Annotated in this window: 83 protein-coding genes, 3 tRNA genes and 1 pseudogene (1 of these 87 running past the window's edge); 18 read left to right on the forward strand and 69 right to left on the reverse strand. The window is 55.6% G+C overall.

The genetic code is table 11. The features are described from left to right. Together C7459_RS04710 and C7459_RS04715 are read left to right on the forward strand one after the other, a co-directional pair. Positions 1 to 971: the 3' portion of an AMP-binding protein gene (locus C7459_RS04710; protein WP_170119268.1), read on the forward strand. 556 nt of this gene lie to the left of the window's left edge; 971 of the gene's 1,527 nt are visible here — the last part of the coding sequence; the start codon falls outside the window, past its left edge; it ends in the stop codon at positions 969 to 971. Positions 972 to 975: 4 nt separating this feature from the next. Continuing rightward, the gene (locus C7459_RS04715) at positions 976 to 2,226 is read left to right on the forward strand and encodes an aldehyde dehydrogenase family protein (RefSeq protein WP_170119269.1); all 1,251 of its coding nucleotides are present in this window, start codon (positions 976 to 978) and stop codon (positions 2,224 to 2,226) included. Between the two features lie 70 nt (positions 2,227 to 2,296). On the opposite strand, the gene lexA is transcribed toward C7459_RS04715, so the two are convergent. Then, positions 2,297 to 2,923 (reverse strand): transcriptional repressor LexA, encoded by a 627-nt coding sequence (lexA, locus tag C7459_RS04720; RefSeq protein ID WP_109686863.1) that lies wholly within the window; start codon positions 2,921 to 2,923, stop codon positions 2,297 to 2,299. Between the two features lie 261 nt (positions 2,924 to 3,184). On the opposite strand from lexA, the gene C7459_RS04725 reads away from it, so the two are divergent. Further along, entirely contained in the window at positions 3,185 to 4,357 is a 1,173-nt protein-coding gene (locus tag C7459_RS04725) for a LysM peptidoglycan-binding domain-containing protein (protein WP_170119270.1), read from the forward strand. Between the two features lie 27 nt (positions 4,358 to 4,384). Continuing rightward, positions 4,385 to 5,638 carry a LysM peptidoglycan-binding domain-containing protein gene (locus C7459_RS04730; protein ID WP_109686868.1) on the forward strand — a complete coding sequence of 418 codons (1,254 nt, stop codon included), beginning with the start codon at positions 4,385 to 4,387 and terminating at the stop codon, positions 5,636 to 5,638. A 41-nt stretch (positions 5,639 to 5,679) separates the two neighbouring features. On the opposite strand, the gene C7459_RS04735 is transcribed toward C7459_RS04730, so the two are convergent. The 6 genes from C7459_RS04735 to C7459_RS04760 form a co-directional block, all read right to left on the reverse strand. Further along, complete coding sequence (locus tag C7459_RS04735; RefSeq protein ID WP_109686870.1) at positions 5,680 to 6,126, reverse strand: YqjF family protein; 447 nt, start codon at positions 6,124 to 6,126, stop codon at positions 5,680 to 5,682. 66 nt (positions 6,127 to 6,192) lie between these two features. Then, complete coding sequence (locus C7459_RS04740) at positions 6,193 to 7,077, reverse strand: tyrosine-type recombinase/integrase (protein ID WP_170119271.1); 885 nt, start codon at positions 7,075 to 7,077, stop codon at positions 6,193 to 6,195. A gap of 458 nt (positions 7,078 to 7,535) precedes the next feature. Continuing rightward, positions 7,536 to 8,906 (reverse strand): UDP-N-acetylmuramate--L-alanine ligase, encoded by a 1,371-nt coding sequence (gene murC, locus C7459_RS04745; protein WP_109686874.1) that lies wholly within the window; start codon positions 8,904 to 8,906, stop codon positions 7,536 to 7,538. Positions 8,907 to 8,967: 61 nt separating this feature from the next. Next, positions 8,968 to 9,225: a hypothetical protein gene (locus C7459_RS04750; protein WP_109686876.1), complete on the reverse strand. Its 258-nt coding sequence runs from the start codon at positions 9,223 to 9,225 to the stop codon at positions 8,968 to 8,970. 69 nt (positions 9,226 to 9,294) lie between these two features. Then, positions 9,295 to 9,807, reverse strand: a complete 513-nt coding sequence (locus C7459_RS04755; RefSeq protein ID WP_170119272.1) for a DUF456 domain-containing protein — start codon at positions 9,805 to 9,807, stop codon at positions 9,295 to 9,297. 156 nt (positions 9,808 to 9,963) lie between these two features. Further along, positions 9,964 to 11,316 (reverse strand): Nramp family divalent metal transporter, encoded by a 1,353-nt coding sequence (locus tag C7459_RS04760; protein ID WP_109686880.1) that lies wholly within the window; start codon positions 11,314 to 11,316, stop codon positions 9,964 to 9,966. 258 nt (positions 11,317 to 11,574) lie between these two features. Between C7459_RS04760 and C7459_RS04765 the strand changes: the two genes are divergently transcribed. The 5 genes from C7459_RS04765 (at position 11,575) to C7459_RS23155 (ending at position 16,003) form a co-directional block, all read left to right on the forward strand. Beyond that, positions 11,575 to 12,159 carry a hypothetical protein gene (locus C7459_RS04765; RefSeq protein ID WP_109686882.1) on the forward strand — a complete coding sequence of 195 codons (585 nt, stop codon included), beginning with the start codon at positions 11,575 to 11,577 and terminating at the stop codon, positions 12,157 to 12,159. Next, positions 12,156 to 12,932, forward strand: a complete 777-nt coding sequence (locus tag C7459_RS04770; RefSeq protein WP_109686884.1) for an SDR family NAD(P)-dependent oxidoreductase — start codon at positions 12,156 to 12,158, stop codon at positions 12,930 to 12,932. Before C7459_RS04765 ends, C7459_RS04770 begins: the two co-directional genes overlap by 4 nt. A 132-nt stretch (positions 12,933 to 13,064) precedes the next feature. After that, positions 13,065 to 13,982, forward strand: a complete 918-nt coding sequence (locus C7459_RS04775; protein WP_109686885.1) for an L-lactate dehydrogenase — start codon at positions 13,065 to 13,067, stop codon at positions 13,980 to 13,982. A 512-nt stretch (positions 13,983 to 14,494) separates the two neighbouring features. Beyond that, entirely contained in the window at positions 14,495 to 15,508 is a 1,014-nt protein-coding gene (locus tag C7459_RS04780) for a methyltransferase domain-containing protein (protein WP_109686887.1), read from the forward strand. Between the two features lie 342 nt (positions 15,509 to 15,850). Then, positions 15,851 to 16,003 carry a hypothetical protein gene (locus C7459_RS23155; RefSeq protein ID WP_170119273.1) on the forward strand — a complete coding sequence of 51 codons (153 nt, stop codon included), beginning with the start codon at positions 15,851 to 15,853 and terminating at the stop codon, positions 16,001 to 16,003. A gap of 66 nt (positions 16,004 to 16,069) precedes the next feature. On the opposite strand, the gene C7459_RS04785 is transcribed toward C7459_RS23155, so the two are convergent. Beyond that, on the reverse strand, positions 16,070 to 17,452 hold the full coding sequence (locus C7459_RS04785) for an MFS transporter (RefSeq protein ID WP_109686892.1): 1,383 nt from the start codon (positions 17,450 to 17,452) through the stop codon (positions 16,070 to 16,072). 112 nt (positions 17,453 to 17,564) lie between these two features. On the opposite strand from C7459_RS04785, the gene C7459_RS04790 reads away from it, so the two are divergent. Then, entirely contained in the window at positions 17,565 to 18,443 is an 879-nt protein-coding gene (locus C7459_RS04790) for a LysR family transcriptional regulator (protein WP_109686894.1), read from the forward strand. A gap of 114 nt (positions 18,444 to 18,557) precedes the next feature. On the opposite strand, the gene C7459_RS24115 is transcribed toward C7459_RS04790, so the two are convergent. The 4 genes from C7459_RS24115 to C7459_RS04810 all read right to left on the reverse strand — a co-directional run bounded on the left by C7459_RS24115 (position 18,558) and on the right by C7459_RS04810 (position 20,852). Beyond that, entirely contained in the window at positions 18,558 to 18,686 is a 129-nt protein-coding gene (locus tag C7459_RS24115; protein ID WP_109686896.1) for a hypothetical protein, read from the reverse strand. 196 nt (positions 18,687 to 18,882) lie between these two features. Beyond that, positions 18,883 to 19,374: a hypothetical protein gene (locus tag C7459_RS04800; protein WP_109686898.1), complete on the reverse strand. Its 492-nt coding sequence runs from the start codon at positions 19,372 to 19,374 to the stop codon at positions 18,883 to 18,885. Continuing rightward, complete coding sequence (locus C7459_RS04805; RefSeq protein WP_109686900.1) at positions 19,371 to 20,189, reverse strand: ParA family protein; 819 nt, start codon at positions 20,187 to 20,189, stop codon at positions 19,371 to 19,373. The genes C7459_RS04800 and C7459_RS04805 overlap by 4 nt, the downstream gene beginning before the upstream one ends. Before the next feature lie 111 nt (positions 20,190 to 20,300). Then, the gene (locus tag C7459_RS04810) at positions 20,301 to 20,852 is read right to left on the reverse strand and encodes a histidine phosphatase family protein (RefSeq protein WP_109686902.1); all 552 of its coding nucleotides are present in this window, start codon (positions 20,850 to 20,852) and stop codon (positions 20,301 to 20,303) included. A gap of 122 nt (positions 20,853 to 20,974) precedes the next feature. Between C7459_RS04810 and C7459_RS04815 the strand changes: the two genes are divergently transcribed. The 3 genes from C7459_RS04815 to C7459_RS04825 all read left to right on the forward strand — a co-directional run bounded on the left by C7459_RS04815 (position 20,975) and on the right by C7459_RS04825 (position 25,612). Continuing rightward, positions 20,975 to 21,919 (forward strand): aldo/keto reductase, encoded by a 945-nt coding sequence (locus C7459_RS04815; protein WP_109686905.1) that lies wholly within the window; start codon positions 20,975 to 20,977, stop codon positions 21,917 to 21,919. A 208-nt stretch (positions 21,920 to 22,127) separates the two neighbouring features. Continuing rightward, the gene (locus C7459_RS04820) at positions 22,128 to 23,831 is read left to right on the forward strand and encodes a sensor domain-containing diguanylate cyclase (RefSeq protein WP_109686907.1); all 1,704 of its coding nucleotides are present in this window, start codon (positions 22,128 to 22,130) and stop codon (positions 23,829 to 23,831) included. Between the two features lie 254 nt (positions 23,832 to 24,085). After that, complete coding sequence (locus tag C7459_RS04825) at positions 24,086 to 25,612, forward strand: aldehyde dehydrogenase family protein (RefSeq protein WP_109686909.1); 1,527 nt, start codon at positions 24,086 to 24,088, stop codon at positions 25,610 to 25,612. 41 nt (positions 25,613 to 25,653) lie between these two features. Here the strand turns inward: C7459_RS04825 and C7459_RS04830 are convergent, their stop codons facing one another. The 13 genes from C7459_RS04830 to C7459_RS04890 form a co-directional block, all read right to left on the reverse strand. Then, positions 25,654 to 26,880: an MFS transporter gene (locus C7459_RS04830; RefSeq protein WP_109686911.1), complete on the reverse strand. Its 1,227-nt coding sequence runs from the start codon at positions 26,878 to 26,880 to the stop codon at positions 25,654 to 25,656. 80 nt (positions 26,881 to 26,960) lie between these two features. After that, entirely contained in the window at positions 26,961 to 27,935 is a 975-nt protein-coding gene (gene hutG / locus C7459_RS04835; RefSeq protein ID WP_109686913.1) for a formimidoylglutamase, read from the reverse strand. Next, complete coding sequence (gene hutI / locus C7459_RS04840) at positions 27,932 to 29,227, reverse strand: imidazolonepropionase (RefSeq protein ID WP_211320340.1); 1,296 nt, start codon at positions 29,225 to 29,227, stop codon at positions 27,932 to 27,934. Before hutI ends, hutG begins: the two co-directional genes overlap by 4 nt. A gap of 28 nt (positions 29,228 to 29,255) precedes the next feature. Continuing rightward, positions 29,256 to 30,920, reverse strand: a complete 1,665-nt coding sequence (gene hutU / locus C7459_RS04845; RefSeq protein ID WP_109686918.1) for a urocanate hydratase — start codon at positions 30,918 to 30,920, stop codon at positions 29,256 to 29,258. 22 nt (positions 30,921 to 30,942) lie between these two features. Next, positions 30,943 to 32,478, reverse strand: coding sequence for a histidine ammonia-lyase (hutH, locus tag C7459_RS04850; RefSeq protein WP_109686920.1), 1,536 nt, complete (start codon positions 32,476 to 32,478; stop codon positions 30,943 to 30,945). Positions 32,479 to 32,681: 203 nt separating this feature from the next. Then, entirely contained in the window at positions 32,682 to 33,209 is a 528-nt protein-coding gene (locus C7459_RS04855) for a type 1 glutamine amidotransferase domain-containing protein (protein ID WP_109686922.1), read from the reverse strand. 77 nt (positions 33,210 to 33,286) lie between these two features. After that, entirely contained in the window at positions 33,287 to 34,930 is a 1,644-nt protein-coding gene (locus C7459_RS04860) for a b(o/a)3-type cytochrome-c oxidase subunit 1 (protein ID WP_109686924.1), read from the reverse strand. A gap of 40 nt (positions 34,931 to 34,970) precedes the next feature. Continuing rightward, positions 34,971 to 35,438, reverse strand: a complete 468-nt coding sequence (locus C7459_RS04865; protein WP_109686926.1) for a cytochrome c oxidase subunit II — start codon at positions 35,436 to 35,438, stop codon at positions 34,971 to 34,973. A 30-nt stretch (positions 35,439 to 35,468) separates the two neighbouring features. Then, complete coding sequence (locus C7459_RS04870; RefSeq protein WP_109686928.1) at positions 35,469 to 35,588, reverse strand: cytochrome C oxidase subunit II; 120 nt, start codon at positions 35,586 to 35,588, stop codon at positions 35,469 to 35,471. A gap of 163 nt (positions 35,589 to 35,751) precedes the next feature. Next, positions 35,752 to 36,408, reverse strand: coding sequence for a response regulator (locus C7459_RS04875; protein ID WP_109686930.1), 657 nt, complete (start codon positions 36,406 to 36,408; stop codon positions 35,752 to 35,754). Beyond that, positions 36,380 to 37,468: a PAS domain-containing sensor histidine kinase gene (locus tag C7459_RS04880; protein ID WP_109686932.1), complete on the reverse strand. Its 1,089-nt coding sequence runs from the start codon at positions 37,466 to 37,468 to the stop codon at positions 36,380 to 36,382. Before C7459_RS04880 ends, C7459_RS04875 begins: the two co-directional genes overlap by 29 nt. A gap of 24 nt (positions 37,469 to 37,492) precedes the next feature. After that, positions 37,493 to 37,927 (reverse strand): GAF domain-containing protein, encoded by a 435-nt coding sequence (locus C7459_RS04885; protein WP_170119274.1) that lies wholly within the window; start codon positions 37,925 to 37,927, stop codon positions 37,493 to 37,495. A 166-nt stretch (positions 37,928 to 38,093) separates the two neighbouring features. After that, a complete protein-coding gene (locus C7459_RS04890; protein WP_109686936.1) occupies positions 38,094 to 39,341 on the reverse strand; it encodes an aminopeptidase P family protein in 1,248 nt (415 codons plus the stop codon). Between the two features lie 114 nt (positions 39,342 to 39,455). Here C7459_RS04890 and C7459_RS04895 point away from each other — a divergent pair, with 114 nt between their 5' ends. Next, entirely contained in the window at positions 39,456 to 40,364 is a 909-nt protein-coding gene (locus C7459_RS04895) for an alpha/beta fold hydrolase (RefSeq protein ID WP_109686938.1), read from the forward strand. 41 nt (positions 40,365 to 40,405) lie between these two features. Here C7459_RS04895 and C7459_RS04900 read toward each other — a convergent pair whose 3' ends face one another. Both C7459_RS04900 and C7459_RS04905 read right to left on the reverse strand, forming a co-directional pair. Beyond that, positions 40,406 to 41,365, reverse strand: coding sequence for a phosphatase PAP2 family protein (locus C7459_RS04900; protein ID WP_109686940.1), 960 nt, complete (start codon positions 41,363 to 41,365; stop codon positions 40,406 to 40,408). Positions 41,366 to 41,463: 98 nt separating this feature from the next. Further along, positions 41,464 to 47,985 carry a non-ribosomal peptide synthetase gene (locus C7459_RS04905; RefSeq protein WP_109686943.1) on the reverse strand — a complete coding sequence of 2,174 codons (6,522 nt, stop codon included), beginning with the start codon at positions 47,983 to 47,985 and terminating at the stop codon, positions 41,464 to 41,466. Positions 47,986 to 48,548: 563 nt separating this feature from the next. Between C7459_RS04905 and C7459_RS04910 the strand changes: the two genes are divergently transcribed. Then, a complete protein-coding gene (locus C7459_RS04910) occupies positions 48,549 to 50,084 on the forward strand; it encodes a methyl-accepting chemotaxis protein (RefSeq protein WP_109686945.1) in 1,536 nt (511 codons plus the stop codon). A 55-nt stretch (positions 50,085 to 50,139) separates the two neighbouring features. Here the strand turns inward: C7459_RS04910 and kynU are convergent, their stop codons facing one another. Both kynU and C7459_RS04920 read right to left on the reverse strand, forming a co-directional pair. Further along, on the reverse strand, positions 50,140 to 51,420 hold the full coding sequence (kynU, locus tag C7459_RS04915; RefSeq protein ID WP_109686947.1) for a kynureninase: 1,281 nt from the start codon (positions 51,418 to 51,420) through the stop codon (positions 50,140 to 50,142). 15 nt (positions 51,421 to 51,435) lie between these two features. Beyond that, the gene (locus C7459_RS04920; protein ID WP_109686949.1) at positions 51,436 to 52,677 is read right to left on the reverse strand and encodes a glycosyltransferase; all 1,242 of its coding nucleotides are present in this window, start codon (positions 52,675 to 52,677) and stop codon (positions 51,436 to 51,438) included. Between the two features lie 107 nt (positions 52,678 to 52,784). Between C7459_RS04920 and C7459_RS04925 the strand changes: the two genes are divergently transcribed. Next, positions 52,785 to 53,504, forward strand: coding sequence for a hypothetical protein (locus C7459_RS04925; RefSeq protein WP_109686951.1), 720 nt, complete (start codon positions 52,785 to 52,787; stop codon positions 53,502 to 53,504). Positions 53,505 to 53,540: 36 nt separating this feature from the next. Here C7459_RS04925 and C7459_RS23160 read toward each other — a convergent pair whose 3' ends face one another. From C7459_RS23160 to C7459_RS04975, 11 genes and pseudogenes are all read right to left on the reverse strand, one after another. Further along, a complete protein-coding gene (locus C7459_RS23160; RefSeq protein WP_170119275.1) occupies positions 53,541 to 53,717 on the reverse strand; it encodes a hypothetical protein in 177 nt (58 codons plus the stop codon). Beyond that, a complete protein-coding gene (locus C7459_RS04930; protein ID WP_109686953.1) occupies positions 53,714 to 54,322 on the reverse strand; it encodes a hypothetical protein in 609 nt (202 codons plus the stop codon). The genes C7459_RS23160 and C7459_RS04930 overlap by 4 nt, the downstream gene beginning before the upstream one ends. Next, on the reverse strand, positions 54,303 to 54,911 hold the full coding sequence (locus C7459_RS04935) for a GTPase (protein ID WP_109686955.1): 609 nt from the start codon (positions 54,909 to 54,911) through the stop codon (positions 54,303 to 54,305). Before C7459_RS04935 ends, C7459_RS04930 begins: the two co-directional genes overlap by 20 nt. Continuing rightward, positions 54,871 to 55,905 (reverse strand): AAA family ATPase, encoded by a 1,035-nt coding sequence (locus tag C7459_RS04940; protein WP_109686958.1) that lies wholly within the window; start codon positions 55,903 to 55,905, stop codon positions 54,871 to 54,873. The genes C7459_RS04935 and C7459_RS04940 overlap by 41 nt, the downstream gene beginning before the upstream one ends. Positions 55,906 to 56,104: 199 nt before the next feature. After that, the gene (locus C7459_RS04945; protein WP_170119277.1) at positions 56,105 to 59,200 is read right to left on the reverse strand and encodes a condensation domain-containing protein; all 3,096 of its coding nucleotides are present in this window, start codon (positions 59,198 to 59,200) and stop codon (positions 56,105 to 56,107) included. A 23-nt stretch (positions 59,201 to 59,223) separates the two neighbouring features. Beyond that, a pseudogene (locus C7459_RS04950) lies at positions 59,224 to 77,253 on the reverse strand (non-ribosomal peptide synthase/polyketide synthase); the annotation flags it as partial. Between the two features lie 217 nt (positions 77,254 to 77,470). After that, positions 77,471 to 78,292, reverse strand: a complete 822-nt coding sequence (locus C7459_RS04955; RefSeq protein WP_109686964.1) for a dienelactone hydrolase family protein — start codon at positions 78,290 to 78,292, stop codon at positions 77,471 to 77,473. Positions 78,293 to 78,379: 87 nt separating this feature from the next. Beyond that, positions 78,380 to 79,441, reverse strand: coding sequence for a GerAB/ArcD/ProY family transporter (locus tag C7459_RS04960; protein WP_109686967.1), 1,062 nt, complete (start codon positions 79,439 to 79,441; stop codon positions 78,380 to 78,382). A gap of 30 nt (positions 79,442 to 79,471) precedes the next feature. Further along, on the reverse strand, positions 79,472 to 79,696 hold the full coding sequence (locus tag C7459_RS04965; RefSeq protein ID WP_109686969.1) for a hypothetical protein: 225 nt from the start codon (positions 79,694 to 79,696) through the stop codon (positions 79,472 to 79,474). Beyond that, the gene (locus tag C7459_RS04970; protein WP_109686971.1) at positions 79,693 to 80,880 is read right to left on the reverse strand and encodes a Ger(x)C family spore germination protein; all 1,188 of its coding nucleotides are present in this window, start codon (positions 80,878 to 80,880) and stop codon (positions 79,693 to 79,695) included. Before C7459_RS04970 ends, C7459_RS04965 begins: the two co-directional genes overlap by 4 nt. After that, a complete protein-coding gene (locus C7459_RS04975) occupies positions 80,877 to 82,466 on the reverse strand; it encodes a spore germination protein (protein ID WP_109686973.1) in 1,590 nt (529 codons plus the stop codon). The genes C7459_RS04970 and C7459_RS04975 overlap by 4 nt, the downstream gene beginning before the upstream one ends. 440 nt (positions 82,467 to 82,906) lie before the next feature. Between C7459_RS04975 and thrS the strand changes: the two genes are divergently transcribed. Beyond that, on the forward strand, positions 82,907 to 84,850 hold the full coding sequence (gene thrS / locus C7459_RS04985) for a threonine--tRNA ligase (RefSeq protein WP_109686977.1): 1,944 nt from the start codon (positions 82,907 to 82,909) through the stop codon (positions 84,848 to 84,850). A 55-nt stretch (positions 84,851 to 84,905) separates the two neighbouring features. On the opposite strand, the gene C7459_RS04990 is transcribed toward thrS, so the two are convergent. From C7459_RS04990 to C7459_RS05000, 3 genes are all read right to left on the reverse strand, one after another. Then, positions 84,906 to 85,109, reverse strand: a complete 204-nt coding sequence (locus C7459_RS04990; RefSeq protein WP_109686979.1) for a hypothetical protein — start codon at positions 85,107 to 85,109, stop codon at positions 84,906 to 84,908. 79 nt (positions 85,110 to 85,188) lie between these two features. Further along, positions 85,189 to 85,752, reverse strand: coding sequence for a GerMN domain-containing protein (locus tag C7459_RS04995; RefSeq protein ID WP_109686982.1), 564 nt, complete (start codon positions 85,750 to 85,752; stop codon positions 85,189 to 85,191). 92 nt (positions 85,753 to 85,844) lie between these two features. Next, entirely contained in the window at positions 85,845 to 86,921 is a 1,077-nt protein-coding gene (locus C7459_RS05000; protein WP_109686984.1) for an SDR family oxidoreductase, read from the reverse strand. A gap of 108 nt (positions 86,922 to 87,029) precedes the next feature. Here C7459_RS05000 and moaA point away from each other — a divergent pair, with 108 nt between their 5' ends. Beyond that, a complete protein-coding gene (gene moaA / locus C7459_RS05005) occupies positions 87,030 to 88,028 on the forward strand; it encodes a GTP 3',8-cyclase MoaA (RefSeq protein ID WP_109686986.1) in 999 nt (332 codons plus the stop codon). 73 nt (positions 88,029 to 88,101) lie between these two features. Here moaA and C7459_RS05010 read toward each other — a convergent pair whose 3' ends face one another. The 26 genes from C7459_RS05010 to C7459_RS05135 all read right to left on the reverse strand — a co-directional run bounded on the left by C7459_RS05010 (position 88,102) and on the right by C7459_RS05135 (position 115,318). After that, positions 88,102 to 88,284: an asparagine synthase gene (locus tag C7459_RS05010; RefSeq protein ID WP_109687088.1), complete on the reverse strand. Its 183-nt coding sequence runs from the start codon at positions 88,282 to 88,284 to the stop codon at positions 88,102 to 88,104. Positions 88,285 to 88,410: 126 nt separating this feature from the next. Beyond that, the gene (locus C7459_RS05015) at positions 88,411 to 89,940 is read right to left on the reverse strand and encodes an ATP-binding protein (RefSeq protein ID WP_109686988.1); all 1,530 of its coding nucleotides are present in this window, start codon (positions 89,938 to 89,940) and stop codon (positions 88,411 to 88,413) included. Further along, positions 89,918 to 90,295: an ATP-binding protein gene (locus tag C7459_RS05020; protein ID WP_245884394.1), complete on the reverse strand. Its 378-nt coding sequence runs from the start codon at positions 90,293 to 90,295 to the stop codon at positions 89,918 to 89,920. Before C7459_RS05020 ends, C7459_RS05015 begins: the two co-directional genes overlap by 23 nt. 236 nt (positions 90,296 to 90,531) lie before the next feature. Next, positions 90,532 to 91,578, reverse strand: coding sequence for a stalk domain-containing protein (locus tag C7459_RS05025; RefSeq protein WP_109686990.1), 1,047 nt, complete (start codon positions 91,576 to 91,578; stop codon positions 90,532 to 90,534). Between the two features lie 34 nt (positions 91,579 to 91,612). Beyond that, positions 91,613 to 94,189, reverse strand: coding sequence for a putative bifunctional diguanylate cyclase/phosphodiesterase (locus tag C7459_RS05030; protein WP_109686992.1), 2,577 nt, complete (start codon positions 94,187 to 94,189; stop codon positions 91,613 to 91,615). 152 nt (positions 94,190 to 94,341) lie between these two features. Then, complete coding sequence (locus C7459_RS05035; protein WP_109686994.1) at positions 94,342 to 95,127, reverse strand: 3-hydroxybutyrate dehydrogenase; 786 nt, start codon at positions 95,125 to 95,127, stop codon at positions 94,342 to 94,344. A gap of 95 nt (positions 95,128 to 95,222) precedes the next feature. Beyond that, complete coding sequence (locus tag C7459_RS05040) at positions 95,223 to 96,215, reverse strand: extracellular catalytic domain type 1 short-chain-length polyhydroxyalkanoate depolymerase (RefSeq protein WP_109686996.1); 993 nt, start codon at positions 96,213 to 96,215, stop codon at positions 95,223 to 95,225. A 100-nt stretch (positions 96,216 to 96,315) separates the two neighbouring features. Next, positions 96,316 to 97,092, reverse strand: a complete 777-nt coding sequence (locus tag C7459_RS05045; protein WP_109686998.1) for an alpha/beta fold hydrolase — start codon at positions 97,090 to 97,092, stop codon at positions 96,316 to 96,318. Continuing rightward, positions 97,052 to 98,059, reverse strand: coding sequence for a branched-chain amino acid ABC transporter permease (locus tag C7459_RS05050; RefSeq protein ID WP_109687000.1), 1,008 nt, complete (start codon positions 98,057 to 98,059; stop codon positions 97,052 to 97,054). Before C7459_RS05050 ends, C7459_RS05045 begins: the two co-directional genes overlap by 41 nt. 7 nt (positions 98,060 to 98,066) lie before the next feature. Continuing rightward, entirely contained in the window at positions 98,067 to 98,927 is an 861-nt protein-coding gene (locus C7459_RS05055; protein WP_109687002.1) for a branched-chain amino acid ABC transporter permease, read from the reverse strand. A gap of 43 nt (positions 98,928 to 98,970) precedes the next feature. After that, complete coding sequence (locus C7459_RS05060; RefSeq protein WP_109687004.1) at positions 98,971 to 99,678, reverse strand: ABC transporter ATP-binding protein; 708 nt, start codon at positions 99,676 to 99,678, stop codon at positions 98,971 to 98,973. Continuing rightward, complete coding sequence (locus C7459_RS05065) at positions 99,659 to 100,432, reverse strand: ABC transporter ATP-binding protein (RefSeq protein WP_109687006.1); 774 nt, start codon at positions 100,430 to 100,432, stop codon at positions 99,659 to 99,661. The genes C7459_RS05060 and C7459_RS05065 overlap by 20 nt, the downstream gene beginning before the upstream one ends. 68 nt (positions 100,433 to 100,500) lie before the next feature. Continuing rightward, a complete protein-coding gene (locus C7459_RS05070) occupies positions 100,501 to 101,745 on the reverse strand; it encodes a substrate-binding domain-containing protein (protein WP_109687008.1) in 1,245 nt (414 codons plus the stop codon). 125 nt (positions 101,746 to 101,870) lie between these two features. After that, positions 101,871 to 102,890 (reverse strand): 3-oxoacyl-ACP synthase, encoded by a 1,020-nt coding sequence (locus C7459_RS05075; RefSeq protein ID WP_211320335.1) that lies wholly within the window; start codon positions 102,888 to 102,890, stop codon positions 101,871 to 101,873. A 107-nt stretch (positions 102,891 to 102,997) separates the two neighbouring features. Beyond that, the gene (locus tag C7459_RS05080; RefSeq protein ID WP_109687010.1) at positions 102,998 to 103,750 is read right to left on the reverse strand and encodes an SDR family NAD(P)-dependent oxidoreductase; all 753 of its coding nucleotides are present in this window, start codon (positions 103,748 to 103,750) and stop codon (positions 102,998 to 103,000) included. 115 nt (positions 103,751 to 103,865) lie between these two features. Continuing rightward, positions 103,866 to 105,638: an acyl-CoA dehydrogenase family protein gene (locus C7459_RS05085; RefSeq protein WP_109687012.1), complete on the reverse strand. Its 1,773-nt coding sequence runs from the start codon at positions 105,636 to 105,638 to the stop codon at positions 103,866 to 103,868. 242 nt (positions 105,639 to 105,880) lie between these two features. After that, the gene (locus C7459_RS05090; protein ID WP_170119279.1) at positions 105,881 to 109,105 is read right to left on the reverse strand and encodes an ATP-binding protein; all 3,225 of its coding nucleotides are present in this window, start codon (positions 109,103 to 109,105) and stop codon (positions 105,881 to 105,883) included. 67 nt (positions 109,106 to 109,172) lie between these two features. After that, the gene (locus tag C7459_RS05095) at positions 109,173 to 110,684 is read right to left on the reverse strand and encodes an acyl-CoA synthetase (protein WP_109687016.1); all 1,512 of its coding nucleotides are present in this window, start codon (positions 110,682 to 110,684) and stop codon (positions 109,173 to 109,175) included. Beyond that, positions 110,684 to 111,424, reverse strand: a complete 741-nt coding sequence (gene fabG / locus C7459_RS05100; RefSeq protein ID WP_109687018.1) for a 3-oxoacyl-ACP reductase FabG — start codon at positions 111,422 to 111,424, stop codon at positions 110,684 to 110,686. Before fabG ends, C7459_RS05095 begins: the two co-directional genes overlap by 1 nt. Positions 111,425 to 111,663: 239 nt before the next feature. Next, positions 111,664 to 112,464, reverse strand: coding sequence for an SDR family oxidoreductase (locus C7459_RS05105; RefSeq protein WP_109687020.1), 801 nt, complete (start codon positions 112,462 to 112,464; stop codon positions 111,664 to 111,666). Positions 112,465 to 112,589: 125 nt separating this feature from the next. After that, positions 112,590 to 113,360 (reverse strand): ParB N-terminal domain-containing protein, encoded by a 771-nt coding sequence (locus C7459_RS05110; protein ID WP_109687022.1) that lies wholly within the window; start codon positions 113,358 to 113,360, stop codon positions 112,590 to 112,592. A gap of 173 nt (positions 113,361 to 113,533) precedes the next feature. Beyond that, positions 113,534 to 114,649: a tRNA 2-thiouridine(34) synthase MnmA gene (gene mnmA / locus C7459_RS05115; protein ID WP_109687024.1), complete on the reverse strand. Its 1,116-nt coding sequence runs from the start codon at positions 114,647 to 114,649 to the stop codon at positions 113,534 to 113,536. A 136-nt stretch (positions 114,650 to 114,785) separates the two neighbouring features. Further along, on the reverse strand, positions 114,786 to 114,965 hold the full coding sequence (gene sspK, locus C7459_RS05120; RefSeq protein WP_038089953.1) for a small acid-soluble spore protein K: 180 nt from the start codon (positions 114,963 to 114,965) through the stop codon (positions 114,786 to 114,788). An 87-nt stretch (positions 114,966 to 115,052) separates the two neighbouring features. Beyond that, positions 115,053 to 115,129, reverse strand: a tRNA-Ile gene (locus C7459_RS05125). A 21-nt stretch (positions 115,130 to 115,150) separates the two neighbouring features. Further along, positions 115,151 to 115,224, reverse strand: a tRNA-Gly gene (locus C7459_RS05130). 3 nt (positions 115,225 to 115,227) lie between these two features. Next, positions 115,228 to 115,318: transfer RNA gene (locus C7459_RS05135), tRNA-Ser, on the reverse strand. Positions 115,319 to 115,343: the final 25 nt, after the last annotated feature.

Raw genomic sequence — 115,343 nt, forward strand, 5'->3', positions numbered from 1 at the left:
TCGTGCGCTGGATCGAAGTGACGCCAGAGGATCGGTTTATGGGCTGCTTGCCGCTGTTCCATATGGCGGGACAATCGTTTGCCGCCAGTGCGGTGGCGGGCGGTGCCAGCATCGCACTGGTGTCTAAGTTTAGCGGCAGCCGCTTCTGGGAACAGGTCCATCAGAGTGGAGCAACCGTTTTCCGCCATCTGGGCGAGATGTTGGCGTTGTTGGTACAGTCTCCTCAACACCCGTTGGAGCGCTCGCACAAGCTGCGCGCCGTCTATGGGGGTGGGGCACGAGCGGAACTGCTCGATGCTTTTCAAAAGCGATTCGGCGTGCGCGTGGTTGAAGGATATGGGCTCAGTGAGACCAACACGGTGCTCGCAAACAGCATAGCACTCTCGAAGGAAGGTTCGATCGGCAAAGCCGCCGCCTACCATGAGGTGCGCATCGCCGATGACGGTGGTCATGAAGTCGCGGTGGGGAGTGTCGGGGAGATTCAAGTCCGAAAAAATCGCGTGATGATGCGCGAGTATTTCAAAGCTCCTGAAGTGACCGAACGTGCGTTCTGTGAGGGGTGGTACCTCACCGGTGACCTGGGCTATTGCGATGAGGAAGGGTACTACTACTTCGTCTCCCGCAAAAAGGATATCATCCGCCGCCGAGGTGAGAATATCGCGCCTGCTGGCATCGAGGATGTGCTGAATCGCCACGAACAAGTCGGGCTGTCGGCCGTGATCGGAGTGCCTGATCGGTTCGGGGGCGAAGATATCAAAGCGTTCGTGATGCCGACCGAAGGGAGCGAGCTATCGGTGGACAGCCTGCTCACCTGGTGCCGGATGCACCTCGCTGCTTTTAAGGTCCCACGATATTGGGAGATTTGTGAGAACCTTCCGCGCACGGCAACGAACAAAGTGAACAAAGGGATGCTCCGCGCTCAGCGGACACTCGGTGGAGTCGAGCACGAAGTGCAACTGGAGAGGACGTGAGAGCTTGAACGAAGTACATCGCCGTCTGGCGGCGCTTCATGCGCTGGCAGACACCATTGAATCAGAACAACATGCGCTGCTGAGTTTGATCATGGCGACAACCAAGCGCCGGCATGCGATTGCAGCGGGCGAGATCCAATTAGCGATTCGCCGCTTGCGGGCGTTTGGCGAGATCCTGCCGTGGCTCATCGACCGTGAACCTGTGGGTACGGTCGGGATCATGTTCCCGAGCAACGCCACCCTATCGAACCCGGTCAACACCATCGGCACCGCCTATCTGGCGGGCAATCGAGTTCGTGCACGCTTCCCCAGCGGGTTGCGCGAATGGGGCGACCGCTTGCAGGACTTGATCTTGACACATCTGGACGGCGTGGTATTTGAACGTGAATCGGGCGCAGAGTTCCTACACGGGGTAGCGGAGGACCCGGACACGAAGGTCGTGATCGTTTTTGGCGACGATGTGTGGGCGGTCGAATATGAAGAGCGGATGCGCTCGACGCAGACCAAGTTTATTTTTGAAGGGCCGGGCAAGGACCCGTTCGTGGTGCTCGATGATGCGGATGTGGAACTGGCAGCCGCTCATGCCGTATACGCCGGCTATTACAACGCGGGGCAAGCCTGCACATCTCCAGAGCGATTTTATGTGCAAAGCGGTGTGTACGACAAGTTCTTGGCACGGGTAGTCGAACTGACGCGCGGGCAGACCGTAGGCGACCCGCAGTTGCAAAGCACAGGCATTGGCCCGATCTTGAGCCGTCGGGTGGCACAGCGCATCGAGGAACAGTGGCAAGACGCCTTGAATCGAGGTGCGAAGGTAGAGACTGGCGGTCAGATCGAGACGGGCACGTTGCAAGACGGCAGCGCAGCGTTTTTTGTCCATCCGACGGTGGTCACCGATGTGAACCATTCGATGAAGATCATGCAGGACGAGACGTTTGGCCCGGTCATCGCCATCCAGCGAGTGAGGAACTGGGAAGAAGCCTTGCAACTGGCATCTGATTCTCCATTTGGGTTGACGGCGAGTTTGTACGGGGGTGGGTCAGACGAGGTAGCGGAACTTGAGCGCTCCCACGGAGCTGTCTTCCACAATGAGACGTGGTTGCATTACTATGGCCGCAATCTCCACGCCCCTTATGGTGGGCGCAAACGTTCTGGCTGGGTTTGGGAGCATGTCAACGGTGCCTTCATCCGCCGTGAGGGTGTGCGCACCAACGCGCTCGAGTTCAGCCAACCAAGGTCTCGGGTAGAGGTGTAGTCAAAAAAAAGCGCATGGCCGTCAAGGGCTCATGCGCTTTTTCTACGTATGTGGTTGTAGGCGGTGAGAATTAGTCGATGTGGCGGAAGACGCCGATGACTTTACCCAAGATGGTTACGTTGTTGTAGCGCATGGGTTCAAGCGTAGGGTTCTCCGGCTGGAGACGGATGTGGTCGGCTTCCTTATAGAAGCGCTTGACGGTGGCTTCGTCATCCTCGGTCATCGCGACGACGATCTCGCCGTTGTGCGCGGTGGACTGCTGGCGAACGATCACGAGGTCGCCGTCATAAATGCCCGCATCGATCATCGATTCTCCGGAGACATTCAGCAGGAACACCGCCGAATCCCCGACAAACGAGGTCGGCAATGGGAAGTAATCCTCGACATTTTCAATCGCCGTGATCGGCTGGCCAGCGGTGACTTTCCCGATGATTGGAGCCATGATCGTCGAGTATTCAAAACGCCCGCTCTCCGTATCGGCTTCCAAATCCAATACTTCGATCGCACGGGGCTTGGTCGGGTCACGGCGGATCAGACCCTTTTGTTCGAGACGGGCGAGATGCCCATGTACAGTGGAACTAGAAGCCAAACCAACCGCTTCGCCGATCTCGCGGACGGACGGTGGGTATCCCTTGGCCCGTACTTCGTTCTTGATGAAATCCATGATCTCCTGTTGACGCTTGGACAGCTTCAGCATAGTGCGAACAACTCCTCATACTCGGTCTGAATGTATTTCAATGGGAAAATATGTTCGAAGTTAGTTTATAGCAGAAATTATACCACACACGAGTACTAGATACAAACATGAGTTCTTATTTTTTCTTGACAAGCTGATTGAGTGAGCCCTATGATGGGTGCAGAACATATGTTCCTGTATTTGGACAGCTGTCACAACACGATGCGCCTGCATAGGATAGTTGCGACAGAACACCAAGAACGGGAACGGGGGTACGAGCGGATGAGAGGATCACGGATCACCTATGTCGTCGTCAAATCCAATGAGACATTGGCTGATCTATCGCAACGCTATGGGATCACACACGAGGAACTGCGCCAGCTCAATCCAGGCCTGCAAGAGATCGTGGTAGGGGATGTGGTAAAAGTATGGACGCATGGCGGCGAGACTCGCGAACCGAAGGCTGGACAGCAATTTGTACTCGGCTTCTATGCCGGACCGATGGGAGTCAGCCTGCCGGGCAGCCAAGCGTCCTTGCATCAACACAGCGCACTGTTGTCGGCGATCGCTCCATACTGGTTTGACCTCCATCTAGGCTCAGCAGGGCAGATCAAGTCTCGTGTCGCTGCGGCAACGATTCGCACTCAGGTCGCAGATGCGCACAGGCGCGGCGTAAAAGTGCTGGCTTCCATTCACAATACTGACAAGCGACCGGGCACATCGCGGACACAGGTGTTGCATAGCGCGATCACCGCCAACCGCACGGTGTTCGTGCGCAATGTCTTGCGGTTGGTCGAGGAGTATGGATTTGATGGCGTGAACCTGGACTTTGAGCGGTTGAAGCCAGGCGATACCGCGAATTACACCGCATTTGTCCGCGAATTGGCGTCGCAACTGCACGGACAGGGGAAGTTGCTCGTCGTCGATGTGTTGGGCGATGCGAACCATCAGCCGTTTTCGATGGACTTCGACTATCCAGGGCTGGCCGCAAGCGTCGATTATCTGGGTATCATGACCTATGACGAACACAAACCTGCGCAAGGCTCGCCGGGACCGGTTGCTTCACTGCCTTGGGTGGAGCGCACGGTGCGTCTGGCGATCAACGCTGGAGTTCCGCCGCGCAAGATCCTGCTCGGCATCGCGGCGTATGGGTACGACTGGACAGACAACAATCCAGGGGCGCGCGCGTTGTCTTACGCCGCGATCCAACGGTTGCAAAGTCAACACAAAGCGACCGCACAATTTCATCCGACCTATCGCGTGCCGCACTTTGACTACCGGGACGCCCGTGGCGACCTGCATCATGCCTGGTACGAAGATGCGCGGAGCCTGTCGCTCAAACTGGATCTCGTGCGGCGCTTCAATCTCGGTGGCATCTTGCATTGGCGATTGGGTCTGGAGGACCCCGCGTCTTGGGGGCCGATCCGCGCCAAGCTCTCACCCATCGAAAAGTAGCGGTCGTGGATTCGAGATCTTGAGGAGGTGGGGGACATCTCCACGACGCAGTTACACTACGTGATCGTGCAAGAGGGAGACACGCTGGCTTCGATCGCCGAGCGGTACCAGAGCACTGCGGGGGCGGTGGCCCAGTTGAACGCAATGTCACCCGATACGGTGCTTACCCCTGGCCGCATCGTGCAAGTGCTAAAACCCAAGCGGCCCGCGACTGTCCCCGCAATACCGTCACCCACCCCTCGACCTCGAACCCCGCGCTATGCATTCGCTGCTTTTACAGGAGCAGAGGGAGTCTACCCAAGCAGTGAACGGGCCTTGGAGAAACTGGGGGAGGCAGGCTTGAGCGGGATCTTCCCCCTGTGGTTCCAAGTTGCCCCGGAGGAGCCGTGGCGGTTGCAGTCCTTCGCTGAGCCAGCACAGATCGAACAGGTGATCCGCGCCGCTCACGAACGAGGGGTACAGGTACTGGCCGCGCTCACCAGCATCTACTATCCGTCTGGAGTGGACACCCGCCACACGATTGCACAGGTACTGAGAACCTATAAGGGGCACCTGTTGCAGGCGGTGGAGCACACGTATGAACGATATCACTTGGATGGAGTTTTGCTGGATTGGGTTGATGTGGAGGCGGCAGACCGTGAAGTGTTCGCGGAGTGGGTCGAAGCGTTGCAAGGCCTATGTCGTCGACGCGGTTGGAAGCTGGTGGTCAACGTGCCGATTGTGCAGGGGACGTTGCGAGGAATTACGAGCACGATGGCGTTCGATCTTGCGCGAATCGGCGAGGCGGTGGATTGGATGTCACTCGTCCTGAACACAGAACATCGGATGTACACGGGACCTGGTCCACTATGCTCACTAAGCTGGGCGGAGATGGGCGTTCGTCATGCGATCGCAACAGGCGTGCCCGCAGAGAAGATCCTGCTCGGGATCGCGGGGTACGCGTATGATTGGAAGGAACACAGCCAGTTGCCCGACTATCTGTCCAGCGAAGGAGCGATGAATCGAGCACGCCAATACCGTGCGCACGTGAAGTTCGATCCTGTGAGTCAGACGCCGATGTTTAGCTATCAGGACAGTCAGGGGGCGAAGCATCAGGTTTGGTTCGAGAACACCTCAAGCCTGTCGCAGAAGGTCACGATCATCAACCGCTACGGGTTGGCAGGTTTGTCACTCTGGCGGCTTGGGATGGAGGATTCCGGCCTGTGGCCGCTGTTGCGCTATCGTTGGGGCGAGATTCGAAAAATCCCGTCTCGTTTCCATAATAAATATTATGAAAACTAAAGCCATGTCGAATGTGGCCGACATGGCTGCTTTCTCGCGATTCATTTGGACAGGTCTACGACTTTAACCAGTGGCCAGATCAACTGTCCCTGTTTCGAACTCATCTGTGCATGATAATAGGGGAGGGAGAATAGATGTTGAGTGACCGACACCGCGAGTGGATTGGTCGCGTCGAGGCTGAAAAAGTACACGCCAGGCTTGCCATCTCGCGTAACATAGGCACGAACGTTCAATTCTGGAAACTTGTTGGTGTAGGGAATTTGCGGCAGGTAGCGTGCCCGGATGTCGCTCATATCGAAGGGCACGACCGCGATATAGGTTACCCCGTCATAGGTGTCAATCTCCAGTTCTGCAGGGATCTGTTCACGCAGAGCGGACACTGGAATCGGCCAATGCGCGAACAACAGCCGGTTCCAAGTCTGGGTCATCGCCCAACGTGTACTGGGGAGCGGATAGGGTCGGTGCTCCACGATGTCGGTGTGTTTCAAGGTGGCTCCTTCCTTAGGAAAAGTATTGGAGACATAACATTATTACAGTCAACCAAGTTTGATTCGTTAGATTGTCACTTGATTGATGTACCCACCAGCACTTTCGCTCAGTTCACGGATATCATGCAAGTAGCGTTCGGTCGTTCGCAAACTTTCGTGTCCCATCTGGCGTTGCACTTGCAGCAGGGGCGCTTCCGCTTCAAGGGCGAATGTTGCACAAGTATGACGCAGTACGTGTGGCGAGATGAGTCGTGACAGTCCGGCCGCACGCGACAGGCGGTACATCATATCGCGAACTCCATTTTGACGATAGCGGGTAAAGCGACGGGTGATCACCAAGGGGGTGCGATCGCCCGGATCGAGTTTTGGGTTTTTCCCACAGAGTCGACGGAAGTTTTGTAACAACTCCCAGACGTCTGGTCGGATCAGCACGGGGCGGTCCTTGTCACCCTTCCCTCGTACCATCCAGCCGATGTTGCCGCGCATATCTTCATACAGATCACACCAGTTCGCCTGGCAGAGTTCCTCTACCCGAACACCGGTCGTCATCAACAACACGACGATCAGATAGGCGCGATCATTGTCTTTGGACGCTGCGAGTAGTTTCTGTGCTTCCGCTACCATCAGCGAACGTTTGTGCGTGGCACGGTTAGGAACACGGGGTGCAGCAATCAGGATTGCTGGATTCCGTTGGATGTAGCCGAGGCGGTGGGCGAACAGGAACAGCGACTTCATGATGATAATCATGCGCTGTTGAGTAGCGGGTGCGTATCCCTCCAACGTATTGAAGTAGGAGGCGAGCTGTACGTAGGTAACGGCGGCGAGTGGAGTGCCGTCGATGAAATTTAGAAAGGCTTGCAGATCACGGTGGTAGGCTTTGCGAGTCATCTTTGACCAAGCTTTTGGGCGTGGACGATTCAGGAAGAGGGTGATCAAGTGTTCATCGTTCATGATCCCCATCTCATTTGCAAGAGAGGGAACGCTTGTTCCTGTCGGTACCGGTAGGGAATTTTGCGAATCCATTGTCATAATTACGAAGACCTCCCAAAAGATTCTCTATAGATCTTATTATAGCGATAAGTGTTTATTATCGCCATATATAGATTCAAAAAGGCATTTTCTTAATTTCCGCGGCTAGATCGAGAGGCGATTCGCCCAATCAAGTGATGTTATGTGAACTACCTATGAAATTCCGACCTTCTATTTTCCTATTTAAGCCCCTTGTTTCACATCCTGAATACCTTTGTACCCCCTCTGAACAAAACCTCTCAGAATGCCTCCTAGCGCCCCACAGCAAACTTGGCCTTCTCCCGACAAAATTCTGCCTCCATTCCGCGAAACGCAACGAAAATTCTTATTTCTATGGAAATAAGGAAATAAAAAAGCCGCCCTCCACGAGGGCAGCCTGACTACTCTGATTTGGATTCGAGCAGGAAGGACAGCGAGTCTTCGCCGATCCCGCGAACGTTGCCAGCACCCATCGTGAGGACGATGCCTTGATTGTTGCTCGCATAGTGCCGGAGGAAGCGTGTGCCTTCCTCTAAGTTCTCGACATAAGTCACCAACTTGCCGCGCTGGCGAATCGCATCGGCTAACTGTTCGGTCAGCGCATCGCCAGGGTCTTGCTCTCGAGCGGAGGAGAACAGTTTCACCAGCAACACTTCGTCAGACAGTGTCAAGGAGTCGACGAACTCGGTGAGAAACTTCTGCGTTCGCGAGTAGGTGTGTGGTTGGAACACCGTGATCAAGGGATCGTTCGGGAACGAGGCTTTGACTGCACGCAACGTCGTCGAGATTTCGCTGGGATGGTGGGCGTAGTCGTCGTACACCTCCATACCGCCGAGACGCCCTAGGTAGTCAAAGCGGCGATACACGCCTTGGAACTGGCTGAGCGAGACTTGCACATCCTCGAAGTTTTGTTTCAGATAGCGGGACACCGCGATCGTCGCCAGCGCGTTCAGGACATTGTGTTGGCCAAGCGATCGAAACTGCAACGTTCCCAACGGTCTGCTGCCTTCCCAGACGTCAAAGCGCAGCACCCCGCGCTCTTCGTGAATGTTCGTCGCGTAGATGTCGTTGCTGGGATCGAGGCCGAAGTAGAGCACCTGCGCCTCCGTCTCGAGCTTCCGGCAGAGCGGATCGTCTCCGCAGGCCACCAGCACACCGTCCTCCGGCAGTTTGTCGACCAACTGCTGGAAGCTGAGGAATACATCGTCGAGATCGCGGAAGTAGTCTGGGTGATCGAAATCGATGTTGTTGACGACGAGCACCTGCGGTTGGTAATACAGGAAGTGCCGCTTGTATTCACAGGCTTCGGCAACGAGCATGCCCGCGCCGTAACGCGCGTTGCTACCGATGTTGTAGTTCTTGCTGCCGATCACCACCATCGGGTCCTGTTCGGTGGCGGTCAGCATCGCCCCGACCATCGAGGTGGTCGTCGTCTTGCCATGCGTGCCGGTGATCAGAATGCTCGGGCGTTCCTGCGTCAATTTCCCGAGCATTTGCGGATAGTTGTAGACAGGGATGCCCAGTTCGTGCGCACGGGCGATCTCCACATGATGCTCATTGTAAGCAGGCGAGTGGCAGACCAAGTCCACGCCCTCGACGTTCACCGCAGACGGTGATGATATATATGTGATGCCCGCTTGTGAGAGCAGTTCGTCGGTGAAAAACACTTCCTGACTATCCGAACCGGTGACCTCGTACCCCATCCGAGCGTACAATTGCGCCAACGCGCTCGTTCCAGCCCCTTTGATCCCAACAAAATGAATTTTCCTCATGGCTCGCACCCTTTCAGATGGGAATGGTGTTACAGTCTACGCGAAACGCCCAGTCATGGTGTCAGTCCTCATCTGTATTCGCGAGATGTTCAGGGGAGGGGTGATACACTTGGGAGAGGAACGTTTGGCGTTCTGATTCCGAGCGCAGAAGCTTTTTGAGGTAGGAGGAGTCGCCCAATTGCAAGCGCATGTGGTAGTTTTGGTGCAGGGCTTCTTTGAACCGGTCGTTATGCATCAGTGACTCCCACCACGGGGTCCGGTGCAGTTCCTCGGACAATTTGCGGTGGTCGATCACTTCATGATAATAGTCCATATTCATAGCAAAACCCTCCTTTTCTTGGTACTATACCCAATACTCAGGAGGGTCAACCGTGGTCACTGTTATTTCTTAGAAAATCGCCAAATAGAACCAAACGATCTGGATGCCCACCAGCAACACCTTGAAGACCGTACCCGCGAGGAAGCTCAACAACGAGCCCCAGCCGACTTTTACGACCTCATGGCTCTTGCGACGCATCAGCATCTCACCGACCATCGCGCCAAGCACAGCGCCTAGCAGCGGGCCGAAAAGTATCGCCAGTGGCCCGAGCGGGGAGATCACCAGCGGGAGGATAAACATCCCGAGCGATCCACCGATCATACCACCCTTGCTTCCGCCCATTTTCTTGACGCCAAAAATCTGCGCGACGTTATCAGACAGGAAGTTGACGATGATCAACAGAATCTGGCCCACCCAGAACACCCATGAGAAATGATCCCAATCAACCATCCAGCCGTAGATCAGGAAGCCTGGTATCACGAACAGCGTCCCTGGCAAGATCGGCACCACCGTGAAAAACAGCGCTGCCATCATGAACAGCGAAGCGAGAATGATCGCTGTTGATTGCAAAAAAAGATCCAAATCAAACACCCCTCTCCACGTAATCTCAATTTGTGTCTGGCAAAACCTTTCGTGTTTGAAACTGGGAACTCCTGCCTCATCAGGCATCGAAATCGTTTTCTAGACATAAGAAAAAGCGAGCGCTCTTGCACAGCGCTCGCTTCATCGGTTTGCAGTTTACCCATACAACGTACCATACAGCAGATAGAGATTCAGACCGGCAATCACAACAGCCACCGTCCAAGCGAGGATCTTCAACCAGAGCGGGTTGACGAACTCGCCCATTTTTTTCTTGTCACTTGTGAACTTGACCAGCGGGATGACCGCGAAGGAGAGTTGCAGCGACAGGATGACTTGGCTGAGGATCAAGAGATCGATCGTCCCGCTTTCTCCGTACAGTGCCGTGACGATGACTGCCGGAATGATCGCGATGACCCGGGTGATCAGACGGCGTAACCAAGCTTTGATGCGGATGTTCAGGAAGCCTTCCATGACGATCTGACCTGCCAACGTACCGGTTAGTGTGGAGTTTTGACCGGAAGCGAGCAGGGCTACACCGAACAGGATGCTGGCAGCCGTCGTGCCGAGTAGCGGGGTGAGCAGGTGATAGGCGTCTTGGATCTCCGCAACTTCGGTGTTGCCCGTACTGTGGAAGGTGGCGGAGGCGAGGATGAGAATGGCCGCGTTGATGAACAGTGCGAACAGCAGCGCGATCGTGGAGTCCCACGTCGAGTATTTGATCGCTTCACGCTTGCCCAGCGCGGTCTCGTCATAGCTGCGCGTCTGGACGATCGACGAGTGCAGGTAGAGGTTGTGCGGCATAACGGTTGCACCGAGGATCCCGATGGCGATGTAGAGCATCGCCGGGTTGGTGATGATCTCAGCACTCGGGACGAATCCGCTCATCACACCGCCCATGTCCGGCTTGGAGAGGAACAGCTCAACACCAAAGCAGAGGCCGATCGTCAGGATCAACGCAATCACCATCGCTTCAATATACCGGAATCCTTTGTTCTGCAAGAGCAGGACGAGCAACACATCGACCGAGGTGAGCAACACGCCCCACAGCAGCGGCAATCCGAACAGCAAGTTTAACGCGATCGCAGAACCGATCAACTCCGCGAGGTCACAGGCGGCAATCGCCAGTTCGCAGAGCACCCAGAGCAGGAACGAAACCGGCCGACTGTATGCATCCCGGCACGCCTGTGCCAAGTCGCGACCTGTTGCGATGCCCAGCTTCCCGGACAGCGCCTGCAGGAGGATCGCCATCAGGTTCGAGATCAAGATCACTGACAAGAGCGTGTAGCCAAATTTCGAACCGCCCGCGATATCCGTCGCCCAGTTTCCAGGGTCCATGTACCCGACGGCAACTAAGTATCCAGGTCCGAAAAACGCCATAAACTTGCGGAACCAAGACCCCTTTTTCGGTACTGGCATCGAGCGGTACACTTCAGACAGTGAGTTGCTCACTTTCTCCGTTCTCCATCCTGTTTCCGGTGTCAATGTGGCTTGGTTGTTTGACTCTTTCATTCGACAAACACCTCGTTTTTTAAGAAGATAGCCTAACCTAATTTTTTTGCCCAAGGGAAACATTGCGGCAAAAAAGAAAAACCGTTGGCTCGCTAACAAGGGTATGCCGGCCTTTTGGTTTTGGTGAAGAAGTTTTCAATCCGCTCACATTCTTAGCTACACACAATAATTTTGCCCGAAGGAAACTTTCTGAATTCAGTATAACTTTATTTGGGTAAAACCGTCAAGCGATGTGGCAAACTAGAGGAAAGTCCTGCCATGAAACCGAAAAGTACAAGTACCGATGAAGTGAAAGGGGATGAGTGGATGGCCAAGGACAAGCGTATGGTCGAGCACGGCTATGATCCGAAGATTGCCCAAGACCCCGCACGAGGGACGATCCTCATGTTGGACGCGTTCGTGGACTTCGAAGCGGCCGATCTGGCGAAGATCGTGGAGTTCGCGGAGGTAAGGAACTTCGCGCAGATCGTGTTGTTTCCACACCATGAGAAAACAGCAAAAAACATGGGCTGGACAGAGCTACCCGCCTTTCATAAACGATTGAAGGCCGTCGATGCAATGGTCGATGATCTCCCGTCCACCGCCGTGCGAGTCACAGTGGACAATTGGGAGGAGAAGCGCAAAAAGTACACACCCTTGGAACTGATCCTGCGTTACTTTGAAGAAAAGTACCGCCCACCGTACTTTCTCTATGTCACAGACGGGTATGCGAACGCGATGGCGCAGTTCGCATCTTTTGATGAATGTATGAAGAAAGTTCGGCTGGTGATCGACCAGAAGTACGACGTTCCCGCACACCCGAAACTCACCAAAGTCGAACACAGATGGGAGTACGTGGAATGACCTTGAACACCCATCAGGAACAAAAAGTTGCACTGATCACGGGTGCCGGTCGCGGCATCGGGCATGGAGTGGCACATGGATACGCCGCAGCTGGATTTGTCGTGGTCGTCGTCGATGTAGACGGCGACTTGGCAGACCGGACGTTGCGCGAACTGCAGGACGCCTACCCGGAAGTCGGCATCCCGTCGATGGCCTGGGCAGTTGATGTGCGGCGGCCCGAGGAGATTCAGGCGCTTTTTCAACAAGTGGGGGAGCGCTATGGCAGGCTGGATGTGTTGATCAACAACGCGGGGATCTCGCGCTGGAAGTCGCCGTATGAACTGACGGTGGAGGAGTGGGACGATGTCCTGCACACCAACTTGCGCAGTGCGTTTCTCTGTGCTCGGGAGGCAGCCAAGCTAATGAAGGAACAGGTGAGCGGGGGCAAGATCATCAACATGTCCTCCACGCGGGCGCTGATGTCCGAGCCCAACACCGAAGCCTACGCTGCTTCAAAAGGCGGCCTGCTCGCACTTACGCACGCGCTGGCCGTCTCACTCGGCCCGGACCGCATCCAGGTCAACTGCATCTCGCCGGGCTGGATCCAGAACACCGAGTACGAGAAATTGCGTCCGGAAGACCATGCCCAGCACCCGGCCGGGCGTGTGGGGACACCTGAGGACATCGCGCGGGCCTGTCTGTTTTTGACAGATGAACGCAATGATTTTGTGACCGGTGTGAATCTCGTCATCGACGGCGGCATGACCCGCAAGATGATCTATCTGGAAGACTAAGCCACACGCACATTACATAACATATATTATGGAAACAAACCCTGCGAAAATTCAGGGTTTTCCCTGATATACGCGATGCGGTTTGCGGGGTACACTGAGGGAAAATCCAAATAATCGGAAGGAGCCCTCTACTTGAACAAACAACCTCGCATCTGCATCATCGGCGTGGGCGACGTGGGCTCGACCACCGCATACACGCTGTTGCTACGCCAACGGTGCCAAGAACTCGTCCTGATCGATGCCAACGAGAAAAAAGCGCTCGGTGACGCGCTAGACATGAACCACGGGATGCCTTTTCTCGGCGGAACTCGCGTGTGGCAAGGAAGTTACGCCGACTGTGCCGGAGCCAGTATCATCATTATCGCGGCCGGTTCAGCCCAGCGTCCGGGCGAAACTCGACTTGATCTCTTGAAGCGCAACGCCGGTATTTTTGACAGCATCATCGAAAACATCACCAAGTACAACCAAGATGGCATCCTGCTGATCGCCACCAACCCGGTCGACATCATGGCCTACCTGTCCTATCGCAAATCAGGTTGGCCGTCCCAGCGCGTTATCGGCTCAGGCACGTTGCTAGACAGCGCACGCTTTCGCTACCTGATCGGAGACAAGCTCGGCGTCGATCCTCGCAGCGTCCATGCGCATATCATCGGAGAACATGGTGACACTGAACTTCCGGTCTGGAGTCGGGCGAACATCGCCGGAATCGATGTTTCACTGAGTGATGCCGAAAAGCAGGAGATCTACACCAACACCCGCGATGCAGCGTACCAGATCATCGATGCCAAGGGTTCCACATACTACGCAATTGCATTGGCACTCGACCGGATTGTCGCCGCGATCATGCACGACGAATCGGCGGTACTAAACGTCTCGACGTACTTAGAAGACTACCACGGAATCTCTGGCGTGTACCTCGGTGTACCTTGTATCGTCGACAGCAGCGGTGTGCGCGAAGTGTTAAAACTCCAACTCACCGATGAGGAACTGGCACTGTTGCAGCAATCTGCGCAGACGATTTCCGAAAAAATTCAATCAGTGATCAACTAAATACCTACGAAAAAGAGACCCTGCAGGGGGTCTCTTTTTTCATGTGAAGCGCTCGGTCTCTGATGCTTCGGAGTACTAACATTCCAATTTACCCCAATCACTAATATCCACTTACGAACATATTGTCGGACTACATGATGTTGATTGTACACGGAACTAATTCATTATTTATGTAAGCGAAAATAAAAGGATGTATCCAGAGCGGAAAATAGAATATAATAGTGAAAACATTATCCCTTTGGTACCTTTACGAATTGCTAGTGATTCTAAAAATTCGATGTCGCAATATTCAGTACTACGTGAAACTGCCTTTGGGATTCTGTTTCGAGGAGGGATTCAGGTGGCTTTCTGAGATCGAAGCTACGGTGAGCAGACATTCCTTGCAAGTCGACCTGACACGAGAACGAGACGACCTGCTGGGCTGAAGACAACAGCCTCAGGTTGAAGCCCTCGCCAAGCACTTACAGCAAGTAGAGGAACAGATCAGAATGTAATTGGGGAGGAATTTAGGTATGAAGATGATCACGAACAAACAAGTCGAGCCGATGCAACCGGTCCAGATGTTTAACGGATATGTAGGGGCACACATGGCGTATGCCTTGCACCAGATCGGACTGTTCCATATCATGGGGCCACAAGTATCCATGACGGTGCCAGAATTGGCAGAACAGACGAAGTGTGACCAACCTCGCTTGGAAGGGTTGCTCCGGACGGGTAGCCTGCTCGGGTACTTTGAGTTTCAAGCGGACGGCACGGTACGCATGACGGCGATGGGGGAAGAGTTGCGCCGCGATCTTGGGTATTTCGTCTGGAGTGTCGGCGGATACGGCAAGATCTTCCAAGAGTTAGGGCAGTTGGCCACCACCTCGAAAGCTTGGGGGCATCTGCGCGACAACGGTTTGGTCGCGCTTGGGGCTGACATGTGCAACCGCAACCTGATGACCGATCTGCTCTATGAGGTGCTGGATGGACTGGAATTCACCCACATCGCGGATCTTGGGTGCGGCAACGGCGGACGTCTGGTGCAGTTCTGCCAGCGCTATCCACACATCCAAGGGGTAGGGGTCGACATCGCAGCGGCAGCCATCGAGCTGGCGGAGGCCAACGTGGTGCAACACGGCTTGGAAGATCGTCTGAAGATGATCTGCACCAACGCCCTCGACACGTTCCAGTCTGACAAATACCAAGACGTGATGGCGAACGTGGAAATCCTCAGTTGCTTCATGATGTTCCACGACCTCTACAACATCGACAGCATTCGTGATACGATCTTCGACCGCTTACGCAATGCCTTCCCGAATCTGAAATACTTCCTGATCGCGGACACTGTACAGATGTCGCGTGAGGAGGAAGATGCAAAACTGCCGATCTTCAACGTCGGGTATGAACTCGTACACGACTTTATGGAAGTGCAGATTCCGAGCAAGGGTGACTACGAACGTCTGTTCGTCGCATCCGGGCTGACGATTGAGAAGTGCATCGATTTTGGAACTCCGAATACGTATCTGTACTTGTTGCGCGTGTAGGACTGCGTGTGCATGAAAAAACGAAGACTCTGTGGAGTCTTCGTTTTTTTTTGTGACGGTGGAGACATTTCGCTCCGATACATCTGGATGCAGGCGACGAGGGTCTTGTGATACACGTTACAGCAGGATTGTACTGCTCGTTCTGACTTTTCCCTATTTGTGTAATAATTCATGCACAGTTCAATAAATTAATAAAATATACAATTTCTCATTGAACGCTATAATTAAATATGATAAAATAGGAGGGTGAATGATCGTTTTCATGAGGCATTGAACAACGTCACTCACAGGGCACCTCAGACATACATCCTAGAAAAATTCTCATGTAAAGGAGGTTGCTGAATGGAAAAGATGTTTGATCTCGACATTCTCGTCACACCCACTGTCAATCGTGGAGGCATGACTGCTAATGCTTCTGGCTCGGCAACTGATTTTTGCACAGGCATTTGCTTATCGACCTGGGCGACTTGTGGCTGTTTCCCTCAAGCCAATTAAGTCAAACAAAATTGCATGAGTACCGGCCATCACCATTCTGTACAGAACAGGTGATGGTTTTTTATGTTAGGAAACGGGTTGACCTGACTCCCGGCGCCGCCAACTCATGAACACCAAGGACAATGCAAGTACCGAGAGGATAACCCCTAGCAGTCGAAATCCCCCGGCGCTGAACGTATCTCCCATTAAGATACTTAGCAACAAGGAAGAGAGTATGGTTCCCAGATATCTCGATGTCATAAATAATCCGGATGCTACACCGATCATTTCTTTTGGAGAACTTTTGAACATGGCCGCTTGCATACCGACATTGTTCAACCCGTTGCTAATACCGAATGCAGCTAAAGCCAAACACACACTGGTAACCGGTGACGTTTGATTCAATGTCACGATCCACACGGACCCAAATGTCATCAGCAGACCGGAAACTAGCAATGCTGGTCGAGGTCCTGATTTATCGATCCATCGTCCTGCTAGAGGAGAAGCAACGAGCGAGCACAGGCCTAAACTGAGCATGAGAATCCCTGTTTGGAACTCGCTGACATGACGAACCATTTGCAAGTAGGACGGAAGCCCGAAAAAGAGCGAGTAATACAGTACGTTAACGAGTATGAATTCGACATTGACCCAAGTCATCGCAGGATACTTGGCGTATGTGCGCAAAGGAATAAAGGGTGACGTCGCTTTTAACTCATGTCGTACGAAAGCACCCAATGCAACGAGGCCGATCAGCCCGAGAATGACAGGCCCAGATGAGACATGACCAGATGATTTTGCTGACAGCAATCCAACGAGTAGGGCAACCAGACCCACTGTGAAGAGCAGAATCCCGAACGCATCAATCAAATCAAACCATTTGCGAACAGACATGTTGCGTGCAGCGGATGTTGGCGGTTCGTCCTTTGGAATAGTCCTCCAAGCTAGGAGAAAGCTCGCCACCACAAACGGAATATTGACGAAAAAGATAGCAGACCAATCCCACAAGTGAATCAAGACCCCGCCGATAAAGGGTCCAATGGCTGCCGCTCCTGACAGGAATATGGACAAAACGGATAGCGCAGTCGCTTGTTTCTCTGTAATATGAATTCGCACAATGGCCATTCCAACGGCAACCATCATGCTGGTTCCGATGGATTGCACAATGCGGAACACGATGAGCCACCCAAAGTTTGGTGAGAGTGGAGCTATTAATGATGCAACGAAGGCTACAACAAGACCGGTGAGAAAGATCTTTTTGCGACCGAATAAATCACTGGCCTTCCCCATGACAGGTTGAGCGATCGCACTCGCGATGTAGAAAGAAAAAATAACCCAGGAAACATCTGTAAAGTCAAGGTGGTACACATGTTGCAGCCTTGCAAGAGCAACCGAAATCATCGAAGAATTTAATGGGTTCAATAGCACCCCCAGTCCAACGGAAATCATCAACCACCTGCTGCGAGCATTCATTTTTGGTCCCCCCCAAGTGTATTGATGTCATCGTACTTGAAATCGGTTATTTATTCCAATGCATTTCATGTTATACTTTCATTGACTTGAGGGAATGAGTGGAGGGTACGAAATGGAACTTCTTCAACTGCAATATTTTCTCGCGGTAGCTCGATTGGAACATGTGACCGAAGCTGCACGAAGTCTGCACGTTACTCAATCGTCACTAAGCAAAACGATTCAACGCTTGGAGGAGGATCTAGGGGTCCCGCTATTCGATCGAATAGGGAGGAAGCTACGACTGAATGAGTTCGGAAGCAGATTCCTTCGTCGTGCAGAAAGAGCTTTGTTTGAATTGGAACAGGGGAAGCAGGAGCTTAGCGATTTAGCCAGCCCGGAACATGGCACACTCGAATTGGCGGTGACCACCGCAAGCACGTTGCCAAATATCCTTCGAGAGTTTCGGAAAAAGCGGCCCTATATCCAATTTCATGTGCAAATGCTGACCACGCAGGAAATGGTTACGCTTCTTCATCGAGGAGAGGTCGATTTCTGCTTGTCCTCACCTCCTATAAGAGGGGATGACATTGAATGTCAAATCGTGTTCCTCGACCCCATCCTTGTAGCAGTTCCCATTGGGCATCGGCTGGCAGACCGACGTAGCGTATCCTTGACAGAACTAAGGGATGAAGGGTTTGTCGGTGTCAAGAAAGGCTACGGTACTCGCGATTTAGTGGACTCTTTATGCAAATCGGTTGGATTTGTACCTAAATATGTGTATGAGGGGGATGAACCTGCAAGGCTAAGCGCGCTTGTGGAAGCCGAAATTGGCATAGCCTTCCTACCAAGCACGGCAAGGAATTCACGGGAACATATCAAATATCTCCAAGTAGAGAATCACGAATTGGTACGGGAGATCGCGTTATTATGGCACAGGAGTCGGTACACTTCGCGAGCTGCTCTGGAATTCCGTGAGGTCGTTGTCGAGTATTTTGGGGCGATATCCAAATAGTTAATTTTTGTGTCAACGGACACGGACAAGCGAGAACTTGGCCGAGGGGAATGCCTTTTTAGGTAAATCAACAACGTCCGATAATATATATTATGTTAACTAAAAAGAAAATGGCTAGTCTACATAACGGTTACCATAAGGAACATTATCGGACGTTGCAAAATAGCACCGATGCCAGAACTGCGCCCGAGAAATCTCCGCCGTCGCCACATCCTCCATCAGATTATACAGCAGCGAACACACCCCGAACCTCCCTCCACCACCAAGCGAAGTCGCTCACCCAGCTCCACCAAAATCCGCAAACCTCTGGTTTTTCGACGACGAGAACCACTTGCACACGCTGTGGAACCTCAACCGCATCTACGGCCCCCGTGATTGAAAAAAGCCAGATCCCACATAAGTGTGGAATCTGGCTCTTTTCTACTTAGCCGGAAAAAAACTACGACTCGACGATGCGATTGGTCATCCGCAGGAAGGAATCCACCTCTTTTTGATGTTTCGGTTGGGCTCGTTGAGGATGTTTCAAAAGTTTAAGTTCGGAGACGATCTCCTCCATTGATTCCGCTCCAATCGCTTTCAAGTAGCGTTCTCTGATCTCCACAATCGTTGACTTTGGATTGAGGTGAGGAACTTTCCGCGTGACAAACTCCGTCAGTTGCTGCTTGTTCGGGAATACTTTTCTCGATCTCAACAGCTCTTGCAGTTCCACTAGCAAGTCCTGCCGCTCTAGGTCCTGCTCTGAGATGATTGCCCGCTTCTGTTCCGTAGGATCGAACTCGACCATCACCCTCATCAGGTCGAAGAGATCCGTCAAAAAAGGGTCTTGGTCACGCCGTTGGAGCAACTGAATAACGACTTGAAACGTTTCTGCAGTATGCTGATTCCGCAAGCGCAACCCAGCTAGCAACAGATCGTTTGCCGCTTGGTTCATTTGATTCCCACGCTTTCCAAAAACTCATCGCCCACCTTGTAAAATTCCTGCATGACCGATTCGCGGGCATTGGGGGTCATGAAGATCGGCTTTCCTTGGCGAGTGCCTTTTAAGTAAGAGCGTGAATTGCGCACCTCATGTTCAAAAACTTTCCACCCATACTTCTGCGCGAAGCCCCGCACCGACTCCTGCGAAAGTGACTGCTCCGCCTCTTCGGAACTGTCCACTTCATTGAAAACAATTCCAGCGACCCTCACCCGGTGTTCACCATCGTTGAAGTCATTGAAATCGTTCAAACTTCTCGCCAGCAACGGTAGCCCGATCGTCGCCAATCGTTCTGGAACAACCGGCACGACGATATAATCGCTTGCTTGGTACCCGGCGATCGTCAAGATCGAATCGGTTGGCGGGCAATCGATCAACACCAAGTCGTACTCACGCTTGACCGCTGCGAGGAAGCGAGCAAGTCGGCGTTCCTTGGTCGTCGGGTTTTTCAACGTTTCCGACAGTTCGAGGCGAGATGGCAAGAGATCGATCAGCCCGCCATCATCCCCTTCTTCTTCGATCGGCAGGATAACTTCGCCCGGCATGCGAATGGGATTCTCAAAAATATCCGCCACAGAGAGTCGCTGTTGCTGAATAAACTCGCCATACCCGTCATCATGCAGAAACAACAGCGTGATATTCGACTGCGGATCGAGGTCGACGACCAACACTTTGTACCCTTTTTTGCAGGCATACCACGCGAGGTTGTACGTCAGGGTTGTTTTGCCGACTCCGCCCTTCATGTTGAGGGTTGAGACTACAGTGGTCATATGAGTACCCCTTTACCCGAAATTTGTCTCAAACTAGCTTATTCGAGCGTGTCCCTCGACATGAAAAAAGGTGCCGGAATCTTCCCGGCACCTCCCTATTCCCACTAAAAATTACTGATCCCACACCCGCTCAACCTTTGCCGACGCCAGATCATCGCCTTCAAACGTCAACAGGTATACGTCCGGATTGCTCAGCTTCTGCCACGATTCGAACCCGAATGAATCATCGAAGTACATCAGCAAGTGCGTCGTCAGCCCGCCGTGCGAAGCCAGCACCGTCGTATCCGCCCCCGATGCGAGGATGTCCTGCACCGACGCCACCGCGCGCTCCATCACTGTTCGACCCGACTCACCGCCCTCATAGCAGAGGTCGAGGTCCTCGTAGGCCGCCTGCAACAGCTCCATCCAGTTCGGCTCATCGTGTGCCGACAGTACGCGCTCACCAAGGCGTGCGTCCTGTTCAATCGCCAAACCGAGTCGTTGTGCCAACGGCTCCAACGATTGTACCGCACGCAGAAACGGACTCGCGACCAGCTTGTCCGCGCCTACTGCTTCCAATAAATCTGCCACTTGCACCGCCTGCTCCAAGCCTTCTGCTGTCAACGGTGCTTCCACCGACTGACCCGCCGCTTTGCAGTGCCGGACGACATAGATGCGTTTCATGGTTGCTCTCCACCTCTTCCCAGTCAATATCTCTACCCTAAACGCATGTGAAAAAGTTTGCAAGAGTGCCTTCATTTGTTATACTTTTTGAATTGACATTCGATAGCTAGGAGGACTTGCAGATGACAGCACAGACCATCCGTACCACCACATTGGGACCGAACGAGATCGAAGTCAGCGCGTTGGCACTCGGTTGCATGGGGTTGGCAGGCACATGGGACCCTGAGGAATTCTCAGCGGAACATTTGAAGCGCGGAATCACAGCGCTGGAAGCTGCCGTGGAAGCGGGCATCACATTCTACGACCATGCAGACATCTACGGCCGCACAATGAGCGAGAGCGTGTTCGGGGAGTTCCTCGACCTGAACCCAGGCCTGCGCGAACGTTTGTTCCTCGCGACCAAATGTGGCATCATCCTCGGCGATGAACAGACCCCTTATCACTACAACCTCTCCAAGTCCTACATCCTAGAGAGCGCCCACGGTTCGCTGAAACGCCTGCAAACCGACTATATCGACCTCTACCAAATCCATCGTCCAGACCCGCACACCCACCCGCGTGAGACAGCGGAAGCGCTCAACCAGCTCGTCCGAGACGGTGTCGCGCGCTCCATCGGGGTTAGCAACCACTTGCCTGCCCACGTGCAGGCCCTGCAAGCGTACCTCGACGTGCCGATCGTCAGTACCCAGCCTTCGATCTCCCTTTGGAACCAAGAGACGATGGACAACGGCGTCCTTGCGCAATGTCTGGAAAAAAACATCCGCCCGCTCGCCTACTCTCCACTTGGCGGTGGCGTACTGGCCGGCAAGAACTTGGAAAGCGTCCAAGACGACCTGCGCCTGCCGAAATTGCTCGCAGTGTTCGAGACGCTCGGTGAGAAATACAACGCCACCCCCGCGCAACTCAGCCTCGCTTGGTTGATGCAACACCCCGCAGGCATCATCCCGCTATTCGGCAGCAACAACCCAGACAACATCCGCGAAGCCGCTGAAGCTACCCGCCTCCATCTCAGCCATGAGGACTGGTACATCCTCTGGGCCGCCGGACGTGAAAAACCGCTTCCGTAATGCATTGATGGTACTTTAGACCCATAGTACGCTTCGATAAATTAGATCGAAGCGTACTTTATATTTTCCGCTACCACTACTTTGGTTAAATCGTTAGGCGTACTGAACCAGTGCAATTTACCCATATTTTTTTCTGGATTTGAAAAGGTGTTTGAGAATTTGCGGAGAATCTGTTTCTAAAGTAAGTCGTGGAAAGGGGAATCGAGCCTTGTCATTTAAGCAACTTGCGACTGGTACGACTCTTCTCGGCTTAGCTCTCGTTCTCATCGTCGCCATCTCGATTCAACCGAATCTTCACCCTCATGACGCCATGATCTTGATCCCGCTGCTGTTCGGGTTGTACGCGTTCACGGAGTTCTTCCCGCTCAAGCGAGACCAGTTCTCCATCTCGTTGCTACTCTGCGTGGATTTGGTGCTCTTTGTGAAGTTCGGTCTGGTCGCACTCGTGTTCACGAGCCAGATCGTTCATCTCTTCTCCAGATGGTACCGACAACGGAAATTTGAATTTTGGAAGACCCTGGCGAACAACGGAATGTTCTTGGTCGTCAACGGTGGGTCTGCCGCTACGTTCTACCTGCTAGGCGGCACCCATCATGACAAAATGTCTGTGAACCTCTTTCCATTGTTCGGATACTGTGCCGCACACTTTCTGGTGAATCACTTTTGCCTCTACTTGTACTTCCGCCAACTGGACGGCACATATTCGTTTCAGGCGCATCTAAACCGCACCAAGTTCGATATCTTCTCCACGCTGTTTGCAGCGAGCCTCGGCTTTCTCGTCATCATGCTCTATGAAGGAGACGGGCTGTACGGACTGATCGCTTTCGGGATGCCGATGGTGCTCTGTGTTTACGTCTTCAAGCTGTTCAATGACGTGTGGAGATCGAACGCGCTGTTTCGGAACTTAGCGGCCCTGACCGGGGACTTTTCCGGTGAACTAGAAGTTGAAGCCTTGTTTACCCGCGTGACGGAAGAATTGCCCAAATGGTTCGAACGTGTACATTGTGCAATCTTCCTCCGCCAGGGCGAGATGTTAGTCCCGATCTCCCACTCCACCGGATGTGATGCCCACAACCTCCACTTGTTGCATCGCTACCTCGCCCGCCATGAAGAGTCTTTGCTGACCGAATCCATGTTGACCAAGAGCCTTGGTGAAGACCCGGCGTTCGCTGGTTCGATGTACAATCTCTTGGCGGTCGCACCGTTTCGCTCCAGTCGAGACGATTACGGGTTCTGCTGCCTGCTCGCACAGAAAAGCAACGAATTCGACGCCACAACGCTCGACGCGGTCTCCATCCTCGCCAACCAGCTCTCCGTGTCCTACCACAATGCCATGCGCTACGAGAACGTGGAGAAGCAGAGCTTGTACGACGAACTCACCCAACTGCCGAACCATCGCTATGGCGAGAAGCGGCTCAGTGAAGAGATTCAGCGTCTGGACGGTCAGGCGCCGCTCTCCCTCCTGCTGATCGACTTGGATCATTTCAAGAAAATCAACGATACGTATGGACACGTAGCAGGCAACAAAGTCCTGCAAACCGTTTCGCGCACGTTTGAAGCTGTGCTCGGAGCACACGACTTTGTTGCCCGCTACGGTGGCGAGGAGTTTATCGCCGTCCTGCCCGGTTCCGATTCGGCCCGCGCCCTTGAAGTGGGCGAACAGATTCGTGCTCATGTCGGGGCCTTGCAAATTCCCGTGCCGACGATGGAGGGCGATCTGGTCACCATCCAACTGACCGTCTCGATCGGGATCGCCACCTGCCCAGATGATGCGGCCGATGGTTTGCAACTGTTGCGCTTCGCCGACCGTGCGATGTATGTCGGGGCCAAGCGTGCTGGACGCAACCGCGTAGCCCTCTACAGCGAGGAAAAGGAAAGCGCCACCCGCCCGCGTGAGGGCTCACCTGCCTAACAGCAAAAGACCTTCCTGCCCGTGTGGCGTGGAAGGTCTTTTAAGCTCTAGCGCTTGGCTTTTTGAAAGATCTCGAACAAGGCGATGAGGATGAAAAACACCCCGACTACCTCCAACCCACTCACAGCTATGAAAAAATCCGGATCGTTCATGTTCATCCGCATCAGCCTCCTCCTACTTGGTAGTAGATGATATGCAAGAGCGCCTCTGATCAAGTACAATAAGGGTAGAAGATTCGCACGAGGAGGAGTCCTATGAACAACCTCACCCAAATCAACCCAGCGACCGGCGAGACGATTGAAATCGTGCCTGAGATGAACGCAGATGAAATCAACGCCGCCGTAGAGCGTGCTCGTTCCGCTAGTCACGATTGGATGAACACCCCGTTGCACGAACGGCTCGGCCACATGAAGCGTCTGCGCGAGTACATCTCCGACCATGTCGAAGAGATCGCGAACAACCTCGCCGCCTACACAGGCAAGGTCTACACAGAAGCCGTGCTGCTGGAAATCTTCCCGGTCGTCGATCTGCTGGACTACTACGAGAAAAATGCATCGAAAATTCTATCTTCTCAGAAAGTGAAGACTCCGATCGTGTTTTTCGGCAACCACTCCTATCTCGAATACAAACCGATGGGTGTAGTCGCCGTCATCGCACCGTGGAACTTTCCCTTCCTGCTGTCCGTCTCCCCTGTGCTGTCCGCGCTGATCGCTGGCAACTGCGTTCTGCTCAAGCCCTCTGAGATCACTCCGATGGCTGGTGTGTTGATTGAAAAGATGTTTCAAGCGATCGGACTGCCCGACGGAGTCTTTCAAGTCGTGCACGGCGGTCGCGAGGCCGGCCGCCTGTTGACTGAGTCGCGCCCAGACAAGATCTTTTTCACCGGCAGTGTCGCCACGGGTCGCAAGATCATGGCAGCGGCTGCTGAACACTTGATCCCTGTCGAGTTGGAACTGGGTGGCAAGGACCCGCTGATCGTGTTCGCCGATGCGGATCTTGAACGCGCCGCCAACGGTGCGGTGTGGGGCGCTTTTGCCAATGCGGGTCAGGTCTGCATGTCGGTGGAGCGCGTCTATGTCGAAGCTTCTGTCTATGACAAGTTCCTCAGCCTCGTGAAGGCCAAAACGACCGCCATGCGCCGTGGCGTCGACTACGGTTCGATGACGTTCCCGCCCCAGATGGAGATCGTGCAGGAGCATCTGCGCGACGCTGTAGAGCGTGGGGCACAGATCGTGTGTGGCGGACAACCGGCTGGCGATGGCACGCTGTATTTTGAACCGACCGTGGTGACCGGGGTCGATCATTCGATGAAACTGATGATGGACGAAACGTTCGGGCCCGTGTTGCCGATCATGACGTTCCAAAGCGAGGAGGAAGCGACACGCCTCGCCAACGCGACGATCTACGGCCTCAACGCCAGCGTGTTCACCCGCGATCTCGACAAGGCCAAGCGCGTCACCCGCCAATTGGTCAGCGGCAACGTCTGCATCAACGAAGTGGTCACGTCGGTCGCCAACCCGCATCTCCCGTTTGGCGGGGTGAAACAGAGCGGCATGGGTCGCTACCACGGCCCGAACGGACTGCACACCTTCTCCCACCAAACTTCAGTGATGGCGAGCCCGGGCAAAAAGCCCCGCGAGATCTCCTGGCACCCCTACACACCGAAGCGCGAGGAAGCGATCGGCGCGTTGACCCGGCTGTTTTACGGACGTTCTCGCACCGAGGCGTTGAAGTCGTGGCGGGCGATACTCTCCGAATTTCTCGGCACCTATAGACGCTAAAAAAGCGACGGGTTGGCACATGCCAACCCGTCGCTTTTTGTTTAGGAAGCTTCCTCTGGTTTTGCGGTCTGAACCGGAATCAGTTTGAACAACGGTGCAACAGCGAGCACCCCGATCAGGAAACAGACGGCGGAGACCAAGTACGCGGTCGACAGAGAGGTCATACCTTTCAGCCACCCTGCCAAACTCATCGTCAGAACCATCGTCCCCATGAACAGCGGGTTGAGAATACCGTTCGCGCGACCGATGTATTCCTCCTCCGTCGAGGTCAACAGCATCGTGTTGATGGAGATCTGAATCATCGGCATCACCAACCCGCTGAAGAACTGCGCTGCCAAGGTCAGGTAGAGGTTCGTCGAGTACCCGATCACCGCGATGGTGATCCCCGAGACCGCCATGCCGATCGCCAGCATCACCTGCGGTGCCATTTTTTTCGTAATCCCCATCGCGAGGCCGCCGCCGACGATCATCGCCGCCCCGTTGATCATCAGCATCCACTGGAGGAATTCCTTGGGCTGACCCAATTGTTCGAGGACGACGAACACGCCAAGCGGTTGGATGATCCCAACCCCGAGACCCGCCGCCATAAAGCCACCGCACAAACTGCGCAGGATCGGCTTGGACAGCACATACTTGACGCCTGCCTTCATCTCATCCAGAACCGAAGTCTTCGCCGTGCGCTCCTCCGTAGGATCTGGAGGGAGGAACATCAGCGCAGCAGCCGACAGCAGGAACGCAACCCCCATGATCCCGACCGATACGTTGATGCCGTAGGTCTGGTAGACGAACGTCCCCAGCGCCGGGCCGATGATCATGAACATCGCGAACATCGTCTGGTACAACGCCATCCCTGTCTGCAACAGTTCGGCCGGCACGTGGATCTTGAACAGCTTCATCCCGGACGGTTGCGAGAACTGCGACAGGATCGCCGACACCAACGTAGCGAAGAAGATCACTTGCCACGTCCCGGTGACCAAGGTGAGCAACACCACGAACACGGAGATCGCGCTCAGGAAGTCACACCAGACCATCGTGCGCTTCGGTCGCCAGCGGTCCGCAAACGTACCTCCGATAAAGGAGAACAAGAAGATCGGCGCGAATTCCGCCACGGAAATCAGCGAAACCGCGACCTCATCATTGTTGGTTTTCTCCATGACATACAACAACACCGCAAAGTTCCGAATCCAGATGCCCATCTGCAAAAACAGACCGGATAACAGGATCGATTGTACGAACCGGTTGCGTAAAAAACTTGCCACATTACCCAAAACTGAGTACCCTCCTCATCTAACTACCCTTGCGTTCTGCCATCTAGTTTATCATATAAATGGCATTTGCAGTTCCGACTTTAGACGGAGGTTTCGCGTTGGCTGAACCCAGCGAGAAATGTCAGCATGAATTGCACGGTCATCCGCGTGGTGAGATTGCGCACATCGACGGTCGGATCGAATTCGACAAAATCGATGCCCTGCACCTGCGGCAGTGCCCCGAGGCGGTACAGCGCGTCCAATGCATCCCACGGGTTCATCCCGCCGGTGCCGACCGCCGGGCATCCTGGTGCATACGCTTGGTCGATCACATCGACGTCAAAGGAAACGAACAACGCCTCCGTCCCGTCACCGGCTAGCTCCAACGCTTGGTCGAGCACATCGTCGATGCCCAGTCGACGCACATCGCGCGACGTGAAGATGTGTACACCGTGGCTTTTGACATACTCATGATAGGCCTTGGAGTTCATGAAGCCGCGGATGCCGATCTGGACGATGTGCTTGCCCTCCACCACCCCGGATTCCAGCAGACCTCGGAATGGGGTGCCGTTGGTAGGGCCTCCATCCTCCAAGTTGCGGACATCGTGATGGGCATCGAAGTGGATGATCCCGATCTTTTTCTCTGGATAGCGGGCGGCGAACGCTTTGATCGACGGACAACTGGTCGAGTGGTCGCCACCGATCAGGATCGGGACGAGTTGCGGTTGCTGTTCATACAGCGTGTGCAGGCTCTCCTCGATCCGGCGGTGGCACTCGTGAATGTCGGTCGGATGCATCTGGATATCGCCAAGATCGCGCACGGCGAGGGTTTGCAGATCCACGCCGTACTCCAAACTGTAGGTGGTGAACGACTTGAACGCCGCACGTACAGCAGCCGGAGTGGTCGAAGCACCAGAGTGCGAGATCGACGGTTTGGAGAGCGGCAGGCCAACCAGCCCTGCCGCTAGTTTTTCCACGCCATCCCACTGGGTGATCCAGTGCGCCACTTTGGTTTCCATCTGGTCACGAAACGCCGCTTGCTCAGGCGTTTTTAAAAAAGGGATCTCTCGGCTCATGCCTCGCCCTCCCCGCTCACGATCGCGCGGTTCCAGACGAGGACACGCCCGTCCTTGATCACGCCGTGCGTGTGGTTGATTCCAAAGTGGTACGGGAGATACGCCAAGCTCGGGGCGTCAAAAATCGCGAGGTCCGCTCGCTTCCCGGCTTCAATCGTACCGATCTCAAAGCCGCGCCCCAATGCGTTGGCGGCGTTGATCGTGCAGGCGGTCAGGATCTCCTCAGGGGTCATCTTTAAATTGACAGAGGCCAACGAGATGATCAGTTGGATCGATTCCGTCGGGCAGGAGCCTGGGTTGTAATCGGTCGCGATGGCAACCGGCAAGTCGTAGCGATCGATCATGTCGCGGGCACGGGCATGCTCGGTCAGCCCAAGGTTGAAGGATGTGCCAGGCAGCAACACGGGGATCACGCCGCCCTCCGCCATCTCTTGCAACCCTTCATCGCTGCTCGCCAGCAAGTGTTCGGCGGAGATGGCGCCGACTTCAGCTGCCAGTTGTGCCCCGCCGAGCGTCACGATCTCGTCGGCGTGAATTTTTGGAATCAAGCCGTTGCGCTTGCCTTCCATCAAGATGTGCCGGGACTGTTCGATGGTGAACACGCCCTGCTCACAGAACACGTCGCAGAACTCCGCCAACCCTTCGTCCGTTACACGCGGGAGCATCTCGTCTACGATCAGGTCGACATACTCCTCCTCGCGGCCTTTGTACTCCGGCGGGACTGCGTGTGCGCCCATGAAGGTCGAGACGAGTGTGAGCGGGTGGTTTTCCTGCAAGCGTTTGGCAACGCGCAGTTGTTTCAGTTCGTCCTCCAGCGTAAGGCCATAGCCGCTTTTCGCTTCGACGGTGGTCACACCTTGGAGCATCATCTCATTCAGGCTGGAAAGTGCTTTGCTGTACAGGGCATCCTCCGACGTGTTGCGGGTGGCGTTGACGGTGCTGTGGATGCCGCCGCCGCGTGCGAGGATTTCCAAGTACGGCACACCGGAGCGTTTCAGCGCCAGTTCGTGCTCACGGGAACCTCCGTGCACGAGATGCGTATGCGGATCGACCAGACCCGGTGTGACCAGACGGCCGCCAGCGTCGATCGTCGCCAGAATCTCCACGCCCTGTAGCGCGCCTTGAACTTCCTGTTCCTGCCCCACCCACGCGATGCGACCTGCATGAATTGCAACCGCCGCGCCTGCGATCACCTGCAGCTCCTGCATCTCGATCCCGCCGCGCGGGTGGTTCCCCAGCGGCGTGACGAGCGTTCCGATGTTGGTGACGAGGAGGTCTATCTGTTGCGGAATCTTGTTCAACGTGCTCAGCTCCTTTGGCTTAGGCTTGGTCGCGCATGGGAACGCGGACGCCATGTTGCTCTGCCGCTTCGATCGCTTCGTCGTACCCAGCATCTACATGGCGGATGATGCCCATGCCCGGATCGGAGGTCAACACCGCCTCCAGACGCTCGGCCGCTGCATCGGTGCCATCTGCGACGACGACCATGCCTGCATGCAACGAGTACCCCATGCCCACACCACCGCCGTGATGGACGGAAACCCAAGACGCGCCTGCGGACGTGTTGATCAGTGCGTTGAGGATCGCCCAGTCACCAACAGCGTCCGAGCCGTCCTTCATGCTCTCCGTCTCGCGGTTCGGTGATGCGACAGAGCCGCAGTCGAGGTGGTCGCGCCCGATGACGATCGGTGCGCTCAGCTCGCCGTTTTTGACCATCTCGTTGATCGCGAGACCGAACTTGGCGCGCTCGCCATAGCCGAGCCAGCAGATGCGCGCCGGGAGCCCTTGGAAGGCGACTTTTTCCCGCGCCAACGTGATCCAACGGCGCAGGTGGTCGTTTTCCGGGAACAGCTTGAGAATGAGTTCATCCGTTTTGCGAATGTCTTCCGGATCCCCAGAGAGCGCCGCCCAGCGGAACGGGCCTTTGCCTTCACAGAACAGCGGGCGGATGTAAGCTGGCACGAAGCCTGGGAAGTTAAACGCGTCCTCGACGCCATAATCGAACGCCACTTGGCGGATGTTGTTGCCATAATCGAACACGACGGAACCCATTTTTTGCAGGTCGAGCATCGCGCGGACATGCTTCGCCATGCTGGCTTTGGAGAGTTCTACGTATCGTACCGGGTCTTGTGTGCGCAGTTCTGCCGCTTGTTCAAGCGTGTAACCTGCCGGGATGTAGCCGATCAACGGGTCGTGCGCAGAAGTTTGGTCGGTCACGAAGTCCGGCTTGATTCCGCGGTCAACAAACTCTGGGAAGATCTCCGCCGCGTTGCCGAGCAGTCCGATCGAGAGCGGCTTGCCCGCTTTTTTCGCCTCGTCTGCCAGCACGAGTGCTTCGTCCAGCGTCTCCGCCAGCACATCGCAGTAACGAGTCTGGATGCGGCGCTCGATGCGGGTGCGGTCGACCTCAACTGCGATCACGACCCCTTCGTTCATCGTGACGGCGAGCGGTTGTGCGCCCCCCATTCCGCCGAGACCTGCTGTCAAGGTCAGCGTGCCTTTGAGCGTGCTCCCTGTCGCTTGACGCCCTGCTTCTGCGAACGTCTCGTAGGTTCCTTGCAGGATGCCTTGGGTACCGATGTAGATCCAGCTACCTGCCGTCATCTGGCCGTACATCATCAGGCCCTTTTGCTCCAGCTCGCGGAAGTGCTCCCAGTTCGCCCATGCCGGCACGAGCACGGAGTTGGAGAGCAGGACGCGAGGTGCGCGCTCATGCGTGCGGAACACGCCGACCGGCTTGCCGGATTGCACCAGCAGGGTTTCGTTGCTTTCCAATTGTTGCAGTTCGCGCACAATCGCATCATAGGACGGCCAGTTGCGCGCCGCTTTGCCGATCCCGCCGTAGACGACGAGGTCTTCCGGGCGTTCGGCCACGTCTGGATCGAGGTTGTTCATCAGCATGCGCAGGGCTGCTTCCTGCACCCAGCCTTTGCAAGTCAGTTCGGTACCGCGCGCGGCGCGGATCGTGCGTTTTTGAGTGGTCATTTTGAAAATTCCTCCTCTAATGTTAGTACAGCGGGCCGGAGATCGCTTCGACAGATGCCTGCCAATCCCCGAGCAACAACTCTTGTGCCACCTTTTCAATCTCGGCGCTGGTCGAACGGTCGGTGAGCACCGGGGGAACGATGGCGCGGAGCTGTTCATACAGTTTGCGAGTGGCAGGCGCGAGACGCTCGGCCCCGACGAATTCTGCCGCTTCAGCCGCACAGATCAGCTCGATGGCCAGCACTTTCGAAACATTCGTGACGACTTGGTCGCAGTGGCGGGCGGCGGTGGTGCCCATCGAGACATGATCCTCTTGGTTCGCCGACGACGGGATCGAATCGACGCTCGCCGGGTGTGCCAACACTTTATTTTCCGAGACCAGTGACGCGGAGACGTACTGCAGGATCATCATCCCCGATGCGATGCCAGGGTCGTGGCTCAAGAACGCCGGGAGTCCCGAGAGCGCCGGGTTGACCAATCGCTCCGTGCGCCGCTCCGAGATGTTCGCCAACTCACTCATGCCGATCTTCAGAAAGTCCATCGCGAACGCGATCGGTTGCCCGTGGAAGTTGCCGCCAGAAATGACCTTGCCCTCCTCGACAAACAGCAACGGGTTGTCGGTCGCCGCGTTGATCTCAATCGCCAACTTCTCCTGCGCATAGCCGAGCACTTGGCGAGTGGCCCCATGCACTTGCGGGAGACAGCGCAGCGAGTACGCATCCTGCACGCGGATCTCGCCCGGCTCTGTCGTCAACCGACTGCCCTGCAACAGCGTGCGCAAGTTCGCCGCGACCCCGATCTGCTCCGGGTACGGGCGCACACGATGCACATCCTCATCAAAAGCGGCCGGGATGCCGCGCAACGCTTCGGTGGTCAAGGCGGCGATCATGTCGGCGGCCTTCGCCAGCCGAAGCGCTTTCACCAGCGTCAGGGTGCCGATCGACGCCATCGCTTGCGTGCCATTGATCAGCGCGAGCCCTTCCTTGGCTTGCAGCGTGATCGGCTGGAGGTTCGCCTTGGCGAGCGCCTCTGCCGCCGAGAGTCGCTCCCCTTGGTAAAACGCCTCCCCTTCGCCCATCAGCACGAGCGCGAGATGGGACAGCGGCGCGAGGTCACCACTGGCACCGAGCGAGCCTTGGGACGGAATCACCGGATGTACGCCTGCATTCAGACAGTTCACCAGCAATTTCAACGTCTCCGGGCGGATGCCCGAGTAGCCTTTGACGAGGGCGTTGGCGCGCAACATCATCAGCGCACGGACGGTCGGTTCCGGCAGCGGCTCCCCGACAGCGCAGGCGTGGCTGCGGATCAGGTTGGCCTGCAACTGAACAGCGTCCTCCGGCGAGATGTGTACATCGCTGAACTTACCAAATCCGGTCGTCACCCCATAGACGACCTTGCCTGAGGTCACCAACTCCTCGACCATCTGGCGGCACGTCGCCACGCGCTCCCACGCATCAGCCCCGACGAGCACCTGTGCGCCTTCCCATGCGACGCGGGCTACATCCTCCGCCGTCACCCGTACTCCATCCAGTTCCACATCTCGAATTGTAATCATCTTGCAACTTCCCCTTTCTTGCTTTAGCTAAAGAAAGGGACTGGGCGGAAGGTGTTACCCTTCCACTCAGTCCCTTTTTAAAAAGAGATCCCTATGCGATTGTTGACGTCTGTCCCAAAGGGATCTCACTAGCATCGCTATCACTCACTTATTAGAATATTGTCGGTACTCGAACTCATTGTGACCGAACGAGGCTACGCTTGTCAAGTCCTCGTTGCCAATACATCACAGAATGCCTTCGCATACTCGGGCAAATCAGGCGGGCGACGGCTGGACACCAAGTGTCCATCGATCACCACCGGCTCGTCGATCCACGTCGCCCCGGCATTCTCCATGTCGTCTCGAATTCCCGGTGTCGAGGTGACCTTGCGCCCTTGGAGGATCTTGGCTGAGATCAACACCCAGCCGGCGTGGCAGATCTGACCGATCGGTTTCTGCTGCTCGTCCATCTTGCGCACGATCTCCAGCACTTCTGGATAGCGGCGCAGTTTATCGGGAGCCCAACCACCCGGCACCAACACAGCATCATAGTCGTCCGCGTTCACATCGGCCAACGCCAGATCAGCCTGCGCAGGTACACCGTATTTGCCATGATAGACCTGTCCCTGTTTCGGTCCGATCAAGACCACCTCCGCACCTTCTTCCCGTGCGCGGTAGATCGGGTACCAGAGCTCCAGATCTTCGAATTCTTCGTCCACGAAACTCAACACGCGCTTGCCATTCAATCTCATACGATCACACTCCTCCCCCTCAGTATAAAAAAAGTCCTCCGCATGCTCAACATGCGGAGGACTTTTTTTTCAACTGCTTACCATGTTTTCATACCCGGTGCGCCTGGCGGTGCATGTACGATGGCATCGTAGATCGGGTAGCCATAGGAGACGAGGATCAGGAAGGCGAGGATTGCGATCCAAACTTTCCAGTTTTCGAGGATGCGCGGGGTTTGTTGGCGAACTTCCAAGGAGTTCTCAGCCATCGGGAATTCGGTCTCCCCAACCGGTGCGAATTTCCAGAGGTAGATCGCGTTGCAGATCATCAGCACGGCGCTGATGAACAACAGCACGCCGCCGATCGCCATCAGCGTTTCATACTTCATCCACGACAGACCGAGCGGATCGTCCATGTACGTGGTGTAGTCGGTACGGCGCGGCACACCCAGCAGACCCATGAAGTGCATCGCACCCGACATGATCAGCATCCCGACCGTCCAGAACAACGTCTGGATGATCCCAGCGCGGTGTGCGCCTTTGGTCAACTGGCGACCCATCAAGGACGGAATCAACCAGTACGCGATGCCGAAGAAGGTCAGAGCGACGGCAGCCCCTACCGTGATGTGGAAGTGACCGGTGACCCAGATCGTGTTGTGTACGACCACGTTCATTTGGTTGGAGGTGTTGATGATCCCGCCGATCCCGGCCGGGATGAAGAACAGCATGCCCATGAACGGGGCGAAGAATCGAACATCACCATACGGCAGTTTTTTGAAGAAACCGAACACGCCGCGTGCGCCTTTGGCACGACCGACCGCTTCAAACGTTGCAAACGAGGAGAAGGCGGTCATCATCGACGGCAACACGACACCGAGTGTCAGCGCGACGTGGACAATTTTCCATTTTTCCGAAATCCCAGCCTCCGTCAACTGATGGTGGAAACCGACCGGAATCGAGAGCAGGATGAACAGGATGAAGACGACACGTGCTAGCGAATCGGAGAAGATCTTGCCTCCGATGATTTTCGGTACGCAGTTGTACCAAGCAGCGTAGGCAGGCATCAACCAGAAGTACACCAGCGGATGACCGAAGAACCAGAACAACATCCGGGAGAGCACGACGTTGACCGTATCGGTCCAGCCAAACGACCACGGGATCAGTTGGAACAACATCTCAGCTGCGACACCTAGCGTTGCGACATACCACAACACCAGAGTAGCCATGACCATGAAGGTGAACAGCGGCGAGCGCTGGTTGGTGTTTTGCTTGCGCCATTGGGTGTAAGCATAGGTCATGCCTGCACCTGCGATCCAAGAACCGATGACGAGCAACGTGGAGCCGATGTAGAACCACGGGGAGGCTTTTAGCGGTGCATAGAACGTATACATAACCGAAGCTTCTCCAGTGGAGATCGTCGCAACCGCCATGACGGTCCCGAAGAACATGACCACCCACCCGAGCCAACCGAGCTTGACGGAGAGTTTGGGGAGCGTGATCGTTTTCGCCATCCCGGCGTAGAAGAAACCAACGATGAAGAATGTGGTGAAGACAAGGCCCATCAACACGCCATGCGCGGTGAGGATCTGGTAGTAGTTAATCCATTCTGGCAGGGTGATGACCCCGCCGCGAACCAGCCCTTGCAAGAGGCCCGCCAATGCACCGATACCGAAGAAGAAAAACGCGGTGAGCACATAGGCGAGGCTCATTTCTGCTGACCGACGGTCTATGCTTCTAGTACTCATGAATCGTCACGTCCTTTTCGACTTACTGCGATTGTGTGTGTTATTTGACGACGAGGTGTGCTGCCATGATCTGATGACCTGTCCCGCAGTACTCGTTGCAGAGGATCAGGAACGAGCCGACGTCGTTGAAAGTTTTGGTAACCGAGTTGACGAGACCGGGGGTCAACATCATGTTGACGTCGGTGCCAGCGACTTCAAAGCCGTGCATGACATCGCGCGAAGTGACGTGGAAGTGTACGGTTGCGCCTTTCGGAATTTCCACTAGCGCTGGGGTGTACCCGAATGCGTACCCGATCATGTTCAGGTCGTACTCGTTTTCGCTGATCTTGACGAGGCCCGGCTTGTCGAACGGCGGTGTTTGGTCGACCTTGGTCGGGTCGATTTGTTGCAGGTCGGATGGCGGGGTGTTGCCCATCGCGAACGCGTTGATCGTCAGAACGACCAGGAACGCGGCGAGCATCAGTCCTCCGAAGGTGAGCCAGATTTTTTCTAGTTTATGAACGTGCATGATTGCAACCTCCTCTCGGCGTTTCCCCTGTTATTTACGGAGTAGATACAGGGTGAAGACGCCAATCCAAGAACCTAGAATCAAGAACCCGAGAATCATGACTGCTACGAACGTACCGCGTAACGACTCGTTCGATTCTTTATTGTCCATGGTGTCTCCTCCTTACGCTTCGTTGACTTGAGTATAGCGCCACGACGAGGGGCGCGAGTATCGGGATATTCCCCGATATGTCGGAGGGAACTCCCTAGTTCGACATAAATAGACAAAAAAACAGCCAGATTCGCGAGGAATCTGGCTGTTAAACCTATGCGTGCTATTCAAAATCGAGCAGACCTTTTTTCAGAGCATAGCGCACCAGCTCAGGCCGCGTCCGCATCTGCAACTTCTCCATGATCTTCGCCTTGTGCGACTCGACCGTTTTCACGGAGACGATCAACTTCTCCGCGATGTCCTTGTTCGCGTAGCCTTTGGCGATCAAGGCGAGAATCTCCTGTTCGCGGTCGGTGAGCACTTGAAAATGCTCCACATCTTCGCCACGATGCACGCGCTGCAAAAACTCGGCGATCAACGACTTGGTCGCAGATGGGTGCAGATACGCAGCCCCAAAATGGATCGTGCGAATCGCCGTCAGCAAGTCATTGTCGGGGGCGCTTTTTAAAAGATACCCCGACGCTCCTGCTTGCAACAGCCGGAACAGGTATTCCTCATCATCGTGCATCGTCAACACGAGGATGTCGATCTCAGGTGCTTCCGCTTTTAATCGGGTGGTCGCGGAGAGACCGTTCTCCCCCGGCGGCATGCTCAGGTCCATCAACACGAGGTCTGGGCGCAATTCCAGCGCTTTGGTGAACGCCTCGGCACCGTCCGCCGCCGTCCCGACCACTTCCATGTCCGCTTGGTTGTTCAGCAACATGGACAGCCCGGAACGCACGATGGCATGATCATCCGCGATCAGCAGTCGGATGGACATAGCGCGGACCCCCTTTCTCATCTACTAGAATTTCCACGTGGATCTTGGTCCCTTTTTGTGGGGCCGATGTGAGCGTCAACGTGCCGCCCAACAGGCTCACGCGTTCCCGCATGCCGAACAAGCCGAGACCAGTTCCACGAATTTGCAATTGGGTCGGGTCGAATCCGATCCCTGCGTCCTCAACCTCCAGCTCCACCCTATCTGCCCGGTCGACGAACCGCAGGGTGATCTGGTCGGTGTCAGCGTACTTCGCCGCATTGGTCATCGCCTCTTGGCAGATTCGGTACAACGCCGTCTCCACCGTCGAGTGATAGCGTCGACGCTGACCGCTGATCTCAATATGTGTGAGGATGCCGAACGTTTGTTCAAAGCGCTTGGCATAGGAACGCAAAGCAGCCACCAAGCCGAGGTCATCGAGCGCAGACGGACGCAGTTCGACGGAGAGGCTTTTGACCTCCTCCATCGTGCGGGCCGTCAACTGCTGGACCTCTTCCAAGTGATGCTTGATCTCTTCGTCGATCTGCAACTGGTTCACGACGCGCAACCCGACCATGATGCTATACAGCGCTTGACCGATCCCATCGTGCAGATCGCGGGAGATGCGCTTGCGCTCTTCCTCTTGCGCTTGAATCACATAGTTCGTCAATTGACGCTGGTGACGTTCCCGCTCTATGCGTTGCATATCTGATGTGTCGCGTAATATAACGGCCAGGGCGCCCTGACCCCCTGCCTCCAATGGCAGGCGAGTTGAAGAAGCCGCGACGGCAATCTCCTCACCACGCTTGGTGACCACGTGCATCTGGAAGGATGGCGTCTGCAACCGCGATGCAAAGCAATCGATGCAAGACGCCTCCTCTTGGCAGGTCGCCATGCCACGGCACAGCTCACAGAGTGACTTTTTCCCGAGCAATTCGGCACCGCTCCACCCGGTCATTCGTTCGAAGGCCGGATTGACACCGATCACGTCACCCTTGGCGTCCACGATGAGGATAGCATCTGTGATATGAGCAAACAGCGTCTCCAAAAAAGCCGCTGTCTCATCAAGCATATGGAACCCCATTGACACACTTCCCCTCCGCCAAATCTACCTCTCACTATACACGGAGCCGAGCTGTTCTGCTAGACCTAGCAGCGCATCGACGTCCGCATCAGCGAAGATGCGCTCCGATCGGTTGGCGACCAACAACACGCCATGCACGCGTTCGCCGCGCAACACAGGCACACCCACCGCGCAGCAGAGGCCTTCCGCGAGCAGTATCGGGTAGTCGCGGGGGTCGTCCCCCGCCTTCGGGGTCATTCCTTCTACAGCGACCGGGCGGCCCAGTGAAACCACCCGTCCTGCGATGCCCTTGCCGGGGCGTAAAAAGATGCGTTTGAAGCGATCATTGCGGTTCCCGGAGGCGTACTGCCAGCGCATCTGGCCGTCCGGCTCCGGAATTGCCAACGCGAGAAAGTCTGCCGCCACTTGCGCACGCAGATCATCTAACGCGTGCTGGATCTGCTCCTGATGCCGGATCATACACAACCCTCCCTTTATCTTGACACGTCTATGCTTGTCATTATACAGACTCCTGATCCAGTAGAAACTCAGGGGATTCCCCGATTTTACAGTTGGAAAAAAGGAAAAAGAGCCTCCGCTGTTCCTGCGGAGACTCTTTTTCATGATAATCGACTACATTCAAACATTAACGAGCCATATAAGCTTCGATTTCCTCAACGGTTTTCAAGATGCCCTCCGACAGCACTTCATGGCCATCCTCTGTGACGAGCACGTCGTCCTCGATGCGAATGCCGATCTGTTCCGCCGCCACATACAGGCCTGGCTCGACCGTCAACACCATGCCCGGCTCCAACACGAGTTCGCGGTAGTTGCCGACATCGTGCGTGTCGAGGCCGAGGTGATGGCTGACCCCGTGGTAGTAGTATTCCGGCAGTTCGGAAGCCTCCTGAATCAGACCGATCTGGATGCACCCCTCCGCCAGCACGCGCTTGGCGATCTCATTGAGTTCCTTGAACGGGACACCGGGCTTGATCGCCGCGATGACTTCCAACTCGGCCTTGAGCACGATGTTGTACAGTTGCTTCTGGCGATCGGTGAACGTCCCGCTTTTCGGAATCACGCGGGAGATGTCGGCTTTGTAGAATTCAAACTCCGCGCCGAGGTCGATCTGGACGAGCTCGTTGTCACCGATCCGGCAGTTGTTCTCCGAATAGTGCAGGACGGTCGCGTTGCCGCCCGCTGCGACGATCGAATGGAATGCCGTCTCGCGAATACCCGCAGAGTGCAGGGCAAAATTAAAGTGTGCCTCCAGTTGGTACTCCGTCTCACACTCATGCGCGTGCTTCATCATGCGCTGGATGCCGAGGTTGGTGAGTTCGGCCGCCTTCTTGATCTTGGCGACTTCCTCCGCCGTTTTGCGCGTGCGCAGCTCAGAGACAGCCGGGTAGATGTTTACAATTTGCAAGTACGGGTAGCGTGTCTTCGCCTCTTGTGCAAACAGGTTGGCGCGCGTCGGCAGTGCGTCGAAGCCACGGCGTTCGAGGTCGAGCGCCAGTGCATGTACTTCGTTGTTATGTAACGTGCGGTTGAATGCAACGCTTTCAAACTCGTCGAGGTAACGCACCGTTGCCACGCCGGTCAATTCCTTCGCTTCATCGGTGGTCAGCATCTTGCCTTCCCACTTTTCCAACACCGGGTCCACGCGCTGGATATACAGTTGCTCCTCGACCTTGCCGTCGAGTTTCAAAAATGCGAGGATCAGTTGTTCCTTGACCAAGCCGGTCAAGTAGTAGAAGTTGCGATTCGGTGTGAACACGTACTTATCATCGGCCGACTTTTGCGGCGCTTCGCCGGCAAAAAACAGCGTGATCGATTGATCCGGCAGGCGGTCATGCAAATTCTTGCGATTCTGGACGAAGAATTCTTTTTTCATGTCGTTGCGTCTCCCCTTTTCGTATGACTCTATTATTGTACCGCACACCCCTAAAAAAGGAAATGGAAGGTAAATCGCGAACCTGAAGAACAACGAGGATAGGAGGACGATTTGATGACTCAAACCCAATGGATACCGATTCGCGGCAAAGGTCTGTACGTGGAAGCAGTTGGCCCGGAGGACGCACCTGCCCTGTTGTTCTTGCACGGCGGTCCCGGCGGCACTGGCTGCTACGAGTTCATGCTAGCACAGCGCGAACGCCTCTCGCAGAACTTGCGCGTGATCGCGCTCGACCAACGCGGAGTCCTGCGCTCAGAAGCGCTGACAGAGGAGGACCCGCTCACCCTGCAAGACCTGCTCGAAGATTTTGAAGCGTTGCGTGAACACTTCGGCTACTTGCAATGGTCTGTGCTCGGACACTCCTTCGGGGGCTTCCTCGCGACGCTGTACGCCCACCAGTATCGGGAATCGGTAGAGAAACTGCTGCTCGATTGCCCGGCGCTGGATTTCGATCTCTGCACCAAATACATGTTGCAAAAATCAGCAGCCGAATTCACCAAACTCGGCAACGCAGAGCAAGTGGCAGCAGCCACCACCCTCCTGCAAGCCGAACTCCCTGTCCAAGACCGCTACTCGCAGATGGTCGAGCTGTCGTCGAAACTGGAGGAACACCGCGACAACCTCTACTGGTATCGCCCGACTCCAGGTTACTTTGGCAACCTGATCAACAACTCCGGTCTACCCAAGGACAACTGGGAACGCACGGAGATGCACGTCCAGAAACTCTACGCAGACCCAAGTATTTTCCAATCGTTGCTCCCGCTCCTGCCCGAGTTGACGTGCCCTACCCTGTTGATTCGCGGGGAGTCTGACTCGGTCACCTGCGACGTGCAGGCTGCTGCCGTCCTGCGAGATGTGGCCGTTTCGGAGGAAGTCGTGATCGCAGAAGCGGGGCACGTACCGGCTGTTGAGCAAGCGGAGCGTTTTGCAGAAGTCGTCACGGAGTTCGTGTTGCGGGATTAAAAAAAGTCGGGGTGCTCACCCCGACTTTTTTGTTGCGCTCGTTATTCGATTGGGGTTGAAAGCTGGGTTGCTGTCGGTTGTGGCGGGGCTACATCTCGCATCAGCAGGCCTTCAAACTTGAGCGTGAAGCTCTTGAACCACCTCGCGCCCACGATCCAGTCTGCGAGTTTCACACAGAGGAACGCAAACGCCATCCCAGCGAACACATCGATCACCCAGTGAATTTTCAGGTACATCGTCGCGATGATGATCGACGAGCAGTAGGACAGGATCACGACCTTGTACCAACGGCTTTTCTCACGCAACGCCAGCAGAATCGCGGCGAAGGCAATCGAGGTATGCATGCTCGGAAAGCAGTTCCACGCGGTGGTGTACGCTTGCTCCGGCGACATCATGCGCTGCAGCAGGTCCGGGGTCCCCTGTACAAACCAAACTTCCTGCAACAAGATCGTATTGTAGAACGGCAGGATCAGCGGCACTTGCAAGAGATAGCCTGCCATCGCGTAGAGGGCGAGTTTTTTCACATCCTTGGTGAAGAACGCGCGGATTACGCAAACCCAATACGACAGCGTGAAGCCGTACATGTACACCCAGCTAAAGTACTTGGTCAGCCACTCTGGTTGCCAGAGACGCATGAACTTGGCGTCGTTGAACGGGATCGAGTTGAACGTCGCATTCCAGTCAAACGCTCGGTTGATGCTGTGGAACTGCCATTGCACGACTTTGTCCCACATCGGGCCGCCATTTTCGTAGATCAGGTAAAACACGGTCAACGCGATCAAGCCAGCTGGTAGGAATTGCTCCCACGAAATCGACTTCATGTCCTTCTGAGTGCCGATCAGTGCCAATACCAGTACGGCGAGGCAAGCCCACCCCCAACTCGACACTTGGAAGATCCGGTATAGGACTACCGCTGTCAAGGCGATCAACACCGGCATCTTGTATTTTAGTATCACTTGCACTTCTGATCTCCTCCTACGTTGCAAAACAGACGTAGACATTATAACACCTCCTTTACCCAAATCACACGACTTTTTTACAACTAAATGGTGGAAAAAAGAGCCTCCCCTGATAGCGGGGAGGCTCTTTTGGCGAAAACTTAGGATTCGCTGCCGGCGGTGAGAACGTGCGAGATGAAACGGGACTCGTTGCGCTTGTCGGCGCCTGCGAGGGCTTCGAAGTGGCGGTAGTTCGGGAAGTAGCCGATGCTGATGGCGTACTTGACCATGTTGAAGATCAACATCGGGTCCGGCTTCGCACACTGCACGTCACTGCCTTGTAGCAGGACTTGTGTTTCAATGCAAGAGAACTTGACGTTCGTTTCACGCGGACCATCGCCTTCCATCTGGGCGATGATCAACTGGAGCGTGTCGTTTTGCGTAGCCGATTGGCGGAACAGGAACTCTTGGTACGCTTGTGGGTTCAAGATCGCGATCGGATACCCGAACGATTGCAAGTACTGAATCATCGAGTTGTTGGTGATCTGCTCCCAGTTGCAGAGGTGGATCGCACGCCCAACCGTCTCGCGCTGTTGCGTCAGATAGACCAGTGCCGAAGCCGCATAGTCGATCGGTGTCAGGTCGACGAAGGAGCGCACTTCCGGCGCTGCTTCCAACTGCAAGATCGCGCGGATGCTGCGGTAGAAAGCGTTCTGGTCGATGTTGCGCTGGAACTGACCGGTCTTGGAATGGCAGATCAGGTTGCCGGCGCGGAACACCGTACACGGAATGCCCTCCTCGATCGCCTCGCGCACCATGTCTTCGGCGCGAATCTTGGTCGCGACGTAGACATTTTCCAGCAAGGCTTGTCCGTAAGCATCATCCGGTGTCGCTTCGAGCACGGTGATCGTCGAGACGTGGTGGAAACGCACGCCTGGACGTCGGCGCGCGATGTCCAGCAACTGTTTCGTACCGCCGACGTTGACCGCTTCGAAGTGCTCGACATCGCCGTAGTGGCGAACGTCCGCCCCGGAGTGGATGATCGAATCGACGTTTTCGTTGAGGTATGACGCCACTTCTGGCGTGAGGCCGAGACCTTCCTTGGCGAGGTCACCTGCTACAGCTGTGACGCGCGGTGCCATCTCCAAAGCCACTTCGTCGCCGAAGTAGAAACGGATCGTGGCTTCCAAACGCTCCTCGACGGTCGTGTTGTCAGACTGACGCACGAGGCAGAGGATGTGCGCTTCCGTTTTCTTGAACAACTCATAGAGGATGTGCGCGCCGAGATAGCCGGTCGCACCGGTCAGGAACACCGTCTCGAATTTGTCGGTGACGATGCCGTCCTCTGGGAAGACCCCGAACACTTTCTCCTCGCTGAGGATGCGGGTTCGCGAACGACCCGTGCGTTGGTGGACGCTCTTTTTCCCTTTTTGCTCCTGAATGGCGTGCTCCATCTCCACGACCGTGCGGTAGAGGAAGAAGTCTTGTACGCGCAGACTCGGGAAGTGCGGCTTGAGCAGAACGAGGACTTTCAGGATCTTGAGCGAGTGACCGCCCATGTCGAAGAAGTCATCGTGGATGCCGACGCGCTCCACTTCGAGCACTTGGCGCCACGCATCGGCGAGGACGCGCTGTTCCTCATTTTCCGGCTCGACGTATGGACGTTGCACCGCTTGTACGAAGTCTTCGCGGGCCGCCAACGCTTTGCGGTCCATCTTGCCGCTTGGCGTCATCGGCATCTCGTCGATGAACGAGATCACTTCTGGGATCATGAAGTCTGGTAGGCGGGTGCCGAGGAATCTCTTGATGTCTTCGGTATCCATCGAAACGCCGTCGACGGTGGTGTAGAACGCGATCAGGCGCTTCGTGCCATCCGCGTCCGCCTTGGCGATCACGGCGACCTCTTGGACTTCCGGTTGCTTGGCAAACGTGTCCTCGATCTCCCCGATCTCGATTCGGTACCCGCGCACTTTGACCTGCGCGTCCTTGCGTCCTAAGTATTCGATCGTGCCATCTGGCAACAGTTTGCAGATGTCGCCAGAACGGTACAGGCGGTCGCTCGGGTTGTCGGAGAACGGATGCGGGATGAACACCTCTGCCGTTTTCTCCGGTTGGTTTAGATATTCGCGTGCCAGCGCGATCCCGCCGATGCACAACTCGCCCGGTACGTTGATCGGGCAGACTTGCATCGATTCGCTGAGGATCAAGGTCTCGTAGTTTAGCAACGGACCCCCGATCTGGATGTTGGCACGGTCTTCGGGCACGTAGTCGGTCACCGCATGAAACGTGGAGAGCACGGTCGCCTCGGTCGGGCCATAGCCATTGCCGATCACGATGTCCAGTCCGAAACGGCGTTGCCACAGACGGACGATCTCCCCGGTCAACGCTTCCCCTGCTGTGTTGATCTGGCGGAGCGTGCGCAGTTTCGGGAAGTCCTCGTCTGCCAGATAGGTCGCCAAATGTTTGAAGAAGACGACCGGCAGAATCATCAGCAGCGTGCCTTTGACACGATGGACAGCATCGGCAAACTCCTCGATCGAGAGGCGTTGCGACGTCGAGAGCACGTGCAGACGAGCGCCGTAGAACAGCGGACAGAACGTTTCCAGAACCGATACGTCAAAGCTGTAGGAAGCAAATTCCAGACACACATCCGCTTCGGTGAGCTTGTGTTCGTCACGCCCCCACACACAGAGGTTGACGACACCACGGTGTTCGAGCAAAACGCCCTTCGGGCGGCCCGTCGAGCCGGAGGTGTAGATGACATACGCGAGATCGTCCGGGGTGACGACGATGTCGAGGTTGGCCTGTGAATAGCCATCTGGGTCGGTTCCCACGTTGAAGACCGACTTGACGCTGTCACAACCTTCGATCAGCTCGTTGACTTTGCCCAGCGAATCGTTGCTGGTCAGGACGAAGCGCGCCGCGCAATCGGACAGCACGTACCGGTTGCGATCCATCGGGTAATCGGGGTCGATCGGCGCATAAGCACCGCCTGCCTTGATGATCCCGAGCGCCGAGATGACCGTCGCCGGGCTGCGCTCCATGAAGATCGCGACGAACTCGCCTTTTTGCAGGCCATTTTCCCGGAGCAGGTGTGCGACTTGGTTGGAGCGCTCGTTCAATTGGGCATAGGTATATTGCACATCGTCTGAGGAGAGCGCCAAGTTCGCCGCAAACTTCTCAGCCGCTTCGTAGAACATGCCGTCGATCGTCTGATCAGCCGGGAACTCGCCCAACACGTCGTTCAGGCGACCATACAGCTCGCGATCCTCCTGCGTGAGGATATCGACCTTGCGCACGGGTGCGGACAGGTCTTGGACGATCGCCCGCAGGATGTTTTCGTATTGGCCGATGAAGCGCAGGACCGTCTCCGGCTTGAACAGCGTGACGTTGTATTCGACGTCGAGGTGCAGATGTTCGTCTTTTTGCAGTGCGATCCACGTCAGGTCGCTGATCGAGGTGATCTTGCGACTGTCCATCAAATCAAGATCCAGACCGTCCATTTTGGCGGTTGGCGGAACCAGGAAGTTGAACAGCGTGGAGTGCAACACCGGACGGCTCAGGTCGCGTTCCGGATTGATCGTTTCCACGAGCAAGTCGAACGGATATTCTTGGTTCTCCATCGCTTCGAGCAGACGGGTGCGCACTTGGTTTAGCATGTCTTGGAACGTGACGATGCCTTCCATCTTGACGCGAATCGGCATCGTGTTGACGAAGTAGCCGATCAAACTTTGAACTTCGGACTCCGTCCGTCCGTTAAACGGCGTACCGACGAGGATGTCCTCCTCATGTGTTACGCTGTGCAACCAGACGAAGTAGGCCGAGAGCATCACCATGTATAGCGAGGCATTGGTCTGTTCGCAAACTTGCTTCAGTCCTGCGGTCAAGTCAACAGACAGCGGATAGTTGACGACTGCCCCCTCATGGCTTTGCACCAGCGGGCGCGGCAAGTCAGTCGGCAGTTCCAGCACCGGCAACGGTTTGGCGAGACGGTTCAGCCAGTAGTCCTCCATCTTGCGGAACTGCGGAGTCTCAATCTGTTGCTTTTGCCATTCCGCAAAGTCAGCATACTGCACTTCCACCGGCGGCAGATCAAAGTCTTGATCCTGCACTTTGGCAGAATAGATCGTCGACATCTCGCGGAACAGCACATCCACAGAGAGACCGTCGATGATGATGTGATGGGCGACGAGATAGAATCGGAACTCAAACTCGCCCGTTTGGAACAATTTGAAGCGGAACAGCGGTTCCTGCGAGAGCTCGAACGGTTTGTTCAGGTCTTCGTGCAACGCTTTTTCCACGACTTCTCGAACCTGTTCCTCGGTGAAGTCTGCCGCGTCAAACAGCGGAAGTTCGAACGTGACGCGGTCGAGGATCAGTTGCTTCGGACCGCCGTCGCGCTCGACGAATACCGTGCGCATGATCGCATGGCGCTCAATGATCTCACGCAGCGTCAAACCGAAGGTCAGCACGTCGAGCTTGCCGTTGATTTTGAGCAGGTAGTGCTCGTTGTATGCAACCGAATCCGGGGTCATCTGTTGGATGAACCACAGTCCGCGCTGGCCGTGCGAAAGTTCGTACTCCGAACGCTCGCCTTCTGCGGTCAGGCGCAACATCGACTCGCGAATCGTCTCGCGCGCGACGAAGTCTTCTCCGCCTCGCGCCTGCAATTCCTCCACGTACTTCGCCAACGTTTCAATCGTCGCATGCTCGAACAGTTTGGTCAGTTCGAAGCCTTTGATGCCGATGGTTTCCTCCAACTCGCGCAGCATCTGCATCGCTTTTAGCGAGTTGCCGCCCAGAGCCATGAAATGATCGTTGACTGAGATAACGGGTGCCGGCGTACCGCCGATGACGCGTGTCCAGATCTTGTGCAGGGTCTGCTCCATCGGAGTGCGCGGCATGATCAAATCGTTGCGAGAGTGCAATTTTTCTTGCAATTGCAGACGAATGTCCTCGAGCAGTAGATCAAATTCTCCGTCGATGACGCGCGAACGCAGGTTGTAGCGCTCCAATTTGCCGGATGTGGTTTTCGGAATCGCCGGCACCGGGATAACCCCGTCAATTTCAAAGCCCAGTTCAACGTTGACGGTCGTCTTGATATCCTGAGCCAACTTCAAGAATTTATCGTTGACGCGCTTGTACTTGAGGAAGATGAAGACGCGTTCGCGCCCGCTCTTTTGTTCCGTGAAGCCCACCGCGACAACGGTTTGGTTTTGTAGGTCAAATGACTTGATCAGCATCTCCTCTACGTCATGTGCGTAGAAATTCTGCCCGTTGATGAAGATGATGTCCTTGTTTCGGCCGGTGATGACGATGCGACCGTTGAGGATGAAGCCGAGGTCGCCTGTGCGCAGCCACTCGTCGCAGAACAGGTTGGCGTTGGCCTCTGGGTTGCGGTAATACCCGCGCGTGACGTTCGGCCCCTTGATTTGGATGTGACCGACACGCGCTTCGTTTAACACTTGGTCGCGGTCATCGACGACGCGCAACTCCATGCCTGGCAATGCCATGCCTTCGTCCGCTACTTCCAGATAGGGCGTGTCCAAGTCGGTGACAGGCACGACGAGTCCTTGGCGGTTAAATGCCTTTTGGTCGATGCGGTGGAACAGATCGCTTTTGGCCTCGCCATAGGGCGGTGCCGCAACGCCGACGCACGCTTCGGCCATCCCGTACACGTAGGTGACGACATGCGAGCCGAGACCCACCTCCGCGAACTTTTGGGAGAAGCGCTCCTTGACTTGAACGGAGATCGGTTCTGCTCCGTTACAGATCACCTTCAAGCTGGAGAGGTCGAGCCCAGTCAAATCGTTGACCTTCGTCGTCATCCATTCCAACCCGAAGTTCGGGGAACCGGAGACCGTGCCACGGTGCTCGGAGATTTTTTTCAAAAGCAACTCGGGACGGCGCACGAAGGTCTCGTGCGACATCTTGAGTTGTTTGCATCCGTTGAACAACGCATGCAGATGGAAGCCGATCAATCCCATGTCATGGTACAGCGGCATCCAGTTGACAAATACGTCGTGTTCGTCAAATTTATAGCACTCAGATTGACTTCCGCAGTTGTACATGATGTTCAAGTGCGTCAATTCTACGCCTTTGGCGTTGCCCGTACTGCCGGAGGAAAACTGCAGGAAGGCAAGATCATCCGGCTCAGGTACGTGATGATTGTGATCTGGTTCGTGCTCCACCAACGATTCGCCTGACGCAATCGTCAGGTCGGCGTACAGGGGGTGCTGTTGCAACGTCAGGTATTTCTCCTCGATGAATGCGTCGCAAACCAAAAGCGGCTCATCGAGCAACTTCCAAACGTTTTTGGTCTTGCGCATCTGGTTGGACTCTGGCTCAAACGAGGCTGGTGTGTGCATCGGAGCCGGGAGGAACCCCCCGAGAATACAACCCCAGAAAACAGACAGGAAAAGATGCGAATCCTGAACTTCCAAAATGACCTTATCACCCGGTTGTAACCCTCGTGCCCGCAGCGCACCCAACGCCCGTTCAGCAGAGGTCAACAGATCCGCATATGATTGATAGATCTCGGAACCGTCTGCCTTGACGTGCACGATACCCCGTCCTGCAGCCACCGCCCGTGTTAGCGCTTCGGGCAACGTCTTCGGAGCAGTAGCCCATCCGGCGTACTCCCTCCCCCGACTGATCGCATATGTCTGCTGCAAGTTGCTCATTTCGTGGATCACCTCATCTGATTCTCTAATAATTCTAGCGTCGCTCTTCGTAAGAAAACCGAGATGTCTGGTTGTCTCTATGATTAGGATCAGCACGATGCTCTCAGGTTCTTCCCGTCCAGCGCGAATGACAAATTTCTTGTGATATTCGACATATTCAGCGAAAAAATGCTCTCACCATATCTTACCGTAGAAATGTAAACTTATCCATCCCAAATAATAAAACTACTTTTGATACTTTTTCATTAAAAAATGTCAAGTGTTCAAGATGATCGAAAGAACTTTAATCTGATCCGAGCCCCACGATTCTCCTCCAATCAAAAAAATACGGCGTCACTCGTCGATGTTTGCAGGAATTATCACATGAGGAAGGAAAATAATAAATATAAACTTTCACCAGTGCATAGTAAACCGACCTACATCCGATTTTGGAGTCGCTTCAAGTATGTACTTACTTTTATTTCAGCAAGAGGTGGTTTAGCCGTTACAGGATGAGACCGTGACAAACATTTACTTTCGTAGTAAAATATCGGCAGTAGATCGTCAAAGCGAGGGGTTATGACATGAGCAAAGATGTCCAGGTGAATCGTCAAACGGACAAATATTTGATGATCGCCTTGTGGGCCTCTCTCCTGTTAGGTGTTGCCGGTGCCAGAACGCATTTTATTCTGGTCATGGACGCCATCGGAGGAGGTATCTTGGGTGGGATCGTCACCTTCTTGATCCTCAAGAAGATTTGGGTCACGAAGGTTCCTTACATTTACGTCACCGCCTTCATGATTTTCGACCTGTTATCGTTTATCGGAGACCACTCAGCCGCCTCTTTTCTGAACGTTCCCTTGAGCGTGATGCTGCTGTCCTTCTATCACAATTCACGTGTCGTCTTGGTGGGTGGGATCAGCGGTGTACTGATGGAGTTCGTGCTCGTCATCTTCTTCAAGAGCTGGTACACCGACGCAGATCTCGCGATGATCAATGTCATCATCTTGGTCTCCGTGATGTCGGTCGTCATCCTCGCGATCCAGACGGTTATCGGTCTCGGATTGCGCCGTGATGTTGAACAACAGCGTCAGGAAGCGGTCGACGCCAAGGACCGCATCGAAGTTCTGCTCGATCAAATCAAGCAGTCGGTGCATACCCTTCGCGACTTCAGCGGCGTCCTCACAACCAACGTTTCCACCACCGGTCAGATCTCCAGAGAAGTCACCATCGCGTTCAGCGAAATTGCCCAAGGCGTCAACAACCAAGCAGCGAGCGTTGCTGACATCAACGAGTCGATGAAAGTGGTCGACCAGTCGGTACAGACCGTATCCAATCGCTCCACTACGATGCGCGACCTGTCGCAATCGACTGTCGATGTCACCTTGGAGGGCAACAAGCAGATCTCCTACGCAGCCAACGAGATGGAGGAAGTCAGTTCGATCATCTCACAGTCTGTCACCCACATGAACGAGTTGACCGACCAAACGGAGCAGATCGGTGCCATCCTTGACACGATCAAGGAGATCTCCTCGCAGACCAATCTGCTCGCACTGAATGCGGCGATTGAGGCCGCGCGCGCTGGGGAACACGGCCGCGGGTTCGCCGTCGTCTCGGACGAGGTTCGCAAGCTGGCGGAGCGCTCGCAGCGCTCCACCGAAGAGATCGGCATCATCTTGGGCCAGATTCATCAAAAAACCGCGCAAGTCACGGAAATCGTCAACGAAGGCCAAAACAAGATGATCTCCTCCAAGGAAGCGACCAAGCATGCGGAACAGATCTTCGAGCATATCATGGACAACACAGACAAAGTCGTGCGCCAAGCGAGCGACGTGCAGACGATGGTGCAGAACTTGATCAGTTCAGCCAACGTCACGATCGACGAAGTCACCTCCATCTCCTCCGTCACGGAACAAACCAGTGCGGCGGTCCAAGAGGTGCTCGCGTCCGTCGAGGAGCAGTCCAGACGCGTCGATGAAGTTGTCGATTCCTTCAATGAACTCGACAACCTGATCTTGCAACTGACGGCGCTCACCGCCGAACAGGAGCAAGTCACGACCACCGTCACCACCGAAGTTAAGAAACGCAGCAAGTTCAGCTTCTCTCGCAAAAAGCGATAAACCCCATCGAAAAAGCCCTGAGGCAGATGCCTCAGGGCTTTTTTTCGTTCCGATGCTAGGCGACCACGCCACGCTCGGTGGCGAACGCTTCGTACTCGCGGTTCTCGATGATCTCACGCAGCGCTTCGACGGTGCGCCAGATCTCTTCATACGTGTTGTACAGCGCAATCGGTGCCAAGCGGATCACGTTCGGGAAGCGGAAGTCTGGGATGATGTGGCGGGCTTTCAGCGCCTTGCAGATGCGCACAGCCTCGGCATGTTCCAACGAGACATGACCGCCGCGGCGGGCGTCGTCGCGCGGGTTGCCGATGCTGTAGCCTAACTCAACTGGCAGGCGATCGATCAGTTGCATCATGTACTCCGTCTGACGCAACGATTTGGCGCGAATCCGGTCGATCCCTGCCTCTTCGAAGATTTTGAGCGAACCGAGCAAGGGCGCCGTGCTCAACAAGTGCGTCGTCCCGATCTGCCACGCGCCTGCGCTATCAGCGGGTTCAAATTCGTGGACCATGTCAAACTGGCGGTCCTTGCGATACCCGAACCACCCGCTCAGGCCCGGACGGGTGCCGAAGTGGCGCTCGTTGACGTAGAGACCGCCGACAGAACCGGGACCGGCATTGAGGTACTTGTAATTGCACCAGAACGCGAAGTCTGTCCCCCACTGTGAGAAGTGGTGCGGGACAGCGCCGATCGAGTGACAACAGTCAAAGCCGATCACGATGCCACGAGCGTGCGCTTCTGTTGTCAGGCGTTCCATATCCAGCAACTGCCCCGAGCGGTACAGCACCGCCGGGAGCATGATCAGCGCGATCTCATCGGTCATCGCGGCGATGATGTCCTCCTCCTCGACCACCCGCCCATCGCGGCTCTTGACGAGCACGAGATGTTCAGCCGGATCGAGACCCTTGAGGAGCAATTGGCTTTGCAGCGCGTACTGATCAGACGGGAAATTCAGTTCGTCTGTCAAAATCTTCGTGCGCGTGCCTTGCGGGTGGAAAAACGTCGAGACCAGTTGATGCAGATTGACCGTTGTCGAGCCCGCCACGATCACTTCCTCCGGCTTGCCTCCAACCAGTGCCGCCTCCCGTTTGCCCAACTCCTCCGCCAGATAGAACCACGGCGGCGATGCCTCGGTCCACCCGTCAATGCCGAGCGTCTTCCATTCTTGCAACGCGTTGAGCACCGCTTGCTCAGCATCCCGCGAGCACAGTCCAAGCGAGTTGCCGTCCATGTAGATCCCATTTTGCAACAAATAAAACCGCTCGCGAAACGCTGCCAGCTCGTCCTCGCGATCCAAAGCCTGTGCTTGCTCCACAGTCCCATCCACTTTTGTCATTCGAGAAGCCCCTCTCTACGCCTTGATCTGGTTGTTCATCGCTTCCACGCACAACTCCGCCAGTTGCCCCACCACATGCTCCGAACTAAAACGGTCCACTGGAATTGCGTTGGCGTGGGCTTGTTGCTGCTCCAATTGACTCAGGTACAACTCCAACGCATCGGCGATACTGGCGATGTTGTCAGGGTGGTGGACCTGCCAGCCATACTCCTGTAACAAGCGTCCGGCTGTGCCCTTGGTCGATGTGATGCCCAGCACGGGGCGGCGGGCACCTAGATAATCGATCAGTTTCGAACTGAGGAACAAGTTCACATCGCTCGGGGCATCGACCAACAACAGCACATCGGTCTGTGCCATCAGCTCCAGACTTTGGCGGTACGGCACTTGCCCTATGCGTTGCACCGTCATGCCCAACTGTTGCTCCGCTTCCTCTAATAGAGGATGGAACGTGCGCTCCACATTGCCGACCACCTGCAGCTCCAAGCGCTCGACGAGGTCAGGTCGGCGCTCCTTGAGCACACGCAACGCCTTCACCAGCGGTTCAGGGCTGCGCAGTCCGTAGAAATCGCCGATGTAAGCGAGGCGAATTTTTGCTGGCTCTGTCCCTTGCACTGAAGCGGTGTACAACTCGGGATCATAGTGGTGCGGCAAGACGATCGACTTGCTCTTGATGTCAACATGTCCGTGTGCCGCCGCATACAAGTCCAGCATCTCCTGCGTGGGAAACACCAACTTGTCCGCCTGCTCGACCACCTCACGCTCGTACCCCTCGATGACCTGCTTCTTGCGTCCTGTGTAGGGATGATACGGATTGTGCGCCCACGGGTCGCTGAACTGCGCGATCCACGGCAGGCCGAAGCGCTTTTTCATATGCAGGGCAGCCAGATGGCTGGAGCCTGGCTGAGAACGGCTGTACAGCACGTCGTACTGGTCAGGCTTGAGCATCATCCCCGCATACGTCTCCGCCGCGCGCAACCAGATCGGGTTGTCGATCGACGCCAGCCGTCCGACCGTCTCGCGGTACAGCTTGCGAAAAACGCGTGAGGACGGCTTGGGGTTCGACAGGCGCCTGACCTGTACCCGCTCCCCCATCTCCTCCAACAAAAACGGATCGGTGCGGAACTCTGGCTCCTCCCCGACCGTGATCAAATCCACTTGGAAGTGGCGCGACAGAAACTTGAGCGTCTTCGCCACCAAAATCGACTCCGCGTTCAATTGCGGGGGTGCGTAATACGAAATCATCAACATCTTCTTCATCAACGGGTCCACCTCTTATTCCCATCTTACCCTAACCTCGGCTTCTGAGGAAAGCCTCGTCCGCATAAGAGTTACTAGTACGTACTACTAAGAGGCGGTGTATAGCTATGATGCGAACCCTCATGCGCGAACATCCTGTATCCTCGCGCCTCATTTTGTATGCCATGATCCTGCTGATCGCCTGTCTGTTCATCCCCGCCCATGCGATGGCGCACAAGCCGATTTTTGTCGAGCGCATGGCGGGAGGCTATGACGATGCCTATCCGATCCCGGACGCGACGACATCCTATGCGGTGTACGGCAACTTGACCGCCCCGCGCCAAGTCGATGTCTTCCAAGTCACCGTCACCGACGATACCCCCTTCTACGCCCGCCTCTCCGTCCCGAAAAAAGCGGGCTCAACAAAGTTCGCGCCCGCTTTGGTCCTGATCGGGCCCGGACTGCCGAAGTCGAATGTTCCGCCGAACTATCCGCTCGCGTTGCCAGACGACCTCGGGCGCGGCATCTATCTCTACGAACAGGTGCAGGATGAGTTCTTTGAGCCGTTCACGCAGACCACGCTCCTGCAGCGTCAATTTGTCTCGCGCAAACTTCAGCCCGGCACCTACTACCTCGCCGTCTACGATCCAGACGGTCAACTCGGCAAGTATGTGCTCGCCACTGGCACGGAGGAGCGTTTTTCCACCGCCGACTGGCTGAAGTTCCCGGCGACGTGGTTGAAAGTCCGGCTCTGGTACGATGCAGGGCAGACCTTGGGCATCCTCGCACTCGTCACGGGCGTGCTAGGTGTGCTGTTCTACTCCCTCCGCCGCCTGCGTGAACGCTAAAAAAAGGCACCTCGTCTCAGACGAAGGTGCCTTTTTTCATCGACGGTCACAGATCGGACAGGTCCCCTCCCGCAGGCATTGTTCTCGCAAGTCAATCGCGGCCATGGCGCGACCATGCTCGACGCCGTCCTGATACCCGAGACGGCGACCGACGGAGAACCCGACGAGGACGACCAACAACAGCAAGAGGATGCCAAGCATCACAGAAATCAATTCTGCTCCCCCCTCTCGCGCCACCTGATCCCGCTCAACACCGCCATCAAGAAGTGAACGAGCGGCATCGCGACGATCACCTCGGCCGTCAGCAACGGTGCGAGCAGGACAGCGGCGAGGGCGGTGATGAACAACAGCAGGGTCGCTTCGACCGTCCCGATGCGCAAGGCCCAGTTCGTCTGCCCGGATCGCCGGTCGTGTTGGACATCCATGAGATCGTCGAGCAACTGGATCATGATCATCACGAACAACGCCCACGCCGCCAGCACGGGTCCCGCGAACAGCATCGCGAAGGCCAGCGCGAGCAGTGACTCCACCCAACCGGGCAGCTTGGTGGGCATCACTTCGGACAGATCATGTCCCATCCCGATCGCATAAGAGGCGAGAAAAAGCGCCAGCGCCACCTGCGGCGCGAGCGCCATCGCACCGCCGAACAGCATCAGACCATACGGCAGACAGGCGCGTCCGAGCCGCACGGACAGCGTGTGCCGCCCGACGCTGCGGTCGAACTCCACATCGAGGGTATCGTCCATCAGCTTGATCGTCAAACCGGCCAGCACCATGCCGAGAATCTCGACGAGGAGACTAGACCAGACGCCAGACATGTTCTTTCACCTCCCGAAACCCTTGGCGGTACAGGGCGGAGATCGGCAGGAGGTTGAGACCCTTGAATTCCTTTTCCAGCAGTTTGAAGCCGCGTTGTCCGTCGGGCAGGTCGACTTTGTTCGCGAGGCAGAGGTAGCCGCTTTTGCGCCCCCCCACCTCCGCGATCTGCAAGTCGAGTTCGCCGAGGTTTTTCACCCCGCCAACCTTCATCACTTCACAAGCGTCGACGAGGTGCAGGATGCAGTCGGCGTGGCGCAGTTCTTGCAGGGTCTGCGCCATCGCCTCCCGCATTTCCAAGTCGGGGTGAATGCCATCGGTGAGGCCGGTGGAGTCGGTCAGCTTGAACTGGCGCATGCCTTTGCCGCGCGGCAGTTCGAGCGAGATCGATTGGAGGGAGCGCGTATGGTGCGCTTCCACGCCCGAGAGCTCCTGACGAGCGCTGTGCAGATCGAACTTGCGCTGGCGGGTGGTGCCGTCTGGCAGTTGAAAATAGACATCCATGCGTTGGAGTCCTAAAAACTCCGCAAAATTGATGCAAAAGATCGTCTTACCGACGTTGGTTCTCCCAATCACGAGACAGTTCCTCACTCTTGAGTTCCTCCCCCATCACCAAGTCATCCGGTTCGATTCGCATCAGTTCCTCCCGCGACGGGCGCTCTTTTTCGAGCAGCCGTACTGCGTGCAGACGAATCGCCCGCTCGATGATGTTGCGCACCATCCGAGCATTGCTAAAATTGCGACGTCCCGTCGCTTGGAGACTGTCGCGCAGGAAGTGGCGGAGTTTGACGTTCGCCTCATGCGACAGACGGTATTCGCGGTGACGGAGCATCGTGTCTGCGATCTGCATCAATTCGTGCTCCGAGTAGTCCTCGAAATGGACGATGATCGGGAAGCGCGAGGGCAGACCGGGGTTGGTGCGCAAGAACTGCTCCATCTCCAAGCCATACCCGGCGAGGATGAGGATGAAGTCGTTTTTGTGGTCTTCCATCGACTTGACGAGACAGTCGATCGCTTCCTTGCCAAAGTCTTTTTCGCCGCCGCGGGCAAGCGAATAGGCTTCGTCGATAAACATGATGCCGCCGAGCGCTTTTTTGACATGTTCGCGGGTTTTCTGGGCGGTATGCCCAATGTATTCGCCGACGAGATCGGCTCGTTCCACTTCTACCAGGTGACCTTTTGACAAGACGCCAAGTTCACGCATCAAACGGGCGAGGATGCGTGCCACTGTCGTTTTCCCAGTGCCTGGGTTGCCTTTGAAGATCATATGCAGGACGATCGGTTCGGTGGCGAGTTTGGCAGCGGAGCGTTTTTGCTGAATTTGAATGAAAGCAAAAATCTCCTTGACCAGCGTCTTGACCTGTTTCAAACCGATCAGTGTATCGAGTTCTTTGATGATCGCCTGGTAACGCTGTGTATCAACAACGGCCGGTTGGCCCTTGGTTTCACGGCGGAGGGTGGAGTTCGAGCTGCTCCCGTGCAAACGCCTGAGCGCCTCGTTCAAGGCGACTTCCCCTTTGCGAAATTGATCCAATACATCCTGATCGTTCTCGCGCTGGTTCGGTGTCCTGTTACCGCTCCTCATCACGTGATTTCCACCTCGCTTTTGGAGAGATTGGTACAGCGTATGTGGTGGAGGGGAAATGGGTGATTGCCTAAGGAGATACGGGTCGCTCGTATAGTCAAAACCTTATTCCCAAAATCAACAATCATTCCAGACCTCAAGGGAAAAAACAACCCCCCTGTACGAAGCGGCAGGCGCATCGTGTAGGGGGGTTGTAGGTTTACGTCAGCATGCCTTCACTGCTTTTGATCAAGTTCTGCACCTGTTCATCAAACAGTTGTTCCAAGCGCTCGATGCTGGTGTCGGATAGCTGAGACTCTAGATAGGTGAAATGTACGATCAATTCGCCACCTTGGATATAGCCGGAGACGATCAACTTGTATTGCGACTCGTGGTCCATCGGCTGTTCCAGATTGCTCGGCTCAAATTCTCGCCACTCGCTCGTCGTGCTCGTCAGGTCGAGCAACTCACCGTGGTAGTTCAACAGCACCTCAGGATCTTCATAGTGCTGCATCGCTTCGCGAATCTGTGGATCGTCGCTCAGATAGCGCAACATGTGAAAAGAAGCTCCTCCATGTGGCATCCTGTGCAGGCGCTCCTGCATCTGCTGTATGGTTTGCGAAATGCTTTGGCTGTCCGCAACCTGTTCGTAACACGGGTACGTGTTGATGAAGTACCCAACCGTCCGACTCAAGTCTAAGGCTTGGTCCTCCGCCAGCACATCTCGTCCGTGACCATTGATCGCAAAACAGATCTGCTCCTGCCCCAACCAGTTGGATAAGCTGTGTGCAACGAGCGCGGTCAACACTTCCTTGATCGAGGTGCCAAACTGCTCCGGGACGTTTTGGCGCAAAATGGCCGTTCGCTTGGCATCGACCTTCCACGAGCGCGACTTCAGGTTCGCGAGGGCGTTTGGTTCGTTCGCGCACCCGAGCTCCATGCGCGTCTCTGTCGCTTTTTGGAGCAACGGTTCCCAATAGCTGAACACGTCTGCACCCCGTTCGGAATTGATGAAGGAGCGACACATCTCCACCCATTGCTTGTAGGAAGCACTTTTTTCTCCCAAGGTGATCTGGGCTGCTTCCTCGCCTTGCTCCAACTGCTCGTACACGGCGATCAAGTCTTGCGGAAGGATGTGGCTGCTTACGTTGTCGGTGTAGAGATGTGAAACGACCCAGAGAATCCGATGCCGATCATCGTCCATCTTGACCAACGCAGCGCGGTTCATCAGTCCTTTTTCAAAAGTGATGCTCTCCGCCAATTCGACTTCCAGACGCTGGAAGGCTGCTTCCTGCTCCTGTTGACCCGCCAAGTCTGTCAGGTCGTAGAGAAGCAGTTCCACTTCGACCGCTTCGGGAGCGAGGAGGATCTGCTGGACGCCCCCCGCCACACGCTTGTAAGTCGCCCGCAACATGTCGTGATGATCGTGCAGGATCTGCAACGCCTGCTGCAACCATTCGGGCTGTAGCGATTTGCTCGTCTCCAGACAGACTGGCATGAAGAAATATTCGGGGTCCATTCTGCTCGATACGAACAACCACTGCTGAATGTGCGACAGCGGGACCTCACCGACGAGATCGATCTGCTCGTCCAAACGCAACGATTCCGGCGCGAGTTCGCACGCAGTTTCGTCGAGCTTGGCTTGGAGCAGTGCTACTAAGTCGGCAAAACTCGTGTTTCGATAGAGGTCTCGCAAGTTGAGACGCAGTTGTAACGCCCTGTTGAGTCGGGACTGCACTTGGATCAGGTTCAAGGAATCGCCGCCAAGATACAGGAAGTTGTCATCAGGCGCGATCTCTTGCAAGCCGAGCACCTCGCGCCAGATCGCCCGCACCCATTCTTCAGGCGAACGCACCACAGCGACACGCTTGGACTCTGCCACGGCAACCCCCGTTGCATCGCGGTCAGTCCCTGTTGACCCCCACGGTTTCGTCTCGTGTTGCGCCTGTCGCGCAGGTTGGTGGTCGACCCAGCACGATCTGAGGTCGAATGCATAGGTCGGAGCGTGGACTCGCTTGCGCTTCCACTCGCGATCGAACGCTTGCCAATCGATGGTAGCCCCTGCCAGCCAGAGTTGAGCTAGGCTTTCTTGCATCGTTTTCCACGGCGGCTCTTTGCGGTTGAGCGATGAGATCGCCACTTGTTCTGCGGAGAGCGGCATCGATTCGACGAACGACGTCAGCATCGGATGAGGTCCGATCTCCAAAAACGTGTCGATTCCCAGATCCAGCAAGGTTTGAATCCCTGCCGCAAATTGCACGGTGTCACGCAGATGGCGACACCAATACGGTGCATCCAAGTCTCGACCTTCCACGACTTCCCCCGTCAAGTTGGAGACGAGCGGAATTTGGATCGGGGAAAATGCGATCTGTTGCTCCATAAATTCGCGATACTCGCCCAGAATCGGCTCCATCAACACCGAATGAGACGCAGTGGAGAGCGGGAGCAGACGGTGTACCACCCCGTCTGCTTCCAAGCGGGCATCCAACCGCTCCACGGCTTCACGTCGACCGGCGATGACATAATGTTGCGGGCCGTTAACTGTCGCCACCGAGACATCCTCGCCAAAAGGAGCCAAGTAGCTCTGCACCATCTCCCACGTTCCATTCACCGCGAGCAAGGCCCCGCTCTCCGTTCCTTCCTGCATCAGAGCCCCGCGCTTGACCACGGTCAGCAACGCATCGTGCAGGGAGAGGCCGCCCGCTACACAAGCGGCCACATACTCCCCTAGACTATGTCCGATCACGTAGTCGGGCGTGACCCCCCAAGACATCCACAACCGAGCCAGTGCATACTCGATCACAAACATTGCGGTGGAGCTGATATTCAAATGATTCAATTCCAAACTGTACTGCGGATTGAACATGTACTCTTGGAACGGGATCGGGTAGTACGGGTTGACCAACTCAAAACACGCGTCACACACCTCGCGAAAAACGGACGAACTTTCATACAGGGTTTGGCCCATCCCAATGTACTGCGAACCTTGACCGCTGAACAGAAATGCGACTTTTGGCGGGGCACTGCTGCGTTTCCGATACGCAACAGCCCCCGTCGTCCCGACATCCGGTACACCTTCGGCCTCCACTTGTTCGCAAAGTTGCTTGAGTTCCTCATGGCTTTTTGCGACCACCGTGATCCGATGGTCGAACTCCTCCCGACCTACGTGCAGCGTATACGCGAGGTCCCCCAAGTTCTGATCGGGTTCCTCGTCTAGATGATGCTTTAACTTTTCCATAGCTTGACACACGGCCTGTTGACTTCGCGCCGACAGGGTGATCAGGTGATGCGAACGCTCGATGCCATCTATGCTCACGCTACCTACCTCCTGTGGGGGAATCATTTTTTATGGGGAGCTTCTTCAAGAATCACGTGCGCGTTCGTTCCCCCGATGCCAAATGCACTAATCCCTGCCCGGCGCAAACCTTTTTCCTGTGTCCAAGGCTTGTGTTCTGTATTGACATAGAAGGGACTGTCTTCCAATCCGCACTCCGGGTTTGGCTTGTTGAAGTGCAAGCTGGGCACCAATTCACCGTATTTCATGCAAAGTGCCACTTTGATCAGGCCCGCCACACCAGCCGCTGCATCGGTGTGCCCGATGTTGGTTTTCACCGATCCGAGCGCGCAATAGCCTTGTTCCTGCTGTTCACCGAACACCTCTTTCAACGCAGCCACTTCGATTGGATCTCCGAGATGGGTACCCGTTCCGTGCGCTTCCACATAGGTGATCGAAGCCGGATCGACGCCTGCGTTGCGCTGTGCCTTGCGAATGACGTCTGCCTGCCCCTTTTGACTTGGAGCCGTGTAGCCGATCTTGGCATTCCCGTCATTGTTGATTGCCGACCCTTTGATCACCGCGTAGATCGGGTCACCGTCACGCACAGCGTCAGAAAGGCGCTTCAGCAACACCGTCCCAACCCCATTGCCAAACACAGTCCCATTCGCCGATTCGTCAAAGGCACGGCAATAGCCATCCGGCGATGCGATAAAACCAGCCTCATAGACATAGCCAGATTTTTGTGGAGTCTGCACAGAGATCCCGCCGGCGATGGCATAGTCACTCTGTCCCGTCAACAAGCTCTGACAAGCCATATGCACGGCGACCAACGAGGTCGAACACGCCGTATCGACGACCAAGCTCTCACCTTGCAAGTTCAATTTATAGGAGAGTCGCGTCGCGACGAATTTCTTGTTGGTGAGCAAGTCGCTCTGGAACTCATCGGATGCGCCGTCCCCCATTCCCAAGACTTCCGAAAGATACTGCGTATCGGAGACACCCGCATAGACGGAGGCCTGCGAACGGATGTCGCTGACACGATACCCTGCATTCTCAATCGCTTCCCATGCGCAGAGCAAGAACAGGCGCTGTTGCGGGTCCATGTAGCTCGCCTCTTTTTGACTCATCTGGAAAAACTCCGGGTCAAACTGATCGATGTCATCCAGATATCCTTCTCGCAACACCAGACGCTCCCGTGCTTCTGGATCGAGATGATCCCACACGCCTTGCACCTCTTCAAGCGTGATGTCGCGGATCAACTCTTCGCCATCTCGCAGGTGGCGCCAGAACTCATAGGGAGTCTTGGAACCTGGGAAGCGCAAGCCGATCCCGATGATCGCAATCGCTTCATTTCCTACTTGCCTTACAGGTTCGTCGAACGCTTCTTTTGGACCCAGACCCTGCTGCCCAGTAATCGGCTTTTCGAACACATCCGCAAGTTGGCGCACCGTCGTGTATTTCAACAGATCGAGGATTTTCATGGAAATGTCCAGTCGGCTCTGCAACTCAGCCTGCACCTTCATCAACAGCAAGGAGTGACCTCCAATGTCGAAGAAATTATCGTCGATGTGAAGATTGGCTGGATCTCGCTCCAACACATCTGCCCAGATCCCCAAGATCTGCTGCTGGAGATCGCTCGTACCCGTCGCACGCTTGGATGCCGTGCGCGTGGACAGCGCACTCAGTTGGCTCGGCGTTTTGGGTTCCACCGAAATGGCTTGCCCTTGTGACAAGGCGATGCGGTCGACCTTGCCCGTTGGCGACAGCGGCATCTGGATCAGCGCGGTCAGGCTAGCAGGCACCATCCAGATTGGCAGTAGTCGGCCGAGGAACGACTTGAGTTCCTCTGGCGGCAGTTCATCGGTCGAGGTGTAGAAGCCCTGTAATTCGTTGCTGCCATCGGAAGCAGTTTGGACGATGACCGACGCGACTTCCACCTGTGGATGACGGAGGATCGCCGCTTCCACTTCCCCGACCTCGATGCGATAGCCACGGACTTTGACTTGGTTGTCTCGGCGTCCCAGAATCTCCAGATTGCCATCTGGTAGCAGACGCGCTAAGTCGCCCGTCTTGTACAAGTGATCGCTGAATCTCGGCTCGCTGGTCGTGACCAGCGGATGGGGAGAGAGAGCCTCTGCCGTTTTGTCCGGCTTGCCTAGATAACCCTTCGTCAACGCCACCGTCTCCACATACAGCTCACCGATCACGTTGATCGGGCAGCGTGTACGGTGCTTGTTGAGCACATACAGCCTGTAGTTCGCAACAGGAGTCCCGACGGGGACGACGACTCGCTCCTCTGGGAACGGTGTTTTTGCATCGTAGGACGAGAGATAAACGGTACATTCGGTCGGCCCACAGGCGTTGCTAATACAGACATCCAGCCCGAAGCGACGCTGCCAGAGACGCAATACCTCGCCTGCGAACACTTCACCTGCCACGAACATGTTGCGCAGGGACTTCATCTTGGCATAGCCTTCCTTGGATAGATTCGTCGCCAGTTGCTTGAAGAACACCGTTGGCATCGCCACAGCGGTCGCACCGGTGCGCTCAACGGCCTGTGCAAATTCTTCGACAGACAGACGTTCCGCCTGTGAAAGCAGATGGCAACGCCCCCCGAGCAACAGCGGTACGAATGTATCCCAAACGGACACGTCGAAGCTAAATGACGCGAATTCCAGTACCACATCGTCAGTTCCGATCTGATAACGATCACCGGCCCACGCCACGAGATTGACCACACCGCGATGTGCAAGCATGGCTCCCTTCGGTTGTCCAGTGGAACCCGATGTGTAGATCATGTACGCCAGATCGTCTGGACGAATGCCAATTCGCACATCGTGGCGGTTGACGACCTCAGTTGCCGATTCCACGTATAGCACTCCACGCACTTGGCTCTGTCCACCGTCTGCCTCCAAGAACGCGTGCAGTTTTTCTGCATACACGGCCTTGGTCAACAGATACGGGGCACCGCTATCGGCGATCATGTAGCGGATACGCTCTTCCGGGTAGTCAGGGTCGATCGGTACATACGCGCCGCCTGCTTTCATCACGCCTAGCAGAGCGACCACCGTCTCCATCGAACGCTCCATCACGATGCCGACAAACTCACCCGTCCGCAAGCCCTGTTCCAGCAAAAGATGCGCGATCTGATTGGATCGCTCGTTTAGTTCGGCGTAGGTCATCTGTCCATGTTCACTGGAGAGCGCAATGCTCATCGGATGGGCCTGTGCGCTGTCATAGAAGCGATCAACCAACGTCGTCTCCAGATCGTAGTCAGCCGCGGTGTCATTGAAGCTCGCATACAGGGCTTGGTCTGCTGCCGTCAACAGCTCAACCTCCGCAAGCGGTGCTGTCAAGTGCTCGACGAACGCCTGCAACACTTCTTGGTACAAAGCGGCAAAACGCAAGATGCTTTCCCGCTTGAACAGATCGGTGTTGTACTCAAAGGCCAATCGCAATCCATTCGCTTGTTCGACGGCAATGAGCGAGCAATCGACTTTGGCCGTTTGGAAGGCAAGCGCCTCTTCCATGCTGGTAAACTGCAAGTTGCCTTCTGCCTGCACCGCTCCCTGTTCTGCATGCAACGTGAACATCGTGGAGTAGATCGGCGTGCGTCCGGTGTCGCGGGTCGGGTTGACTTTTTCCACCAACAGGTCAAACGAATACTCGTGGTGCTCGTAGGCGCTCAAGAACTGCTGTTTCACTTCCTGCAACAGGTCGCTCAGGGAATGTACACCCTCGAGTCGTGTCCGAATCGCCAGCATGTTGACGAAGAATCCGACCATCGATTCCAACTCTGCGTTCATGCGCCCCGCCACCGGGGTTCCGACGATCAGGTCATCCTGCCCGCTCAGGTGATGCAACAGCATGACATAGGCGGCCAGCAACAGGTGGTACAAGGACACATCTTCGCGCATCGCCACGGCGCGCAATTGTTCCAGCAGTTCGAGGGTGAGGGCGGTTTCCTCCGTCGAGCCGCTGTAGGTCATGACCTGCGGGCGCGGGAAGTCGGTGGGCAGTTCCAAGATCGGCAGTGGCTTGGCAAGTTGTTGCAACCAGAACTCTTCCTGTGCTTGCCACGTGCCCTTCGCCAGTTCCTGCCGTTGCCAGACTGCAAAATCCACGTAGCGCACAGCAAGCGGTGTCCACCGTGGCTCCGCTCCCTGCAACTGTGCTTCATACGCCAGCGACAAGTCGCGGAACAACACATCTAAACTCCATCCATCCGTGACGATGTGGTGCATGTTCAGGAACAATTGATAGGATTCGTCGCCACATTTGAACAACAGCAAACGGAGCAGCGGCCCGGTTGTGAGATCGAACGGTTGGGCGTTGAATTGCTCGATTTTTATCGAGATAAACTCAGCCTGTGTCGCAGGGTCCAACCCGCACACATCCCGATATTGGAGCGGGAGTGGAATCTCGTCGAGCACGTGCTGACGCGGCTCGCTCTCCACTTGGCGGAACACCGTTCGCAACGCTTCATGGCGCTGGAGAACTTGTTTCCATGCCGCTTCAAACTTCAACAGATCGAGCGGCCCGCGATGTGCCATCATCGTCATCACATCATACATCCGGTTGCTCGGATCGAGTTGATACAGGAACCAGATGCGTTGCTGTGCATGTGACAGTTCATAATGGGCTTGCTCCGGCAGACGAACAAGCGGCGCAGAAACCGCAGTCGGCTCCACAGCATAGGCGTCAACATGGGCCGCGATCGCTTCCAACGTCGGGTACAGGAAGACATCCTTCATCTCCAAGCGAACAGACAGTTCCTTTTGCACGCGGTTCAAAAACTGGATCGCCATCAGCGAGTGACCGCCCAGTTCGAAGAAATGATCGTCGCGGGAGACTTGATCTCGCGCAAAGAGGTGCGCCCAGATGGAAGCGATGCGCTCCTCCGTCGAGGTCTCAGGTGCGATGAACTCGCGAGTGCTGGTTGAACCCACTTGCTCGGCGCGTTCGGTCAGCAGTTTGCGGTTGACCTTGCCATTGGGTAAAAGCGGCATCTCCTCAAGCTTGAGAAGTTGCGCAGGCACCATATAGGCTGGCAGTTTGCGTTCGAGCACACGGCGCAGATCGGCTGGCTCAAGCGGCTGTTCGCGTGCGGTGTAGTAGGCGATCAACTCGTTTTGACCTGTGATGTCCTTTTTCACGACGACCGCCGCCATGTGTACATCGGGGTGTTGCAACAGGCGCTCTTCCACTTCCCCGGTCTCGATGCGATAGCCGCGCACCTTCACCTGCGAGTCGTGGCGACCGATGAATTCGATCTCTCCACTTGGTAGTAAGCGCACGATGTCTCCCGTCTTGTACACGCGATTCTCTGGCTTCAACGGATGCGTGAGGAAGGCTTCCGCGGTCTTGTCCGGTTTGTTCAGATAGCCTTTTGCCAAGCCAACTCCTGCAATGTACAACTCCCCAGGTACGTTGACCGGGCACAATTGCAGATGGGCGTTGAAAATGGACAGCTCCAAGTTTGCAAGCGGACGGCCAATCGGCACCGTTGACCACGCGCTGTTCACCGCTTCCTTGACGCGGAGGCAGGTGGTGAACACGGTCGCCTCCGTAGGTCCATACCCGTTGACGATCTCAATCTGTTCACCAAAATGCTCCTGCCAGATCCGCACGCTCTCCGCCTGCAACGCTTCCCCGGCGACAAACATGCATTTCATCGTCTCCCACGGACTCAGATCATCAGGCAAGTGCAACCCGAACTGATGGAACAGCGCCGGAGGTAGGAAGGTGAGGGTCGCACGGTGCTCCTGAACGGCCTGACCGAACGCTTCGACCGATAGACGTTGACGTTCCGACAACACATGCACCCGCGCGCCAAGCAACAGCGAGGTGTACAATTCCCACACCGACAAGTCGAAACTGTGGGAGGAGAATTGCAGCATCGATTCACGCACATCCGGCGCAAATGTCGCTTGCATCCACGTGACCAAACTAATCACGCCGCGATGGGCCACCATCGTTCCTTTTGGCCAACCGGTTGAACCCGAGGTGTAGATCACATAGGCGAGATCGTCAGGCGTGTTGATGAGGGGGAGATTGTCCTTGGCGATCGCGGTTGAGATGTCCTCGATGCAGACCGCGCGCACGGTGTCCGCTGCCAACCGGACGCGCAGATGTTGCTCTGTGAGCACCACCTTCGCCCCGCTGTCTGCCAGCATGTACTGCACACGCTCTTCCGGATAATTCGGATCGATCGGCACATAGGCCGCCCCTGCTTTGAGCACCGCCAACATCGCGACCACAGATTCACGAGTTCGCTCCATCAGGATGCCGACAAACTGATTCGTCCCCACCCCCAGTTCCTGCAAGACACGCGCCAATTGATTTGTGCGCTCATTCAGTTCCTGATAGGTGAGCATCCCTTGCTCATCAGAAAGCGCCGGGCGCTCTGGGTGAAGCGCCGCTTGTTCATAAAACAGGTCCTGAATCGTCGCTCCATCTGGGAATGACAGTTGCGTTTCATTCAATTGCGCATACAGAGCGCGGTCGGAGTCAGAGAGCAGATCCAGCTCCGCAAACGGTTTGGACAACTGCGTCGTCAACGCTTGTAACACTTTGTTCAACCGTTGCTGGAACTGCTCGATGGTCGTCCGCTTGAACAGATCCGTGTTGTACTCAAATTCCAAAACCAGCCCATCCGAGCCATCCAAAACTGCCAAGGATAGGTCGAACTTGGAAATCGTATGCAGAGGCGCTTCCACCACCTCCGCTTTTTGCTGCGTTTCAAACATGAACATCGTCGAGAAAATGGGCGAGCGGCTGGTGTCACGCTCAGGGTTTACTTTTTCAACCAACAGATCGAATGGGTACTCCTGGTGCTCATAGCTACGAAGGAATTGTGTTTTCACCGCTTGCAACAGGTCGTGGAGCGACTCCACGCCAGCAAACGACGTGCGAATCGGCATCGTGTTGACAAAGAAACCGATCATCGGCTCCAATTCCTCGACGGTACGTCCCGCGGCCAACGTGCCCACGATGATGTCTTCCTCTGCTGACATCAGGTGTAGCAGCATCTTGTAGGCGGTGAGCAGCAGCAGATACATCGAGACTTCTTGCTGTTTCGCCAAGGCTCGAAGTTGCTCGGTCAGTTCCACAGGGACGTTTGCATGCATCATCTCCCCGTGGAAGGTCATCACCTCTGGGCGGGTGAAATCAGTCGGCAAGTTCAGCACGGGCAACGGTTTCGCCATCGTCTCGACCCAGAATTGCTCCTGCGCCTCCCACTTGCCTGCTATGAGTTCCTGATTCTGCCAAGCTGCGTATTCCACATAGCGGACGGGCAACGGTTTCCACGCCGGTTGCTGCCCTTGCTTCAGCGCTGCATACGCCAAGTTCAGGTCGCTAAACAGCACATCCAGACTCCAACCATCTGTGATGATGTGGTGCATGCTCAAGTACAACTGATACGCCTCGTCGCTCAGTTGGAACAGAATCGTCCGCACGAGGGGGCCAGTTTCCAGATCGAAGGGCACCGCTTCACTGCTCGCAACGGTCGAGCGCAGGAACGCTTGTTGTTCGGCCTGCGCCCAACCGCGCAGATCGTGCCTGACAACCGGCACGCTCATCTCGGCTCGCACCACCTGACGTGGCACATCCTCAATTTCCACAAACAGAGTACGCAGTGCCTCGTGACGTTGCACCACCGCGTGCCATGCTCCTTCGAACGCCGAGAGATCAAGCGCACCGCGATAGGATTTTAAGATCGGCACGTTGTACACCTGACTTGACGGATGGAACTTGTAGAGGATGTACAGACGTTGTTGAGCGTGAGACATTTCATAGTGCTCTAGCTCTGGCAAGCGAGGAATCTGTACGCTCTGCTCCAATCGGTCGGCGTACATCAGCTGATCCACATGATTCGCCAAGCTCTCTACTGTCGCGTGGAGGAACATGTCTTTTAACTGGACCGTCACACTCCATTGCTTGTGAATGCGGTTCGTCACTTGGATCACCAACAGCGAATGCCCACCCAGGTCAAAGAAGTTATCGTTCGCAGAGATTGCTTCGCGCTTCAACACCTGTGCCCAGATCTCTGCCAAGGCTTGACCCGTTGGCGTAGAGGGATTCACAAAGTCGCGCGTCGTGTCCAAGGATGCATCTCCCGCCAACTGCTCCAAGGCCTTGCGGTCGAGCTTGCCATTTGGCGTCAACGGCATGTCGGACAGCCAGACAATCCGCGTTGGCACCATGTACGCCGCCAACTGTTGTCCGATGAACGCCTTCACTTCTTCCTGATCCAACTCGCCCCCGGTCGACTTGTAGAACCCGACGAGCATGTTGTTGCCATCGCTTGCCTGCTTCACGATCACAGCGGCCAACTCCACAGCAGGGTGTTGTGCGAACACCTCTTCGATCTCCCCCAGCTCAATGCGGAAGCCGCGGACCTTGACTTGGTTGTCGATCCGTCCTAGGTATTCAATCGTGCCACCTGCTAGGATGCGCGCCAGATCTCCCGTTCGATAGAGGCGCTCTCCTGGCATGCCGACCGAGTGATTGGAGATAAATACGTCCGCTGTTTTTTCCGGTTGGTTGAGATACCCTTCTGCCAACTGCACACCGCCGACCAGCAACTCGCCCTTCACACCGACTGGGCAGAGCTGGCCGCCACGGTTGACCACATAACATTGCGTGTTGGCAATCGGACCGCCGATGGTGACCACATCCAGCGGTTTGTCGATCAGAAAAGCGGTCACATCGACCGCTGCCTCGGTCGGACCGTAGAGATTCGCGATGCGCGTACCTGTTGGATACATCTCAAACCATTGGTTGACCAGCTTGCTTGGCAAGGCTTCCCCAGACACGATGAAGTTGCGCATCGCAAAACGTGGACGCTCCGCCTCACCAAGACCTTGCAAGTAGTTGACAAACAGGCTGAACAGCGCCGGTACGAACTGCATGTAGGTCACCTGATAGCGCATCATCTGTTCGGAGAGCCGCTCCGGGTTGGTGTAGACTTCGCGCGGCAGGATCAGCATGCTCGCCCCATGTCGCAACGGCCAGAACAGCTCGACGATCGAATCATCAAAACAATGGGTCGTGCGCTGAATCATGCAATCCTCAGGAACCGCGGCAAAGACAGACTGATGCCACAACAGTCGGTTGACGATGGCAGCGTGTCGGATCACAACGCCCTTCGGCTTCCCGGTTGATCCTGATGTGTAAATCACATACGCAAGGTCGCTCGCTTCATTGATGGCATCAGGCGTTTCGACGCTATACGCCTGCAAGTCGCCCCACGCATAGGTCGCAGTCCTTGCGCCTCCCACATCCTGACTGCTCTCCGTCGCATCCATGTACAGCAGTGTCGACAGTTCGAGACCACTTGCAATTCCCTCAACCTGTTCTTGGTAAGATCGCTTGGACAGGAGCACCTGTGCGCCTGAGTTGGTCAGCATGTACTGCACACGCTGTGTCGGATATTCCGGGTCGATCGGCACATACGCACCGCCCGCTTTTAATATCCCATAGATCCCGACTACCAGTTCGAGACTGCGCTCCATCATGATCCCAACCAGTTGGTTGCGCTGGACACCTTGGGCACGCAGGAAATTCGCGAGGGAGTTCGACCGCTCATGCAGCTCCCCATACGTGATCGACTGACCTTCACAGATCAGCGCAATTCGCTCCGGATGCTCCTCTGCCTGTTGGATGAACGCGTCCTGCAACAATTGATCCAGATCAAATTCCACAGCGGTATCGTTCATCGCCGCGTAGACAGCACGATCTCCCTCGGTGATCCATTGCACACCGTCCAGCGGCACACGGAGGTCGCCAGCGAACGCCTCCAACACCTGTATCAACAGTTCGCCAAAACGCTCCACCGTCGCTTGGTGGTACAGATCTGTGTTGTACTCGAAGTTGAACATCAGCCCAGCGTTTCGCTCCCCTGCATAAAGCGAGAGATCAAACTTGCTCGTCTCCGATTGGAAATCCACACCAAATAATGACTCTGCCCCTTCATCCTGAACGTTCAAACCCTCTAGATAGCCAAACAGCGTCGAAAAGATCGGAGGACGGCTCAGATCGCGCTCAGGATTGAGTTTCTCCACCAACAGGTCGAACGGATAGTTCTGATGTTGGTACGCAGCCATCGTCTGCTGTTTTACCAGATGTAGCAAGTCTTGCAAGCTGCGCACGTCATCAGCAAACCGCACGCGGATCGCCAACGTGTTTGCAAAAAAACCGACCAGCGGTTCCAGCACTTCCATCGTCCGCCCAGCAACCGGCATCCCGACGATGATGTCCTCCTCCTGGGACAGATGACGCAGCAGTGCCACATACGCCGCGAACAACAGCATGTTCATCGACACTTCTTCGCGCTTGGCCACCTGTTGCAAGCCTTCATATAGAGAATCCGCCACCGCTACATGTAGCGATGCGCCGTTGAACGTCTGGGTTTTCGGACGCTCCCGATCGATCGGCAATTCCAAGCTCGGCAATGGCTTGGCCAAGGCCTGCAACCAATACGCCTCGTCGGTCGGATCATAACCGCCTGCTTCCTCTTGCCAGTGTGCATAATCGACATACTGAATCGGCAATGGCAAAAGCGCCGCGTCTCGACGCTCCTGATGGGCTCGATACAACTCCAACAGTTCGCGCAAGATCACGTTGTAGCTCCAACCGTCCGTGATGATGTGATGCATGTTCAGGTAGACATAGGTCTGCTCGTCACTCAATTGATACGCAAGCACGCGCCACAGCGGACCCTTGGTCAGATCGAACGGAATTTTCGTGCAAGCTTGCGTCCGCTCCTCGATATACGCCCGCTGCTGCGTCTCACCCCGATCAACCAAATCCTCATACTCGAACTCCACATCACTTCGATCCAACACTTGCTGACGCGGCTCACCTTCCACTTCGAGGAAGACGGTGCGCAAGATCGCATGCCGTTGCGCCAACGCTTCCAGTGCCGCAGCCATCGCGCTCTGATCCAGTTTTTCATGAAGCATCAGGCTCAGCGGTACATGGTACACCGTCGCACCGGGATCAAACTTGTAGAAGAACCACAAGCGTTTTTGGGCATGTGACAACGCATAGTGCTCCTGCGCCGCCGTGCGCGGAATCTGCACCGCCTCGACCTCAGGTTCAACCCCAAGCCGCTGTGCTACAATCTCCGCCAACTTCTCCACCGTAGGAGCGGCGAACAGATCTTGCAACTCGATCTGCAGCCCCAGTTGTTTACGAATTCGATTGACGACTTGCATCGCCAACAGCGAATGTCCACCCAGTTCGAAGAAATGATCGTGGATATGGATCTGTTTACTGCCCAGCAGTTCTGACCAGATGTTGGCGATCACCGCTTCTTGTGGTGTGCGTGGTGCTACGAACGTCTCGCTGGTCTCTGCCAGCAGCGCGTCAGGTTCTGGCAACAACCGACGATCCACTTTGCCGGTCGGACTCAACGGGAATGCGTCCAGAAGGACATAACTTGCCGGCACCATAAAAGCGGGCAAGAGCTGATTCAAGAACAATCGCAAATCGCTCGACGTCGGGTGGCACTCCAAAGCAGGTACGGCATACGCGATCAATCGCTTGTCACCCGTTCGATCCGCTCTGGCAACCACCACGACCTGTTCCAACTCCGGGTGTTGTCCAAGCGCCGCCTCAATTTCACCTAGCTCGATGCGGAATCCGCGAATTTTGACTTGATCATCTGTACGTCCCAGAAACTCTAAATTGCCATCTGGCAGATAACGAACCAGATCCCCGGTTTTGTATAGCAATCCACCCGTTTGGGCGCTGAATGGATCTGGTAGGAACCGCTCTGCTGTCAAAGCAGGTTGATTGAGATAGCCCCGCGCTACCCCATCGCCTCCGATGTACAACTCACCGGCCACCCCGATCGGCACGGGTTGAAGATGAGCGTCGAGCACATAGACCTTCGTGTTGGCAATCGGTCGCCCAATCGGAACGGTCGATTCCAACTGTTGCAGCGACGCAATCGGATAGTACGTGCTGAAGGTTGTGCCCTCTGTTGGGCCATACACGTTGAACAACTGGCAATCGGGCAAGCGGAGCAACGCTTCTCTGGCATGAGGAAGCGACATCACCTCGCCACCTGTCAGCAAGGTTTTCAGATGCACCATACACTCCAAATTCGTCTCGACCAACTGGTTAAACAGCGAGGTGGTCAAAAACAACGTCGTGACTTTGTGTTGGAGCAAAACTTCGCCCAATTCCTCAAATGTGAGTTTGTGTGGGGGCGGGAGGATCAAACGCCCACCATTTAACAAACTGCCCCAGATCTCGAACGTGGCTGCATCAAATGAGATCGTCGCGTATTGCAGGAACACTAGATCTGCCGAGAACTGCACATAATCGCTCTCTTTTACCAAGCGCACCACGCCACGATGTGGGATGCAGACCCCTTTTGGCCTCCCGGTCGAACCGGAGGTGTAGTTCACATAGGCCAGATGATCGGGTGTGACCGTGTGTACCGGATTTTCGCTGCTTTCGTGGGCAAATGAGATACCGTCCCGGTCCACACAGATTGTCTCCACCGCAGAAGTAGGCAGTTGTTGCACGACCTGTTCCTGTGTCAACAGCAACGCAACGTCTGTATCTTCCAACATAAACAGCAAGCGTTCCGCAGGATAGGAGGGGTCCAACGGCACATACGCGCCACCAGCCTTCAAGATCCCGAGCATCGCGATGATCATTTCCACAGAACGTTCCAAGCACAACCCGACGAGCACATCTGCTCCTACGCCGCGTGAACGCAGGTGGTGCGCCAACCGATTGGCGCGCTCGTTCAATTCACGATACGTGAGAGACTGTGCCAGGAACTCCAACGCAACTGCATCGGGAGTCGCTGCTGCTTGGGCTTCGAACAGGTCCGGGACCGTACGTTGCTTAGGATAGTCGGTCTCCGTCTGGTTCAACTCCACGACCAACTGGTGCCACTCCCCCTCGCTGACGAGCGGCAATTCGTGGATCGGTACCTCCGGGTCGGCTACGATGCCTTCAAGCAACGTCTGAAAATGTCGAACCAAGCGGGAGATCGTAGTCGCATCGAACAACTCCGTGTTGTATTCCAAGCGGCCAACCAGACTCTCCGCCTCTTCGGAGAGCGGCAGGTACAGATCAAATTTCGATGTCCCGTTGTGTACGTCCATCGCTTCGATGCGCAAACCTGACAGGACAAATTCCGCAGGCGGAACCAGTTGGAACATCACTTGAAACAGCGGAGAATGACTCAAGTCGCGCTCAGGCTGCACTTCTTCGACCAGTTTTTCAAACGGAAGATCCTGATGAGCGTAAGCGTCGAGCGCTACGGTTCGCACGCGTTTCAAGACCTCTTGGAACGCAGGCTCCCCAGAAAAATCGGTGCGCAGCACCAAAGTGTTGACGAAAAATCCGATCAGCCCCTCAATCTCCTGCCGATTTCGGTTGGCAATCGGTGAGCCGACCACGATGTCAAGTTGTCCTGAGTAGCGGTACAGCAGCGTCTGGAAGGCGGTCAACAAGGTCATAAACAGCGTGACCCCTTCACGCTGACTCAACGCTTTCAAATCGTCCGTCAAGCGCTTGGACAGCACAAACTTATGCACCGCGCCACGGAATCCGGGAACCGCAGGACGCGGACGATCGGTTGGCAACTGCAAGACCGGAAGCGGGCCGCCCAACTGTTGCTTCCAATAAGACAACTGCGTCTCCAGCACCTCACCTGCTAACCACTCCCGTTGCCACTCAGAAAAATCAGCATATTGAATCGGCAGTTCGTCAAGCGACGATGCATCGCTTGCGTACAGGGTCGCAAGTTCGCTCGCAAACACCCCCATCGACCATCCATCCGAGACGATGTGATGCATGTTGAAGATCAACACATGCTCCTGCTGACCCAGATGTACCACCTGAACGCGGAACAGTGCTTCCTGTGTCAGATCGAACACATGCCCAGCCTCTGCTTGCACCAACTGCAACACCTGACCCATGCGCTCCTGCTCGCCCACAGTCGTCAGGTCGTGTACCGTGAAGGGCAAGTTCGCAAGCTCAGCGATCACTTGGACAGGCTGTCCCTCCACATCCCTAAACGTGGTGCGCAACGCTTCATGTCGAGCTACGATCGTGCGCAGACTCTGTTCCAATCTCGCGACATGCAGCGTCCCTTGGACATGTAGTGCGACCGGAATATTATAGGAAGGGACGCCTGGCCAGAACTGCTCTAAGAACCACAGGCGTTGCTGGGCAAACGAGAGCGGCACGTGTTGCCCGCGCGCGACAGGGACAATCGGGGGGATCTCCTGAAACACGTCCTGCAGTCGAGCGGTCTCGATGCGCTTGGCCAAGGAACTGACCGTCGAGGCTTCGAACAGATCGTGCAGTCGAAACTCCATGTGAAACGCCTCACGAATGCGGGAGATGACTTGAGTAGCGAGTAGCGAATGTCCGCCCAATTCGAAAAAGTGGTCATGGATGCCCACTTTTTCAATCCCGAGCACCTGTGCAAAAATCCCCGCCACCAATTCTTCGATCGGTGTGCGTGGTGCGATATACTCCGCCTCTTGCTCAAAACGAATCTGGTTCGGGCTAGGCAAGGCTCGTCGATCGACCTTGCCATTGTGCGTCAACGGAATCGCAGGCAGCAGCACAAACGCACTCGGCATCATGTAATCGGGCAGCACGTTTTTTATATAGGTTCGCAAATTCGGTACCAACACACGCGCAAAGTTTGCTTGCAACGGATTGTTGGCATAGGTATGCCAAGGGCGTAGCGGAGCCAGCCGCTCAACGAACACAGGCAAGCGCCGTTGCGAAGGTTCCGCGCATCGTTGGAACACCACATCGTAACAGCCGGTCGCATCCCCTTGCGCCCAACTGACATCGACCGCATACCCCAACGACTCCCCTAGCACCCAAAACTCCTCGGGATTCACGCCCGCGTCTGGTGGGAGCGCTTGCAGCACGTCCAGCAGTTCGCCAACGCGTTGCGGCCGATCCGGGCTTTCCAAACAGGCAAGAGCTGTCACTTCTGGCAGGACGCGTGCATTTGTCACGCGGCGGATCTTCAGCACCTGTGGGTTGGTTTCAACGAGACGCTGTTGCAAACTCGCGAGCGTTACCTGCTCGCGCTCCCAATCCAACCAATCCCCTCCATCGCTCAGGATCGGAGCTTCAGTTCCGATGTGCAAGATCACATCATAGCGGAACTGAGTCAATTCGTTGTGTGCTTGTCCGCGCTTGGGCAGGATTTCGACATGACTGATGTTCGACACTTGCTGTTGCAACGCGAGGAAAAAGGCCGGATCGATCACCAATTCATTCTCTTCAAACAGGCCCTTTTGCATGTTCTGGTGCAACTGGTCCGTCGACATCGCCCGTGGCACATCATGCAGTTCAACAGCCGTATGGAACGCTCCCAACAGCGGGAAATGGCGTACATCCCCGACAAATACAAAGCCGCCGGCTGCCACAACCTCTGTCGCCCCGCGCAAAACTTCTACAAGATACTCAAGATTCGGAAAATACTGAACAACTGAGTTGACGACCAAGCCATCAAATGACGCCGGTTCTAATCCGGTGAAATTGTCAGCGGCCCGATGCAGCAACTCCACTTGAGGAAGCGGCTGTGCGCTCGTCGCCAATTGCTGCCCCAGTCGATTCACGACCTCACGTGAAAAATCGGCTCCCACGTACCGCTCACAGTGTGGGGCCACACGGTGCAAGATCATCCCGGTGCCACAGCCGATCTCCAGCATGCGCGTAGGTTTCAAGGCCAGAATCCGCTCGACCGTATGTCCCAGCCACTCGCGCATCTCATCCGCCGGGATCGCATCGCCCGAATAACTGCTGTTCCAACCGATGATATTGAAGGTCGGGTCCTCGACAGTCGTCTCAGACGTTTGCGTATACGTGGTGTCAAACACCATCTCCCACTGGGAAGTCTGTTCCTGTTTCAGTTCCTGCTCCGCCTCTTGCTCGGCACTGCTGGTCGGTTGCGGATCATGTACCAAGTAGGCGACCAAGCGTTTGTCGCCCTGCTCATACTCGCGTGCGACCACCACCGCTTCCTGCACCGCAGGATGCTGACCCAGCACTTTCTCGATCTCACCTAATTCGATCCGAAAACCACGGATTTTCACTTGCTGGTCGATTCGCCCCCAGAATTCGAGGTTGCCATCCGATCTGTACCGCACGGAGTCACCGGTTTGGTACAGACGCTCATCACGATCGCCAAACGGATTGGCGATGAATTTTTCATGAGTCAGTTCGGGGTTGTTGAGATACCCGCGTGCCAGCCCCGCACCACCAATGTAGAGTTCGCCCACTCCGCCGATCGGTACTGGTTGTAGATGCCGATCCAGCACATAGACCTTCGTGTTGGCAATCGGTCGTCCAATCGGCACGGTAGAACTGATTTGCTCCACACTGTCGAGCGTGTAACAACAGGTAAACGTCGTGCTCTCCGTCGGCCCGTACCCGTTGATGACCGAACAATTCGGTAACTGCTGCAACACTTTTTTGACATGCGACACCGAAAGCACATCTCCGCCCGCCAATAGTTGCCGCACATGGAGCAGATCCTCGAGCTGTTCATCCACCATTTGATGAAAAAGCCCTGCGGTCAACCAGAGGGTTGTCACGCGATGTTCGCGGATAAATTGACCCAGCTCTTCCAAGGAACGCATCTGCTGGGGATAGAGGACCAACTGCGCCCCGTTGAACAAACTGCCAAAGATCTCAAAAATCGAGGCATCAAAGGAAATCGGCGCGAATTGCAACAGCACTTCCGCCGAGGACAGGCGCACATAGTTCGTCTCCTTCACCAACCGGGCCACCGCTTGATGTGGAACGCAGACACCCTTGGGTCTCCCTGTCGATCCTGATGTATACAGCACATACGCAAGATCTTGTGCAGAGGACTTCGGTACGAGGTTCTCGACGCTTTCCTGTGCGAGAACTCCTTGATCTGCATGCAGACAGACGACGGTGGTCGCCTGAACGGGCAGTTTTTCCAGCAGGTGTTGCAGTGCGACGATGATTTGCAAGCCTGTGTCTTCCATCATAAAAGTCAATCGTGCCTTAGGTAGCGATGCATCCAACGGTACATACGCACCGCCAGCTTTTAAGATCCCGAGCATCCCCACCACCATCTCAACAGAACGCTCCACGCAGAGCCCCACCAACACCTCGGGCCCTACGCCGAGTGTTCGCAGATGATGTGCCAATTGATTCGAACGTCGATTGAGTTCGCGATAGGTGACCGCTTCGTCTGCAAACACGAGAGCCACGGCATCAGGCGTTTGTTGAACTTGTGCTTCGAACAGCTCTTGTATCGACACATCGCTTGGATAATCGGTAGCCGTTTGGTTCCACGTGACGAGCACTTGCTGTTGTTCGGGGTCGGAGAGCATCGGTAACGCGTAGCAGGGTCGGTCTGGGTCGATGACGATCGATTCCAACAGCGTTTGAAAATGTCCGAGCATCCTCTCGATCGTGGTCTCTTCAAACAAGTCGGGATGGTACGCCAACGAAGTGACGAAACTCTCCTCCGCCTCGACGACCGACACCAGCAGATCGTGACTTGCAGCACCCAGCACGGAGGCAGAAAAGCCGAGCTCCTGTCCTCGCTCGCCTGCAACAGGTGCCGAAAACAGCACCGGTAGCTGGACTTCCAGATCAAGCCCGACTGTGTCCCGAGCTGTGAGCAAGCTCGATTCCACGGAAGCATTTTGATAGACATAGGCTTGGGAAACGCTTTTATGTACACCCGCTACCAGTTCGCGAAACGACTGTTCCTCTGACGCTTGTGTGGGGAGTACCAGGATTCGCGGTTTCCCGGACGTAGGTGGGCTCATCAACGCGCCGATGCTAGATTCAATTTGTCCTGTATAGCGATACAACAAAGTTTGACAAGCGGTCAGCAACAACGTAAAAAGATCAACTTCCAATTGCTGACTGAGCACCTGCACGCGCTCTGCAAGCTGTGTGGGCCATGTACAAGTGTACACGGAGAACGGAACCGACGTGCTCGTGGAGCGCGAACGGTCTACAGGCAGTTGCAAGGGAGACAGGTCTCCACTGAACAGGCTTTTCCAATAAGTAAGCAAAGCCTCCGTGTGGGTAGCCGCCTCTTGTTGCCAAGTCATGTCTTTCATTTTTTCCCCTCCAGTACAGCATCTCTCATTCATACCGTAGATTTTTTAAAATAACCATAAACATAACTGATGTTAAAGTAACAACTCGTTTTTCTAAATTATCACATTATTCTAGCTCGGTCAACGACGACGAATTCCCATCCCCAACGACAAAAAAGCCTTCCCCCGCGACGGGAGAAGGCTTTTTTCACGCTTACTCTTGGACCAACACCATCCGGAAAAACTCCAACGACTGTGCAAATGCATCGCGCGCCGCGTCAACGTTGTACGACACACGCGTGTCGTTGAAGAAGGCGTGCGATGCCCCCTTGTACATCTGGTACTCGAACTCCTTGCCTGCCGCTTGCATCGCTTGGGCGAAGTCCGGGATCATGCCGTTGATGCCCGGATCCTGCTCGCCAAAGAACCCGATGACCGGACAGGAGATGTTCGCCACATAATCAGCCGACAGACGACCGTAGAACACAACCGCCCCGGCCAAGTCTGGATGGCTCCCCGCCAGCACGGCGGAGAGCGCGCCCCCCATGCAGAAGCCGATGGAGGCTACATGTTGACCTCGGCTGTGTTCGTAGGACTTGAGGAACTCCACAGTCGCTTTCAGGATTCCGACAAAAACCGGCCCGTTGCTGATGCTGCCAAACAGTGCCGTCAACGTCTCGGACAGCTCCGTGCGGGTCGGCTCCGGCAGTTTCGCGAGCTCCACCTCGCGCTCCTCGTTGTTGAACCACGCCGAATGCGGAATTGAGTCGAGGAACTTTTTCGCCGCCTCGATGCGCTCTGCTTCCAGACCTGATTTGCGCTTGCCATTCTCATGGAAGAGATCGGGTGCGACGGAGAGGTACCCAGCTTCTGCAAATCGGCGGGTGACATGCTGGATGTGCTCATCTGTGCCCCAGATCTCTTGAATCACGAGCACCACGGGCAACGGGGTCTGTGCATTCTCCATTCGTGCAGTGTACAGCGAAACTTCCTGTCCATCATGTTCAAAGCGAACCCATTCAGTATGTACGGTCAATGTATGTTGCCTCCTCACAGTAGTTCTACACTAAGCATGCCACAAATTTCCTGTGCTGTGTAGCCACGAAACTGTGAACTTCCCCACTCATCTCATTGGTTTCGGCTTGAGGAAAAAGAACATCAAGAGCGGAAGAACAAACGCAAACAACGTCGCCACGACCGGCCAGACGTAATTGACCTTGATCAACTGAATCGAGTTTTCAAAAAACCAAAACGAACACGTCAACGCTACCAATCCGACGGCCGTTGTGATCTGCTTCGCAGACATTCCCGGCGTCACCCGCTTGATGCCGTGGCAGCAGATGTAGAGCAGATATCCAATCTTCGTGATAATCGACGGCAACCAGATCGAGACGATCGCGATGTCGAAGCGGTCGAGAAAGTCGGTGATGCGAATCTGGCGGATCAACTCGATATTCGGGTACATGAAGCGGCTGGCGATGTGCGGCCCGAGCGTGACGATGTTCAGCGCGATCAACAGCGTGAGAAAAAACACCCCGATGCCCATCCCGTACAGGCCCGTGCGCAACCGAAACACTTTGTGGCTTAGAAAAAATGGCAACAAGGCGATCTCCGACACATACGAGACAGCCAACCATCCTCCTTCGAGGACGTCCCCAACCCCATGCTCAAAAATAGGTTTGTAATACCGCAATTCAAACTCCTTCCCCAGCAACAACGGCAGGATCAGCACGACGAAAAACAGCAAGGGCAGGTACAACTCAGTCATCCGCGCCAGCAACTCAACTCCGCCTCGCGCGATAAAGACCACTACTAACACCACCAATATCGAGATGACAACGAGCGGCGTTTTCTGTAGCAAATGGATGTTCACAAAGTCGGACACCATCCGCAAGTCGCGGCAGACGAGGAAAAAAACGAAGAACGTGTACATCAACACGACCATCCGACCTACCCACTTGAACCGTGTTACCAACGCCTCGTACAGGTCGACCTCTACAAAGCGACTGCCCACTCTGCTCAACAACCACAGTGAAGCAGCGACGGCGACCCCCGCAACGAGATAGGTAAGCCATGCATCTTGGTGCGCGACACCCAGCAATTGCGCGGGAATTGAGATCAACGTGGCGTCGAAGATGATGCCCGCTCCAATCAACATCGCTTGGCGCTCTGAGATACGTTCCATGATCTCTGCACTCCTTTTTTCCGCAACTGGCTACCGGAGATTGTTGATGCTAAGCGGGCTTAGTACCTGTTCGAGCCAGACTGATGGACGCACAGGTTTGTCCTCGATCCCGAGGTAGAGCCAGATGCAAGTGCTCACCCCCAACATGGAAAAATACAACCACCGCGTGGATCGCGACTCTCGTCTGAGAACCCGCCACTCCAACAACAAGACCAAGGCGATCACGAACATCGCTTTTAGGATGTAGGTGCTCATTGCTTTAGATCCCCTTCCTTGTACCCAAACGGCTGGGTGATCGCTCCGGTGTGCACGATGTGAATCTCCGGGATGATTTCCACTTGCATCACTTCGTAATGCGATTGCCAGTCCTTTTTCATCGTCTGCCACTCGTTAGGAAATTTGCGATACACGATGTCCCCGAAGCCGATCGGATCGGCATGTAATTTCATGCGCAACATATCGATGCTTTTTTGGAGCGACTGTTTGAGCGACTCGTCCAATCGCTTCTCGGTGTCCTCCATGTTATGGCCAGCCGTCACATCATACGCGGAGGTGTTTTCGATCAGCGATCCTTTGCCCCTGACCACAATCCGCATCTTGATCTTGTCGCCTTCGAGCGCGGGTTTGATGTTGACATTCGTTTCCCCGAGCAGGATCGAGAGTTGCCCCTCTCCCTTAGGCGCGGGCAGATTGATCATCGGCTGCACCGCTTGATTCATCGCGATCAACGCCCCTTGCGATTCCTCTGGGTTCAGGATGCCTTGTAGCTTTCCTTTGCTGAACACGGCGAGCCCGATCACTTTGATCGTCGTTTTTTCCTTCCCTGAGCCGGATTGGGTCTTGACCACCTGGATGGCTGGCGCATAGGGATCGATCCCGTCGGAGAGCAACGTTTCAATAAAATGCTTCGCCGTGCGCGGTTTGCGCATCGTGTTCTGCGCCAGTTCGCGCATCATCTCCGCCGGGGTCTGCTCGATGCTCTCCTCCGCGTTCATCACGTCCCGCGTCTCCCCTTTGGTGATCAGCACAAATGTGCCCAGTCGGTTTTGCGGCACGCGGGCGAGGATGTCCAGATACTCCTTGACACCTTCTCGTGCCGCCTCATCGCCGATCAACAGAACGCGCCGATGCGCAAAATAGAGTTGGCGAGAAAGCGAGCGTTGCTGCTTCTCGTTGGCCTCACGAATCGTGCTGCCCGTCATCGACTCCACGTACCACGATTTGTCCCCTGACGTCCCTCCGCCACCACCACTCCCGCCAATTCCCCCGAGCTGGCTGGGCAGCGGAACTTGCACGGAGACGCGGTATTGGTCTTTTTCCTTGTCAAATCCAGATGCGAGCACAAACGCAACGTCGTTGATCTCACGGCGATCCCAACAGCCGGACAGCACGACCGGCACCATCAGCAGGCCGCCGAGCAACAAGGATTTCCATTTCACTCGCGATTCCCTCCTGTCCGGTTCTCAGGGGACGGCTTCAATCCACGCATCCGCTTGCGATTGGCTTTGGAGTAGGAACTGGGCCGCAGGACGGATTTCCACCACGGGACGCGGATGAGGATGTCCTTCAGTTCGTTGAGTTTCAAGGGCGCGATCCCTGATAGGTACGGTACGCCAAACGAGCGCAACCCACACAAGTGGACAGACAACAACAGCGTCCCGATCACGATCCCAAACACGCCAAACGCAGATGCCATCACCATCATCGGGAACCGCAGCATGCGGATGGCGATCGCACCGTTAAAGCGTGGGATCGTAAACGAGGCGATCCCGGTCATCGAGACGATGATGACCATCGGGGCGGAGACGATCCCCGCTTGCACCGCCGCCTGCCCGATGACCAGCGCCCCGAGAATCGAGACGGCTTGGCCGACCGTTTTCGGCAAGCGAATGCCCGCCTCGCGCAACGCTTCAAATGCGGTTTCCATGATCAGGGCCTCGACAATCGCCGGAAATGGGATGCTCTCTCTGGCGGTCGCAACACTGAGCAACAAACTGGTTGGCAGCATATCCTGATGATACGTCGTGATCGCGATGTACAGCGCGGGCAGGTAGAGCGCGATAAACACGAAGGCATAGCGCAACCAGCGGATCAAATTTGCAATAAAATACCGTTCGTAATAGTCCTCACTCGCCTGAAAAAATTGCCAAAACGAAATGGGTGCCATCAGCACAAAGGGCGTCCCGTCCACGAAGATCGCAAACCGACCTTCCAGCAAAAGCGCGGCAACCGTGTCGGGCCGCTCTGTATACTGCATCTGTGGAAACGGCGAATATGGCTCGTCCTCAATGAATTCCTCAATGTACGCACTCTCCAACACCCCATCGATCTCGATCCCATCCAAGCGCTTGCTGACCTCTTCAATCACCGCCGGGTCTGCCAAATTGTCCATGTAGCAGAGCAAGACGCGGGTCTTGGTGTGCTCTCCGATCGAGAAGGAGACGGTCTTGAGGTGTTCGGACTTGATCTTGAAACGCAGGAGCCCGATATTGGTGCCGATACTCTCCGTGAAGCCTTCGCGCGGTCCACGCACGGACGCTTCGGTGACCGGCTCTTCGACACCGCGCCGCGTGCCGCCTGAGACATTGAGGATCAGCGCATCGTCCAAACCATCGAGCAGGAGCATCGCATTGCCATCGAGCACCGCGTCGATCGACTCTTGTCGCTTGCGAATTTTCAACACTTGGGAGAGGGTGATCACGCGTTCTTCTAGATCGAGCGCGGTCACCTCATCCGTTTCCCCCCGCAACTGCTGCAAGAGCGGGCGCAAGGCATTGTCATGCAAGTTGCTGGCGTTGACGAGCGCGTCGATGAACACCAGCAACGCGGTCTCCTGCCCGAAGCGAATCTCGCGAAACACCACGTCCGAACAATTTTTGAACGCCTCTTGAAACATTTCGCGGTTCTGTAGTAGCTGCTTCGAGAGCTGATTTCCCTCGTCCTCGGGTCGTTCCGTTGGCTCCGGCGTACCGCTTGGCTCGGGTTGCTTCGTATCTGCTTTGAATCGAGTACGATTTCGGGTCATCTCACATCACCCTTCTACAGCGAAGTCATCGTGAATTTTTCCCACCCTCTTGTCAAATCATGCAAAATGGGCTTGACTTTGCCTTGTGCGTCTACTATAGTGAATGACATTAAGTGAGAAGTTGTGAAATGCCTTGACTGAGGACACCGTTCATCGGCGCAGACCTCCAGAGAGAGAATGCCATCGGCTGCAAGCATTCTCGGACCCTGACCCATGAGTGACCCCCTCAGTAGCAGTTCGAACCAACCCGGCACCCCGGCAGTAATTCGAATCGGCCCCCCACCGTTACCTGGGGCAATGAGGATCTTTTTTTAAAAAAGGTCAAACCAAGGTGGTACCACGTGAGCATACGCTTTCGTCCTTGCAGAATGATATCTGCAACGGCGAAGGCGTTTTTTATTGCCAAAAAACCTACGAACCCCTAGAGGAGGCACACAGCCATGTCAAACTTGGTCCAAGAACAAGTACAAGTCGAGCTCAAAGACGGCTCGGTGAAGGAGTATGCGTCCGGCACCACCCTGCTGGACATCGCAGGCTCGCTGTCATCGAGTCTCAAGAAAAACGTCGTGGTCGGCAAGATCAACGGCAAACTGGTCGACCTGACGACCCCGGTCGTGGAAAACTCCAAAGTGGAGCTGTTCACCTATGAAGACGAGGAAGGCGTTGATACCCTCCGCCACTCCTCCGCGCACTTGATGGCACAAGCGGTCGCCCGCCTGTGGCCGGAAGTGAAATTTGCAATTGGCCCGGTCATTGAGGATGGGTTCTACTACGATTTCTCCGGCCGTTCCTTCCACCCGGAAGACCTCGCGAAAATCGAAGCGGAGATGGCGAAAATCGTCAAGGAAGACCTGCCGATCCGCCGCGAAGAGATCGGCCGTGAAGCAGCGCTGAAGATGTTTGCTGAGCGCGGCGACAACTTCAAAGTTGAAATCATCCAAGACCTGCCGGAGGACGTCATCCTCTCGATCTACCACCAAGGCGAGTTTACCGACCTCTGCACCGGCCCGCACTTGCCGTCGACCGGCCGGACCAAGATCTTCAAGTTGCTCTCGATTGCGGGCGCCTACTGGCGCGGCAACTCCGACAACGAGATGCTGCAACGCATCTATGCAACCGCCTGGCCGAAGCAAGCGCAACTCGACGAATACTTGCACCGCCTCGAAGAAGCGAAACGCCGCGACCATCGCCGGATCGGACGCGAGCAGAAGCTGTTCACCACCGCCAAGGAAGTCGGCCAAGGTCTGCCGCTCTGGCTCCCGAACGGTGCGAAGATCCGCCGTGCGATCGAACGCTACATCGTCGATCTGGAGGAAAGCCTCGGCTACGATCATGTCTACACCCCACACCTCGGTTCCGTCGAGCTCTACAAGATCTCCGGACACTGGGAGCACTACCAAGAAGACATGTACCCGCCGATGGAGATGGACAACGAATCGCTCGTGTTGCGCCCGATGAACTGTCCGCACCATATGATGGTCTACAAGCACGACCTGCACTCCTACCGCGACCTGCCGATCCGCATCGCGGAGCTTGGGATGATGCACCGTCATGAGTCCTCTGGCGCCCTGTCTGGTCTGCAACGCGTGCGCGCGATGACCCTGAACGACGCGCATATCTTCTGCCGCCCAGATCAGATCAAAATCGAGTTCAAAAAAGTCGTCGAGCTGATCCAACGCGTCTACAAGGACTTCAAGATCGACGAATACAAGTTCCGTCTCTCCTACCGTGATCCGAAAAACACCGAGAAGTACTTCAATGACGATGAGATGTGGGAAAAGGCACAGTCCATGCTGAAGGAAGCGATGGACGAACTCGGTCTCTCCTACTTCGAAGCGGAGGGCGAAGCGGCGTTCTACGGTCCGAAGCTGGACGTCCAAGTGAAGACGGCGATCGGCAAGGAAGAAACCCTCTCCACCGTCCAACTCGACTTCCTGTTGCCAGAACGCTTCGAATTGGAGTATGTCGGCGAAGACGGCCTCAAGCATCGCCCGGTTGTCATCCACCGCGGCATCCTGTCGACGATGGAGCGCATGACCGCCCATCTGATCGAAGTGTACGAAGGTGCGTTCCCGACCTGGATGGCACCGGTACAAGCGAAAGTCATGACGATCTCGCAAAACCAACAGGAGTACGCGGAGCAAGTCGTGGAGTATCTGCGATCCCAGAAGATCCGCGTCGAGCTCGACATCCGCAATGAGAAGATCGGCTACAAAATCCGTGAAGCGCAGATGCAAAAAGTTCCGTTCATGCTCGTCATCGGCGGTGCAGAGGCTGAAAGTGGCACCGTCTCCGTCCGCAAACGCGGCGAAGGCGACAAAGGCTCGATGGTCTTCGAGGAAGCAACCCAATTGATCCTCGACGAAATCGCATCGAAAAACTAATACGTGTATACCAAAAAGCCCCGGTCCGCTACGATGTCGCAACCGGGGCTTTTCTTCATCGAATCGAGGAGGACCATCCCAAAAACTTCTGCCACAGCGATTTCCTGCGACGTTGGTGGCGTTCCACTCGACTCAGCATGCGAATTTCTGGTTCCATCCGATCAGGTCTTGACGGAAGGGGGCTCATGATTCCGAGCAACGCTTGGCGCTCCGCCTCTGTGATCTGGTCTGCTTCATCGTGTTCGAGGATGTCCTTCACGTCCCGCCCTCCTTGTCAAAACCACATGATTTGCTACGAGTCATTCTAACAGGTTTAGTACGAGCTATCAAGTGAACCGTTATCTATGAAACCCATCCTTGACCACCAATTGGGTGAGGACTTCTGCGGGTTGCCCATTGATCTGGTACTTGATCGTCGTGACCGATGTGAGGTCGTCGAACATCGTCTTGTTCACAGCATCGACGAATATCGTTTCGGTCGCGCTGCCTTGCAAGCGGGTCACTTCATCGTTGAAATTCAGCGTGAGCGTCCCCTGCTCCAGCGTCACGCCGATCAATTCCACTTTTGGTGGAACCGGGGCGATGGTGTGACTGGTCGGGTTGCTTTTCTTCAACATGTCAAAGAGGACCGAGGCAAACTTCGTCTCGCTCGCCATCTTCGCGGTCGTCTCCGTCTCTTTGACCAGTTTGGTGGCATTTTGATCCGCACGGTAGACGGTGACTTGTTGCGTATCACGGTCCGGGATCTCCTGCTTCGGCGGCGGGGTCGTCTCCGGTGCAGGTGCAGGAGTTGGAGTCACTGCGCCCGGTTTGGTGGTCGTGCTCGTGTCCGTGCCACAACCGGTCAACAGCGCTGTCGTGGTGATCGTAGCAAGCAAAATCGGTAGGATCGTCTTTTTCATTTCGAACACTCCTCTTCGCACAAGTCTTTGTCAGTTCTTACCTATAAAGACGTAAACTTACAGCGAAAAGATTCAGGTTCAGGAAAAAAAGTTTATCGTACTGCGATCAACTTTTCTCGATCCGTCCGATGTTGCTTGTAAAATGCGACCTCTTGCGCCATATACGACCGCAAATCCGGGCAGTGAATTCCAGCCGCGCCTAAGTCCCGCTGTGCCTGCGCGGTATCATACACCGACTGTTCCACGAAGTAGGCGAGCGTCTCCCGCTCCACTTGGACCCACTTGCGAAAGGCCGTCACAGACAGGGCCGCGTAGACAACTCCCGCTGGCAACGTCCACACAGGTGGTTTGCCTAGCAGTTCGCGGCAGATCAGTTCGTAGACTTGCTTGGCGTTGTACGGCTGCGGATCGGTCAGGTGATAGACTTTGCCCGCCCCTGCCGCTGCATGCGCCAGATAGCATGTCGCTTCCACGATGTAGTCGATCGGCACCAAATTCACCAGCGCCACACCACTCCCGATATACGGAATCGGCAACGACGCGAATTTTTCGAGGAAACGCATGATAAAGTACGGTCCGTCAAACTTCGCCGTCTCGCCCGTCTGCGAATCGCCCATCACGACCCCTGGTCGGATGATCGTGATCGGAACGTCCTGCATGAGTTCCTGCACCAGCACTTCTGCTTCATACTTGGTCGACTCGTATTGATTCTTAAAATTCTGACCTTTTACAAGCTCCGTTTCCAATACCCGACCAGCGCGGTCGCCGGAAACATACGCGGTGCTGAAATAGACGTAGCGCTGCAAATTCGTCAAGCTGTTCACGAAGGCATTCACCATCCGCGTCCCCGTCACATTGACCTCGTGCGCCAACTGCTGTGGCACGGCGAGATCGTAGACCGCCGCCAGATGGAACACATGCGTGACTTCATCCTGTAACTCTGCAAATTTTGAGGTGGGTAGACCCAAGTCAGGTTGGGTGATATCCCCTTCGACCAGCGCAAACTGCTCGGCCGACCCTAGCGCTGCCCGTTCGCGTTCGGCGCGCGCCCGTTGGCTCGGATGAACCAACAGCTCAAATCGCGCATCCGGCTCTCCAACCAACAAACGTCGAATCAATCGTGTGGCAATAAAACCGGGAAACCCGGTCATGAAATAAACAGGACGCATCTGTACACTCTCCTTTGCTCTTACTCTATTCCATTTTCTGAACAAAATCATCTACTTGTCTGCTACAATAGAGCGACAAACTCTGTACGATGGAATGGAGGCCTCCCTTTGACCCTTACTGACAAGCATGGACGCGTCCATGACTACCTCCGCATCTCGCTGACCGACAAGTGTAACCTGCGCTGTGTCTACTGCATGCCAGCCGAAGGGATGCACTTCATGGAGAACGACAAGCACCTCAGTTTCGATGAGATCGAGGAAGTCGTGCGCGTCGCCGCCAAGCTCGGGATCACTCGCCTGCGCTTGACCGGTGGTGAACCGCTCGTCCGTCCGCATGTCGAGGACTTGGTGGCACGACTCCACGCGATCCCTGGCATCGAAGATATCGCGTTGACGACCAACGCGATTTTTCTCGCGCCCAAGGCTGAGCTGTTGAAAAAAGCGGGCATCACCCGCCTCAACATCTCGCTGGACTCCATGAACCCGGAAAAATTTGCTGAGATCACCCGTGGCGGTCACGTCCATAAGGTGTTGGAAGGCTTAGAAGCAGCCTTTCGCGTCGGCTTCCACCCGATCAAAATCAACACGGTGTTGATGAAAGGTTTCAACGACGAGGAAGTCGATGACTTCCTGCGCCTATCGATCGAACGTGACGTCCACGTTCGCTTCATTGAATATATGCCGATCGGTCACGATGGCGACGAGTGGCGTGATCGCTACCTATCGCTCGACTATGTACTGGAGCGCTGCCAAGCACTCGGCCTAACCCCAGAACCGACCCAGAGCGTGTACGGCAACGGCCCCGCCGAGTATTATCGTCTGCCGAACGCACGCGGCACGTTTGGCTTGATCCACCCGGTCAGCGACCACTTCTGCGAGCGCTGCAACCGCCTGCGCCTGACAGCAGATGGCAGCTTGAAGCCATGCCTGTTCTGGCAGGACGAGTTCAACGTCCGTCCGTTCATCGGAGACGAACAAGCGCTGATCCACCTCTTCCATCGCTCGCTCGACGTCAAGCCGGAGAGCCACGAGATGGCAAACGTGCTGTTCGAGGAGAACTTGACCCATGCAGCCACCCTCCGTCGCATGTCACAGATCGGAGGATAACGAGCAACAAAAAACAAGCAAACAGGAGAGAGTCTGCACTCTCCCCTGTTTGCTTCCCTCAGACATCCACCGGTTAACTGAACCGATTGCGGTGCTCCACGAGGTCGATCGCACCCAAAACGACATGCGCCAGACCAAAACCCGCGATGCCCCAAGCAATCGCCGGGTCGATGGTCTTTTTGGCGCGCAGTGTGACGCCTGCGGTCGTGACAACAGTTCCGAGTACAGTCGGGATCAACCCTTCACGCACGTTCATGTTCATGTCACCGCCCCCTTTGGATGTTCAGAGTTCTCGTCTAGTATCCACCCGACCACCAGCCCTATACGTCAAAAAGCCGACAGGACTTCTATGCGAAGTCCTGTCGGCTTTTTCATCTATAGGTTAGCGCATTCCGTAGACTTCAAGCGCTTGCTGCAGCGACGCCTTCGTCTCCACACGCTCGGTTAGCGAGATCCCCAGTTCGATCATCGTGTTGGCGATCTCCGGGCGAATCCCCGTGACCACCGCACGGCATCCGAGCAACGAGATCCCTTCTACGATGCGGAACAAATGTTGGACAACCGCGGTATCGAGGTACGCGACGCCGGAGAGGTCGATGATGATCCGCTCAATTTTCAGATGCGCGATCTGGTTCAAGGTGTGCTCTTGGATTTTTTTCGCACGGTGCGTGTCCATCGTGCCGAGGATCGGCAACACCGCCATCGACGAGGACAGCGGGATGATCGGCACCGTCAAGTCGTCGATCAAGTCGCGATGGGAACGCAACATCTCATTGCGATACTCCGTGTATTTCGCCGCATAATGATTGACGAACTGGTCGATCGAGATGTTGATCCGTCGCTCCATCGCAAAAAGATCCCGCACCGTCAGTTGCTCATCATCCTTATGAAAATTATACAAAAAGTCCCAATATACTTTGCGGAAGACGGTGAACCATTCCATGATCGACAGGTAGTTCAGATCGCTTTGCGAGGATTCACGGCCCGACCGCTGCGCCAACACGATCAACTCATGTTGTTGGTCATGGGTCAACAGAATGACCAATTGATCGGCAAATAGATCCAGCTTGTTATCGATATCCTCAACTTCGTAGCGGTAGATCTCTTCATAGAGATTCGCACACTCCGCGCGCATACGCTGGAAGAAGTGCTGCTTGTTCACTTCGTAAAATTCGAGGAAGGATTGCCCTTCGATCATCTGCAAGTTCAATTCGACCACTCCAGTATCGTGTTGGTTTCGCACAGGGAGTTGAATTTCAAACTCCGTGCCAGCCCCGTGGGCCGATTTGACTTCAATCTTGCCTCCGTGTTGGTAGACCGTGGAGAAGACTTGGGTCAACCCCATGCCGGTACCTTCGTCCTTGGTGGTAAAAAACGGCGTGCCCAGCAATTCCAACTTCTCCGCTGGTATGCCCACACCCGTGTCGCCGATGCGGATCACCACGCGCTCCCCAATACGTGCATGGTGTACCGTGATGCGTCCCTCGCCAACGATGGCTTCGTGGGCATTTTTCAAGAGGTTGAAAAACGCTTTTTTTAACTGGTTGCGGCGACCGTAGATCACCGTGTCCGTGTTGCGCAACTGCTTGTCGATCTCCACGCGGTAGATCTGATCCTGAAACAGTTGCAGGATCGATTCCAATTCTACACACATGTTGATCGGTACATAAGCCTCCTCATCCAAGTCCGGTTTGGAGACGTTCAATAAATTCTGCAAAGTCGATATGGCACGTTCCAGCTCCGAGCAAGCGATGTCCAAGTAGACGTGCGGCGTCTCCTGTTGCATGAGCTGCAAAAAACCCTTGACCGCTGTCAGCGGGTTGCGAACTTCATGCGCGATACCCGCCGACACTTGCCCGATCGACGCAAGCCGACTCAGCGTGTGATTGTCATGAATTCCATTTTGTCGCAACGACGCTCGTACCTCCTGTCGAAGTTTCGATGGTGCATTCGTCCATCAACCGCTTCACGCCCGCCAAGCCGAGGCCCAGTCCGTGGGAATGCGGCGATTTTTTCCCCTCCAAGGCGCGAGTTACGTTCTCGATGCCGGGTCCACGGTCTGTGACCCGAACACGAATCCCTCGTCCGTCCAGAACCTCGCACCCAAATACCCCGTTGGCTCCTGCATGGTCCAGAACATTGCGCGTCAGTTCGGAGACCGTCACCAACACTTTTTGCTGGTGTAGTTCAGAAAACCCTAACTCTTTCATCAAGCGACGTACCGTGCTCAACGCCATGTAGATATCGGCTTCGGTTCTGATTTTCATATGCATTCCATCCAGCATGTGGCCTGTGGTGTTCTCCCCCCTGTCCCAGCGCAAGTAGTCCCGCTCTCCACATTATCCAAGTTCCCGGCTTTCGGGAAGTCTAGTTTTTAAAACAGGACTATCGAACTATAAGTTTTCATTACCTGAATTCAATTGCCTACATTTCCAAGGAAATGAGATTATTCGCACATTTCGCCAAAAAGAAACCGTCCGCGTCGAAAACGGACGGTTTCTTTTTAGTTGATGCTTACGACCCATTGCTTTGCCAGTTCAAGCAATTGTGCTTTGACAGTTGGCCCATCGGCGTCTGCGTTCGCGTACACAGCGGAGAGCGTATAGGCGGACTGCATGTCGTCGCGCCCTGCATACGGGCCGAGGATGACCAGCCAGTACTCGTGGAGCACAGAATCATCGTTCATCCCCGCTGGCATCGTGCGCTCGATGGTCAACAGCTTGGCATGACCGGTCGGCAGTTCGACCAGTTCTTGCGCTTTCAGTTCAGCATGGTTGCCCACGACACCCGCATAGGCGCTGTCCGCATCGTCGCTTTTGACGACCCCGAGCGTGTCGATGCGCAGTTGGACTTTGGCGGAAAGTTGAGCATCGCCCGGCGCCTTGAGGGTCGTTCCGTCCTTGAGCGTGACTTTTTGATCGACCGCCTGCGGTTGGGTCGTTGGTTCACCGCCCAGTTGGGTGAGGAACCAATGTGTGCCTTCACGCTTGACGGTCACTGCGCGTACCTCCTGCCCTGCTGGGCCTGTGGAGGTCGCATAGCTGAACTCGATGTTGTAGGTATAGGTGTTGTCGTCGATTCGCTTTTCATGCGTCAGTTGGTAGGATTCCACCGCTGGCGAGGAGGTCCCCGTCACCCAGTAGGCTTGGGCGAATTCGTCCTTCATCTTGGCGCGCAATTCCGGGCTGAGCACCGCGTACTGCTCCGCGCCGTTGCGCTCCTTGACGCCATGTGCCCACGTCTGTGCAGCCACTTCCGGGGACCCGGCTGCCAAGGCACGCTCCAACTCTTCAATTTGCAGTTGTAAGGGCTTGGACTCGGGCGCATCGATCTGAACTTTTTGTTCAGCGCCGTTCCATGTGACTTTCGCGCCCAACGCTTCTGCAATGGCGCGCACGGGGCCGTAGGTTGAACCGTCGAGCATCTGCAAGGGCTGGTTGCTGACTTCCTTGCCATTGACGAACAGTTTGAGCGGATCGCTTGCAAATGCGGTCGTCGCCAGTACACAGAGCAACGCGCCCGATAAAACGAATGCGGTTGTTTTTTTCATTTATAAGTGCCCCTTCCAGATTCAAGTCCTGCACTCAATTAGACGAAGGCAGATGCTGGTAGGTTTCAGTGTCGAGCGATTTTTTTTCATATAAGAGTTGGGCCAACTGATGTGCCGGAACCGGTCGGCTGAACAGGAAGCCTTGCATAGCGTCACAGTTTTGTTCGCGCAGGAACTCCAGCTGTGCCTCGGTCTCCACGCCTTCCGCGACGACGGTCAGTTTCAAGTTGTGCGCCATCGCGATGATCGCCGTGACGATCGCAGCATCGTCCGAATCAGCCGGGATATCGCCGACGAAGGAACGGTCGATTTTTAGCGTATCGATCGGGAACTTTTTGAGGTAATTCAGCGATGAATAGCCCGTGCCGAAGTCGTCGATCGAGAGTTGGACACCGAGGTTTTTCAGCGCGTGCAGTTTGTCGATCGCGAGGTTGGCGTTGTTCATCGCCAATGTCTCTGTGATTTCCAAGTGCAGGTACTGCGGGTCGAGCCCCGATTCCTCGAGGATATCGGCCACCGTGTCGACCAAGTTCGCCTGTTCAAACTGGCGAGCGGAGAGGTTGACGGCGACCTTGATCGGTGGGAACCCGGCATCTTGCCACTCCTTGTTCTGCAAGCACGCGGTGCGCAGCACCCATTCGCCTAGCGGGATGATCAATCCAACGCTCTCCGCAAGCGGGATGAACTGCGAGGGGGGTACGAGGCCGCGCTCCGGATGCATCCAGCGAATCAACGCTTCTGATCCGATGATCTGCCCGGTCACGAGATCCACTTGCGGCTGGTAATGGAGCACGAATTCCTCGTGTTCCAGCGCGTGGCGCATCGCTTTTTCCATTTCTAACTGTTCGAGGATGATCTCATTCATCTCGGGCGTGTAGAACTGGAAGTTGTTGCGCCCATTCTCCTTCGCAGAGTACATCGCGGTGTCCGCATTGCGCAGCAGGGTCTCTGCATCGAGACCGTCCTGCGGGTAGACGGAGATCCCGATGCTTGCTGTGATCAGAAACTCGCGGTTCTCGAACAACAGGGGCTGTTCAAACAGCTCCAGGGCTCGCTGGGCGAGCTTGGCAGCCTCCTCAGGGGATTCGAGGTCCGGGACTAGCATCGCGAACTCATCGCCCCCCATGCGGGCAAGCAGGTGGTTCTCCGCAAGGGCGCCGAGCAGCCGACGAGCGACTTCGCGCAACAGGCGGTCTCCCGTCGCATGACCGAGTGAGTCGTTGACGTTCTTGAAGCGGTCGAGATCGAGGAACATCACCCCGATGTTGCTCTCCGTGATCTGCGCCATGTTCAACGCTTGGTGTAACACGTTGGTGAAATGCTTGCGGTTGGGCAGGCTGGTCAGATCGTCGTGATAGGTCATGTGCGCGATCTGCCGTTGCGAGCGGTCTTCCACCTCGGCGATCAGGTGGCGCATCTTGACCGTCATGTTGTTGATGTTCTCCGCCATCCAGCCGAGTGAATTCTCTTCCTCAATTTCCAAGTGCCCGTTGAGGTCGCCAGCGGAAACTTTCTCGACAAACGCCTCAATCTCGAACAGCGGTTGCAGGAGACGGCTGGCGATCGCCCGTACAACGAAGTAGATCACCACGTAGGAGAGCAGGAAGGCGAGGGTGAGCAGTCCGAGATACCGGAGTTCCAAGAGATGCTGGCGATCGGTATTCGTGACGATCACCATCGCCCGGTCATCCGAGAGCGGAATGTAGAACTTTTGCAAGGAACGACCGTCCAGTTCAAAGTTGACGCGTTGTTCCATTTTGTCGCGCGACAGGTCTTCGAGAGTAGCATAATCTTCGGGCAACTTCATCGAATGGTTGCCGTACAAGACGGGCAGATCGGTGCCGGGCAGGGAAACATGGTTTTTGTCCCCTTTTAAAAACGCCGGCACATTGAGCACAGAGATCTCCTCGATGTTGACGTTCTGCTCGACGATCCGTTCAATCATTTTGCTAGGTCCAGACTTGAATTCGAGGTAGAGGATGTCTTGGTCCATCAGATACGGGTTGATCATGAACGGCAGTGTACCATCATCATAATAAGCGTATTTGTAATAGTGCTCATTCCAATCTGCCTTGGAAAGCGGTGCCGACCAGAAATGCAGGTCGTTGTAACCCTTCTCAACGGTGACTGGCTGTCCGTTCATAAGTTGTGAAAACGCGGTGAACCAATCTCCCCATGACTTGGAACTCAGGCCGATCTCGCTCAGTTCGGACGACTTCGCCACTTTGATGTCGGTAGCGTCCTTCACGAACAGCGAGATTCCGTTCAAGCCCCACTCGTCCCGGATCTGCTCCAATTCCAAACGCGTAACCTGGTCGATGGTCTTGCCTTGAAGTTCCTTGGCAATCGCCTTCGAGGCTGTCAACAGTTGCAAGTCGATCAGGTGCTCTGCGACCTTGGTCGAGTCATTGGTCGACTCCATCGCATTGGCGATCACTTCCTTGGTCGAGGAAACATCTGCATTCAACTGCTCCTCCATCCCCGTGGAAAAATAATACAAGGTCGTCACAATCGTCAAAAACCCAACAAAACTCAAAGCGATCCCAATTCGCTTGACGATCTGTGAGGTAAGCATACGGCGTTTCATAGGTGTGGCACTCTGACCGAACATCCCGGTTCCCCCCTTTGCCACTCTTGTCTATTTAGGTTAGATTTAATTTTTTTCTTTAAGTTTACCACCCAATGCGCTTGTCTTCAATATCCCTTACTTACACAACTATAAAAAAAACACCAAGTTCGCGGTTGCGACTTGGTGTTTTTGGCTTATTGAGCTGTGTAACCGCCGTCGATGACCACCGCTTGCCCGGTGACCGAGCGAGCCTTTTCACTGGCAAGAAACACCGCGTAGTCCGCAATCTCCTGTACGTCGAGCAATCGTCGTTGCGGCACCAGCGGGTAGATAACCTCTTCCAACACGCTCTCAAGTGCTACTTGGCGCGTGCGGGCGAGGTCTTCGAGCTGATTGCGCACCAGTGGAGTGTCGACATAGCCTGGGCAGAGCGCGTTGACCGTGATTCCGTGTGCTGCGCCTTCAAGTGCGGAAACTTTGGTTAAACCGATCACACCGTGCTTGGCGCTGTTGTAGGCTGCCTTGCCTGCAAACCCGACGAGGCCGTTGATCGAAGCCATGTTCAGCACGCGTCCAAACCCTTGTGCCTTCATGATCGGCCAGGCGTGCTTGATGCCATAGAACGGCGCGGTCAACATGAGTTTGATCAACAGCTCGAACTTGTCAGACGGAAACTCCTCCAGCGGCGCCACATGTTGCATGCCAGCGTTGTTGACGAGGATGTCGAGTCGACCGTAAGCCGCGACGGTGCTCTCTACAGCCGCTTGTACTTGCGCTTCATCGGTCACGTCACACCGCACTGCCAGCGCTTGATGTCCGGCCTTGCGAAGCTCCTCTGCTGCGCGCTCTGCCGATTCGAGATGCAGGTCGGCAATCGTCACCTGTGCCCCTTCCTCCGCGAACGCGCGTGCGATGGCGAGGCCGATACCGCCCGCAGCACCCGTGATCAGTGCGGAGCGACTTGCTAATACTTGAGACATGAATGGACTCCTCCTCTTGTGTGCAAAACGGGCAGGAGCCGGAAGCGAATAGCTCCCGGCAGATCCTCCCCTGTCTTCAATCAGCATGGTGTGGCTTAGTGTGTTGCGAAGAAGTCATACATGATGCGTGTCGCATCTGGGCCAGCCGGATCGGTGTAACTACCTGCGGTGCTGCCACCAGACCACGCATGCGTCATGCCGGTTACTTTGTAGTATTGCATCAATTCTACACCACTTTTGTCCTTGTACACATACTTGGTGTAGCTGCGACCGCCAGTGACGGTGCCAGTCGTCGTCACATCGGCCGTCGCGTCAACCGAGTTGTTGTCGGAGCCGTCGTCGATGTAGTCGTTGGTTTGTGCCCATTGCGAGACCACTTGCGTCGCGTTGATCGGGTTCACCGTCGTGTCGCTACTTCCGTGGAAGACGATCATCGGCATGCGATGTTTTAGAGTTCCCATCTCCACATACGCGTCATACCCAGCGTAGACCGGGTCTAGCCCGCCGTAGCTCATCGCATTGATCCCGCCAAGCGCTGTGTCGGAAGCGTTGTATTCTACACCTGCTGCGATGCCGATGGCGTGAAACACGTTCGGGTAGGCAGCGCCCATGATCGAAACCATGCCCGCGCCTGCGGAAAGCCCTGCTGCATAGACTTTGGAGCTGTTGATCTTGTAGTTGGCCTTGACCACATCAACCATGCCTTTGACGATATCCGCTTCACCTGCTGCTCCACGATGTTGGTTGTAGTCGTAGAACCAGTTCCAGCACATGTTCTGGTTGGCGAAGTAGTTCATCTCCGGGTACAGCACGATGAACCCTTTCTCCTCTGCAAGCGCATTCATTCGCGTCCCAGCTGCGAAGTCATCCGGGTTTTGCAGACAGCCGTGGAGCATGACCATCAACGGTACGGTGGTGCTGCCCGTGTAGGTGCTCGGCACGTACACTTTGTAGTAGAAGTTGCTACCGTAGTACGATTCTGTGAAGGTTCCGGTCGCCGCGAACGATGGTTTTGGCATGAAGGCCGCGAAAAACAGCAGTGCCAACGCGAGGAGACCTAGCTTACGGAACAAGTTCTGCACTTTCATCAAAATCCCTCCCTTTTCTATTTTTATCAGATTTTAATGAACTTTCAAACTTATTGTACCAAGAGCTTGTTACACAGCAGTTACAACAAAAAGTGGGGGTTTACACCCCCACTTTTTCCCGCAAAAACGCTTCCAGATCTTGCATCAAACGCGCTGGTGCTTCAACGTTCGGCGAGTGACCCATGCCTTCGTACAGAAGCAACGTGCTCTCTGGGATGCTGTCGCGCGTGCGCTCCATCATCTCCAACGAGATGAGCGTATCCTGAACACCATAGACGATCAACGTCGGAATCTGGCACGAAGCGAGGGCCGGACGGAAATCCTGTTCCCCAAGCGACGTGTAGTTCGGCACTGTCGTCGGACCGGCGATCATCGCATCGTCAACCAGCGCTTCGAAAAACTCGCCGGTGGCGGCGGTCGGGACCACGGCCGCCAGCGCCATCTTCATGAAGTTGCGATCCTTGATCATCATCTCAAGCAACGGCTTGCGCTCGTCAGGTGTTGTTATGCCTTCCGCCGGGGCCGAATTGACCAACACCATCGCTTCGACGAGTTCTGGAGCGTTGATCGCCACGGCCATCGAGATCGCGCCCCCCATCGAATGACCGACGAGGGTGACTCTGTTCAAGCCCAATTCCTGCAACATCGCTTGCACATCTGCAGCGTACTGCGGGATGGAATTGCCGCCCGCAGGTTCGCTCTGCCCACATCCGCGCAAGTCGATACGGACGACCTTGTACCGTTCGGCAAGCGGTGTGAACATGTGATCCCACCAGCGCGCCGATCCAACATTGCCGTGGATCAGCACCAGGGTGCGTTCACCCTGTCCCGCTTGTTCATAGTATAGATTTGCTCCGTTTACTGTCAGATGCGGCATTGCGAGACCCCCCCTGTTTCTGCGTCCATTTGTCGAGAATCGTCCCCAGGATGCCTTTCGGGAAGAACATGACGATCACGATGTACAAGATTCCGAAAAACATCAACCATCGCTCAAACAGCGGGTATTGCGTTGACAGCGAGCTAAACCACTCATGAGCAAATGTGATGACTCCTGCCCCCAGCACAGCGCCAAACAGCGTGCCCACGCCGCCGACGATCGTCATCAGCAACGCTTCGATCGTACGGTCCATGCCAAATACCGAGGTGTTCACGTATTTTTGCAACACGGTCCACAGACCGCCTGACATCGCCGCCACACAGCCAGAGATCACGATCGACGCCAGCTTGTAATGGAGCACGTTGTAGCCCAGCGATTCCACGCGCTGCTCGTTCTCGCGGATCGCTTGCAAAGTCCGTCCGAACGGTGAGTGAACCACGCGGCGCAACATCAAGTACATCAACGCGAGGAACGCCAGCGCCGTGAAATAGAATTGGGTGCGATCATTGAAGAAACTCGGCACCCGGATGTACGGAATCCCATCACTTCCACCGGTGAACGAACTCCACTTCTCTGCGAAGATGTAGAACAGTTCAGCAAACGCCAGCGTGATCATCGAGAAGTAGACATCCTTCACCCGCAAGGAGAGGATTCCGATCACCAACCCGATCAACGCCGCTCCGACGATTGCGATCAGCAGCGCGACCCAGAGCATGTTCGGCTGTTTGGTTTTCGTGAGCAGGATGCCAACCGAGTAGGCTCCTAGCCCGAAAAAGATCGTATGGCCAAACGACACGATGCCTGTATACCCCAACAGCAAGTCATAGCTCATGCCGTAGACGGCGAGGATGAAGACGGTGATCAACATCGTCAGCAGGAATTTCGAGGAACTCAGGAACGGCACCAGCGCCAAGACGATCAGCAGGGCGGCGAGCAACCAGTTATTATTGAACAACTTCGATCTCATACCCGGCTCACCTCCGCACGCTGAGAATGCCTTCAGGCTTCCAGATCAGCACCAGCGCCATCATCGCCACGCTGACCGCCACCGCTACATCTGGCAAATAGAACGCCATAAACGTCTGCACAATTCCGATCAACAAGCTGCCAAGCGCCGCACCAGGGAAGTTGCCGATGCCACCGATGACGATGACGATAAACGCATTCAGTTGATTCGCCATCCCAAGGTCCGGGGTGATCGAGCCAAACGACGGACCTGCAATCACGCCGCCAAATGCCGCCAAGCCTGCACCCAACGCGAACACCAGCGAGAACACCCGACGCACGTTGATCCCCAACGCCTGTACCATCTCCGGGTCCTGCACGCCCGCACGGATGATGATCCCGTAGCGAGTCCGCGAGAGGAGCAGATGCACCCCGACCAGCACCAGCAAGCCGATGCCGATCATGAAGATGCGGTAGATCGGAAACGGATCAGACAAGACATCGACGACGCCGGTCAGCGCAGCCGGTTTGTCAAAGCCGAGCAAGTTCGGCCCCCAGAAATATTTCAGTCCTTCGGTTAAAACGATCATCAACCCGAGCGTAAGCAGGATCTGCGCGACATGATTGCCGTAAAAAGGCCGGATAAACAAGCGTTCCATCACCCAACCGATCACGATGCCCGCCACCGTTCCGGCGATGATGCCGATCAGGAAACTACCGCTGGCATTGAAAGCGGCCAATCCCGCATAGGAGCCCCAGATGAAGATCGCTCCATGCGCAAAATTCAACACACCCATCAAGCCGAAAATCAACGAAAGACCGACAGCGATCAGGAAGATCAAGCTTCCCAATGCAATTCCGTTCAAAAGCAAGTTCAAGGTCAGAGACAACGAACTGACCCCCTTTCTACTGAATAGCGATTCCCTTGCGAGGCTAGATGGCGATCCCCAAGTACTTTTTCTTCAACTCTTCATCGCCGCGAATGTCGGCCATCGTACCTTGGTAGACGGTGTGCCCATCATCGAGGATGTACACATCGTCGCCAACACCGCTCGCCATGATGAAGTTCTGTTCGACCAGCACGATCGTCGTGCGTTTTTTCAACTCCAAGATCGCCGCCATCACTTTCTCAACCACGATGGGCGCGAGACCCTTGCTCGGCTCGTCAATCAACAACAGCTTGTTGTCGTTGACAAACGCGCGGGCGATCGAGAGCATCTGCTTCTGCCCACCACTCAGGTTGCCGCCCTTGCGCTTCCAAGCGATTTTCAGGTCGGGAAACAGTTCCAGCGCAAACTCCTGACGCTCCTGTGTCGCGGTGTCCGCTTTGCGAATCGCCAGCTTCATGTTCTCCTCGACAGTCAGGTCTTTGAAAATCCCTTGGTCCTCTGGCACATAGCCGATACCCAGACGCGCAATCGTGTGCGCCTGCATGCCTTGGATGTCACGTCCGTCAAAGACCACACGACCTGCACGCGGCGGAGTCAACCCCATGATCGAACGCAGCGTCGTGGTCTTGCCTGCCCCATTGCGCCCGAGGATGACGGTGACACGCCCGGCTTCCACGGCGAGGTTCACACCTTGGAGAATGTGGAATTGGTCGATGTAGGTCTGGATGTTCTCAACTTGTAGCAGCGTCATCGTATAACCCTCCCAAGTACGCCGTTTGCACCAGTTCGTTGCTCATGATCTCATCCGGCGTGCCATGTGTGAGCAAGCGACCATTGAACAGCACCGCCAGCGAGTCGGACAAGTCGAGCACCATGTCGATTTTGTGCTCGATCAGCAGAATCGTGTGCTCGCCAGACGATTTGAGTTCGCGGATCACTTCGATGATCGACGGAACTTCCTCCAACGACATGCCGGCCGTCGGTTCGTCCAACAGCAACATCTTCGGCTCCAGCGCCAGCAGGATCGCAATCTCCAACTTGCGCTTGTCGCCGTGCGAGAGGTTTTTGGCGAGTTGATCCGCTTTATTGTCCAGATGAACTTTGGCCAGCAGTTTCATCGCCGTCACTTCGTACTGTTTGAACCGCTTATAATGGGAGAACAACCGGAAACTCCCGCCTCCGACCGCCTGTGCCGCCATGCGGACGTTCTCCAACACGGTCAGGTTCGGGAACACGTTGGTGATCTGGAACGACCGCCCGATCCCGAGCTTCGTCCGCTCATGCACAGGGAGACCCGTGATGTCGCGTCCGTTAAATTTCACGGTGCCAGCTGTCGGGCGCAATTGCCCGGACAACAGGTTGAAAAATGTCGTCTTGCCGGCCCCGTTCGGACCGATGATCGACGTGAACGTCTGCGGTTGGACTGAGAAATCGATGCCATTGACCGCCACATGGCCGCCAAACTGAATGGTCAATCCGCTTGTTTCCAGAATCGGTTGCGCCAAAACGCCACCTCCTAGCAGGCTTGTCTTGAAAAAAGTGCCCTGCCGACGGCAGGGCGGTGATAAAGTGCTTACTTCTTGTTGTTGATCGGCGGTGCGGTATCTTGCGGGCTCATTTCCTTGATCAGCGTCGGGACCAAGTAATCGACACCGTCTTTTTTCTCCAGCTTGACGACGTACATCGGTTGGATCGCTTGGTGGTCTTCCTTGCGGAAGGTGTACTCGCCCTTCGCGCCGTGTACGGTCATGCCTTCCAGCGCCGAAATCAATTTTTCAGCATCTGTGGAATGCGCTTTCTTGATGCCCTCGACGATCGCGATCCCCGCGGTGAACCCACCTGCTGTGAACAGATCCGGCGGAGCGTTGAAATCCTTTTGGTGGTGTTCAACCAACCAATCGTTCTCTTTGTTTTTCGGCAGTCCGTAGTAGTACGCGGTCATGCCTTGCAGCCCTACCGCGCCTTCGCCCATCGCTTTGATGCCAGCGATGTCCGGAATCCCGGTGGTGACTTTCATTTTGTCGTTGATTTTCAGTTCAGCGATCTGCTTGAACAGCATCGCGCCGCCAGCGCCTGCCCACGAGATCAGCAGTACGTCTGCCTTGGACTGCACCGCTTTTTGCAGGTAGGGGGTGAAGTCTTTGACGTCTTGCGGAGCGTACTCCTCCTGCGAGATCTTGCCGCCCTCCTTCTCAATGACACCCTTCCAAGCGCCAGCGCTCGATTTGCCGAACACGGAGTCCGGTGCAAGCGAGAAGTACGTTTTGCCGAGGTTGTCGACGGCATACTTCGCGCCCGTCAACGAGTCTTGCGAAGAGTTGCGGCCGGTGCGGAAGATGTACTTGTTGAAGTTCTTGCCGGTCAGGTCATCTGCGGCCGCCGGGTCGATCATGTAAATTTTCTTGTATTCTTCTGCAAGCGGCGCAATCGCTGCGGCAACCGCCGAGCTCGCCGAACCTTGCAGGATATCGACATTGTCTTCCTCCAGCAGCTTGCGGGCTTTCTTGATCCCTTCATCCGGCTTGCCCGCGTCGTCCTCAACCACCAATTGGATTTTGCGGCCTTCCACTTCGTTCTTGCCGCCAGTCGCATACTCGATGCCGAGTTTCAGACCGTTCAATTCTTGGGTACCGTAGGCTTCTACTGCACCCGAACGGGACGTGACAACCCCGATCTTGATCGGTTCCTTGTTGCCAGCGCTCGTGGTGGTATCCGTCGTGGAAGCGGTTTCTTTTGAGTCGCCGCAACCCACCGTCAACAACATCGACAAAGAGACGACGGAGAGCAGTCCGACTTTGCCCCATTTTTGTTTGTGCATCACATTTCCCCCTATGTAGTAAAGTGTGTAAGATTCTGAAATTTGTCATAAATTTACCGCACGATCGTTGCACTGGAGTTACAAATGAAGAAATCAAGTTGCGATTGAGTTGCAAGAAACGCCCACTACAGGGGCGGGCCCCACCGAATCACACAGGAATCCCACGCGTATCCGATCCCCGCGCTGACCAGGCCGACCACGTGCCCCGCTTGGATGCGACCGCTCTCCACACCAAGTTCTAAGGAGAGAATCTGGTCGATCTGCCCGATGTGCCCGTACTCAGAGAGGTAGTAGGATTGTTCGTCTGCCAACCCGAAGTGCTGCAGGACATGATCATGTGCGGAACGCTTCATGTGCAGGATGGCCAGATAGTCGAGATCTGCGTTGGTATATCCGCTCTTCTCGAGGGCGCGTTCGATCACGCGGATGAAATTCTGCATCGACTTCTGCTCCAGACGCTGCTTCATACCTTCCGGGTCCATCACATCCAAGTAGTTCAAACGCTGCTCGATCGCGTCTGCGGAGATCGGATGCTTGGTACCCCCAGCGACGACCGCAACATCCTCGGAGAACGAACCGTCGGTGATGATGTGGCTGCTGAGCAGTTGGTTTTGCTCATGCCCTTTTTTCAACACGACCGCCCCGCCGCCTGCCGCGAGGTTGTACATGAAGCGCGTGCGCGGGTTGCTGTAGTCGATGAAATCGGAATTGCGGTACCCGCCAGCCAGCAACACGGTGTTGATCGTCGGATCGGCGGTCATCATGTCCTTCGCCACCTTCAACGCCATCACCATCGTCCCACAGCGTTGCTGCACGTCAAACGCCCATGCGTTGACCGCGCCAACCGCCTCTTGCAGTTTGATGCCTGCCGTCCAGAGCGGGTATTCCTTGTGCTCCTCGCCGATATAGATCACGAGGTCGATCTCCGCAGGGTTGATGTTGCCCTTCGCCAACGCCCGTTCGGCTGCCCAGATGCCCATCTGACAGGTGTGATCCTCCGGCCCTGGGATCGGCTTGCGTGTAAAGCCCATTTTGGTTTCAATGATCTCCTGCGGAATGCCGCTCGCCGCCGAAATCTCTGCGGCGGTTTGGTAGTGCTCCGGTATGTAAACGCCAGTGCTGACAATGCCAATCGGGATGTTCATGAAGGCAGTGCTCCTCTCAAAAAAGTTCAAGCCTATCGTAGCAAGTAGAGGTTGCAAAGCAGTTGCGCAAAAAACAGCGAACCGCCTCGCGGTCCGCTGCTTTTTTTCTAGATTCCGCCGCGCACGTACAGCACTTGCCCGGTGATAAAGCTCGCTTCGTCAGAGGCGAGGAACAGCACCGCATTGGCGATGTCCTCCGGCTTGCCCGTGCGTCCGAGAACGGATTGCTGGGCGCCATACTCCTTGAACTGTTCGAAGTCCACGCCCATGCGTGCAGCCGTTTCGCGGGTCATATCCGTCTCGATGAAGCCCGGCGCGACCGCATTGACGTTGATGTTGTAACGCCCGAGTTCGATCGCGAGCGTTTTGGTGAACCCTTGCAGACCCGCTTTGGCGGTCGCGTAATTCAGTTGGCCACGGTTGCCAAGCGCTGACGTCGACGAGAAGTTGACGATCTTGCCGTACTTTTGTGCAACCATGTGTTTCTGTGCCTCTTGGGTGCAGTAGAACGCCCCTTTGAGATGTACATTCATGACGGTATCCCAGTCATCGTCCGTCAGTTTGTGCGCGAGGTTGTCACGAACCACGCCGGCGTTGTTGACGAGGATGTCCAGACGGCCGTATGTCTCCACCGCTTGTTGCACCATCGCTTGCACCGCTGCACGGTCGGTGATGTCGCAGGGAAACGCGATCGCTTCCAAACCTTGCTCGCGAATGGCGGCTGCATGGCTCTCTGCGTTTTCGGCACTGATGTCGTTGACGACGACTTGGGCCCCCTCCTGTGCCAGACGCAAGGCGGTGGCGGCACCGATGCCCCGACCTGCTCCCGTTACGATTGCCACTTTATTTTGAACGCGCATCTGTCAATACCCCTCTCTCGCCACACGATCGCACGGACTGCGACAGCCAGGCGTGTGCGGCCATTTTCTGCTGATTTGTCTTGCACGTGGACCGTTTGCGTGGAATTCTCACCGCTCAGCAGCTATAGCTGTCTGCCTCGATCTGACGCTTGGCGATGCGGCGCTTGCGATCGACGGTGCCATCTGGGTAGAAGCGGGCGAACTGTTGCGGGATCAGCGTGCGGAACTGGCCGACGCGGTCGGCGGTCAGCAAGTTCACCAGCACTTGGCGCGCGAGCATCTCGCCTTGCAGGAACGCATCGTCGACAAAAGCGACCGTGAGGTCGCGCTTCAACGCTTCCCGCTCCTCCCCATTTCTCGCAATCGCCCGCTCTGTGCGCAACAGGGCACTCTCCATCGCGTAGAGCTGGATTCCAAGTTCAGACAGCTTCATCACCGTCTCCTGCTCCGCTTCCAAGCGCTCTTGGTGCTCCTCATACGCGAGGCCGAGCAGGGTCAGGAAGACGCGACGGACAGCGGAGACCATGTCGCGTTCACGGCTCTGCGGTCCCTCCGCAGTTGGCGCTTCCCCGAACAGTTCAGCGGTCGCACGTTCGATCGCGTCCGATACGGGCAATGCGCCCGCGGACGCTTTTTTTATCAACAGGCCCGGCACGAGCAGGCGGTTGACTTCGTTCGTGCCTTCATAGACCCGGTTGATGCGTGCGTCGCGGTACATCTGCTCGATGCGGTATTCGCGCATATAGCCATAGCCACCGTGCAGTTGCAAGCTCTCATCGACCGTGGCTTGCAACGTTTCCGAGCCGAACACTTTGCAGATCGAGCATTCGATCGCGTACTCCATCAAGGCTTTGGCGAGCACGCGGGGATCGGTCTCCTCATAGAGACCGCCGAGTGCGTCTTCGAGCAAGTGCGCTGTGCGGTATTCCAACGATTCCATCGCGTAGAGGCGCGCTGCCATCGTGGCGAGCTTCTCCTGCGTCGCGGGCAAACTGGACAGCGGTCGGTTGAATTGCACGCGGCTCTTGCTGTAGCGCAGTCCTTCTGCAAAAGCAGCCTTGGCCCCGCCAAGCGCTGCCGCTCCGAGATTGAAGCGGCCGAGGTTCAGCACGTTGAACGCGATCACATGTCCGCGCCCTACCTCGCCGAGCAGATTCTCGACGGGGACGAGGCAGTCTTCCAAAAACACCTGACGCGTCGACGACGATTTGATCCCCATCTTGTTCTCCTCCGGGCCCAAGGAGAGGCCAGGGAAGTTTTTCTCGACGAGGAACGCGGTGAACTGGGTGCCATCGACCTTCGCGTAGACGATGAAGGTATCTGCAAAACCTGCGTTGGTGATGAACTGCTTGGTGCCGTTCAGGACGTAATGCGTGCCTGCTGCGTTCAGCTTGGCAGTGGTTTTGGCCCCGAGCGCGTCAGAACCCGCCGCGGGTTCGGTCAGGCAGTACGCGCCAAGGTATTCACCCGATGCGAGCTTCGGCAAGTACTTGGCTTTCTGCTCCTCCGTGCCGAAGTAGGTGATCGGGAGGGTCGCGATGCCCGTGTGGTTGAGATGCATCACGCTGTACCCACCGATTTGCCCGATCTCTTCCCCGACGATGACCTTGGTGATTTTGTCGAGCCCTAAGCCTTCGTAGGCTTCTGGGACACTATGTGCCAACAGGCCGAGGTTCCCTGCTTTTTTCAAAAGCGAGACGGTGAAGTCCCAATCTTGGCTTTCCAAACGCTCGTTGTGAGGCAGGACTTCCTTTTGAGCAAAGTCGCGCGCGAGCTGGCGGATCATGCGGTGTTCGTCCGTGAAGTCTTCCGGGGTGAACACCGCGCCCTGTGCCGTCGCTCCGATCAGGAACTGACCTCCTGCTTGTTGATCTTGAACCGAACGCATGTCGGTCCCTCCTTTGTCTATCAAAGTGCGGTGTGGTCCCTTTCGCAGGGGTCCGTGTTTGTGTCTCCTATCGTACCTTCCGAACGACTGGTCGTTCGAATTCATCACCGTGGTTTCCGGATGTATACAGTATTCGTGAATATTCGGATGCTTCCCTTTTTATCCGTGCCAGCATGCGAGATTTTTTCTAGAAAAAAAGCAGCCGACTCGTTGGAGTCTAGCTGCTTTTTTGTTCGAACGTGTTACTCCCGAACCAACCGCCGATACAACCGCGCCGTCTCCTCCATCGGTTCCAGACCCAGATGCTCCTCTAGATTGGTCACGCAGTTTTTGTATGTGGAGATCAGCAGGTTGCGGTTGCCGATCTGAGCATAACAGTTCATCAGCAACCGGTACGCAGGTTCCCAACAGGCATCATGGGCGAGAATCGTCTCGGCACAGCGCACGGCTCCAGCCACATCGCCACCTTCGTAACTGAGGCGAGACAGCACTTCCTGCGCGCGCAGATACAACGTGCGCAGACGCTCACGTTCAGCGGCACACCAGTCTAGATAGGGCGAGTACTGCAGGTAGTCACCTCTGTAGTGCGCGAGTGCTGATTTCAACTCACGGCAAGCGGCCACGCTGTCACCTAGCTCAGCGAGGGCCAGCCCTTTTTCCACTAACGCTTTGAACTCCTCCGCATCCACCCACACCGCCACTTGCCGATTCAAGCGATACGCCGTATCGACCCGTTCGACAAAAAACGAATCGGAGCGTGCCTCCCGCTTCGGCTCCAAGGCGTTTGTTAGCGCATTCATCGCGACTTTAAAATCACGGTTCGCCGTCTTCTCATCCACATCTGGCCATAGCAAGTCATAGATCTCATCTCGCTGCAACAACTGTCCCTGCCGCGTGACCAGCAGTTGGAACAATTGCTTGGATTTCTCCCGCTTCCATTCCTTGCGCCCAACTTCCTCCAGCCCGCGATAGACCTCAAAGTGCCCTAAGGTGCAAATTCGCAACGTATAGCCAGGATGGTGCAGGAGATGCTTGCCGCCCATCGCCTTCAACAAGCGTTCTGCCCCCTCCAAGCCCAACTCATCACGGGCTGCCAGCAGGAACGGAATCGTCATCTGCAGGTCGTGTGGGCCAAACATCGTGCGGCGCAAGAATATGTTTTCATAGCCGCCATCCTCCACACCTTCGAACAGCAGGCGCACGCTGTGTTCGAACTCCTTCGAACGACCATTGCGGTGGTAGAGGATCGAGAGGAACAAGCGCACGGTGGTGAGACAGTACGTATCCCCGCACGCGAGAAAGCCCTGCTCCGCCTCCGCCAGCCACGTCAGCGCTTCCTCGTCCTGTCCCCACGCGGTCCAGATGCCGCCGATCGCGAGTCGAATCAAGTTTGCACACCACAAGTCCTCGACGTTTAACGCCAGCTCCAAGCCTGTCCGGGCATAGACATGCGCCTGCTCCAGATCGCCCAACATCCCCGCCACATGGCAGAGTCCCATCATCGCCTCAACTTTGCCACGCTCGACCAGCAACGAGTCGGCCATCTGCACCGAGCGGCGGAAGTGCTCCTGTGCCGTCTGCAGATCTCCAGCCAGCGCCACAGCGTGCCCAAGCCGGATGTAGCCGACCATCTCCACAAACGGCGACCGCAGCTCTTGCCCAACCTCGATGCCTTGCTCCGCATGGGAGCGCGCAGAATCCAGTTCGCCGGTCATCGAATCGATCAGCGACCGCAACAACGTCATCTCGCGGTGCGACTTGGCGATGCGCTGCGGTGCGCGCTCGCTGTCCTTGCCGAGAAACTCCTGGGTCAGTTCGCAGGCAGATCGCAACCGTCCCGCCCGCAAGTGCAAGCGCACATCCAGCTCATCGCACACCACACTCGGCACCAACTCGCCCGCCCGTTGTAAAAACGATTCCGCCAAGTGCAACTGCCCGCTATTCGTATGGTTCTCCGCCAACAACCTCAACAGCGCCGCCCGCTCGTGCGGGTAGCGCTCCTCCAGCACGTCGATCGCCTTGTGCAACCACGGCGTCGCTTTGCCCGGTTGGATGGTGTCGAGATAAACTTGTGCTTGACCCCGGTAGACGTAGCTCCGTCCGAGCGGATCACTTTTTTGGATAAATGCGCCCTCCGCCAGCGTGTACCAATGCACCGCTTCATGAAAGCGTGACGTGACCCGGTCGATCTCGCCACGCCAGTACAAGATCTGGGGGTGTCGCTCCAACACAGAGCTTGGCAGTCGGTCGATCCAGCCCTTTAACAGCTCCATCCGACCATTCGCCAAGCACTCCGCCCCGCGTTCCAGCAACAAGTACACAACCTGATCGGCATCCCCCGCTTCATCATAATGGGAGAGCGCCTTTTGCAGATCGCCCTGTTCGCAATAGTACCCGGCGGCCGTGCGGTGCAAATCAGCCCACTCCGCCGATGTCAGCGCCGATTGGGAATGTTCGAGCAAAAACTGCTGGAACAAGCGGTGATAGCGATACTCCGTTCCCTGTGCAGATCCCGTGACAAATAAACCCTTGCTCTCCAAGTGCCGCAGCGTCTCTGCAGAATCCTCACGTTCGAGCAACAGGTCGCACAGCGGCGCGTTCATCGATTCCAACAAACTCGTTCGCGTCAAAAACGCCCGCACCTCCGGTGGCTGGCGGTCGAACACTTCCTCCGCGAGGTAGTGGAACAACGGCACCCCGGCCTGTCCCTGCAAGTGCCAAAGTTTCGGCAACTCCACACCGCGCTCCATGCCCTTCCAGACCATCTGCAACGCGATGATCCAACCTTCTGTCTGTTCCAGCAACTCTCCGGCCTGATCGGATGACAACTCAAGTCCGTAGGCTTGGCGGAACAACTGGTCGATCTCCTCGGCAGTGAACGCGAGATCCGTTTTGTCGATCAAGAGCAGGTCGCAGGTGACGTTCAGGCGTTTGATAGCCGGAGTATCCAAGGCATTGCGGCTGCCGAGGACGAGATGTACATGTCCTGGGAGATAGCGAATCAACAAGTCTGTCAACGTGCGAATCTCCGGCACATTGGCAATCGTGTGGTAATCGTCGAGGACGAGGATGCTCGGATCAGGCGCCCCCTCTGCCAAATCGTTGAGCAACAAGGTCAGACAAGGCTGCAAAATGGCCGTCGTCGCCTCCGCCTCCTCCAACAAGCGCCGGGAGCGCTCGCCCAGCGCAGGGTCAAGCGTTTGTACGGAACGAATCAGGTATTGCAAAAACAACAACGGATCGCGCTCACCTTCTTCGAGTGAACACCACGCCACATGATCGAACTGTGGGCAGAGGTGGGTGACCAACGCAGTGCTCTTGCCGTACCCCGCGTCTGCTTGGACCAGTGTAACCGGGTAATCGATCACACTGGAGAACAGTTCGTCCAAGCGACGTCGCTTCAAACATTGTTGCTTCACGCGGGGCGGGACCAATTTGGTTGTCAGCACGTACTGTCCTTCTCTCAAGCGGATGCCCTCCTCACGTTGTTCAAAAACAAGCACACCCGCATCCATTTGGATGCGGGTTCCCCGTTCACGCCGTCTCGTTGTGCGTGGATAGGTGCACAATCGATTTTTTGTCAATTTTGCCTACGGATGTTTTCGGTAGGTCGCGGACGAACAAGAACTGCTTGGGGATCTTGTAACCAGCCAGCTTGTCGGTGCAATATTCCTTCAATTGCTCTGGAGATACGGACACGCCGGGTCGCAACACCAGCACCGCCGTGACGGCCTCGCCCCATTTGGTATCGGGCAGGCCGACCACCGCGACTTCAGAGACGGCGGGATGTTGCTCCAATATATGCTCGACTTCCAGCGGGTAAACGTTTTCACCGCCGGTGATGATCATGTCTTTTTTGCGACCGACGATGAAGTGGCAACCGTCCGCATCGCGGCGAGCGAGGTCTCCTGTGCGCAACCAGCCGTCCACCAGCGTCTCCGCTGTGCTCTCAGGCTTGTTCCAATAGCCGGTGAACACGTGTGGGCCTTGAATCCAAACTTCGCCCGTCACATCCGTACCTACGTCCAGACCTTGCTCATCGACGATGCGGATCTGGTTGTGGAACATCGGCACGCCGACCGAGCCGATTTTTTGCTTGGCGCGTTCCGGGTGGATGTAGAAATTATTAGGTCCTGCTTCGGTCAGCCCGTAGCCTTCCTTGAAGGCCAAGCCCTTTGCCCAAAACGCTTCGTAGATCGAGAGCGGACAGGGCGCAGCACCCGAGAGGAATGTATGCATCGTCGTAAATTGCGCCGCGGTAAATTCTGGCGAGGTGACCAACGAGTGGTAGACGGTGGGGACGAACAGCGCGATCGTACAGCGTTCTCGCTCCAACACCTCCAGCACCGCAGCCGGTGTGAGGTCACGTCCGACCACTACCGTCCCTCCCGCATACAACACCGGGGTGGTCAAGGCATTCAATCCACCCGTGTGGAACATCGGCATGTACACCGGGGTCACGTCTTGCTCGGTCAGCCCCCAGGAGAGCACCGTGTTGATCGAGTTCCAGAGGATGGCTCGATGTGACAGGACCACGCCCTTCGCCTGCCCGGTCGTTCCGCCTGTATAGATGATCGCCCACGGGTCCTCCAGTTCCACCTCGACCGGAATCGCTGCAGCACCGTCCGCGCAAGACACGATGCGTTCGTAGCCCTGCTGCTCAAGCAACAGCGGGACAGGAACGCGCGCAGCCAAGTCATGCGCCAAGTTCGCATAGGGTTCGAAATAGACCAAGACCTTCGGCGCGCAGTCGTTCAGCACGTAGGCCAACTCCGGCGTTGAAAAGCGATAGTTTAAGGGGACGAACAGGGCACCGATTTTCGCGCAGGCGAAAAGCAACTCCAAGTAACTCGTCGAGTTCGGAGCCAGCAACGCCACGCGGTCACCACGAACCACGCCATGTTGTTGCAGATAGCCCGCCAGTCGCCCAGCACGCACGTTAAACTGCTCATACGTGAGCCGAAGTCCCGTCTCCACCTCGACCAGCGCCAATTTGTGCGGGGTGAGGCGAGCGCGGCTCTGGAGCCAGTCGGTGGCGCGGCGCATTAGAGGGTCAAGCCTCCGTCCACGCTGAGCACCGCTCCGTTGACGAAGCTCGCATCATCTGACGCGAGGAACAGATAGGCTTTGGCAATATCCATCGGCTGGCCGAGGCGACGCAGTGGAGTTTTCTCCTCCATCAAGCCGAGGACTTTTTCCGGCATGCTGTCCGTCATGGCGGTCATGATGAAACCAGGTGCAACCGCGTTGACACGGACACCCTTCGGTCCGAGTTCCTTCGCCCATGACTTGGTCATGCCAATTACGCCTGCTTTGGCGGCCGCGTAGTTGGTTTGCCCCACGTTTCCATAGAGCCCGACGACAGAGGCCGCATTCAAGATCACGCCTGCCCCTTGTTGCATCATCACCCCTGCGACAAGTTGCGTACAGGTGAACACGCCGGTCAAGTTGATCGAGATGACTTGGTCCCAAGCCGCCGGGTCCATTTTGACCAAAAAGCCGTCGCGCGTGATGCCTGCGTTGTTGACGAGGATATCGATCCGTCCGAAACGGTTCAGCGCTGTATCGACGATCGTCTGAACGTCCTCCCGATTGGAGACGTCCGCCTTCACAAATTCAGCTTCAGTGCCGAGCGCACGAAGTTCCTCTAGCGCTGCTTGCCCGCCCGCTTCGTTATAATCGGCGATGACGAGCTTCGCGCCGTTTTTGGCAAACAGCAGTGCGGTTTCTTTGCCGATTCCGCTCGCACCGCCGGTGATAATCGCTACTTGATCAACCAACCGCATAGGGAAAACCTCCTAAAATCTCTCTTCAAATGTATAAGAGTATTTTAGCAATCCGTTGTTGCAGAAGAGTTGCACGATTTGCTAGAAAGCCGAATCGTCGGATAAAAAAACAAACTCTTACAATAGTATACCAAAAAGGGCCACCCAACTACACCAGTGGGTGGCTCGATCTGTCGAACCAAAACACAAACTGCTCCGGCTTCCATACGCAGGTCCGAATTTATTCTCGATCAATGCGGTCATGACCAAATACCTTTCGAACCTTCGCTCTCAAACTTGTACTTTGTCAACACATCCTTGCCACCTGTCACCGCCAGCACAGTGCCGGTGATGAAGTCGGACGCCTCCGCACAGAAAAAGGCAATCGTGCGGGCGATGTCCTCCCCTGTGCCGACACGCCCGACTGGCGTGCCTGCATCCGTTATACGATGCACATCAGCGATATTGGCTTCCTTCCACTCGTGGGTGATGTCGCCAGGACAGACCATGTTGACGGTGATGCCATGCTCAGCTTCCTCCAACGCCAGCGTCCGGGTCAACGACACCAACCCGACCTTCGCGGCGGCAAACGCCGAACGGAACATCCACGCCGGTGCCGAATCGGCCCGATCAAACCCGAAGTTCACGATGCGCCCCCAGCCGTTCTGACGCATATAGGGAATCACCAACTTGGACAAGTAAAACACGCTGGTCAGATTGCCGTTGATCATCGCATTCCACTCATCTAACTCGTAGTCGGCCATTTTTTTGCGGGCGGCAATGTACGGCCCCGCGTTGTTGATCAAGATGTCGATGCGTCCAAACGCTTCGATCACGCCCTCGATCAACACTCGGCAATCCTCTGCATCGGAGACATCCCCCCGCACAGCCAACGCACGCACCGAATAGTCGCGCTCCAACTCGCGTGCGAGATCGAGCGCTTTTTCCTGATTCGTCCGGTAATTGATCACTACATCTATGCCTTGTTTGGCGAGTTCAAGAGCTGTGCGTTTGCCAAGTCCTGTCGAACTGCCCGTTATGAGTGCTACTTTTTTCAACACAAAAAAGTTCCTCCACTAGTCAAGCGTGCCCCCCTAGTATTACCTATCCTTTTACAAAAAACAAGAACCCTTCTACGTTCAGGGTTCTTATCTTTTTGTAACCATGTGGTTGTGTCGCACGACGACTACTCACAGAGGAAAACCGATTCCGTGTACAACCGCAGCGATCGTCCCCACTGCTCCATCAATTGTTCCCAGCGCTCGACGTCGAGTTGTGATTGGAGCAACAAGTCCAGCGGGATGCGCAAGTTCAAGATCCGACCTTCCACGACGCAGCGGGTGACACCCGCAGGCATCACGCGTTCGCGCAGGACGGTCTCCTCCAGCTCCTCAATGCTCCACGCTGGGTAACAGAAATGCACCCTACCGGCTTGAGGTACACCGTCACATTGCGAGAAGCGTTGCACCGGTAACTTCTTGGTATACGAATCGACGATGATCGTCCACGCATGGAGCCGCGATTCCAGATCACGTCGACCGCCAGCTGGGTACAGGAACGAGCGAACCCCACCTTCTTCCACCACTTCGGCGAGCGCAACGTCCGCGCCTGGTTCCTCCCGCCATTCGATCTCCGGCGCTTGTCGCAATTCTTCCAACCAGCCGCCGCTCGGGACAGCATGGCTCCAAGACTCTAGAGCGAACTGTTCCGCATTCACCACTTGCAGAACGGCTCGTTTGCAGTTCAACGCCTCCAACGAGTGCGTGCGATGCGCTCCGTCTAGGATTAGATAGGAACCATCGCGCATCTGCATCGCGATTGGCGGGTGACGCAACACGCCTTCCATACGGATGGCATAGCTCGTGACATCGAGTCGATGGGGCTCGTATTCTTCATGAAAGCGGATTCGGTCAAGGTCGACCACTTGCAAGGAATTGACACCTGTAGCGAGGATCATGTATTTCAACTCCGTCTGATGTTCTCCAAGTTAAAATCAGTGTGTAATTTAATTAAATTACGTTTCTCCGCTTGTGTCAAGGATTGATTTTCAACACATGGAGGTTTCTGCAAAAAATGAGCCCGGTTCGCTTAGCCGAACCGGGCTCATTTCTACATTTTGTTCTCCTACTCTTACACGTTCAAGGGGACGAGCGCGCGCACTTGATCAATCGTCCCTCCACCCAGACAGACATCACCGTCGTAGAAGACGACCGCTTGCCCAGGGGTGACCGCTTTTTGGTTGGCATCAAAGACCACTTCGCATGCACCGCCGTCCTGCACATGGACCGTCACGCCTTGGTCAGGCTGGCGGTAGCGGAACTTGGCCACGCAACGGAAAGTCCCGGACTTGGGACGCTGGCTGACCCAGCGAACGTCAGTCGCGACCAGCGAGGTCGAGTACAGCGCTGGGTGATCCTGACCTTGTTCGACGAGCAGGACATTGTTGTCAAGGTCCTTGCCGACGACAAACCACGCTTCACCCGATCCGCCAGATCCACCAATGCCTAAACCTTGGCGCTGACCGAGCGTGTAGTACATCAGACCGATGTGCTGTCCCTTGACAACGCCGTCCAACGTGCGCATCTCGCCCGGCTGGTTTGGCAGGTAGTGACCGAGAAACTCGCGGAAGTTTTTTTCACCGATGAAACAGATGCCGGTGCTGTCCTTTTTACGCGCCGTCGCAAGGCCAGCCGCTTCCGCAATCTCACGAACGCGAGGTTTCGGTATTTCACCAATCGGGAACATCGTCTTGGAGAGCTGGAATTGGTTCAATTGATTTAAGAAATAGGTCTGATCTTTGTTGGTGTCCACCCCACGCAGCAGGCGGTACTCGCCCTCATGGAAATCGACGCGGGCATAGTGTCCAGTCGCGATGTAATCAGCGCCGAGATCGATGGCTGCGTCGAGAAATTCCTTGAACTTGATCTCACGGTTGCACATCACGTCCGGGTTCGGGGTGCGGCCACGCGTGTACTCGTCGAGGAAGTATTGGAACACGCGGTCGTAGTATTGCTTTTCAAAATTGACCGTATAGTACGGAATGCCGATCGTCTCACAGACACGGCGCACATCGTTGAAATCATCGTCCGCCGTGCAATGACCGAACTCGTCGGTGTCATCCCAGTTCTTCATAAATACACCGATCACATCGTAGCCTTGCTCTTTGAGCAAGTGCGCGGTGACGGAGGAATCAACGCCGCCGGACATGCCGACGACGACACGGGTTTCTTGGGGAGTTTTCGTCATGTTACATGCAACCTCAATTCTCTATTGTGTCAGTTTTACTTTGTCCGAACTCGGTTGCCCTCAATCATAACATACATATAAAAAGGAGCAAATAACCGGGAACACAATCCGGTATTGCTCCTGCTTGGTTTGTTGCTTACTCGTTGGAAGGCGGGTTCGGATGAGCGTGATGGGATGCACCTTCACGCATCCGTGCTTGCGGGCGTGGTGCGATCGAACCGTCAGGACGCAGCGGCGCAAAATCGTCCTTGGCTTTCGGGTTGTCGAGACCTTTCGGACCACCGAAGTTACCTGGATGGTTGTCTTTGTTGCGCATATGGATGCCCCCTTTTGAATGAAGAGTCGTTATAGGGTATCCCATGCAAAAAGACCTGATTCACGAAGGAATCAGGTCTTTTTATGTTGGTGGGCCCAAGAAGATTCGAACTTCCGACCTCACGATTATCAGTCGTGCGCTCTAGCCAACTGAGCTATGGGCCCTTAGTCGTTGAAAGTAAAAAATGGAGCGGGTGATGGGAATCGAACCCACGCTGTCGGCTTGGGAAGCCGATGTTCTGCCATTGAACTACACCCGCAAATGGCGGAGGGGGAGGGATTCGAACCCTCGATACTGTTACCAGTATACTCCCTTAGCAGGGGAGCGCCTTCGGCCAGCTCGGCCACCACTCCGTACAAAAAGCGAAACAAAACAATA

Origin of the sequence: Tumebacillus permanentifrigoris, from assembly GCF_003148565.1 — a bacterium.
GTDB classification, from domain to species: Bacteria; Bacillota; Bacilli; order Tumebacillales; family Tumebacillaceae; genus Tumebacillus; species Tumebacillus permanentifrigoris.

Bases quoted from the DNA above. Each gene is read 5' to 3' on its own strand.
- lexA (WP_109686863.1), bottom strand. From the start codon at position 2,923: ATGCTGAAGCTGTCCAAGCGTCAACAGGAGATCATGGATTTCATCAAG.
- C7459_RS04725 (WP_170119270.1), top strand. From the start codon at position 3,185: ATGAGAGGATCACGGATCACCTATGTCGTCGTCAAATCCAATGAGACA.
- C7459_RS04740 (WP_170119271.1), bottom strand. From the start codon at position 7,077: ATGAACGATGAACACTTGATCACCCTCTTCCTGAATCGTCCACGCCCA.
- murC (WP_109686874.1), bottom strand. From the start codon at position 8,906: ATGAGGAAAATTCATTTTGTTGGGATCAAAGGGGCTGGAACGAGCGCG.
- C7459_RS04750 (WP_109686876.1), bottom strand. From the start codon at position 9,225: ATGAATATGGACTATTATCATGAAGTGATCGACCACCGCAAATTGTCC.
- C7459_RS04760 (WP_109686880.1), bottom strand. From the start codon at position 11,316: ATGAAAGAGTCAAACAACCAAGCCACATTGACACCGGAAACAGGATGG.
- C7459_RS04765 (WP_109686882.1), top strand. From the start codon at position 11,575: ATGAAACCGAAAAGTACAAGTACCGATGAAGTGAAAGGGGATGAGTGG.
- C7459_RS04770 (WP_109686884.1), top strand. From the start codon at position 12,156: ATGACCTTGAACACCCATCAGGAACAAAAAGTTGCACTGATCACGGGT.
- C7459_RS04780 (WP_109686887.1), top strand. From the start codon at position 14,495: ATGAAGATGATCACGAACAAACAAGTCGAGCCGATGCAACCGGTCCAG.
- C7459_RS23155 (WP_170119273.1), top strand. From the start codon at position 15,851: ATGGAAAAGATGTTTGATCTCGACATTCTCGTCACACCCACTGTCAAT.
- C7459_RS04785 (WP_109686892.1), bottom strand. From the start codon at position 17,452: ATGAATGCTCGCAGCAGGTGGTTGATGATTTCCGTTGGACTGGGGGTG.
- C7459_RS04790 (WP_109686894.1), top strand. From the start codon at position 17,565: ATGGAACTTCTTCAACTGCAATATTTTCTCGCGGTAGCTCGATTGGAA.
- C7459_RS04800 (WP_109686898.1), bottom strand. From the start codon at position 19,374: ATGAACCAAGCGGCAAACGATCTGTTGCTAGCTGGGTTGCGCTTGCGG.
- C7459_RS04805 (WP_109686900.1), bottom strand. From the start codon at position 20,189: ATGACCACTGTAGTCTCAACCCTCAACATGAAGGGCGGAGTCGGCAAA.
- C7459_RS04810 (WP_109686902.1), bottom strand. From the start codon at position 20,852: ATGAAACGCATCTATGTCGTCCGGCACTGCAAAGCGGCGGGTCAGTCG.
- C7459_RS04815 (WP_109686905.1), top strand. From the start codon at position 20,975: ATGACAGCACAGACCATCCGTACCACCACATTGGGACCGAACGAGATC.
- C7459_RS04825 (WP_109686909.1), top strand. From the start codon at position 24,086: ATGAACAACCTCACCCAAATCAACCCAGCGACCGGCGAGACGATTGAA.
- hutG (WP_109686913.1), bottom strand. From the start codon at position 27,935: ATGAGCCGAGAGATCCCTTTTTTAAAAACGCCTGAGCAAGCGGCGTTT.
- hutU (WP_109686918.1), bottom strand. From the start codon at position 30,920: ATGACCACTCAAAAACGCACGATCCGCGCCGCGCGCGGTACCGAACTG.
- hutH (WP_109686920.1), bottom strand. From the start codon at position 32,478: ATGATTACAATTCGAGATGTGGAACTGGATGGAGTACGGGTGACGGCG.
- C7459_RS04855 (WP_109686922.1), bottom strand. From the start codon at position 33,209: ATGAGATTGAATGGCAAGCGCGTGTTGAGTTTCGTGGACGAAGAATTC.
- C7459_RS04860 (WP_109686924.1), bottom strand. From the start codon at position 34,930: ATGAGTACTAGAAGCATAGACCGTCGGTCAGCAGAAATGAGCCTCGCC.
- C7459_RS04865 (WP_109686926.1), bottom strand. From the start codon at position 35,438: ATGCACGTTCATAAACTAGAAAAAATCTGGCTCACCTTCGGAGGACTG.
- C7459_RS04870 (WP_109686928.1), bottom strand. From the start codon at position 35,588: ATGGACAATAAAGAATCGAACGAGTCGTTACGCGGTACGTTCGTAGCA.
- C7459_RS04875 (WP_109686930.1), bottom strand. From the start codon at position 36,408: ATGTCCATCCGACTGCTGATCGCGGATGATCATGCCATCGTGCGTTCC.
- C7459_RS04880 (WP_109686932.1), bottom strand. From the start codon at position 37,468: ATGGGGTTCCATATGCTTGATGAGACAGCGGCTTTTTTGGAGACGCTG.
- C7459_RS04885 (WP_170119274.1), bottom strand. From the start codon at position 37,927: ATGATCCGGCATCAGGAGCAGATCCAGCACGCGTTAGATGATCTGCGT.
- C7459_RS04890 (WP_109686936.1), bottom strand. From the start codon at position 39,341: ATGAAAAAAGAATTCTTCGTCCAGAATCGCAAGAATTTGCATGACCGC.
- C7459_RS04895 (WP_109686938.1), top strand. From the start codon at position 39,456: ATGACTCAAACCCAATGGATACCGATTCGCGGCAAAGGTCTGTACGTG.
- C7459_RS04900 (WP_109686940.1), bottom strand. From the start codon at position 41,365: ATGTCTACGTCTGTTTTGCAACGTAGGAGGAGATCAGAAGTGCAAGTG.
- C7459_RS04905 (WP_109686943.1), bottom strand. From the start codon at position 47,985: ATGAGCAACTTGCAGCAGACATATGCGATCAGTCGGGGGAGGGAGTAC.
- C7459_RS04910 (WP_109686945.1), top strand. From the start codon at position 48,549: ATGAGCAAAGATGTCCAGGTGAATCGTCAAACGGACAAATATTTGATG.
- kynU (WP_109686947.1), bottom strand. From the start codon at position 51,420: ATGACAAAAGTGGATGGGACTGTGGAGCAAGCACAGGCTTTGGATCGC.
- C7459_RS04920 (WP_109686949.1), bottom strand. From the start codon at position 52,677: ATGAAGAAGATGTTGATGATTTCGTATTACGCACCCCCGCAATTGAAC.
- C7459_RS04925 (WP_109686951.1), top strand. From the start codon at position 52,785: ATGATGCGAACCCTCATGCGCGAACATCCTGTATCCTCGCGCCTCATT.
- C7459_RS04930 (WP_109686953.1), bottom strand. From the start codon at position 54,322: ATGTCTGGCGTCTGGTCTAGTCTCCTCGTCGAGATTCTCGGCATGGTG.
- C7459_RS04940 (WP_109686958.1), bottom strand. From the start codon at position 55,905: ATGAGGAGCGGTAACAGGACACCGAACCAGCGCGAGAACGATCAGGAT.
- C7459_RS04960 (WP_109686967.1), bottom strand. From the start codon at position 79,441: ATGGAACGTATCTCAGAGCGCCAAGCGATGTTGATTGGAGCGGGCATC.
- C7459_RS04965 (WP_109686969.1), bottom strand. From the start codon at position 79,696: ATGAGCACCTACATCCTAAAAGCGATGTTCGTGATCGCCTTGGTCTTG.
- C7459_RS04975 (WP_109686973.1), bottom strand. From the start codon at position 82,466: ATGACCCGAAATCGTACTCGATTCAAAGCAGATACGAAGCAACCCGAG.
- thrS (WP_109686977.1), top strand. From the start codon at position 82,907: ATGTCAAACTTGGTCCAAGAACAAGTACAAGTCGAGCTCAAAGACGGC.
- C7459_RS04995 (WP_109686982.1), bottom strand. From the start codon at position 85,752: ATGAAAAAGACGATCCTACCGATTTTGCTTGCTACGATCACCACGACA.
- C7459_RS05000 (WP_109686984.1), bottom strand. From the start codon at position 86,921: ATGCGTCCTGTTTATTTCATGACCGGGTTTCCCGGTTTTATTGCCACA.
- C7459_RS05010 (WP_109687088.1), bottom strand. From the start codon at position 88,284: ATGAACGTGCGTGAAGGGTTGATCCCGACTGTACTCGGAACTGTTGTC.
- C7459_RS05020 (WP_245884394.1), bottom strand. From the start codon at position 90,295: ATGAAAATCAGAACCGAAGCCGATATCTACATGGCGTTGAGCACGGTA.
- C7459_RS05025 (WP_109686990.1), bottom strand. From the start codon at position 91,578: ATGAAAAAAACAACCGCATTCGTTTTATCGGGCGCGTTGCTCTGTGTA.
- C7459_RS05030 (WP_109686992.1), bottom strand. From the start codon at position 94,189: ATGTTCGGTCAGAGTGCCACACCTATGAAACGCCGTATGCTTACCTCA.
- C7459_RS05035 (WP_109686994.1), bottom strand. From the start codon at position 95,127: ATGTCTCAAGTATTAGCAAGTCGCTCCGCACTGATCACGGGTGCTGCG.
- C7459_RS05040 (WP_109686996.1), bottom strand. From the start codon at position 96,215: ATGAAAGTGCAGAACTTGTTCCGTAAGCTAGGTCTCCTCGCGTTGGCA.
- C7459_RS05045 (WP_109686998.1), bottom strand. From the start codon at position 97,092: ATGCCGCATCTGACAGTAAACGGAGCAAATCTATACTATGAACAAGCG.
- C7459_RS05050 (WP_109687000.1), bottom strand. From the start codon at position 98,059: ATGAGATCGAAGTTGTTCAATAATAACTGGTTGCTCGCCGCCCTGCTG.
- C7459_RS05060 (WP_109687004.1), bottom strand. From the start codon at position 99,678: ATGACGCTGCTACAAGTTGAGAACATCCAGACCTACATCGACCAATTC.
- C7459_RS05070 (WP_109687008.1), bottom strand. From the start codon at position 101,745: ATGCACAAACAAAAATGGGGCAAAGTCGGACTGCTCTCCGTCGTCTCT.
- C7459_RS05075 (WP_211320335.1), bottom strand. From the start codon at position 102,890: ATGAACATCCCGATTGGCATTGTCAGCACTGGCGTTTACATACCGGAG.
- C7459_RS05080 (WP_109687010.1), bottom strand. From the start codon at position 103,750: ATGCGCGTTCAAAATAAAGTGGCAATCGTAACGGGAGCAGGTCGGGGC.
- C7459_RS05085 (WP_109687012.1), bottom strand. From the start codon at position 105,638: ATGCGTTCGGTTCAAGATCAACAAGCAGGAGGTCAGTTCCTGATCGGA.
- C7459_RS05095 (WP_109687016.1), bottom strand. From the start codon at position 110,684: ATGCGCCGCGCCACCGACTGGCTCCAGAGCCGCGCTCGCCTCACCCCG.
- fabG (WP_109687018.1), bottom strand. From the start codon at position 111,424: ATGCGGTTGGTTGATCAAGTAGCGATTATCACCGGCGGTGCGAGCGGA.
- C7459_RS05110 (WP_109687022.1), bottom strand. From the start codon at position 113,360: ATGATCCTCGCTACAGGTGTCAATTCCTTGCAAGTGGTCGACCTTGAC.
- mnmA (WP_109687024.1), bottom strand. From the start codon at position 114,649: ATGACGAAAACTCCCCAAGAAACCCGTGTCGTCGTCGGCATGTCCGGC.
- sspK (WP_038089953.1), bottom strand. From the start codon at position 114,965: ATGCGCAACAAAGACAACCATCCAGGTAACTTCGGTGGTCCGAAAGGT.